This window comes from Nocardia sp. NPDC055050, assembly GCF_053608345.1.
In genome coordinates, this window is the sequence record NZ_JBSGVG010000001.1 from 57,672 (window position 1) to 171,875 (window position 114,204).

The window sequence follows — 114,204 nt, forward strand, 5'->3', positions numbered from 1 at the left end:
CGACAGGCTACTTCGCTTGCTTGCGGAAGATCGACTTCGACCACAGGAAGCCGCCGCCGGCGATGACCGCGCACCAGACCAGCGAGACCCAGCCGTTGGCGCCGATCTCGGTACCCATCAGCAGTCCGCGCAGCGTCTCGGTGATCGGGGTGAAGGGCTGGTATTCGGCGAACTGACGCATGCCGACCGGCATCGTGTCGGTGGCGACCAGACCACTGCCGAGGAAGGGCAGCAGCACGATGGGAAACGGTGCGTTGCTGGCACTTTCGGGAGTGGGCGAGAGCAGGCCGAGCGCGATGGCGAGCCAGGTGAAGGCGAAGGTCACCAGGGCGAGCAGCCCGAACGCGCCGACCCACTCCACGACGTTCGCGTTCGGCCGGAAGCCGACCAGCATCGCGACGGCGGTCATCGCGACAACACCCGCCATCGCCTGGATGAGCGCGCCGAGCACATGCCCGGTGAGCACCGACGACTGCGAGATCGCCATCACCCGAAAGCGATTCACGATGCCCTTGCTCGCGTCGGTGGCGATCGAGACCGCTACCGACACCGTCAGGTAGGCGGGCAACAGCAGCATCATGCCCGGCGCCAGATAGTCGATATAGCTACCGCCCGAGGACTTCTCGAGCGCCCCGCCGAAGACGTACTTGAACACCAGCATCAGCACGATCGGCATGATGATGATGCTGAACGTCATGCTGGGATAGCGCTTGACGTGAATCATGTTGCGTCGCAGCATCGTCATGGTGTCGGCGACGGCGTAGGACTTGGACTTGATCTGAGTGGTCATCGCAGAGACTCCTGCTCGATGGTGGCGCGGCCGGTGAGGGTGAGGAAGACGTCGTCGAGGTTGGGGGTGTGCACGGAAATGCCGCCCGCTTCGATGTTTTCGGCATCGAGGAGGTCGAGGACGGCACGCAGGGAACGCACGCCGCCGTCGCTGGGCACGGCGAGGGTCAGCCCGTCGGTGCCCTCGACCACCTTCGCCGTCGAGCCGAACGCGCGCTGAGCGGCGTCCACATCGGGCTGATCGGTGAAGTCGATGCGGATGTGGCCGCCGGGAATCAGGCGCTTCAGTTCTGCCGCAGTGCCTTCCGCGACGATTCGGCCGTTGTCGAGCACCGCGATGCGATCGGCCAGCTGGTCGGACTCCTCGAGGTACTGGGTGGTGAGGAAGACGGTGACGCCGAGATCGTCGACCAGGCCGCGGATGATCTCCCAGATGGAGCGGCGGCTGCGCGGATCGAGGCCGGTGGTCGGTTCGTCGAGGAAGATCACCCGCGGATTGCCGACCAGCGTCATCGCCAGATCGAGCCTGCGGGTCATGCCGCCGGAGTAGGTGCTCGCGGGCTTGTCGGCTGCCTCGACCAGGTCGAAACGTTGCAGCAATTCGTCGGCGAGCGTGCGGGTCTCGCGGCGCGGCAGATGGTTCAGATCCCCCATCATGTGCAGGTTCTCCCGGCCGGTCAGTAGCTCGTCGACCGCGGCGAACTGCCCCGTGACGCCGATCAGCTCGCGCACCCCGCCTCGGTCGGTCGCCACATCATGGCCGCCCACGGTGCACTCGCCGCCGTCGGCGGCGATCAGTGTGGTGAGGATCTGCACGGTGGTGGTCTTGCCCGCGCCGTTGGGGCCGAGCAACGAGAACACGGTGCCCTCGGCGACGGTGATGTCGATGCCGTCGAGAACTGTTTTGTCGCCGTAGGCCTTTTGGAGACCGCGTGCGGTGATGGCCGAGTTGACCATGATCGTCCCTTTCCACAGGATTACATTCATTGCTGCGAATAAGTGCATGAGTTATCGACACAGCCCCCAGGGGCTGCGGTTGATGTGTGCGGTGTGTGGTTGTTCGTCCGAGGACGGAGCTAGATGTCGAGTTCCTCGATCTGCGGGTGCGCAGTGATGTCCTCGACCTTGCGATAGAGCTTGTCGGGCACGCGATCCTTCAGGGCTTTCAGGTCGTCGAGGATCTCGTACTCGTAGTCGCCCCAGTCCCACGGCCGGTCACCGATGCCGAACATACGGCGCCAGTACTTCCAGTCCTTCATGTCGCCCGCGGCGTCCCCGGTCGGGTATTCCGACCACAGCGCCGAGTGCGTGTGGAGCACGAGCTTGCCCTTGCGGCTGCGGTAGACCTGCTGGTGCAGCACCCGCTTGTCGCCGACATCGCGCCATTCACCCAGCAGCACGCCCTGGAAGCGCACCTGCCGGACACCGTCGCGACCCACCTGCAGGACAACCTCTTCGAAGCCGGCCTCACGACCTTCCTCCAGTTCGATGAGCCTGCGCAGCGCGCTGACCACGGTGCTGGAGAGGTTTCCGCCGACGAGCTCCTGCGCCCGCTGGAACACGGGGAGATCGTCGTCGGCTACGTAGATCGTCTTGTTGGGCATGAACCCACTATACGTATATGTGTACGTACACACAAGGGGTGGTTTTCACCCACCCTCTGAACTCCCCCTCGGCGCGCCTCGTAACCCCATCAGACGCGGTGCACCACAGCGTCACATTTCGTCGCGGAGAAGGAGGTCCGATGCCGGACAGAGTGGTGGACTACCTGGTACGAACGGTAGCCGACCGGGGAATCACCCAGATCTTCGGCGTCGACGGCGCCAATATCGAGGACCTCTACGACGCGATCTTCGAGGCGGACGGCGCACCGGCCGGCATCGTCGCCAAGCACGAGTTCTCCGCGGCGACCATGGCCGACGGATATGCGCGCAGCACCGGCGGGCTGGGTGTCGTGGCCGCCACGTCCGGCGGTGGTGCGGTGAATCTCGTTGCCGGACTAGCCGAATCGTTCACATCCCGGGTTCCGGTGCTGGCGTTGATCGGACAGCCGCCGACCAGCCTGGAAGGTCTCGGCGCGTTTCAGGATTCGAGCGGCTTGTCCGAATCCATCGACGCGGCAGCGTTGTTCGCGACGATCAGCAAGTACTGCGCTCGGGTGACCGATCCGCTCGAGCTGCCCGCACAGCTCGCCGCGGCGATCACAGCCGCGGAGAGTGGTGGACCGGCGGTGCTGCTGATACCGAAAGATGTTCAGCAGCAACTGATGCCGGATGTCATCGTCGCGCGACAGTTCGACACCGTTGCGACCCCATCCGACGGAGCACGGCCAGATCGCGCCTCGCCGATTTCGCCGGCAGCGACGTCGCCGCACACGATCGCGACCGAACTCACCAACGCCCAGCGCACCGGGAAGGTGGTGATCATCGCCGGTGATCAGGTCGCCCGCGACGATGCCCGTGCGGAACTCGCCGAACTGGTCGCCACACTCGATGCCGCCATCGGTGTGGCCCCCGATGCCAAGGACGTGTACTCCAACACCGGTCCCGGCTACTGCGGTGTGGCGGGCAGCATGGGCCATGCCGAGCTGGTCGAAGCCCTGTCGGCGGCCAGCGCCTGCCTGCTCGTCGGCACCCGCCTCCCGGTCACTGCCCGCGCGGGGCTCGACGCGGCCCTCGCCGACCTGCCGGTCCTCAGCATCGGCGCACATGCGCCGTACCTCGCGGCCACCCACGCCACCAGCGCGGATCTCGCGCAAACCATCGCGACGCTGCTGGCCGACATCGGAGCGGGGGCCACAACAAGCCGGGGTTCCGCCGAGCTCACGCCGATGCCCGTCCCCGCAGCGGCGGGACCCGGCCTGCGCTATCGCACCGTCGTCGAGGCGATCCAGCGCGCGCTGCCCGAGGGCGCCGACATTTTCGCCGACGCGGGTAACACCGGCGCTTCAGTGGTGCATTACCTACGGGTACCCGAGCGCGGACGTTTCACGGTCGCACTCGGGATGGGCGGAATGGGCTACGCGTTCGGTGCGGGTATCGGATCCGCGTTCGCCCGCCGCGCCGCGCCCGACGGCCCGCACCGCACCGTCGTCATCGCCGGTGACGGCTCGTTCTTCATGCACGGCATGGAAATCCACACCGCGATCGAACACGACCTGCCCATCACCTTCGTGGTGTTCAACAACAACGCGCACGCCATGTGCGTCACCCGTGAACAGCTCTACTACCGGGACCGCTACAGCTTCAACCGTTTTCAGCCGTCACATCTGGGAGCAGGCATCGCCGCCATGTTCCCCGGGCTGCCCGCCCGCACCGTCTCCGACGCCCCCCGATTGTCCGGCGCACTGGATCTCAGCTTCGCCGCCACCGGGCCGTCGTTTCTCGAAATCCTCTGCGACCCCGACGAAGTCCCGCCTTTCCTCCCCTTTCTGTCAGCCCTCGAATCATCCAGGAGCACACCGTGACCATCAGCGCCCTGCCTGCCCTGTCCGACATCCCCGAGGAGGTGGTGCCCGGCGTCCTCCGCATCGAGAACTCCGACCGCGAGACCACAACGCCGATCATCATGGACATGCTGAGATCGGTGTATCCGCACGACCAGATCTTCGGCGACTACTGCCCCGTGCAGACCTACATCGCGGCTCCCCCGCGTGAGGTCTACGAATACCTCGCCGACACCCGCTCGCTCGAGGAATGGACCTACAGCCTGCGCGGATTCACCGAAACCGAGGAGCCCGGCCTGTGGCTGTCCTACGACCGTCTCGGTGACGCGACCAAGTGTTTCACCCGCACCGTCGCCCATTCCGACGCGATGACCGTCGACTATCACTGCGCGTGGGACCAGTCCGAGCACCTCTGGATGATCTACCTGATGCGGGTGGTCGACGCCCAGGTGGTGTTCAACAAACCCGGCTCGGTGGTGACGTGGATCAACTGCAAGCACCCCTTCTACGACGAGAACGGCTACCCCGAAACCGCGCCGCCGAAGCGGCCCGTCTGGGTGGGCGACTTCTGGGAGATGTTCTCCGCCGGACACCAGCTCGAGCTGGACAACCTCAAAGCCATTTGTGAATACCGCGCGGCCAACGGGCTGCCGATCAAGCCGGAGTGGATGCAGTGAACATGCCGCAGGTGAGTCTGATCGACGTCGCGAGCTATCTGCCCGGCGACCCCGTCCCGACCGACTACTTCACCCAGTTCTCCCGCTCGGAGCGGATGGCGAAGAACGTGATGTTCCGTTCGCCGACCGGCCGTCATCACATCGGCCGCGACGAAACCGCCGTCGACATGGCCGAGCAGGCTTTCGCCCAGCTGCGCGAACGCCACGGCGCCGACCTCGCGTCCGAGATCGACATCATCATCACCCACACCCAACTGCCCGACAATCCGGTGCTCGGCGCGGGCCCCGAACTGGCTCGCCGGCTCGGCGCTCGTCCGTCGCAGGTACTCGACGTGCACAACAGCGGGTGCGCCGCGTTCGTCCAGATGATGGCGATGGCCCGGATGATGATGGCCACCAGCGAGGCGAAGACCGCGCTGATCGTCGCCGCGCAGAATTGTGCGGGCCCGGTGTTCACCCAGCCCGATATCCGGAAATTGGCGCAGGCTCCGGTGCCGGGCGACGGGTGCGGAATCGGCCTGCTGCGCAAGGATGATTCGGGCCCGATCCTCGATATCGAAACCCGCACCTATCCCGAATTCGCCGGTGACATGGACTTTTCCACGAACGGTCCGCGCAAGTACTGGGAGCCGGGCGAGGGCCAGGGCTGCGTGAGCTTCTCCGAATCCAAGATCACCAAGGTGTTCGCGCGTGGCAATCGGCTGGTGCCGGAGGTGGCGCTGGAGGTCTGCAAACGGATCGGAGTGAAGAGCAGCGATATCGACACCTTCGTCACCAATCAGCCGAACCGGCTGTTCCTGCGCAACTGGCACGACGCGCTGGAGCTGCCCGCCGAACGTCATCCCGATACCTTCGACCAGTGCGGAAACCTGTTCGCCGCGGGCATTCCCGTCACTCTCGATGCGGAGAACCGAGCAGGCCGGTTGCGCAACGGGTCGGTGGTTCTGCTGTCGGCGTTCGCGCACGCGGGTGATTTCGCCGGTGCGGCGGCTATTCGCTGGGGCGCGGCGCGATGACTGTGCGGCTGGTGGAACCGACGATCCCCTCCCGTCGGTTCCATGCCACGGCGACACCCACGCTGTTCGACCTCGGTCTCAGCGAGAACCCCTTTCCCCCACTGCCCTCCGTGCTGGCAGCGGTGAATGCCGCGCTCACCCAGGCCAACCGGTATCCGGAGTTCCTGCCGGAGGAACTGCCGCGGGTGATCGCCGACCACCTCGGGGTCTCGCCCGACGATGTGGTGGTCGGCGCGGGGGCCACCGGTGTCGCCATGCAGGTGATGCGGGCGCTCGGCACCGGTGAACTTCTCACCGGCACACCCACTTTCGACGGCTACCCGATCATGGCCGAGATGGCCGGGATGACCCTTGTCCCGATCCCCCTCGACTCCGGCGGCAATCAGGATCTGACCGCCATGCGCCGCTCGGTGAACCGGCGCACCTGCCTGGTCGTGCTGTGCCGCCCGCACAATCCCACCGGCACCGTCCTCGACGCGACGGCGGTGCGCTCCTTCCTCGCCGCGATACCGCACCGCGTACCGGTGCTCCTCGACGAGGCCTACGTCGAATTCCTCGATCCGGCGGACCGTCTCGATATCCACACCCTGCTGCACCGTCACCCGAATCTGTTGATCCTGCGCACCTTCTCGAAGGCGTACGGACTGGCCGGGCTGCGGATCGGCTACTGCGTGGGCCGCGGAAAACTGATCGAACGAATCCGCCACCAGCAGTTGCCCTTCGGCACTCCCACCGCGTCCATCGCCGCGGTGCGCGCCGCCTACGCGGCGGGCACGGAACTCCGCGACCGGGTCGACCGCATCAACCGCGAACGCGACAGCCTGCGAATCACTCTGCGCGCCTGCGGAATCGACGTACCGCCCAGTCACGCGAACTTCCTCTACCTACCCGGACCCGGCGTGGCCACCGCCCTGCGCCGCGCCGGTATCAAAGCGAAGGCCTACCCGGACGGCAGCGCTCGCATCACGGTCGGCGATCCCGCCGCCGGGCACGCCGTCCACGCCGCCCTCGTCGACCTGCGGTAACCCTTCGACAACGGAACCCGACCCGGCCACCGGCCGGGTCACCACGACCGGGACCCGGCCCCCTCCACCAGGTCCCGGTCATCCGCGGTTCAGCACCCGCCGCCACCACCGCAGCCGCCCCCGCCGCCGCACCCGCTCCCGCCACCACAACTACCCCCGCTGCCACCATCACCGCTGCCTCCGTCGGTCCCGGCGAACCCGGCACCGGCACTCCCCGCGGCAAGCCATCCCGACCTGCGCGCAGCGCCACCGGTGCCCCGCTTCGGCCGCAGCACGATCCGGGTGACGCCCATGATGAAGAACACCAGCGAGCAGAACAGGATCGCCGCCGTGAACATCCATCCGTATGCCGCGGAGATCAGCCCGACAATCAGCAGCACCAACGCCCCGGCCATGTACTCCCTGCTCCCCCGCAGGTCAGAACGCGTAGCTGCCATCGGAAACCTCCTGCGAATGTCGAACGCGTGGTGCGACCGGGTATGTCTGGACCGACCGTAATCGCGAGTCCTTGCAATTCGCTTTCAGGCAGCCCGACGCGGCAACCAGTCCTCAGTCGCCGCCGCCGTAGGTCGCGCTCAGCGAGTCCGCGTCGTCGATCCCTCGTCGACCGGCCTTGCCGCCGGTATCGATCCGCAGACGCTGGTATTTCGACCGCAAGCGGCGCGAATTCCGGAAACTCAGCACACCGCCGATCGTCAGCAGTGTCACCGCGAAGCCCAGCAGGCCGAGGCCGGCCAGCGGCGAATGGCCGGCGGCGATCAGCCCGACCAGAGCTACCAGAATTCCCGCAGCGTAGAGCATGAGGATTGTCCGTTCAGATATCAGCAGCTACTTCCGCCGCCGCAACTACTGCTACTTCCCCCACCGCAGCTGCTGCTACTGCCGCCGCCGCAACTGCTGCCGCTGCTGGATCCGGAGTCGCTGCTCGCCGACCAGGCGCTGCCGCTGGACCAGCTGCTGTCAGTGGAGCTCCAGCCACTCGAGCCCGAGCGCCGTGCCCGCGAGTGGGTGCGCGCCCGCTGTAGATTCGCGGCCCGCTGCGCGCGCCTGGTCCTGTCGGCCGGGGTATCGGTCGCCCGAATGATCATCCCGATGATCACCACCGGACCTCCGATGACCAGAACGGCAAATACCGCGACTACGACGATCGCGAGCAACGTGGCGATCACATCGATGAAGTTCATGGGGACCCCCTACCTGGATCGGTATGTCGAGGCCGACCGTAACCGCGCGTTCTTGCAATCCCCTTGCGGTCGACCAGCGGTGAGAACGCCCGGTCAGCAGCCCCCGCCGCCGCCTCCCCCACCACAACCGCCGCCGCCTCCGCCGCCGCAACTGCTTCCGCTACTACCGCTGTCGCCGGAGCCGTACGTGCCCGCAGCAGCGGCTCCGCCCGCGGCCCAACCCCGATCGCGGCGGCCGCCGGAGTGCGTCTGTCGATGTCCGGACGCGCGGTTGAGCTGGACACAACCGGTCGCGATGAAGCCCACCGAGACCAAGATGACCAGCACACCGAGCACCGGTTCGAATGCGCCGATGAACAATCCGACGAAGAACAGTGCCAGTCCGAGCCCGAATACCTTCATGATTCCCCCCAGATCAGTTGTTACTACGTTGTACCCGAACGCTTTCCGTGCGAAACGATGTCGCAGCAGCGACCGTCAATCACCACTGGTCGACGAATAGTCACCGCTCGACGAATCACTGCGGCCACCTCCACTCGACCACGCCGACCGTCTCCGGCTCGTCGCACGCCGCACCTGCCCCGACGTCGCACGCCGACGCGCCCGACGAACCGCGGCCGCGTCACGTTCGGTTCTGGCTTCCGGTGTGGCACCGAGCATGACGAGCCCGAACAGCACCAGCACGATCGTGGTCGCCAGCAGCACTGCTCCGATACCACCGCCGAGCAACAGCACGACTACAGCGACGATGAACGCCACGACAAAGACCATGGTTCCTCCCCCGAGATGAGCGCCGCCGCAGACCGGCGGCACCGAATTACCTAGGCCACGATTCCCACCACGCCGAGCCCTCCGACAAGAAGGCGAAAACAGTGGCGGCGACCTTGCTGAGGCGCACGAGCCCTACCTTCGGTATGTCGAGGCCGACCGTAACCGCGCGTTCTTGCAATCCCCTTGTGGTTCAACCACTGTCGAGGGTGCGGTCAGCGATCATTCGCCGCCGCCACCCCCACAGCCGCCGCCTCCGCAGCCACCGCTACAACCGCCGCCACCGTGCCCGCCGCTGCCGCTGTTTCCCCCACCGCCGCCGTGCGACTGCCCGCCGCCGTCACCGAACCAGCTGACCCCGCCCGCGGTCGACCCCGCGGCCCACCACCGCTTCGACTTCCGAGAACCTCCGGGATCGCGAAAGGCGAGAACGCCACCGACCACCACAGCGACCGCCCCGACGACAATCAGCACGATCCCCGCGGTCGCCGAATAGCCGGTAGTGATCGCCCCGATCAGCGCAAGAACAAGCCCAGCCCCAACAACCTTCACAATTCCCCCCGATCAAGGTCCTGCCTCCTGTTGTACCGGAACGCAGGACCCTGCCGCTAGAGGGTTAGTTGGCGGGGGCGCAGGTGTCGCGGAGGGAGCAGCCGCCGCAGGACGAGCCGCAGCCGCCGACGGGGGCGGGCGGGAGGAGGGGTTCTACTGTGCGGGCGGCGGCGTTGGCGCCTGCGCCGAGGGTGAAGATGGCGATGACCGCGACGAGCGCGGCTACGCCGACGCTCGCGAGACCACCGGCGACCAGCACGACCAGTCCGCCGGCGAACAGCAGGGCGCCCGCGCCGACGGAGGTGGGGGCGGCGATGCGGTTGGCGAGGCGGAAATTGTCGTCACTGTGCAGCGCGGCTTCGGTGGTGACACCGAGGAAGCGGTTGCGGGGCAGTTTGCCGAGCAGTCCGAGCACGCCGGTCACAATCGCGACCGCGGCCAGCGCGAACAACAGGAGAGCGACGACGACCATTCATGCAGGCTAGCGCACCCGTAAAGGCCCGAAATCAGGGCTCCCCGCCGAGCGTGACCGGCCACACACCGACGGCGCGTGCCGTCGCGGCCGCGCGCCATGTTCTCGGCCCTTGGGAAATCGCCTCGCGTCCACGTTCTACGCTGTTAGACGATGTTTACCGGGGATCGGCGAGAACAAGAAGGCAGGACCGTGCAGGACACTCGTGCAACCGAGACTGACGTACCTCAGCACCGGTACAACGCCGAGCTGGCTGGGCGGATCGAACGCCGCTGGCAGCAGAACTGGACCGAGCGCGGCACCTTCAACGCGCCCAACCCGGTCGGGCCGCTCGCCGGGGAGACGCCGGCCGACAAGCTGTTCATCCAGGACATGTTCCCGTTCCCCTCGGGCGCAGGCCTGCACGTCGGCCACCCGCTGGGCTATATCGCCACCGACGTCTTCGGCCGCTACCACCGCATGCGTGGGCGCAACGTGCTGCACGCGCTCGGCTACGACGCCTTCGGTCTGCCCGCCGAGCAGTACGCGGTACAGACCGGCGCGCACCCGCGGGTGACCACCGAAGCCAACATCGCGACCATGCAGCGTCAGCTGGACCGGCTGGGCCTCGGCCACGACCCGCGGCGTTCGTTCGCCACCACCGACCCCGAGTACTACCGGTGGACGCAGTGGATCTTCCTGCGCATCTACAACGCCTGGTACGACCAGGAAGCCGGTCGGGCCCGGCCGATCGCGGAGCTGGAAGAGCAGTTCGCGACCGGCGCGCGGCCGGTCCCCGAAGGGGACTGGAACACCATGTCGGCGGCTGAGCGAGGCGCGCTGATCGACTCGTACCGCCTGGTGTACCAATCGGATTCGATCGTCAACTGGTGCCCGGGACTCGGCACCGTGCTGTCGAACGAAGAGGTCACCGCCGACGGGCGCAGCGAGCGCGGGAACTTCCCCGTGTTCCGTAAGCGCATGTGGCAGTGGATGATGCGCATCACCGCCTACTCCGACCGCCTGGTCGACGACCTGGACACCCTGGACTGGCCGGACAACGTGAAGTCCATGCAGCGCAACTGGATCGGGCGCTCGCGTGGCGCCCAGGTGCGGTTCGACGCCGACGGCGAGACCATCGAGGTGTTCACCACCCGCCCCGACACCCTGTTCGGCGCGACGTACGTGGTGCTGGCCCCGGAGCACGAGCTGGTCGACAAACTGACCGCCGCCGCCTGGCCCGCCGATACGGATGCCCGCTGGACCAACGACAGCGCCACCCCCGCGGAAGCCGTTGCCGCATACCGCAAGTCGATCGCGGCAAAGTCGGATCTGGAACGTCAGGAGAACAAGGAGAAGACCGGCGTCTTCCTCGGCTCCTACGCCACCAACCCGGCCGACGGCTCACAGGTGCCGATCTTCATCGCCGACTACGTGCTGAGCGGCTACGGCACCGGCGCCATCATGGCTGTGCCCGGCCACGACAGCCGTGACTGGGATTTCGCGACGACGCTGAATCTGCCGATCATCGAGGTGATCGACGGCGGGAACGTCGCCGAAGCGGTCCACTCCGGCGAGGGCAAGCTGGTGAATTCCGGCTTCCTGAACGGGCTTTCGGTCGACGAGGCCAAGGCGACGATGATCGGTCACCTCGAAGCCGAGGGTCACGGCACCGGCACCGTCCAGTACAAGCTGCGCGACTGGCTGTTCGCGCGTCAGCGGTACTGGGGCGAGCCGTTCCCGATCGTCTACGACGCCGACGGCGTGGCTCACGCACTGCCGGAATCCATGCTGCCCGTGGAACTTCCGGAGATGGAAGACTTCGCGCCGGTCACCTTCGACGCCGACGACGCCGCCTCCGAGCCGTCCCCGCCGCTGGCCAAGGCCACCGACTGGGTGAACGTGGAGCTGGATCTGGGCGACGGGCCCAAGCAGTACCGCCGCGACACCAATGTGATGCCCAACTGGGCCGGTAGCTCCTGGTACCAGCTGCGCTACGCCGACCCCTCCAACACCGAGACGTTCTGCGCCGAGGAGAACGAGAAGTACTGGCTCGGCCCGCGCACGGCCGAGCACGGCCCGAACGATCCGGGCGGTGTCGACCTGTACATCGGCGGTGTGGAGCACGCGGTGCTGCACCTGCTGTACGCGCGATTCTGGCAGAAAGTGCTCTTCGACCTGGGCGATGTTTCCGGCAGCGAGCCCTACCGCCGCCTGTACAACCAGGGCATGGTGCAGGCGTACGCGTACACGGACTCCCGTGGCGCGTACGTGCCCGCCGCCGAGATCGTCGAACGTGACGCGAAGTTCTTCTGGACCGGGGCCGACGGCGTCGAGATCGAGGTCTCCCAGGAGTACGGCAAGATCGGCAAGTCGCTGAAGAACGCCATCTCGCCCGACGAGATGTGCGACCTCTACGGCGCCGATACCTTCCGCTTCTACGAGATGTCGATGGGTCCGCTCGACACCTCGCGCCCGTGGGCGACCAAGGACGTCGTCGGCGCGCACCGCTTCCTGCAGCGCGTCTGGCGCCTGGTGGTCGACGAGGAAACCGGCACGGTGAAGGCCACCGACACCGCGCCCTCGGATGAAACCCTGCGCCTGGTGCACCGCACCATCGCCGGCGTCGACGAGGACCTGGCCGCGCTGCGCGACAACACCGCGGGCGCCAAGCTGATCGAGCTGACCAACCATCTCACCAAGAACTACCCCACCGGCGCCCCCCGCGCCGCCGTGGAACCCCTGGTGCTGATGCTCGCTCCGCTGGCTCCCCACATCGCCGAGGAACTGTGGGAACGCCTGGGCCACACCACCTCCCTGGCCCACGGCCCCTTCCCCGCCGCCGACCCCGCACTGCTGGTGGCGGACTCGGTGGAATACCCGATCCAGGTGAAGGGCAAGGTCCGCAGCCGAATCCAGGTCCCCGCCGACGCCGACCCCGCGTCGATCGAGGCCGCCGCCCTGGCCGACGAGAAGGTCATCGCCTTGCTCGACGGTCAGGCGCCCCGCAAGATCATCGTGGTGCCGGGAAAGATGGTCAACATCGTGCCGTAGCCGCCTCCCCGGGTCTGTCGGCCAGACCCGGGTACTGGGGACGCGGCAAGCTTTGTGAGGTGGGCGGGTCAGCTCGTGCCCGGTGAGTTACCCATGTTCTTGCGAGATCAGCTTCGTACTTCCAGGACGTCGTTCAGCGTGACCAGCGCCAGGTTGCGTGACCTGATGATGTCGACCAGCTGGCCGTAGCAGTGGGTGACCGGTGGGAAGTTGGCGTGGCCGATGACGATCGACTGGGCGGCGAAGTATTTGTGCGCGCACTCGATCAGGTATTCCTCGGTGATGAGACCCGAGTCGGACAGGGAGCCGTACCACATGGCGGGGACGGTGTAGCCGAGGTCGGCGGCCACTTTGTCGACGGTGGCGTTGTGGTATCCGAACGGCGGTCGATAGTACGGGGTGCCGTCGACGCCGAAGTTGTTGCGCAGGAACGTTTTCGTGCGACCGAGCTGGTCGGCCACCTCGGTGGTGCTGATCTTGGTCAGGGCGGCGTGGTCCCAGGTGTGGTTGCCGAGCTGGATCTGGCCCGATTCCACCAGCGGGCGCAGCGCGTCGCGGTGGATGGTCCAGGAGTCGTAGTAGCCGGTGACGAAGAAGGTGAAGCGGGCGCCGGTGTCCTTCGCCCATTTCACGTACGCGCCGACGACTTCGGCACTCGCGCCGTCGTCGACCGTCAGTGCCATGGTGAGCCCCTGGCCGGGCAGCGCGGTGATGGGCTTCGGGGGAATGATCGACTTCGGCCCGCCCGGCGGGGGCGGGAGCAGGGGCTGGACGGGGGTCGGAGCGGGCGGCGGCGTGGGGATCTCGCCGCCGGAACCCGCCGCGACGGTCTCGCCCTCGGCGGTCGCGCAGCCGGTCAGCGCCACGGCGGTACCCGCGGCCAACATCGCCAGCATTCGACGTCTATCCACTTACCAAACCCCTACTCGAACCGGGTGCACCTCGCCACGAGCCAGGGCACGATCAAAATCAGCGGCACGGTACCCACCGAATCCATCGAGCGCCTGAACCAGCGGATACCTCTGTGCGAATTCCAGCGCCGACCCCCTGGACGCAGCTATCGGCGACCATACCGAATCGCCCCGTCGCGGTCAGCGCGGCCGCAACACGATCTCGGTCGGATGCCCGTCCCGTGGGGTGTCGACGGCCGTTCGCACGGCACCGGCCACCGTTTCGGCGGTGAGGAACTCCTCCGGCCGGTACTCGCGACCCTCGTCGGCGACGATCGCCCGCTGCATATCGGTGTCGATGCGACCGGGGAACAGCGAGGTCACCCGCAGCGAGGGTTCCTCCTGACGCAGCGCGTCGGCGAAGGCCCGCAACCCGAACTTGCCGGCCGCATAGGAGCCCCAGCCGGGATGCGCGCGCAATCCCGCGCCCGAATTGATGAGCACCACGTGCCCGTTCGCGGCACGCAGTGCGGGCAGCAACACCCTTGTCAGCTCGGCAACCGCGATCAGGTTGACCTCGAGGGTTTCGCGCCACTGCTCGACCGAGGACTCGGCGACCGTTCCGAGGTCGGCGATACCCGCGTTGTGCACGAGGACGTCGAGTCGCGAGATCGGCTCGGCGGCCGCGGCGACCGCCGCGTAGTCGGTGAGCGCGACCGGCCAGCCCGTCGCCTCGGGCAGCTCGGTGAGAATCGGCTTCAGCGCGTCGGCGGATCTGGCACCGAGCAGCAGGTCGTGGGTGGGCGCGAGTTCGCGGGCGATCGCGGCACCGAGTCCACGGCTCGCGCCGGTGATGAGAGCGGTCTGGGCGGGAGTACTGGTCACCGTCATACATCCCACGCTAGCGGGCACGGAGATCTCGACACCCTGGCCGTTTCCGCGCGCGGATGACAGCGACGACTAGTACCGTCGGACTATGACCGATCCCCGGTACAACTACGGACCAGCGGACCCGCAGTACCCCCAGCACCAGGGCCAGCCCCAGTACGGCCAGGGCCAGCCCCAGTATCCGCAGGGCGAACCGGAGCCCAAGGTCAATGTGGGCAAGCTGTGGGCAGGCGGTATCGGCACGGCCGTCGTGGCCGCGTTGCTGGTGGTCGTCGCGATCATGCTGATCCGCGGTGTGCTCGGCATCGCGATCCTCTCGCCCGAGGGCGCGGGTGCGTACGGCACCGTCTCCACCACCTCCTACGCCATCGCCGCCGCGGGCGCCGCGCTGCTGGCCACGGCCCTGTTGATGGTGCTGTTGCTGGCGATGCCGAGCCCGCTCACCTTCTTCACCTGGATCTGCCTGCTCCTGACGGCCGTCGCGGTGATTCTGCCGTTCACGCTGGTCGCCGACCTGGACGCCAAGATCGCGACCGCGGCGATCAACCTGCTGGTCGGGCTGTGCATCACCACCATGCTCAGCTCGGTCGGGTCGGCGGCGCAGAACGGGTCGCGTCAAGCCGGGTACTGATCGTCACAGTGCCGTCGAGATGCCACCGGGCCTGCTCCACCGCAGAATAGATAGATGACCGACCCAGGTTTCACCTCGACGCAGCTCGCGGCCCGCGCCGCCTACCTCCTGCGGGGCAACGACCTGGGCACGATGACCAGCGCCGCGCCCCGCCTCTACCCGCACATGTGGAGCTGGGACGCGGCGTTCGTGGCGGTGGGGCTGGCGCCGTTGAGCGTGGAGCGGGCGGTGGTCGAGCTCGACACGCTGCTGTCGGCGCAGTGGAAGAACGGGATGATCCCGCACATCGTGTTCGCCAACGGTGTCGACGGATACTTTCCCGGGCCCGCGCGGTGGGAATGTCGCAAGCTGGCCAGCAACGCCCCCGACGGCCCCGACACCTCCGGCATCACCCAGCCACCGGTGCACGCCATCGCCGTGCAGCGCATCCTCGATCATTCCCGCAGGCACGGCCGCTCCACCCGCGCGGTCGCCGAGGAATTCCTGAACCGCCGCTGGCCTGATCTGGTGCGCTGGCACCGCTGGCTCGCGCATGCCCGCGACCCGAAGGAAACCGGGCGGATCACGCTGTATCACGGCTGGGAATCCGGCATGGACAACTCGCCGCGCTGGGACCGCGCCTACGCCAATGTTGTTCCGGGGACGGATCTTCCGCCGTACCGGCGCGCGGACACCTCGATCATCTCCGACCCCACCCAGCGGCCGAGCGACCGTGAGTACGACCGCTACCTGTGGCTGGTCGAGCAGATGCGGCGCGCGAACTACGACGATTTCCAGCTCACCTCGGTGATGAGTTTCGCCGTGGAGGACGTGTTCGTGTCGGCGATCTTCGCACTGGCCTGCGAGGTGCTCGCCGATATCGGCGAGGAGTACAAACAACCGCACGCCGACGTCCGCGAACTGCACGGCTGGGCCGACCGTTTCCGCAAGGGCGTGGTCGCCACCACCGACGAACGGACCGGCGCCGCAAAGGACTACGACGTCCGCCTGCAACGCTGGATCAGTACCGAAACCCTCGCCATGTTCGCCCCGCTGATCTCGGGTGGCCTGCCCCGCCACGCCGAGCGCGCCCTCCTCAACACCTTCGAGGGCCCACGCTTCTGCGGCCACCCCGACCTGCGCTACGCCCTGCCACCGTCGACCTCGCCGGTCGCCAAGGACTTCCGCTCCCGCGAATACTGGCGCGGCCCCGTCTGGCCGGTGATGAGCTGGCTGTTCTCCTGGGCCTTCGCCCGCCGTGGCTGGGCGGAGCGCTCCTACATGCTCCGCGCCGAAGGCCTGCGCCAGGCCAGTGACGGCAGCTTCGCCGAGTACTACGAGCCGTTCACCGGCGCTCCACTGGGGAGTATGCAGCAATCCTGGACTGCCGCTTCGGTGCTCGATTGGCTCGGCTAGTTCTCCGCGATGTCGGTGTGCCATTCGACGGTGATGCCGAGTTCGCGCGCGAGAGTCGACGCCAGTCCCTCCGGGTCGCCGCCGTTGATGGTGGCGCCGCGCAGGGCGGTGATGCCGTAGATGCCGGTGAGGTCGCAGTCTTCGAAGCGCAGGTTCTGCTGAATGCGGGCGCCGGCGAAACGGGCTCCGACGAGGTTGCAGCGTTCGAAGCGGACGTTACGGAACTCGGCGCTCTGGAAGTCGGCTTGACGTAGATCGCAGTCCCGGAACACCACTGTGCGCAGGCGGGATTGGGCGAAGGAGGACAGGTCGGCGCGCGTGGAGTCGATCAGGACGTCGCGGAGAACACCTGCGGTCCACGACAATCCGGTGAGACGACCGTGCTCGATCAGGGATTCGATCATCGAGGAGTCATCGGCCTGAACGTTGGCCAGATCGCAGACCCGCAGCGTGGATTCGGCGATGGTGCTGTGGCGCAGGGTGCTCGGAAACCGAACGCTGTCGAACAGGCAGGCCTCGACGCTCATGCCGGAGACGTGACGCTCGGCGAAATCCGCGTCGCGATATTCGACGTCGGTCACGGTCAGTTCGTCGATCGGATCGTCGCCGGGCGAGACCGCGGGTCGCAGCGCCCCCGGCTTCGCCACCGCCGGTTCGAACCGCACCTCACGCTTGCGCGCCATGCCACCACTCCCTGTCAGCCGATGTCCGCACCAAGATACGGGCACGGGCCGACAGGCTTTCGGTAACTTTTCACAGACACACACCAACACCACTGGTCACACAGGCAACAAGTCACTACGGTCGACGGCCATGGACACCAAGCGCTGGAGTTCGACGGTTCGTGGTTGTGTTGCGCTCATCGCCCTGGTCTGCGCACTTCCCGCTACCGCGCAGGCGGAGCCCAGCGGGCCGGATGTGTCGTCCTGGCAGCATGTGGACGGCCGGATGATCGACTGGCACGCGGTGCGCGCGGCCGGACACCAGTTCGCGATGGTGAAGGCCACCGAGGGCCTGCACTACATCAATCCGTTCTTCGTGCAGGACAGCATTCTCATGCGGACCGCCGGGGTGGCGCGCGGGACGTACCACTTCGCGCGACCCGAGCTGCCGCCCGAACCGCAGGCCGCGATGTACGCGGCGACGGTCCTCGGCCAGAACGGGCCCCTCGACCTGCCCCCGGTGCTCGACCTGGAAACCTCGGGTGGCCTGGCTTCCGCCGCGCTCATCGACTGGACCCACCGCTACCTCAACGCGCTGCAAACCCTCACCGGCCGCACGCCCATCATCTACACCTACCCGCACTTCTGGAAGACCGCGATGGCCGACACCAGCGCCTTCACCCGATACCCGCTCTGGATCGCCGACTACAGCGGCAACGACCAGCCCGAGGTCCCCGGCAACTGGCCCGCCTGGACCTTCTGGCAAACCACCGACCGCGGCACGGTCCCCGGCATCCACGGCGGCACCGACGTCAACATCTACAGCGGCGCGCAAGGCGACCTCGCCCGCTTCGCCAACATGTCGGGAATGTTCGGCAGCAGCTGAGGACAGACATGACAAAACCGCCACTCGCCCAGCCGAGTAGCGGTTTCGTCAGCGGATCGGGAGCCGGCTAGACGCCGATTCGTCCGCCGTTCTTCTTCCAGACGACCGCCACGGCGGGACGCGGCTGGGAGGTGCCGCCGTCGGGCCAGTGGGACTGCGGGTTGTCGGGGGTGGCGTCGTCGGCCTCGCCGGGGTGCTGGACCGACACGATGACGTGGGATTCGGTGACGATCGGACCGCAGGTCTCAGCGCCCTTGGGCACGGTGAGGAACTGCTTGGTCTCACCGCGGTTGGGGCCGTCGAGGATCACCGAGAACAGGCCGTCGTTGGTCTTGAGGGCGTTGCCGTCGGTGGAGATCCACAGGTTGCCGTACGGGTCGAAGGCCAGGTTGTCCGGGCAGGAGATCGGGCTGACCTTGGTCTTGTCGAAGCCGGCGAAGTAGGTGTCGGCGGCGGCGGGGTCACCGCAGACCAGCAGCAGCGACCAGGTGAAGTCGGTGCCGGTGTGGTTGTCGGTGAGCTCGAGGACCTGGCCGTTCTTGTTCAGCTTGCGCGGGTTGGCCTCGTCGACGCCCGGCTTGTCGTCCTTGGCGCGGTTGTCGTTGTTGGTCAGCGCCACGTAGACCTTGCCGGTGAACGGGTTGGCCTCGAAGTCCTCGGGGCGGTCCATCTTGGTGGCGCCGACCTTGTCGGCGGCCAGGCGGGTGAACACCGCCACCTCGGCGGCGGACATGCCGTCGACCAGGGACTTGCCCTTGCCGTCGTCGCCGGTCTCGAGCAGCGGAATCCACTGGCCCTTGCCGGTGAAGCCCTTGTCGGAGGGGACCGCGCCGCTGCCGTCGATCTTGTCGGCGTGGTCGCCGGTGAGCTTGGCGACGTAGAGGGTGCCCGCGTCGAGGATGGTCAGGTTGTGCCGCATCGCGGAAGCGCCGGTGCCGGACTGGATCTTGCGCGAGGACACGAACTTGTACATGTAGTCGAACTTCTCGTCGTCGCCGGTGTAGGAGACGACATCACCGGAGTCGGTGACATAGATCGACGCGCCCTCGTGCTTGAGGCGACCCATCGCGGAGTGCTTGATCGGCGTGGCGGCGGCGTCCCACGGATTGACCTCGACGACATAGCCGAAACGGTTGGCCTCGTTGGGTTCCTGGCTCAGGTCGAAGCGCTTGTCGGTGCGCTCCCACTGGTTCGGCGTGCCGCCCTTGGGGAAGCCGTAGCGCTTGACGCGCCCCTGCGGGTCGGAGGCCTTGTCGCCGTTGGCGAAGTAGCCGTTGAAGTTCTCCTCGCCGGAAAGCACTGTGCCCCAAGGAGTCACGCCACCGGCGCAGTTGGCGAAGGTGCCGAGGACCTTCTTGCCCGAGGGGTCGGCACCGGTGACGGTGAACGCGCTGCCCGCGGCGGGGCCGGTGAGCAGGAACTCGGTGTCGGCGGTGATGCGGCGGTTGTACTTGCCGAAAACCGGGGTGAGCTTGCCCGAGCCCGCTTCGCCCTTGACCTCGACCACGGCCATGCCGTGGGCGGCCTTGGTGATCGCGATCTGCTCGTCGGTCGGGGCGTCTTTGTTGTACCCGCGGAACATCATCGGACCGGTGGTGTACTCGTGGTTGACCACGAGCAGGTAGCTGTTGGCCTGGCCCTCGATCGGCATCAGCGCGGCAAAGTCGTTGTTGTAGCCGAACTGCTTCAGCTGCGCCGCGGCGGTCTGCTTGTCGAAGTCGAACGCGGGGGCGTCGGCGAAGAGGGGGTCACCCCAGCGGATGACGACCTGCTGGTCGTAGCCCTCCGGAATGGTCAGCGCGTCTTCCTTGTTCGGCGCCACCGCGGTGAACGCCGTTCCGGTGCCCGGGGTTCCGGCCGGAGTCGGGGCCGGGGTCTTCGCGGCCTCGGAGTCGTCACCACAGGCGGCCAGCGCGCTCGCGGCGCCGACGGCCAGCACCGCGGCCGCGCCGCCCTTGATCAGGCCACGGCGGTTGAGGCCGCTGACGATGTCACCGAAGTAGGCACCCTCGGAGGTGTTCGGGGGCTCGTGAAAGCAGGCGTTGCCGCACTTGTATTCACAGGTCAGGGCGGCGCGTGCCGACTGACCGTCATGCTTGACGAACAGGGCGAGCGGTTTCGGACTCACGGTGACTCCTGAGTAGAACGGACTCCGGGCACCGTAAGCAGCCCAAGCGAGCCATCGGGAACGCGTAGATGAACGGACGACCAAAACTCGGCGCGCGCTGTGACCGATCACGGATGGATCAGCCACAGCGCGCGCCGAGTGCGCGGGAGTTGTCATCAGGCGTTGACCGGAAGGGAGATCACCACTTCCTGCTCGTTGCCCGGAAGATAGTGCACCTGCACGATCCGGCCCACCTGCACGTGCCCGACTGCGGTGGGCGGCAGGTACTTCTCGGCGCGGGTCTCGAACGTGGTGCCGTCCGGGCGGGTGACCACCAGACCGAGCGCGATCTCGGTGTAGCCGCCGCGGATGCGGCCGGGGACGTCCAGGCTGCGGACCACGGCCTGGGCGGCCAGCCCGCGTTCGGCGATGTCGAGCTTGCCGCGGGTGGTGATGCCCTTGCGGATGAGTGATTCGTTCATCGCGCGCTGGGCGGCGCCGTTGTCGCCGGAGCGGTCGACCTCGACCTTGTCGGTGCGACCGGGCAGATACCGGACCGGCAGGACGACGCCCGGCTGCAGCAGGGCCAGTTCGGTGAGCGGCACGATCATCTTGGCGTGCGAGTCGAAGACCTTTCCGTCGGACCCCTCGACCCGGAAAGCGATCTTGACCTGCGGTTGGTCGTTCACCGAGACGCCGGTCTGCCGGAACGAGGTAATGGTGCCGATACCGACCGCGCCGTCACGGAACTCGCTGCTGTTGCGGCCGGTGAAGGCTTCGAGGATGCCGTCGCCGGTGAAGGCGAAGACGATCGGGACGATGGTGAGCGCGATGATCGGCAGGGCCATCTGGGGACCGACCCAGCCGAGCATCGCGCCGGTGTATTCGTCGGGGGTGTAGGTGAGGCCGTAGAAGAGGTAGTAGCCGATGGCGAGGATTCCGAAGGCGACCGCGGCCGCACGCAGCTTGGATTTCATGATTTCTCCTTGGATGGATGCGACCGGGTCGCGAAGGGTCAGGCGCCGACGATGGTGGAGCAGGCGAAGGTGATGTCGAACTTCGCCGTCGACGGGCCCGCCAGCGGGTTGGTCATGTCGGCGCTGATGCCCTCGCCGGTGATGCGGTAGGTGTTGCCGTCCTTGGCCAGGGTCGCGGAACCGCCGGGCTGGCCGTTGCCGTAGCCGACGGCGTAGGGCAGGCCGTTGGCGCCGCCCTGGCTACCGCCGATGGCGACCGCCTGGACCTTGTCGCCTTCGACCGACGCGCTGACCGAGAGGCTGCCGTAGGTGGCGTTGGCCGTGTCGGTGAGCGCCAGGGCGAGGGTGCCCCCCTGCTTGGCACAGGTGGTGTCGAATTTCGCGGTGAATTCCTTGCCGTCGACAGTGGCGGTGGACTTGCCCGCGGCCGGGGCCGGAGCGGCCGATCCGGCGGTGCTCGGGGAGGCGGTGCCGGCATCGTCGCTGCAACCGGTGACGAACAGCGCGGTGGCGGCGGCGGAAGCGGCGAGGGCGGCGATCAGCTTGGTGTTCATGGTGGTTTCCGTTTCTCTCGGTGTGACCGGGCTGGTAACCCGTTGAGAGAAAGGTAGAAATCATTCCCCGCCTACCGATCCCAACTTTCGCGCTCGGCAACCGCCGCACCAGCCGCCGAAAATACCTATAACCTGGTCGGATGCGGAGACCGCGCGCCATGGTGCTCGATGAGGTGTGGCGGGGGCTCGACGGAGTCGACGCGCTGAGCGGGGCCGACGGCGGACCGTTGCGGCGGACGGTGAAGTTGATTCTCGATCCGCTGGTGCTGCGGCCGATGCAGCATCCCGGGCTGTCGTCGAGCATGCTCGACGAGGACGGGATCGCGCTGCTCACGGCACTGCTGCACGCGCAGTCCGATGCGCTGCGGGCGTGTGCGGCGTGGTTCGTGGTCCTGAAGCAGGTGCGGCGCAGGCTGCGGATCACCGAGGGCAACGCCCAGGATCTGTACTTCCAGCGCTGCTTCGAGCTGGCGACCGTAGACGGTGCGCCTGCGGGCGACCGCGCGCACGCGAGGGCCGAGGCGACGCTGCGCGAAGTCCACGACAGCACCGGCGGGCGCACCACCGCCGCACTGAAACACCATGTCACCGACCCGGCTCGCGCGGCCGAACTGGCGCAACTGCTGGACATCGCCTGGGCACGCCGCCCGCTCGCCCCTTACGGCGCAAGGGATCTGGCGGCCGAACTGACCGAGTTGCTCGAAGCCTGCACGCTCGCCCGTTCGGGAGATCCGGCCGATGCGGGGCCGCTGTTCGACGACATCGTCGACAGCGGTGCCGGCACCCGGCGCGGGATCGCCCTGTGGCTCGCGCATCCCGACGCGGGCGCCGACGACCTGGGGCTCACCAGCTGTGCCAGCCCACAGCGCCCCGAGCTCGGCGCGTCCGCGTCGACCGCGAGTCTCGGTCTGCCCTTCGACCGGACCGTGTACGAGCGGGTCTTCACGGTGTTGCAGGGCAGCATCGATCGGACCGACCTCCCCGAGATTGCGGAGCTGGTCACGCGGGAGATCTCGCGTAGTTGTTCGCCATGGGGACTGCTCGACGAATCGCTGCGGGTCGCCGCGGCGGCGGGTACCGAACTGGCGCTGGGTCTCTCCCCGTTCGGTGCCCCGGCGGCGGTCCACCCGGCTCCTTCGTCGCGTGCGCACGACGTGGTCAACGGTCGCTGGCGGCGGGAAGGGTATGTGCTGCAGGCGCGTCGGTACGCGGTGCACGCGGTCGACGGGCAGACGGGACCGCTCGCGGCGGTGGCCGCCGAGTTGCACGCGCCGTGGCGGCCGTATTCGCGCAGGTTGTGGGTGCGTTTGCACGGTCGGGATGTGCGCGAGCTACCGGTGTTCGATCCCGGTGAGCTGTGGGATCTGCTCGACGGTGTCGCCCGGTCGGTGATCCTGGACCACCGCACCCGGGTGAAACAGGCGCTGACCGCCGACACCGTGGCCGATGTGGAAGCGAGGGCCAGCTGATGACAGTCGTCCACCTTCGCCGTGCGGAGCCGGGCTTGCTCGTGATCGCTCCGGAGCGGACGCCACTGGTCACCGATGCCGCGCCAGGGCTCGATGTGCTGGTTCTCGAGGTCGTGGGCGGGCATCTGAGCTGGAGCCTGTTCGACGACGAATCGGTGCCCGCCGCGGTACTCGATGACGTCGATGCCGCACAGGACTGGGTGTGGGCGGTGTACGGCGAAGAGGTCGCCTCGGCGCTCGCGGACAACCGGCCCGCAGCGCTGACAGCCGCGCCCGCTCGACGCGCGCCGGCGGCGGCCCTGCGGCGACTCGCCTACGCGCACTGGGCGAGCCGGTGGTGGCCCGCGTCGACCATCGACGGCATTCCCGCCCTGGATCCGCGGCTGCTGGTCGAGGAAATCGGGATGCTCACCGCGCAATGCGAGATGGCGGTCGACGGCGATGACGGCGAGCACGGCACGGAGCGCGACGCCGGCTCGGGGAATCGCGGGTCGGGCACGCAGGAAGACTTCGGGTTATCCGACTCCACCGACGAGCGAAGGCCGCTGGGCGAGTCGACAGGATCACGGGGCCGCGCGCAGGACTACGCCTTGGCGGCCGGCGGCGCCGACTCGTCCGACGGGCTGATCGTGGCGCGCGGCAGTGGTGGCTGGGACTGGCGACGGTGCCCGCCCGGCATTCTCGACGCGGGCGAGCACGCCGTGTCGTGGCAGGTGTCCCGCGCGGCCGGGGTATCGACGGTGCGGGTCAGCGTGGTCGCCGCGCCGGATTGTCGGCGACTCGTCCCCGAACACCTTCGGCCGCACGCGCGGGTTCGAGTGCGGCTGCCCGCCGACACCGCGCACGACCGACCGGGACCCGATGTCGAGATGCCCTTGCACCTGCGGGGCGATGCCTGGACCGGCTCGGCGCGAATCCCCGGCACACCGGAAAGCTCGCCGGAGATCACCGTTTTCGTGCTTGGTGTCGGTCCTGCCGATCCGCCGCAAGACGAGTCGGCCGCCCGGGAGCGGATCCGCCGATTCGCCCGCGCCCGGCTCACCGAACACACCGGCGACCAGCGCCTGAGCGCCGAAACAGCGGCCGCCGAAACAGACGAGGACTTCTGATGGCAGCCACGGGCAGGACATCCGATCGCGACGACGCCCAGCTCACCGCGGGGTACGCGGCCTATCAGCGTGGCGATGTGGTCGCGGCACTGGAGATCTTCGAGCGGGCGGCCGACGATGCGGCGCCGCGATTGCGCAGTGCCGCGCTGATCAATGCCGCGAGTATGGCCGACGAGCTCGGTGAGCATCGGCGCTCGGTGGTGCTGTTCCGAACGGCATTGGCGGAAATGCCCGACGATGCCGCACATCAGCGACCTGCGGCATTGGTGAATCTGTCGCAGGCCTTCCAGCATCTGGGCGAGTTCGATGCCGCGCAGGATGTGCTCGAGCAGGCGCGTGTGCTGCTCGCCGACAGCACCGATCAGGGGCTGCTGCGGGTGGCGTGCCTGCTGTCGCTGACGGCGGTCGCGCTGCACCGGCAGCAGTGGGCGCGCGCCGGTGAGCTGGCGGTCGAATCTCTCGGTGTGACCGAGCGTTTCGCGCCGGAGCTGGCCGGTCACCCGTTGATGAACCTGGCGGCCTGTTCCTTCGAGACCGGTCGCTGGGAACTGGCTATCGACTTCGCTCGGCAAGGGGTAGCCGCCTTCGCCGCGGCGGGCGAGGCCGCCTCGGTCGCGGAGTCGCAGCAGAATCTGGCCACGATGCTGGTGCGGGCCGGGCATTTCGACGAGGCCGAGGAGCCGTTGCTGGCCAGTCAGGAGTTCTTCGAGGCCGGTGAACTGGGCCACTGGTCCGGGATCGGGTCGAAGACGATGGGTTTTCTCGCCGAACGCCGCGATGACTTCGCCACGGCGCGTGCGTATTACGAACGGTCACTGGATCGGTTCGACTCCACCGGCGCGGTGGTGGACGCGGCGGACGTGCGGCTGCGCCTGGCCACCGTCGCCTGTGCGGAAGGCGATCTCGCTGCCGCCGAGCAGCTACTGGACACCTCGTTCGCGGCCTACGCCGCCCAGGGACTCGGGATGCACTGCGCCCAGCTCGACTACTGGCACGCCGAACTCCTCCACACCTCGATCGAGCAAGCGGCACAACCGGATCCGGACCTGGTGGCCCGCGCGGTGTCCCTGGCGGTCCCCGCCGCCCTCGCCATCGACGCCGTCCGCCACACCCTCCCCAACGGCAACCAGCGTGAACACTGGCACCGCACCGTCGCCGAACCCGCCATGCGCGTTGCCTTCCGATGCGCCGCGCTCGCCGGAAACGGTCAACTGGTGAGCGATCTGATCGAGACACAGTGTGCTGGGACGACTCTCGATACCACCGGGTACTCCGACGTCACGGCGCCTACCCTCGAATTCCAGCTGTTCGATCCCGAGCCCGCCGAGCAGATCACCACACCGGCCCTGCAACTCGGCGCCGCGCTCGCCGATGTCGCCGCCGCCGCGGGCATCCCCGTCGCGCCACCACCCCGGCTGACCGACCGCGGCCGCATCGTCCTAGCGGACTTCATCTCCCACGCCGAGCAGCGCTACGGACGCCCCGTCCGCGACAGCCGGGTAATCGCGCTGTGAACGAGCCGGCAACGGGAACGCCTTCGGCTGCCGAACTCAGCAGTGTGCCGACAGCTTTCATCAGACTGGCCGACGCGGGTGACGTGTACGTGTCGTGGCGATGGGCTGACGAAACGTTGGCGCGCGGCGTAGCGGTGCTGCCCCGAGACCACGTGCGCGAGACACTGCGATTGCTGACCGACGCGGTACCCGACCCCGCGCGACCCGACGATCTGCGCCGGGTCATGACCGCGGGGGCACTGGTCGATCCCGAGGCGGAAAGTGCTCTGGCGCAGTCTTTGTCACGCACCCTGCTGCCCTATGGGCTCGCCGTGCAGCTGTACGAACTGTCGCAGCGGGGGATTCGGCCACATCTGCGGATCCAGCCTTCACCCAGGCTGGCGCAGGTGCCGTGGGAGATCCTCGCCCCCGATGCGGGGATCCGGCTGCTGGACATCGCCGACATCAGCCTGCTCGCACCGGTCTCGGTGGTACACGCGCCGGATCGAATCGCGCGCCGCTGGAACGACACTCGCGAGCTACCCGTGGTCGCGGTACTCGATCCGCGCGTGCCGGGGTTTCGCGCCGACTCCGAACTCGGCTCGGTGCTCGGCAGACCGTCGGCGGAAACCCTGGTGGCACAACACTTCGGCCGCTACGGAGAGCGCGTGGTTCCCCGTGTCGACGACGCGGTGGAACTGTTCCGTCGCGCCGACACCGACCGCGACTGGTTGTCCGAGGCGCTGCGGGCGGGCGCGAGCCGACTCGTCTACGTCGGCCATGTCACCGCTCCCGCACCGGAATCGGGACGCAGCGAACACGCCGAGCTCCACCTCAGCTGCACCGCCGACACCCGGGGCTTCGCGGCGACGAACCGCACCCATCGCCCCCTCTCGGCGAAAGACCTCCTCCTCGGCACCCATACGCTCGACTCCACCCCCGTCCCCGGACGTGACCGGTGGCCGATGCCGAGCCGCGTCGCCCTCATCGCCTGCGAAAGCGGCGGCGATCTGCGTTTCACCGAGGCCCTCGGCCTCACCACCGCGGCCCTCTCGGCGGGCGCCGAACTCGTCACCGCCACCCGCTGGCCGCTGCCCACCGACCACGCCTTCCACACTCTCACCCCCACCACGGGCCACCCGCTGCAAGCCGCGGTCTGCGCCGTGGACACCGCTCACGATTCCTCCACACCCGTCCCCACCCTGCTGACCTGGCAGCGATCACAGTTGTCCGCATGGCGAGACGCTCCGGCGGCCGAGAACTCGCCCCTGCTCTGGGCCGCCTTCGCCACCGTCACCGACTGACCGGCTATTCGGGCAGTCCCAAACCCGCGGCCAGCACCGGCCACGACCGATAGAAGGCATCACGCCAATAGCCCCAGGAGTGCGTGCCGCTCGCCTGACGGTCGAAGGTGGCGGGAATCCCCAACTCGTCCAGCCGGGACTCGAGGTTGCGGGTGCACCAGTTGACCGCGGCCTCGATGATCCCGCCGACGACGAGCTGGTTCGCCAGGCCGAACGGCGTCGGATTCATCATGTACGGGTCGTCGATGCGGTCGTGCGGGCCCGGCAGGCCGGAGGCATCCGAGACGAACAGCCTGGTGCCGCGCAACTTCTCGGCGTGGACGACCGGATCGTTGGCGACCCAGGCCGGGTCGTCGTCGGCACCGTACATATTGCCGACGTCACCGCCGCCGTAGGTCTCCACGACCAGCTTGGTGAACTGCTTGCCGATCGGGTCCGAGATCTGCGCGCAGCCGCTGTAGCCGGCGACGGACTGGTAGAAACCCGGTTTGGCCTCGGCCAATTGCAGGACGGCCGTCGCGGTCATCGAGTTGGCGGCGATGGCGTTGACGCCGTTGGTGCCCAGTGCCGCGTCGACCAGCGGCGGGAGTTCGTCGAGGAGGAAGGTGCGCCATTTGTTGCGGCCGAGCGCGGGGTCGTCTTGCTGCCAGTCGGTGTAGTACGCCCAGGCACCGCCGATCGGCATCACCACGTTGACGTCCTTGGTGGCGAGGAAATCGCCGACATCGGTGTTCTGCCACCAGGTCGCGCGGTCCTCGCCGCCCCCGGCGCCGTTGAGGAGGTAGAGCGCCGGGCGCGGCACAGAGGCGTCTTTCGGACGCTGCACCTTCACGGTGATGCCCTTGTTCATCGCGGCGGAGAAGACCAGCATGGTCAGATTTCGATCATCGACCCTGCTCGAGATGATGTTCGAGCCGTTCGCGGTGGTCGGCGTCGCGAGGAGCTTCTTGGCTTCGACGATCGGATCGCGCCCGTCGGCCAGGCCGTTGCCCGCGCCGAAGGTGGCCGCGCACGCGGCCAGCACGCTGCCGACGACACCGAAAGCCATTGTGCGCCTGATTGTTCTGCCCATCTACCGAGAATCCCCATCCGTGAATCGGCAGGCATGACGCAGGCCGCAGGCACAGACATTATCCGGGGAACCGATCGATCGTCGAGCCAGAGGTAATACGGGCAGCCGACCCCACCGGGGCGGGGTCGGCTCGGTGGTCAGTGATCGTCGTAATGGTCCGCGTGGGCGGCGTGGCGGTGGCCGTCGTGGATGTAGTCGACGTGGTCGCCGTGCGGGACGGCGACATGACCACAACCGGGGCCGTGCTCGTGGGTGTGGGCGGTGTGCTCGACGTGTGCTGTGGTCTCGCACTCGTCGAAGTGGCCGTCGTGTTCGCGGTGCAGGTGGCCGTCGTGGACGTAGTCGACGTGGTCCTCGTGCGGAACGGCGACGTGGCCGCAGGTGGGGCCGTGGACATGGGTGTGCTGCGGGTGTTCGGCGTGCGTGGTGGTCATCGGCTCTCTCTTTCCGGTTTCCCGGAACGCGGTCCGGTACTGATCGAATGGAGCTCCAAGCACTTCCGACATTAGCAGTTGCGCATGCGTTGCTGTGAGGCCCCTTACCTGGTCAGAGGACCTGATCGAGGAAGCGGCGCAGGCGTGGGGTCTTGGCGTCGTCGAACAGGGCGTCGGGGGTGCCGGTCTCCACGACGACGCCCTGATCCATGAACACGACGCTGTCGGAGACCTCGCGGGCGAACCCCATCTCGTGGGTCACCACGATCATCGACATGCCGCCCGAGGCGAGGTCGGCCATCAGCGCCAGCACGCCCTTCACCAGCTCGGGGTCCAGCGCCGAGGTGGCCTCGTCGAAGAACATCAGCTCCGGTTTCATGGCCAGCGCGCGGGCGATGGCGACGCGCTGCTGCTGGCCGCCCGACAGCGAAGCGGGCCGGGCGTCGGCCTTGTCGGCCAGGCCGACGATCTCGAGCTGTTCGATCGCCAGCGCGCGGGCCTCGTCGGCGGACAGGCCGCGCAGTTTGCGGGGGCCGAGCACGATGTTGTCGGCGACCGTCTTGTGGGGGAACAGGTTGAACTGCTGGAAGACCATGCCGATGCGCTGGCGCAGCTTGTCGGGGTTGTCCTTCAGCACCGACTTGCCGTCGAGCAGCACATCGCCGGAATCGGGTTCGTGCAGGCGGTTGAGCACACGCAGCAGCGTCGACTTGCCGGAGCCGGACGGGCCGATGACGGTGGTGGCGTGGCCCGCCTCGACGTGGATGTCGACACCGCGCAGGATGTGGTTGTTGCCGAGCGTCAGATTGAGCCCGGTGCCGGTCAGCGATGCACTCATGCCGCCACCTCGCTGGCGCTCGGTTCCGCCATGACTGCATATGCAGCTGTGCTGGTCTGCCGCTCGCTACGCTCACTCATGCGCCTCGCCCTTCTGTGATGACTGCCTGCTCGATCGGGTCGGCGGGAGTGGGTCTGCCGGTGCGCATGCGCTGGTCGATGTAGTTGACCAGGTGGGTGAGCGGGATGGTGAGCACCAGATACATCAGGCCCGCCGCGACCAGCGGGGACAGATTGCCGGTCTGGGCGTTGAGGTCGCGGCCGACGGCGAACAGTTCGCGCTGCGAGGCGAGCAGGCCGAGGAAATAGATCAGCGACGAGTCCTTGATCAGCGCGATGAACTGGTTCATCAGCGCGGGCAGCACCCGGCGCACACCCTGCGGGATCACCACCAGCGTCATCGACTGGCGGTACCCGAAGCCGATCGCGCGCGCGGCTTCGAGCTGACCGGGCTCCACCGACTGGATACCGGAGCGGAAGATCTCGCCGATATAGGCCGACGAGAGCAGCGCCAGCGCCACCGCGCCGAGCCAGTACGGGTTGCCGCCGGTGATATTGCGGACCACCGGACCGATGCCGAGACCGATGAGCAGGATGATCACCACGGCGGGCAGGCCACGGAAGATGTCGGTGTAGACGCGGGCGGGCCAGCGCAACCAGCGGGTGCGGGAAATGCCCATCACCGCGAGCAACATGCCGATCGCGGTGCCGAGGACACCCGAGACCAAGGCCAGGATCAGGGTATTCGGCAGACCGGTCTTGATCAGATCGGGAAAAGCCTTGCGGTACAACGACCAGTCGAAGAACGTGTCCTTCAACTGTTGCAGCGTCGACTTCTGCGCGACCTGTTCGGTCTCGCCCGGCTGGTTCTCGGCCGCGAGCGCTTTGAAGTCCGGAAGCTGGGGTGTGGGAGCCGCTTTGGAGCCCGGCTTCCACCCCGGCGGGAGTTCACGGGGCACCCAATCGGCGTACAGACGGGCATAGGTGCCGTCCGCGATCACCGCGTCCAAGCCGGAGTTGAGCGCGTCGATCAGCGGCTGGTTGTTCTTGGCCACCGCGTAGCCGACGAAGTTGTCGAGGCTGAAGGTGTTCTGCGAGACCACGATTCCGTCGCCCGGTTTGATCGCGCCCTCGGCCTGCGCCGACGGTGCGACCCAGGCATCGACCTGGCCGGACTTCAGATTCGCGTAGGCGGTGTTGTAGTCGGGAAACTTCACCGGATCCAGCTTCAGCTGGTTCACCACGAACTCGTCCTGCACGGTCCCCTGCACCACGGCGATGCGCGAGCTCTGGTTCAGGTCACCGAAGCCTTTCACCGCGCTGCCCTGCGGAACGACCAGGGAGAAGTAGCCGAAGTCGTAGCCGTTGGTGAAGCCGACCAGTTCGCGGCGGGCATCGGTGGTGGTGATGTTGGACGAGCCGACATCGAAACGCTTGCCTGATACCTGGGCGAGCAGGCCCGCGAACTCGGTGCCGGAGAACTCGACGCGCAGACCGAGTTTCGCGCCGATCGCGGTCAGGAGTTCGTTGTCGAAGCCGGTGAAGGCGCCCTCGCTGTTGACACAGATGCTGGGCGGCGCGTCGGACAGGGTGCCGACGCTCAGGGTGCCCGGGTTGAGCAGGCCGAGCTTCGTGGTGTCGATCGAGTCGACCGGCGCCGTTGTCGCGGTGGTGTAGCGATCGGCGCCCGCGGTTTCGCCCGCGGCCAGATTGGTCGGCGCGGCAGCGGCGGCGCTCGGTCCCGGCGGCGAACAGAGGTCACGCGCGGAGCTGCTCTCGGAGCCGCCGCAACCGGTCGCCGCGACGCCGACGAGGAGCAAGAGGGCAGCGATCCGCGCCCGAGTTCGTACACCTGCCATGCCGATAGACCCTAGCCGCAACCTTGCACAGCGAAGGTTACGCAGCGCTGCGGCTCACGGTGTCGATCCACGGCGACAGCCGGTCGAGGCCCGGAAGCGGGTTCGCCGCAGCGTGATCGAAACTACGCGAGGCCCTCCAGGACGGCCGGGTTCGTCTCGTCACGCCATTCGATGGCGCGCCGGACTTCGGTGAGGTCGTAGCCGGGGCCGGAAACACCCACGGTGAACAGGGTGACGCCCGCATCGTGCAGCGCCTTCGCCTCGTCGCGACCCTGCCACTGCACCGAACGCTCGATCCGCGACTCGTCGGTACCGACGACAGCCGCGTGCTCGGCCAGCACTTTGTTCTTGTGGCCGAGAGTCGCCACGTCGGCGAAGGAGTGCCAGATGTCGGCGTACTCGGCGACCAGGCGCAGCGTCTTGCGCTCACCACCGCCGCCGATCAGGATCGGGATGTCGCGGACCGGCGGCGGGTTCAGCTTCCCGAGCCTGGCGGTGATGCGCGCCATGCTCTCCTTCAACAAGGTCAGCCTGCTGCCCGGCGTACCGAACTCGTAGCCGTACTCGTCGTAGTCACGCTCGAACCAGCCCGCGCCGATGCCGAGGATCAGCCTGCCGCCGCTGATGTTGTCCACCGTGCGCGCCATATCCGCGAGCAGGTCGGGATTGCGGTAGCCGCCGCCGGTGACCAGCGCGCCGAGCTCGACTCGCTCGGTCTGCTCCGCCCACGCGCCGAGCATCGTCCAGCATTCGAAATGCGCGCCCGCCGGGTCGCCGGTGAGCGGGAAGAAGTGATCCCAGTTGAAGATAATGTCGACTCCGGCGTCTTCGGCCCGCAACACCGCGTCGCGGATCAGACCGTAATCGGGCGCGTGCTGCGGTTGAAGCTGGACTCCGATACGGACCGGACGACTCATCTCGCTGGCTCCTCGATGGCTCGGGTTGGCACCGCGACCGAGGCTACCCGGCACCGTTGTGGGCCGCTACGATCCCAGCGACCCACTACTCGGATCGTCCGGCACGTTCCTGCCGGGATGGGATGTTGATCTACGCATGGCTACCGTCACTTTCGACCGCGCTACCCGGCTCTACGCCGGTGCCACCAAACCCGCGGTCGACGCACTCGACCTGGAGATCGCCGACGGCGAATTCCTCGTACTCGTCGGACCCTCCGGGTGTGGCAAATCGACCTCGCTGCGCATGCTGGCCGGCCTCGAAGAGGTCAACGCCGGGTGCATCCGGATCGGCGACAAGGACGTGACCAACGCCGAACCCAAGGATCGCGATATCGCGATGGTGTTCCAGAACTACGCGCTCTACCCACACATGTCGGTCGCGGAGAACATGGGCTTCGCGCTGAAGCTGGCCAAGGTGTCCAAGGCCGAGCGCGACGAGCGGGTGCTCGAGGCAGCCAAGCTCCTCGACCTCGAGCAGTACCTCGACCGTAAGCCGAAGGCGCTCTCGGGCGGACAGCGGCAGCGCGTGGCGATGGGGCGCGCGATCGTGCGGCAGCCGCGGGTGTTCCTGATGGACGAGCCGCTGTCGAACCTCGACGCGAAGCTGCGCGTGCAGACCCGCACCCAGATCGCCCAGTTGCAGCGCCGGCTCGGCACCACCACCGTCTACGTCACGCACGACCAGGTCGAGGCGATGACGATGGGCGACCGGGTGGCGGTCCTCAAGGACGGCCTGCTCCAGCAGTGCGCCTCGCCGCGCGACCTCTACCGCGATCCGGCGAACATGTTCGTCGCCGGGTTCATGGGTTCGCCCGCGATGAACCTGTTCACCCTCCCCGTCACCGACGGGGCCGTCACCATCGGTGGCTACCCGGTACGGGTGCCGCGCGCGGTGGCCGACGCGGGAGAGGGCTCCGTGGTCCTCGGCATCCGCCCCGAACATCTCGAGGTCGGCGACGGCGGCCTCGAATTGGAGGTCGACGTCGTGGAGGAGCTGGGCTCCGACGCCTACGTCTACGGTCGCGCCCTCTCGGCGGGCGCCGGCGGGCAGACCGGGGAAACGATTGTGGCGCGCGTGGATTGGCGCAACCCGCCGTCCAAGGGCGATCGCCTCTGCCTGACCACCGACCCCGAACACGTGTACTTCTTCAGCGTGGACGGCAAGCGCCTGCGCTGATTCGAATGCGCGGGCGGCTCGTGACTCGAGTCGCCCGCGCACGATTGCGCTGTGCGCGTAGACGCTCGGCTCGATTCCGGTGCGGCCCTATGCTGATGCTCGGACCCGGTGATCGCCGGGCGGGTTTGTCGACATGGGGTAGTGACATGCGCATAGCAGTACTCGGCACCGGCCAGGTCGGTCGCCGGCTGGCGAGCAAGCTGGTCGAGGTCGGGCACACGGTGACGATGGGGTCGCGGACCGCCGACAATGCCGACGCCACCGCGTGGGCAGCCGAAACCGGCGGGGCGCACGGCACTTTCGCCGAGGCGGCGGCAGCGGCCGAACTGATCGTGAATGCGACATCGGGCACGGTATCGGTGGCGGCGCTCACCGCGGCCGGGTCGGACAATCTCGCGGGCAAGATCATCGTCGACGTCTCCAACGCACTCGACTTCTCGCAGGGCTTTCCGCCGAAACTCGTTGTCCCCGAGGCGGGCAGCGTCGCCGAGGAAATCCAGCGGGCCTTTCCGGCCACCCGCGTGGTGAAGACGCTCAACACCACCAACAACCAGGTGATGGTCGACCCGGCCCGAATTCCCGGACAGCACACCATCTTTCTCAGCGGTGACGACGCCGATGCCAAGTCGCAGGTGGCGCGGCTGCTGAACTCCTTCGGCTGGGCCGACGAACAGCTGATCGACCTCGGCGCGCTCAACACGGCCCGCAGCACCGAACCGGTCGTCCTGCTGTGGGTCAGCCTGTTCCAGGCCCTCGGCACGGAGGACGTGACGATCGGCGTGTTCAGCGCCTAGCTGTCCGGGTTCTTCCTTCGGCGTTCGGCGCGGTCGCGGAGGTAGTCCTCGTTGACTCGGACCGCCAGGCGTTCCAGGGGGATCTCGGTGCCGTCGGAGGTGCGCAGGTCGACGCGGACCGGTTCGCCGGTTTCCGCGTCGACCCGCAGCAGGGGTGGGGGGCCCGGCTGGAGGTAGGCGTCGCCCCATTGCCAGAGGGCCACGACCGCGGGGAGCAGGTCCCGGCCCATCTGGGTGAGGGCGTATTCGTGCCGGGTGCGCTTGCCTTCCTCCTGGTAGGGGCGTTTTTCCAGGAGGCCGGCGGCGGTGAGTTTGCGGAGTTGGGCCGCTGCGGCGGCGTCGGTGATGCCCACTCGGTGGGCGAAGCCGTCGAAACGGCGGGTGCCGTAGTAGGCCTCGCGCAGGATGAGCATCGCGGAGCGGGTGCCGATGAGGTCCATGGCTCTGGCGATCGAACAGCCCGCCGTTTCCCATTTGCTGAGATCGGCCAGGGGTCCTTCCATCACGGCTGCCATGAGAGACATCATAGCCAATCTGACTTGAGTCAATGATAGTTAGGACCTAAGCTGGCTATTGTCAGATAGAGCCAGCGTTGGCGAAAGAGGACTTCCATGCGAGACGCGGTCATCGTCGAAGCGGTACGCACGCCGATCGGGCGGGGCAAGCCGAACGGCGCACTTCACGACGTTCATCCGATCGATCTGCTGGCCCACAGCCTGCGGGCGGTGGTCGAGCGCAGCGGGATCGATCCGGCGCTCATCGACGATGTGATCGGCGGCATCGTCACCCAGGTCGGGGAGCAGGGATCGAATATGACCCGGCGGGCCGCGCTGGCCGCCGGATATCCGGAATCCGTGCCCGCCACGACAGTGGACCGGCAGTGCGGCAGCAGTCAGCAGGCGATTCACTTTGCCGCACAGGGGGTTATCGCGGGCGCGTACGACATCGTGGTCGCCGCCGGCGTGGAATCGATGGGGCGAGTTCCCATGGGCGCCAACCTGGTCGGCGCCACCGACCTGTCGGGCATCGCCTTCTCGCAGCGTTATCCCGAGGACCTTGTCCCACAGGGAATCAGCGCCGAACTCATCGCCGCGAAATGGGGTCTGATGCGAACCCAGCTCGACGAATTCGCCCTCGGCAGTCATGAAAAGGCCGCTCGGGCAACCAAAGACGGACTCTTCACCGCGGAACTCGCACCGATCAACGGGCTGACCACGGATGAGGGAATCCGGGTCGGCAGCACCATCGACACCCTCGCGAAACTGAAGCCCGCCTACTACGACCCCGCGATGGCGACGCGGTTCCCGCAGATCGGCTGGGAGATCACCGCCGCCTCCGCCAGCCAGGTCAGCGACGGGAGTTCCGCCGTTCTGATCATGTCCGGCGAACGCGCCGAGCAACTCGGCCTGCGGCCGCTGGCCCGCCTGCACAGCTTCTCGGTCGCGGGCGACGACCCGTTGCTGATGCTCACCGCGGTCATTCCGGCCACCGAGAAGGTGCTGCGCCGGGCTGGTCTGGACATCGGCGACATCGACCTGTTCGAGATCAACGAGGCATTCTCGCCGGTTGTGCTGGCGTGGGCGAAAGAGACCGGGGTGGACATGAGCCGGGTCAACGTGCACGGTGGGGCGATCGCGCTCGGGCATCCGCTGGGCGCTTCCGGGGCGCGGTTGATGACCACGCTGGTCCACGCGATGCAGCAGCGTGGAGCGCGCTATGGGCTGCAGACCATGTGCGAAGCGGGTGGCCTGGCCAACGCCACCATCATCGAACGCCTGTGACACCGGGCGGCGGCGCTCACCGTGAGCGCCGCCGTTCGTCTCGACCCGCGTAGCGAGATCTACGATCGGTCGGGTGAGCACCGAACTGTTTGTTTATGCGATTCCGTTGCGGACACGGTTTCGGGGGATCACTGTGCGCGAGGGGATGTTGATCCGGGGCGAATTGGGGTGGGGCGAGTTCTGCCCGTTTCCCGAATACGACGATCGCGAAGCGGCCGGGTGGTTGGCTACCGCCGTCGAACAGGTGACAGTGGGGTGGCCGGCCCCGGTGCGTGATCGGATTCCGGTGAATTGCACTGTGCCCGCGGTGGATCCCACCCGAGCCCGCCGAATTGTTCGGGAATCCGGTTGCGCGACCGCGAAAGTGAAAGTGGCGGATCACCCCGACTCGCTGAGCGAGGATGTGGCTCGGGTGGCCGCGGTGCGCGAAGCGATCGGGGAATCCGGGGCCGTTCGGATCGACGCGAACGCGGTGTGGGACGTGGAAACCGCCGTCCGCCATATCGGAGAGATCGACAAAGCCGCCGGGGGTTTGGAATACGTAGAACAGCCGTGCCGAACCGTGGCGGAATTGGCCGAGGTGCGTCGGCGGGTTTCGGTGCCGATCGCGGCCGACGAGTCGATTCGCCGGGCCGAGGACCCGATGCGGGTGGCGGTGGCCGGCGCCGCTGACGTGGCGGTACTCAAGTGCACGCCGCTGGGTGGGGTCCGGCGGGCATTGGCGGTCGCCGGGGCGGCCGGGCTGCCGACCGTCGTCTCGTCGGCGCTCGAGACCAGCGTCGGCCTGTCGGCGCAGCTGGCGTTGGCGGGCGCGCTGCCCGAGCTCGAATTCGCCTGTGGATTGGGCACTCTCGCACTGTTCGAAGGTGATCTCGTCACTGCGTCGTTGCTGCCGGTCGACGGATGGCTGCCGGTCCCGGCCTCGCCACCGGAGCCCGACCCCACATTGCTGGACAAATACCGACACCCCGATCCCGACCGTGCCGACTGGTGGCTGCGACGCTACGAGCGAGTCAGCGCCTTGCTCGAAGACCGCTGAGCGAGCAAATCCCTAGCCGAACCGAACACCGCATCCGGCGAAAGTAGCCCGGATCAGCAATGCGGCCTCCGGGCCGATCACACCGTCCACCAATTCGATATAGCGGCTACAGAATTCGGGTCCGTGTGGTGCCTGCGCCGAATCGGGCGCCAGGTGGTGGGCGAGTTCATGCAGGACCACCAGTTCGCGAAGCGCCCATGCGGTGGAGCCGGTGTGCAGCGGGACGGCGAGGACGGCGCTCTCCGGCTCGTAGTGAGCGGCCGCGGCACCACCCCGGGCCCGGACCCTGATCGATACCGCGGCTCGCTCCCATTGTGCGCGAACCCAATTCAGCGCCAGCACCTTGTCCGCGTAGCTCTGTACCGACTCCACGGAGGCGAAGCGGCGCTCCACCGGCAACGTCAGTTGCGAGCCGTAGACCTCGACCGTCCGGTGGCCGAACTCGTCGGCACGATCGAATACCCCACGCACCAACTGCTCACCGTCATAGACCTTGGCACGCTGGCTGTCGCGCTGCGGCCGTGGCGAACTACCCGGCGCCACAGCCCTGCCCGCCGCTCCCCACCGGGAACGCACCGCCGAGCGGGCCGCCGACGGCCCGGCGGAATGCCGACAGCCCGGTCGATCTCATCGGCCCGACAGCTTTCCGCGTGCGGCAGGCAGTTCCGGTGAGGTGCCGAGGCGGGCGGTACGGCCCGCTCGGTCGCCCGCGCGACGAGCCGCGGCGGAGTGCCCGGTGGAGGTCTGCGGCCCACGCCAGGTTCCGCGCGCCTCGGAGGTGGCGGTGTAGAAGTCCGTGAGGGCTACTTCTTTGTCCCGCAATGCCAGGGCGGTCCCCGTCGATTCGGACACCGATTCCTCGGCGACGACTTCGGCTTTCACCTCGGCCAACCGCGCACCGATTCGGGCGGCGAAGGCCATCTGGAAGTTGAGCCGCGCGGTGACTCCCGCGACCGGCGCCTCCACCTTGCGGCGGACAGAACGGCCGAGACGCTTCTCGGTGACGACCTTGACCACGGTCGCCTCGCGGTAGGCGCCGGATTTGATGTAGTGGTCCGACGCGCGGACCATCTGGATGAGCAGACTCGCGTAGAGCGCTTCGCAGGTGTCGATGTCGGCGGCGAAGCCGTAGGCGTAGACCTGGGCGGAAGTACGGGCGACATCGCAGCGAACGTCGTTGGCCGTAGCGATCGCCACGAACAGCTGGACGTAGGTGCGCAGACCTTTTCGGCCCGGTTCGCCGATCGGGATGATCCGCTGCACCGGCGCCGACCTGCGCTCGCGCGAGGCCACATGTGAGCGCGCCACCGCGAGATCGATCGAGGATTTCGTCGCGAGTCGCTGCGCCGCGGCGAGGAAGGCCTCGGCCTCGTGCGCGTTGTCGGTGGACTCGGCCTTGCGCAGCAAACCGCCGATGCGGGTGAGCATCCGATCGGGCGTAGCGGCCGGCGAGGGACTTGTCACAAGCAATGACCCTAAGCCACCACACTGACAGAAAAACTGTGCAAGTCTGTGCCCGTTCTCGGCAGCCTCGATCCGGACCGACCGAAGGGTGCGACGACGGAGTGCCCGTAGGAAGGGAAGATCGAGGCCTCCCAGGCCGAGAACACGCGGCGCCCGCGCCGCCGAGAATCCTGTATGTTGCCTGTTGCACCGCACGGTGTGCTGCTGCTCACGTCTTGACCCTGGAGTGTCTGCGATGGCCTTGAAGTTTGTCCCCAGAGCGACGATGGCTGCTGCCTCGATCGCGTTGCTCACCGCGACGTTCGCCAGCGGTTGTTCCAGTGACGACGGGGGCAACGCACTCGACCAGAACCTGACGGGCCGCGGCCCGATCACCTACGTCGAGGGCAAGGACACCACCGAAACCGGTGTGGTCAAGCAGCTCATCGACCGCTGGAACGCCGCGCACCCGAACGAGCAGGTGACGTTCAAGGAGCAGTCGGCCGACGGCACCCAGCAGCACGACGACCTAGCCGAGCACTTCCGCGCCAAGCAGGACGGCTACGACGTGGTCGCCCTCGACGTGCCGAACACCGCCGAATTCGCGGCCAAGGGCTGGATCCAGCCGCTCGAGGACAGCTTCGCGATCGACACCGCGCCGCTGCTCGCGCCGACCGTGGCCAGCGCCACCTACAACGGCAAGCTGTACGCGGCGCCGAAGAACACCAACGGCGGTCTGCTGTACTACCGCAAGGACCTGGTGCCCAACCCGCCCAAGACCTGGACCGAGATGCTCGGCCAGTGCCAGGTGGCCCGCGACAACAACATCGGCTGCTACGCCGGTCAGCTCGCCCCCTACGAGGGCCTGACCGTGAACACCTCCGAGGTCATCAACGCCTTCGGCGGCAGCTTCGTCGGCGCCGACGGCAAGACCCCCACCGTGAACAGCCCGGAGTCGAAGGCGGGCCTGAAGGTCCTCGTCGACGCCTACAAGAACGGTGACATCCCCAAGGAAGCCATCACCTTCAAGGAAGGCGAGAGCGCCAGCGCGTTCGAGTCGGGCAAGCTGCTGTTCCTGCGCAACTGGCCCTACCTCTTCGCCCAGGCCTCCGCCGAGGGCTCCGCGGTGAAGGACAAGTTCGGCGTCGCCCCGCTGCCGGGCAACACCGGCGTCGGCGCCTCCACCCTCGGCGGCTACAACGCCGCGATCAGCGCGTTCTCCAAGAACAAGGCCACCGCCGCCGACTTCGTTCGCTACCTGATCAGCGAAGAGGCGCAGCAGATCATCGCCTCGGGCTCGCTGCCCTCGGTGCGCTCCTCGCTCTACGACGACCCGGCCCTGATCGCGAAGATGCCGTACCTGCCCACGCTGAAGGAATCCATCGCCAGCGCCGTGCCGCGTCCGGTGACCCCGTTCTATCCCGCGGTGTCGAAGGCCATCCAGGACAACGCCTATGCTGCCCTCAACGGCACGAAGTCCGTCGACGACGCGGTCGCCGGCATGCAAAAGGGCATCGAGACCGCCGGTTCGTAGCGGTACGCGCAGCGGACCCGACCAGACCGTAGGAGAGTAGTAACGGTGTCGGATCCTTCGGGAGCCAAGCAGCGCGGGCTAGCGCTGCAACTGCGACAATCCGGCAAGGCGTGGCTGTTCGTCGCGCCCGTGCTTGTCGCGCTGGCCGTGGTCATCGGATATCCGGTGGTCGAGGCGATCTGGATGTCCTTCTCGAAGGACTCCGGCATCGACCCGGCCACCGGGATGTTCGTCGAGGGCGGCAGCGCCGGATTCAGCAACTACACCCACTGGCTGCTGCAGCAGTGTGGGTCGCTGAACGGCACGGTGTCGTGCCCCACCGGCACGCTCGGCTCGCAGTTCTGGTCGGCGGTCGGGATCACCCTGTTCTTCACCGTGGTGATGGTGTCGATCGAGGCCCTGCTCGGGCTCGGCATGGCCATGGTGATGGGCAAGACCTTCCGCGGCCGGGCGCTGTTGCGCGCCGCCGTGCTGATCCCGTGGGCGATTCCCACCGCGGTCACAGCGCGACTGTGGGAGTTCATGTTCCAGTACGACGGCGTGGTGAACCGGGTACTCGGCACACACATCCTGTGGACCTCGGACATGTGGGCGTCGCGGTTCGCCGTGGTCGCGGCCGATGTGTGGAAGACGACGCCGTTCATGGCCCTGCTGATTCTGGCTGGGCTGCAAGTGATTCCGGCCGACGTGTACGAGGCGGCCAAAGTCGACGGCGCGACTGCCTGGCAGCGGTTCGTCCACATCACGCTGCCGTTGCTCAAGCCCGCGCTGCTGGTCGCGGTCCTGTTCCGCACCATGGACACGCTGCGCATCTACGACCTGCCCGCGATCATGACGCTGGGCAACCCGGCGACGAACACGCTGTCGATCCTGGTGGTCGAGCAGGTGCGCCAAGGGCCCAACAGCGCCGCGGCACTGTCGGTGATCACCTTCCTGCTCGTCTTCGCGATCGCGTTCATCCTGGTGAAGGTGCTGGGCGCCAACGCTGTTCGCACGCAAGAAGACCAGCGGAAGGCGAACTGATGAGCATGTCGATGACGAAAGAACCTGTCGCGGAATCGAAGACGCTGCCGGTGCAGCCGGTGTCGTGGCGCAAGCGGATCGGCACGGTGCGGCTCTACCTCGGTGTCGCCATCGTGCTGGTGTGGGGCCTCGGCCCGTTCTACTGGATGGCCGTGGTGGCGTTCCGCGACCCGGCCCACACCTTCGACAGCACCCCGTGGCCCACCCACGTGACGCTGGAGAACTTCCGCAACGCCTTCGACACCAGCCGCGGCAACAACTTCGGCAAGGCACTGCTCAACAGTGTGATCATCGGATCGGCGACCACCGCCGTGGCGCTGATCCTCGGCGTGCTCGCGGCCTACGCGCTGGCCCGGATGGCCTTCGCGGGCAAGTACCTGGTCTCGGGACTGATCCTGTCGGCGTCGATGTTCCCGGCCGTCGTGCTGGTGACGCCGCTGTTCCAGCTGTTCACCGATATCGGCTGGATCGGCCAGTACCAGGCGATGATCATCCCGAACATCTCCTTCGTGCTGCCGATGACGGTCTACATCCTGGCCTCGTTCTTCGCCGAACTGCCGTGGGAGCTCGAAGAGGCCGCGCGCATCGACGGCGCGAGCAAGTTCCAGGCCTTCCGGTTGATCATGCTGCCGCTGGCCGCCCCCGCGGTGTTCACCACCGCGATCCTGGCGTTCATCGCCTCGATCAACGAGTACCTGCTGGCCCGGTTGCTCTCGGGCGACGACACCAAGCCGGTGACGGTCGCCATCGCGAGCTTCTCGGGCAACGACCCGCTGGTGCAGCCGTATGCGGCCATCATGGCGGCGGGCGTGATCGTCACCGTGCCGCTGGTGATCATGGTGCTGATTTTCCAGCGTCGCATCATCTCCGGTCTCACCGCGGGCGGCGTCAAGAGCTGACCTGCCGGGTTCTGCCGCCCACGCCGGGTAGAGTCGCCTGCACCGATATCGACGTCGGTGCAGGTGAGTTCTTCTGCTCGCTCCGAAAGGAGATGGTGTGGCCTCCCAGCGCGGGCGCGGGCGTTCCGATGGGGACGTTCCGTATACCTCGATTGCCGGGTTCCGCGATCCGCTGGCGAAAGAGCAGAAGCCGGCCAAGGGCGCGGCGCGACGGGCACAGGCCGCCCGACTGGCCGCCACCGACGGGTCCGGCGACCCGCCCCCGGAACGCAAGCCACGCACCAGGGGTCAGCGCATCCGGCGGTTGCTGCTCGCGCTCTTCGTGATCTTCGTGTGTGTGCCCGCGCTGCTGTTCGTCGCGGTGTACTGGAGTTCGGAGATCCCCGAACCGGCGGAGGTCGCGGTCGAACAGCCCGCGACCGTCCTCGCCGCCGACGGCACCACCGTGCTGACCAAATTCATTCCGCCACAGGGCAATCGGATTCCCATCCCGCTCACCGATGTGCCGTTCCCGGTGCGGGACGCCGTGCTGGCGGCCGAAGACCGCACCTTCTATACGAACGCCGGTTACTCGACGAGCGGCTTCCTGCGCGCCGCTCGCGACAATGTGACGGGTCAGGACAACGCGGGCGGCGGCTCGACGATCACCCAGCAGTACGTGAAGAACGCCTTCCTGAGCTCCGAGCGCACCGTCACCCGCAAGATGCGGGAGTTGATCATCGCGGCCAAGATGGCGCGGCAGTGGAGCAAGGACGAGATCCTGTCCGCCTACCTCAACACCATCTACTTCGGGCGCGGGGCGTACGGGATCGCGTCCGCGGCGAAGGCCTATTTCGACAAGCCGGTGCCGGACCTGACGCTCGCGGAGGGGGCCGTCTTGGCGGCGGTGATCCGCTCGCCCTCGGTGCTGGACCCGGAGAACCATCTCGATCAGCTGCGGGCGCGCTGGCAGTACGTGCTCGACGGGATGGTCGAGATGAAAGCGCTCGCGCCCGGCGACCGGGACGCGACGGTGTTCCCGCCGATCATCCCGCTCGACGACGTGCCCGCGGAGTCGGCCGCGCTCGGACCGGAAGGCCATATCCGCACCCAGGTGCTGCGCGAACTGCGGGCCGCGGGCCTCGACGACGCCGACATCAACACGGGCGCACTGCAGATCACCACCACCATCGACGCCGCGGCCCAGGCAGGCGCGGTCGATTCGGTGCGTGAGCGGCTGTCGTGGCAACCACCGGAGCTGCGCTCGGCCGTGGTGTCGATCGATCCGCGCAGCGGGGCCGTGCGGGCCTACTACGGCGGCGAGGACGGGACCGGGTTCGATTTCGCGCAGGCGCCGCTCCAAACCGGTTCCGCGTTCAAGGTTTTCGCGCTCGTCGCCGCCCAGCGGCAAGGCATCCCGGTGACGCGGGCGATGGACAGCTCGCCCATCACCGACCGCGGTACCGAGATCACCAACGTCGAGGGTGACTCGTGCGGACGCTGCTCGCTCGCCGAGGCGCTCAAACGCTCGCTGAACACCAGCTTCTACCGGCTCACCATGACGATGGCCGACGGCCCGCGCTCGATCGCCGAGGCCGCGCACCTGGCCGGCATCCCCGAGTACATTCCCGGCGTCGAGGGCATGAGCCTGTCGGAGCCGGACGGTTACCCGCTCAACGGGATCGTGCTCGGCCAGTACCTGGTGCGACCCATCGACATGGCGTCGGCGTACGCGACGCTGGCTGCCTCGGGGGTCTATCACCAGCCGTACTTCGTGCAGAAGGTGAGCACCGGAGACGGGCGGGTGCTGCTCGACCGCAGCTGGGAAACCGCGACAGGCAAGCGACATTCGGAGCCTGAACAGCGGATCACCCCGGCGATCGCCGATGCCACCACCGCCGCGATGCTGCCGATCGCCAACTACTCCAACGGCCACGGCCTCGCCGACGGCAGACAGTCGGCGAGCAAGACCGGAACCACCCAGCTCGGCGAGACCAAGGACAACAAGGACGCGTGGATGGTGGGGTACACGCCCTCGCTGTCCACCGCGGTGTGGGTGGGCACCGAGCACCCCCAGCCGCTGCGCACCGGTCGCGGTGGGGCCGTCTGGGGTTCAGGGCTGCCCGCCGACATCTGGAAGCAGTCGATGGACGCCGCGCTGGCCGGAACGCCGGTCGAACAGTTCGAAGTGCAGCCGGTGCCGAGCCCGCCGCTGGTGCCATCGCCGGGCACCGGACCGGCGCCGACACCGGGCGGCGGCTTCGACATCTTCGGTCCGCCGACGAACTCACCGCGCCCCGCGCCGCCGCCGCTGATCATCATCCCGCCCGCACCGACGCCCGTCGTCCCCGGTGAGCTGTTCCCCGGACTCGGCGGCGAAGGGCCGCGATAGATCACGAGTTGGCGCAGCCGGACCCGACTACCCTGAGGACATGGCAACATCGTTGCCCAGAGCGCGAACCGCCCGACCAGGGGTCGAATGATCCCGGCGCGGAACCTGTCGGACCGATACGGGAGGATGTGCGGTCGGTACCGACATGCGACGACACTAGACATAGGGGCTACGCAGGTGGATTTCAATGTCGTTGACCGTCCCGAGACGCTGATCGCGGGCACGGTGCTTCGCAGTCCGGCGCTCGCCGTCGAGGGGCCGCGCCGCGCCAAAGTGGTCGAGGCGTGGGCGAACCTGCGGGCGAGAACGTTACCGGGACCGGTCGCGACGGGGTATGTCGATTTCGCGCCGGAGATCAATTCCTACCTCACCCACATCGTCGGCTACGAGTGCAAGACTCTCGCCGACCTGGAGGTAGGCGACGTGCTCGGCCGGATTCCGGCCGGCCGCTACGCGCGATTCGTGGCCAGCGGCGACAACCTCGGCGACACCATCGTCGGGCTCTGGCGCCAGGTGTGGGACGCGGAGGCCGCAGGTGAATTCGTGCGTGCCTATACCGGCGATTGCGAGCAGTATCCCGACGAACGCACGGTCGAGATCTTCGTGTCGCTGACCGAGGAGAAGGACAGCTGATGGCCGTGGATTTCGAAATCGTCACCCTCGCCGACGGTTTGATCGCGGGTCTCACCGTGCCGTTGGCCGGGCGTGAAGTGACCGCGCGCGATCTCGACCTGGTGAACTTCACCTGGGATCGGTACCTGTCGCGGGAGAAGACGGTGCCTCGCGCGGCCGCCTATATCGGTCAGAACGATCATGCGGTGGCCGTGCTCGGCTACGAGGTCGGCGGCTTGGACGACATCGACGAAGGCGACGTGCTCACCCGCATTCCCGCGGGTCGCTACGCCAAGTTCGTGGTCGCGGACAAGCCCTACGATCTGCTGCGCACCGCGTGGGCGCAGGTGATCAAGGCCGAGAACGCCGGCACCATCACCCGCTCGCACACGGCCGAGCTGGAGCGCTACACCGGTCCGACCTCGGTCGAGGTGTACGTCTCCCTGGACTGAAGACGACAAGAGCCGGTGTGCACGAGAGTTCGTGCGCACCGGCTCTTTTCGTTCAGTGACTAATCGGCACCGATGATGAACGCCTCGAGCTGAGTGCGCGCCACATCGTCGGCGATCTGCACCGGCGGGGACTTCATCAGGTAGGCCGAGGCCGGGATGACGGGTCCGCCGATGCCGCGGTCCTTGGCGATCTTCGCCGCGCGGACAGCGTCGATGATGATGCCCGCCGAGTTCGGCGAGTCCCACACCTCGAGCTTGTACTCCAGGTTCAGCGGAGCATCGCCGAACGCACGACCCTCGAGGCGCACGTAGGCCCACTTGCGGTCGTCGAGCCACTCCACGTAGTCCGAGGGACCGATGTGGACGTTGCGGTCGTGGACCTTGCCCGCGAGCGCCCCGGTGAGGTTCGAGGTGACGGCCTGGGTCTTGGAGACCTTCTTCGACTCCAGACGCTCACGCTCGAGCATGTTCTTGAAGTCCATGTTGCCGCCGACATTGAGCTGGTAGGTGCGATCGAGCACCACGCCGCGGTCTTCGAACAGCTTGGCCATCACGCGGTGGGTGATGGTCGCGCCGACCTGCGACTTGATGTCGTCACCGACGATCGGGACACCGGCGTCGACGAACTTCTGCGCCCAGACCGGGTCGGAGGCGATGAAGACCGGCAGCGCGTTGACGAAGGCGACGTTCGCGTCGATCGCGCACTGCGCGTAGAACTTGTCGGCCTCTTCGGAACCGACGGGCAGGTACGAGACCAGTACGTCGACCTCGGCGTCTTTGAGCGCCTTGACCACGTCGACCGCGGGCGCCTCGGACTGCTCGATGGTCTGCGCGTAGTACTTGCCGATGCCGTCGAGGGTCGGGCCACGCAGGACCGTCACGTCGGTCGGCGGCACGTCGGAGATCTTGATGGTGTTGTTCTCGCTGGCGAAGATGGCCTCGGCCAGGTCGAAGCCGACCTTCTTGGCGTCGACATCGAACGCGGCCACGAACTTCACGTCACGGACGTGGTAGCTACCGAACTTGACGTGCATGAGGCCGGGAACGACCTGGTTCTCGTCGGCATCCTTGTAGTACTGCACGCCCTGCACCAGCGACGATGCGCAGTTGCCCACACCGACGATCGCGACGCGAACTTCGCCGGATCCAACCTTGTTGACATCACTCATGGCCGCTCTTTCCCTCTTTCTGTGGTGCCGCCTTCGTCGATTGCTCCGCCGCAATCAACTCGTTGAGCCAGCGCACTTCGCGCTCGCTTGATTCCAATCCGAGCTGGTGGAGCTGCTTGGTGTAGCGATCCAGTGACCCGCTGGCCTTCTTGATCGCTTCCCGCAGACCCTCTCGGCGCTCCTCGACCTGACGACGTCTGCCCTCCAGAATCCGCATTCTCGCCTCGGCGGGAGTGCGGCTGAAGAAGGCAAGGTGAACGCCGAAGCCGTCATCGGTGTAGTTCTGCGGACCGGTGTCGGCAAGGAGTTCGGAGAACCGTTCCCGGCCGACCGGCGTGAGCCGGTAGACGCGGCGCGCACGGCGCGCGAGCGCGCCGTCCGGAAGCTCCTCGGCGATCAACCCGTCGGCCTGCATTCTGCGCAGCGTCGGGTAGAGCGAACCGTAGGAGAAGGCCCGGAACGCTCCGAGCAGGCCCGTCAACCGCTTGCGCAGCTCGTAACCGTGCATGGGCGCGTCGAGGAGCAGGCCGAGAATCGCCAATTCGAGCACTGCCGACCTCACTCCCTGACTATGTCGACCTGAAAGGCCGAACAGACCTAACCGTGGATGCGACTTCCAACTATATCGGAGCGATACATCTACGCACAGTCGAATGTGACGCATGCGTCATCGACGCAGGTCAGCGCGGAGACAGGAATCAGGGGCTCGGCATCCGCCTCCGCGCCCGGCGCGAACCCGATACCGAGGTCGGGGCGCTGGTGGAGTTCTGCCACCAAAGTGGACAAATCACCCAATGTTCGTGCTTCTGTGGCCAATTCGGCCATTGCGGCGTGTTCGTCGGCGTCGAGTTGGCCGTCGGCGCGGGCGGTGTCGAGCGCTTCGATCGTCGCGGTGCGGTCGCTCGATCTGGCTCTCGTGTGGGCCGGGTACTCGGCGCGAGCCCGGCGACGCGGGCGCCGGGAGGGCGGATTCTCGCCGAAAACCGCAGGTGATTGCAGGTCGGCGGTGAGGCGGGCGAGGTCACCGACGGTGCGGGCGGTGCTCGCTGACGCGACGCGGTCGTGGTACTCCTGCGCGCCGAGTGGCCCCTCGGCGTACGCCGCGTCAAGCACGGTCGACGCCTGTGCGCGATCGATGTCACGTGCGCGCAGCACCGAATCGACGGCTGCCCGTCGCCGCCCGGATTCAGCCATGGCCGTGGGTCACCTCACCTGCGAAGACACCCGGATGAACCCCGGTATCGGGAGTTCAGTCCGGGAGATCGGATCAAACGATGCCGTGGGCACGCGTATCCGAACCCCGCTACTCTGGTGATCGTGCGAATTCAGCGGCAGGTGGTGGACTATGCGCTCCGGCGCCGGTCGCTGCTGGCCGATGTCTACGCGGGGCGGGTCGGCGTCGCCGAGGTGTGCGACGCGAACCCGTATCTGCTCCGGGCCGCGAAGTTTCACGGCCGGGGTAGTGAGGCGACCTGCCCGATCTGCCGGAAAGAGCAGCTGACGTTGGTTTCGTGGGTGTTCGGCGATGGGCTCGGCCAAGCGGCCGGGTCGGCGCGGACGCCCGAGGAACTGATTCGGATGGCCGAGTCGAACGAAGAATTCTCGGTGCATGTCGTCGAGGTCTGTCGCTCGTGCAGCTGGAACCACCTGGTGCAGTCGTACGTGCTCGGCACGGCGCCCGCCCCCGCCCGGCGACGGACGAGTTCGCGAGCCCGGCGCTCTGCTGCCGAATGATGGCGTGTGGAGCGACGCGGCTGCGCAGTGACGGGCGGCCCGAACAAGTGATGGTGGCCACCGCGTGATGCGCCACTGTTCGGGGTGCACCCTCTCCGCGCCGGTACTCCGGCGCGGATGTCGTGTGCCCGAACCTTACAAGTTATGGAGATCTGGTCAGTGAGTTCGCCCTACGAGTCCTCCCCCCACGGCGATGATCCGCGCGGCGGCCGTCCGGCTCGGGGTGCGCAATCAGGTCTCCCCCCGCAGTCGGGTGATCGGCCCGGTGGTCCCCCGCCGCGTCGGCCGATGCCGCCCACCGGTCCGCGCCCGCAGGGTGCGCCCGGTGCTCCCGCGCAGGGCGGGCGCCCGCAGGGTGGCGGCCCGGTGCCTGGTGGACGCGGTCCGCAGGGACCGCCGCCGAATCGTCAGCAGGGGCCGCCGCCCGGTGGGATGCCGCCGCGTCGGCCGGGTCAGCCGCCCCAGCGTCCCGGTGGTCCGCAGGGCGGACCGCCTCCGCAGGGTGTGCCCGGTCAGGGCAGGCCGCCGCAGGGTAGGCCCCCGCAGCCGGGTCGGGCCGCGCCGCCCGCGGCGGGCGCCACACAGAAGTTGCCGCGTCCCGGCAGCCCCGACGAGTCGACCGTGCGGGCGAATCAGCCGGGGCGGACCGTGCGCGGCGCGAACGACGACGTAGCCAGGACGGCTCGCGCGGGCGGTGCCGCCGCGGCCACACGGGCCGGCGCTGGCCGGCGTCCCGGTGGGCCCACCACCGGTGAACGTCGCGCCACCACGCCGGGTGGTCCCACCACCGGTGAACGTCGCGCCGCCGGCGTGGGCGGCACCCCGCCGCCGACCGGTCCGCGCAACCGCCGCGACGGTGGCGGGGGCGACGACGGCTCCGGTAGTGATGGTGCGGTGAAGAAATCGCCGTGGCGGATCGTGCGCCGGACACTCTATGTCCTGATGGCCCTGGCCATCGTCGTGCCGAGCGCGGTGTTCCTGGTCGCCTACACGGCGGTGTCGGTGCCCAAGCCGGGCGATCTCGAGACCAACCAGGTGGCGACGATCTTCGCCAGCGACGGCTCCACCGAGATCAGCAAGGTGGTCCCGCCGCAGGGCAACCGCACCGAGGTCTCGATCGATCAGATCCCGCCGCACGTGCGCAATGCCGTGATCGCCGCCGAGGACCGCGACTTCTACACCAACCCCGGCTTCTCGGTCTCGGGCTTCGCCCGCGCCGCCCGCGACAACGTCCTCGGCAAGGAAAGCGCCGGTGGTGGTTCCACGATCACCCAGCAGTACGTGAAGAACGCGCTGGTCGGTGACGAGCGGTCGATGACGCGCAAGATGCACGAGCTGGTGATCTCGGCCAAGATGGCGCGGCAGTGGAGCAAGGAAGACATCCTCGCCGCCTACCTGAACACCATCTACTTCGGTCGTGGCGCGTACGGCATCGACGCCGCGTCCAAGGCCTACTTCGGCAAGCCGGTGCAGGAGCTGACCGTGGCCGAGGGCGCTGTGCTGGCCGCGACCATCCAGCTGCCCTCGATGCTGGATCCGGAGAAGAACCCCGAGGGCGCCAAGACCCGCTGGAGTTACGTGCTCGACGGCATGGTCGCGGAGAACAACCTGCCCGCGACGGAACGTCAGGGGATGCAGTACCCACAGGTGGTGTCGCTGGCTTCGCTCGGCGACAAGAACAACGACGAGGGCCCGAACGGTCTGGTGAAGAACCAGGTGCTCCAGGAGCTCTCGACCGCGGGCATCAGCGAGCAGCAGCTGAACACCGAGGGCTTGCAGATCACTACCACGATCGATCAGAAGGCGCAGGACGCCGCGATCAAGGCCGCACAGGGCAAGCTCGACGGTGAGCCGGAGAACCTGCGCACCGCGGTGGTCTCCGTCGACCCACGCACCGGTGCGGTGCGCGCCTACTACGGCGGCAACGACGGGCAGGGCTACGACTTCGCCAATGCCGGTCTGCCGACGGGCTCCTCGTTCAAGGCGATCGGTCTGGCCGCGAATCTCGAACAGGGCGTCCCGCTTTCGCAGCTCTACGACAGCTCGCCGATCACCGTCAACGGCATCAAGATCGGCAACGTCGAGGGTGAGGGCTGTGGCATGTGCACCATCGCCGAGGCGCTCAAGCGTTCGCTGAACACCAGCTTCTACCGCATGCAGCTGGACATGCAGAACGGTCCGCAGAAGATCGCCGATATGGGCCACAAGCTCGGTATCGCGACGGAGCTGCCCGGCGTCGGCGCCACGCTGACCGAGCCCGGCGGCGTCGGCCCCAACAACGGCATCGTGCTCGGCCAGTACCAGTCGCGCCCGCTCGACATGGCCTCGGCGTACGCCACCTTCGCGGCCTCGGGCGTCTACCACGCACCGCATTTCGTGCAGAAGGTCGTCACCGCCAAGGGTGAGGTGCTGCTCGATCGTGGTGAGCCCGCCGGTGAGCAGCGGATCAGCGCGGCCGTGGCCGACAACGTCACCGCGGCGATGAAGCCGATCGCGGCCTACTCGCGCAACCACAACCTGGCCGGCGGCCGCGAATCCGCCGCCAAGACCGGTACCCACCAGCTCGGCGACACCGGCAACAACCGGGACGCCTGGATGGTCGGCTACACCCCGTCGCTGTCGACCGCGGTGTGGGTCGGTACCGAGCAGGGCGACGCGCTCAAGAACTACGGCGGCGGCGCCGTCTACGGTTCCGGTCTGCCTTCCGACATCTGGAAGGCGACGATGGACGGCGCGCTGTCGGGCACGTCGAACGAGTCGTTCCCCAAGCCCGCCCCGATCAAGGGCCAGGCCGGTGTGCCGGAATGGTCGGCGCCCTACACCGCGCCGTCGACCACCGCGCCCGCGATCGTGCCGCCGGTGATCGTGCCCTCGCAGGTCGAGATCCTGCCCGGCATCCGGATTCCGGTGCCCGGGGTGCAGCAGCAGCCCGCGGTGCCGCAGTCGCAGTCCACGCCAGAGACCGGTGCGGGCCCGCTGCCCGGCCAGCCGACGGCGGGGCCGGACGGCGCGCCCGCGACCCCCGGAAACGGCAACGGCGGGTCGAACAGACCGGGTAATGGCGCCAACGGCAACGACAACGAGAGCAGCGGCGCGGGAACCACGCCGACCCGATCCCGGTAACCACCGGTAGCCTCGGATGTCGTGACCGATCAGCAACTCGCGGACCAGCCGGCGTCGAGTGGTACCCGGCCGGGCCGCGAGGCGGGGTACGTGGCGCCCGCCCGGCTGGCGCCCGACCTCCGCTCGATCGATGCCCGCGACCGGCCGAGCCGCAACGACTCGCTGACCGCGCAGCTGTCCACCGTGGTCGGCGGCCCGGTCGGCGATCACGCGCTGATCGGGCGGGTGCGGTTCTGGACGCCGCTGCGGGTGATGTTCGCCTTCACGGTGATCTTCCTGGCGCTGGGCTGGTCGGCGAAGGCCGGCTGCATCCAGCAGACCAGCGATGGCGACGGCGGTCTGATGCTGGACTGGAACAACGGCCGCCAGTACGTGGCCATGTGCTACTCCGACACCGTTCCGCTCTACGGTGCCGAACGGCTCAACGAGGGCGCGTTCCCGTACAAGAAGTCCTGGACCGAATCGACGCCCGACGGCGGCACCGAGACCAGATACATGGAGTATCCGGTGCTGTCGGGCCTGTACCAGTACGCGGCGATGCAGATCGGCAACGTCTGGGATCACCTGCCGTTGCCCGGCGCGATGTCGGTGGTGGTGTATTTCAACGTGGTCGCACTCGGCCTTTCGGTCGGCTGGCTGATCACCGTCTGGGCCTCGTCGCGATTAGCCGGGCGACGAGTGTGGGATGCCGCGCTGATCGCGGTGTCGCCGTTGGTGATCGTGCACATGTTCACGAATTTCGATGCGCTGGCAACGGCTTTCGCGGCTACCGGGCTGTTGGCGTGGGCGCGGCGTAAGCCGGTGCTCGCGGGCATCCTGCTCGGACTGGGCGGGGCGGCGAAGTTGTATCCGCTGCTGCTACTCGGGCCGATCGTGGTGCTGTGTCTGCGAGTGGATCCGATGCAGCGTCAGCCCGCCGCGCGGGCTGGGCTGCGGTTGCGCGATGTCGACAGTCTCGATTCCGCCCGCACCTGGCTGCGTGAAACGCCCGCGCGGACACATCTTTTCGCATTGCGGCCACTGGGCGCGGCAACCCTCACGGTCATCGCCGCGGTGGGCACCTGGGCGGCCGTGAATCTGCCGATCGCGGCGCTGTACCCGCAGGGTTGGCGAGAGTTCTTCCGGCTCAACACCACTCGCCACGCCGACCCCGATTCGATCTACAACGTGATCACCTCGTTCACCGGCTGGACCGGCTTCGACGGGCCGATCGGACACGGTGTACCCCCGACCGTCCTGAACACGGTCTCGCTGCTGGCCTTCGTCGCCGCCTGCGCGGGCATCGCCTACCTGGCACTCACCGCGCCACGGCGTCCCCGGCTGACTCAGCTGTGCTTCCTCGTCGTCGCGGCCTTCCTGCTGACGAACAAGGTGTGGAGCCCGCAGTACTCGCTGTGGCTGGTGCCGCTGGCGGTCCTCGCGCTGCCGCATCGACGAATCCTGCTGGCCTGGATGACCATCGATGCACTCGTCTGGGTGCCGCGCATGTACTACTACCTCGGCGAGGACAACAAGGGCCTGCCCGAACAGTGGTTCACCGGCACCGTCGTCCTGCGCGACCTGGCAGTCCTCGGCCTGTGCGCGCTGATCGTCTACGAGATCCTGCGCCCCCAGAACGACGTGGTCCGCCGCGACTTCGTCGACGACCCGGCGGGCGGGGTCCTCGACCGAGCCCTCGACCCCCTACTCCCCTGGCTCCCGGAATTCCTGCGCCCGAAACAGGCCACGATCAGCGCCCGACCGATATCGGTGCTGAACTGATCCGAGCGGGCGGAGGTGCAGGTCTACATCCGCAGGTAGCGGGCCTGGAGTTCGGGTTCGGCGGGGAGCATGTCGAGGTCTAGTTCCCAGGCGTTGCCGGTCCAGGGGTCGAACAGGGGGGTGCCGGGCATCGTGGGGAGGTGCCTGCACGACTGGGCGAGGAGATCTACCGGGCCGTCGCCGAATTCGCCGCCGCCGCTGCCGACGATGACCAGGGACAAGCCGATCAGGTCGCCGCGGACCATCAGTTGGCCCAGGCGCACCACGTCGCTGCCCTGGTAGCCGTGGGGGAAGTCGGCGGCGACGAGGATGCGGTGTTCGGTGGGGGGTACGGCTTGTCCGCTGTTGTAGGCGATGTCGGCGAGCTCGGCCGCGTGGGCGAGCTCGGCGAGGCGGGCGGAGATGTCGCCGTGATCGGCGATCACCGGGCCCGCCAACAGCGGGGCGAGTGGGGCGGCCAAGGTGCGCAGGCCGCCGGTGAGGTCGATCAGGTCGACCTTGGTCGGCTTGTCGGGGATCGCGGCGACGAGCCGGGCCACCAGGGCGCCGATCACGCGCGCGGCCGCGGCGGTGGATTCCGTGTCGACCCACAGCGGCCGGTTCAGCGGCACCGGAACGCAATACGGCACCCGCAGGCCACCGCGGTCGAGCGCGTACAGCTCGCCGAGCCGGATGCCGTCGCTGCGGGCGGCGCGGGTGGTCCACGCGGGCGCGAGCCAGGAGGCCAGCGCGGCGGGCATGGCGGCGTCGGCTTCGGCGATCTCGAGGCCGAGTTGGTCACTGTCGCGGCGATGGTCGGCGTCGGCGAGGGCAACCAGGTCGTCGTGGCGACGTTGCGCTTGCGCGCGGGCCGCGTCGGCGGCGGGGGTGTTGCGGGTCGCCGGATTCGACACCGCTTCGGAGAGTTCCTGATCCAGGCGTTTGGTCGCGTAGTCGCGAGCCGAGACCAGGGCGGCGGCGGAGCGAGCGGCGTCTTCGAAGATCATCCACATGCGTTGCAGACCGTGCTCGACTTCGAGCGGAATGCCCGATGCGGGAACAGGTCTCGCGACCGTCTCGGTAGGAGCGCTCGGCGGTGCGAGCGGTGCCGCCTGCCAGGCCTGCGCGGGTGCGGGCTCGGGAGGGGTCACCCCGTGCGCGGTGAGCAACTGAGCCGAGCCACCGGCATAACCCTGACCCAGCGCACGCAACTTCCAGCCACCACCGCGCCGATACACCTCGAGGCAGATCAGCGCACTCTCACCAGCGGTCGGCGAGATGACGAATTCCGCGGCGGGACTACCGTTTTCGTACAGCGACGCCGTCACCGTACCGAGCGCGTGCCCGCCCGTGACGAACAGCAGCACAGCATGCGCGTCGGACCTGATCTGCGACAGCGTCAGCTCCACCGCCGCCCCCGCGAAGCTCACGCCGGAGGCCGAGGGCCGCGACGCGCACACGTGATCGTGCACGTCGCGAACCCGCAGATCCTCGCCGACCACGAGCGCCCCGAGTTCGACGGCGCCGGTGGTCTGCGCGGTGAAGCGCACGGAATCAGCGGTCAGCGCAGTGTTCTGCCCTGCCTTCAGGTGAATCACGGTGTCTGCCCTGTCTTGGTTCAATTACCGCCGAGGAATCGGCCCAGCTGCGGCACCGCTTCACCGGGGTGCTTGGCATTGAAGCCCTCGCCGAGCGCCTGCATCTTCCAGTCGCCGCCGACGCGGTACACCTTCGCCATCGCCATCGCGGTGAACGGCATTCCGCCCGCGAGGGTGTAGCGGGCCAGCTCGCCGTTGGTGGCGCCGTCGATCAGGCGGCTGAAGGCGTTCTGCACCTGTTCGAAGGAGTGACCCTTGTACGAGGTGACGATGAACAGCAGCGTGGTGATGTGCGCCGGGATCCTGGTGAGGTCGACGAGGATCATCTCGTCGTCGCCGTCGCCCTCACCGGTGAGGTTGTCACCCTGGTGGCGCACCGACCCGTCCTTCGACGACAGCTGGCCGTAGTAGGCCACGTCGACGAGGTTCTGGTCGGCGAACAGGCAGACCGAGGCGTCGAGGTCGATGTCGACGGTGCGGTTGCCGAACATCCCGCGCGTGCGCACCGGGTCCCAGCCGAGGCCCATCTTCACGAAGGTCAGCGCGGCGCCGCCCTCCTTGCGCAGCGTGACCCGCTGCCCCTTCTGCAAGCTGACCGGGCGATCCTTGCTCAAACTGATCTCGCCTGCGGGCTGCTGCGGCGCACCCTGCGCGGGCGGCGGGTAACCCTGTCCGGGCGGCGGCGGGTAGCCGCCACCGGGCGGCTGCTGGGCCGGGCCGGGGGGCGGCGGGTAGCCACCGCCGGGCGGCGCGTAGGCGGGCGCGGCCTGCTGCGGGTAGCTGGGTGCGGACTGCGGCGGGTAGGCGGGCGGGGCCTGCTGCGGCGGAGGCGGCGGGGGCGCGGCCTGCTGCGGCGCGGCCTGGGCGGGTGAATCATCCACCTGCACACCGTGATCGGTGACCAGCGCGGCGAAACCACCGGCGTAACCCTGGCCGACCGCGCGCACCTTCCAGCTGCCCTGTCGGCGGTACAGCTCGAGCGCGATCACGATCGACTCGGCGTTCAGGCCGTCGATCTGGTAGCTGAACAGCTGGTTTCCCGAAGCATCGGAGACCAGCGCGGTGGGCGGCGCGAAGCGGCCGAAATTGCTGGTCGCGTCGTCGAGGGTGATCACCGCGCGGATCTGATCGATGTCGGCGGGCACCGCGGACAGCGAAACAGCAAGTGAGGCAGGCTGACCCGTCGGCCCGGGCCGCAGATCGACACCCGGCCCACTCGGCTGGTTGTAGAAGACGAAATCAGCGTCGGTGCGGACCTTGCCCTGCTCGGTCACGAGCAGCGCGGACAGGTCGGCCGGTGCGGTGACCTGGAGCGAGATCACCACGTCACTGACGGCCAACGGGCCGTTCTGGCCCTTGGCGAGTGTTGCAGACAAGTTAGACCCTTCGCTTGTCGTTTGGTGGGTGTTCCACGGCAGTGCTTGCCACTCTACGAGAAACCGGCCGCACGCGTCCGTGCTCTGTGGCCCGGGCGTACTTTCCCCTGATCGGTTAGGGTGACGTCGCAGTCGGAACGGGCGGTAGAACCGCCTTCGCAGAGGGGACGGGCACACACCTGTCATGGCGCAATTGTTCGAACAGTCGAAGAAGGTGATCGAGGCGCAGCTCGCGGGGACGAGTATCCGCGCGATCTCCGGCTCGATGGTGGCCTACGAAGGCAATGTCCAGTTCAAATCGGCCGGGTTCGGCGGCGGCGAGGGCGTGCTCAACGGCCTCAAACGCCGCGCCACCGGCGAGAAACTGTCACTGATGGAGTGCAACGGCAACGGGCGCGTGTTCCTGGCGGTGAACGGCCAGAACGTCACCGTGGTGAACCTGAACAACGACACGCTCCAGGTCGAGTCGCAGCAGCTGCTGGCCTTCGCGGGGAATCTGCGCACCGATGTGCGGTTCGCCGGGGTCGGCGGGATGTCGGCGGGCAGCGGACTGTTCACCACCACGGTCAGCGGGCAGGGTCAGGTGGCGCTGCTGTCGGCCGGTGGGCCGCTGATCCACCTCGAGGTGTCGCCGCAGTATCCGCTGATCGTGGATCCCGACGCGTTCGTCGCCTCGCGCGGCAATCTCAACCAGTCCTTCGTCACCGATGTCTCCTGGCGGTCGATGGTCGGACAGGATGCGGGCGAGGCGTTCTCGCTGCGGTTCGACGGCCAGGGTGTCGTGCTGATCCAGCCGGCGGAACGGTAGGGACAGGCGATGTTCGAGAAGGTCAACGGCAAGGTAGTCAAAGTCAACGTCGGTCAGGCGGGTGGCGTCGTCGCCCGTTCCGGCGCGATGCTGTTCTACACGGGTCAGGTCGCGTTCGCACCGCACCAGATTCCCGGCGCCGGTCAGGGCATGGGCGGCGGCGGTCTGATGCGGATGGCCGGGCAGATGATGGCCGGTGAGCACGAGCGGACCATGCTGGCGCAGGGCAACGGTGAGGTCCATTACGGATTCGCCGGGCTCGAGGTGCACGTGGTGCAGATGCAACCGGGCGCGGTGTTGCGGGCCGAGGCTTCACGTCTGCTCGCGCAGTCGGCCGGTTTGCAGGCTTCGGTGGTGTCGGTCGCCAGTTCGGGCGGTAGCGGTGGTGGCGGCGGCGGTCTGATGGGCGCGCTGCGCGGCGCCGCGGCAGGCGTCGCGACCGGGCAGGGCATGTTCACCACCCAGCTCAGCGGACAGGGTTCGGCGGTGCTGCTCGCGCACGGCGGCTTCCTGGAACTGCAAGTGGGCGGACCGAATCCGATCGTTGTCGACCCGCAGGCGTTCGTCGCCGCGTACGGCAACGTGCAGACCGAGCTGAAGTCCGCGATGAGCTGGCGCGACGCGGTGGGTCGCGGCGCGGGCGAGGCGATGCAATTGCATTGCCACGGACAGGGTGTGGTGTACGTGCAGGCCTCCGAAGAGAAGTTGTGAACCGATGAGCGAAATCCTCTCGCCGATGAATCTCGGTGCCAGCGACAACATTCCGGGCAACAGCTACGCCTACTGCATCGACCTGACCGGACCCTGGTTCATGCGCAAGGGCGCGATGATCGCCTACTACGGGCAGATCGAGTTCCAGATGCTCACGCACGGGCTGCAGGGCGGCCTGATGCACATGGTGAGCAGCCAGTTCTCCGCGCCGCTGTTCGCGGGCGACTACGTGGTGGCGCAGGGTCACGGCAAGCTGATCATCGGCGACCGCGGTTACGACATCAATTCCTATGACCTCGAAGAAGGCAACCTCACCATCCGCGGCGCGAACCTGCTGGCCTTCGAGCCCGGACTGGCGCTCAAGCAGTCGATCGTGCCCGGATTCCTCACGCTGATCGGCACCGGCAAGTTCCTCGCGTCGTCGAACGGGCCGGTGATGTTCGCCGAACCGCCCCTGCGCGTCGACCCCGAATCCCTGGTGGGCTGGGCTGATTGCCCGTCGCCCAGTCACCACTACGACCAGGGCTGGATCGGCAGTTTCCTCGCGGCGGGTGCGGCCAGGATGGGCGCCAACTCCGGAGAGGAACGGCAGTTCGACTTCACCGGAGCAGGCACGGTGCTGATCCAGTCGACCGAGAAGATCATGAGCGACAACGCCCTGGTGCGCACCATCGAGGGGCAGCTCCAGAGCGGCGTCACGGTGGGCGGTCTCCAGCGCATTCAGGGCGTGATCGCCCAGCAGCTGGCCGGTCAGCAGCAGCACTACTGATCACATCGAACCCGGGTGCCGTTGCGGCGCCCGGGTTTTCGGTTGCCTACGCGGGGACCGTGGCGCGCTCAGCCGCCGCGTGGAACCACCCGAGGATCTCCTCGCCTGCCAGGATTCCCGAGGACGTGGTGATCGTGAGGTTGGGGGCGGTGAAGTTCAGTTCTTCCAGCTCGCCGTGGCGGGGACGGATCGCGGCATCGGCCGCCTTCAGCATCTCGGCGTCCAGTGCGCCGTCGCCCGCGGTGAACAGCGTTGCCCCGTCGGATAATTCGCCGGATTCGGTCAGCCTGCGACGGACTTCGGCAACAGCGAGACTCTTGCAGACGGCGTCGGGCATCGTGTAGATCTTGCGACCCTGCTGGGACGCCGACCAGCCGTTGGCGCGGCACCAGGTGTCCCATTCGGCGAGGAAACCCGCGGGGACCAGGTCCGGACGGACCACCAGGTAGCAGAACAGCTCGTCGGCCTCGCGGTACTTGGTGACCCAGGAATCGTCGATGCGGGAGCGTAATTCGGCGCCCACGTCGGCGAGGGTAGCGCCCGACGCGTTGACCTGGTCGTCGATGGCCACGCGCCACGCGGGGTCGGGGATGCCGTCGACCAGGATGTTACCGCCGTTGCTGGTGATCGCGTACCGCCACGGGGCACCGGGAAGGGCGATGCGCTGGAACTGTTCGATGGTGCGGGTGGTCGTCGGAATCACCGGAGCGCCTGCCGCGAGCTCGCGCAGGGCCGCGATAGCGCTGACGGTCATGTAGGAGAGCGGTTCACCCTCGTAGTACTCGACGCACTCCTTCGCGACGGCCTCGGCACCACCGAAGCCGTTGCGGGAGAAGATCATCGTGCGATCCAGATCGGTCGCGAAGAGGGACTCGGCGGTCACCGGGGTAGCTCCTTGATCAGGCCCATGCAGGAGTAGGCCAGGTCGGGGACCACTTCCACCGGGACATTGCGCGCCGCGGCGAGCAGGCGGATGTGGGCGTGCTCCGGTGCGTCTGCCTCACGGACCAGCACTCGCCACGGTACCCGGCGCAACAGCACCCGGGTCGTCTCGCCGACGCCGGGCTTCACGTAATTGACTGTGCTGATGCCGTATTCGGCGCGGACCTTCTCCACCGACGCCCACCCGGACCAGTCCGGCGTGCGGTCGGAATCGCGGATGGCGGCGACGGCGGCGGGCACCTGCTCGCTGATCGTGCCGAAAGCCGCTGTGACGGTGTCGATCAGCTGGTTCGAGACATCGGCGCCGATCAGGTCGCGGTAGAACTTGGCGCCGTGGAACTCGCCGGGGCCGATCAGGGTGCCGTTCAAGACGGTGCGTGAAACCAGGCCGGACACCGTCGAATTGAGGCAGGCCGAGGCGATGAGGAAGTCGTCACGGGTGCCGTAGGTGCGTACACAGTTGGCGGGGTCGGCCAGAACCACGAGCTCGTCGTTGAATCTGGCGCCGCCGGCGGCGTGATAGGCGTCGAGGGCGGCGGTGAGTTCGTGGGTGATCGCACCCTTGCCGGTCCAGCCGTCGACGAAGACGATCGAGGACGGATCATGATGGCGGGCGAGGTAGTCCAGTGCCACGGCGTCGATACCGCGATCACGAACGATCGAGACCGCGTAATGCGGCACGGTCAGGGGCTCGCGGCCGATCCCGCTGACGAGCCAACGCCGCATGAGCACGCCGACGGGCGTGCCCGCCCTGGCCAGCGACACCAGGACCACGTTCGCACCACGTTCGGCGACAACGAGTTCGGCCACGGTCGCGACGGCCAGCGCCAGTCGCTCGGCGCTGTCGGCCAGCACGCGATCGAAGAGCTCGCGATATTCGGCGTCGGGCTGGAACTCCACGGGCAACGACTCGGCGTAATGGGCCACACCGGCTTGGATGCGCCGTTCGCGTTCCGTCACATCGGCTTCCAGATCGGCGTCCGAGAGATCTTTCAGCAGCCACGAAACATCCTCGGGCGCATACGAACCGAACGCGGGGCCGTGCAGGGCTTCGGGGAACGGCCCCGCACCCGGCTGCTTCGGGGCCGCGGCAGAGCTCGAGCCGTCACCGTGTTCCGCGCGGCCCGCACGGTCCGCAGAATCGGTCGCCACGGTCGATTCCTTGCGACTCGGCGCGTTCGCGCTGGTGGCGGAATCGTTGTACGACACCGACAGTGACGCAGTCCCAGCCACTCGCTCAGCGGTCCGGCCCGCGTGCAGCGCACGAGGATCCGCACCTGGCACGACTGCGATCAGGATATCGGCGCCCGACGCGGTGAGGACGTCGACCAGGCCGCCAGGGGCGACGAGTTCCGGCGTATCGGCGGGCGGATCGATGACGACCAGCAGGACCGGGTCCGCGTCGGGCCACTGGGCGTTGTAGAGGTAGCGCTGGGCGGTGGGGTCGGGTTCCGGGGCGGTGAACCGGAAGCCGCGGCGTAGGGGGTAGCCGGGTTCGTCGAGGACGTATGCCGGTGAACGGGTGGTGGTTTGGAAGCGGGCGGGGATGCCTGCGTCGGCCAAGTCGGCGGCCAGGCGCAAGGGGAGGTACATGAGTTCTTCGTGGCCGATGACGATGACCGGACGGCCGGCGAACTCGGCGTCGAGGCGGGAGTTCACCTCGTCGGCGATGGATTTCACCGCGACGTCGAAGGCGGCGTTGTCCGAGCGAAGGGTGCCGTGCCGACCGCCCTCGGGAACGTCGGCGGGCCAGGTCAATTCGATGCGTCCGTACGAACCCCGCTCGGTGGCGATCGGATTCAGCCGCGGTTCGGGCAGTGCGGTCACCGTGTCTATCAGCCCGGCCGGTAGCTCGGTGCGACCGGATGCCAGGCAGACCGTGTCGATGCGCGCACCGAGTTCGGCTGCGGCGGCTTCGAATTTGATCCGATCGGCAGGTGTGCGCATGTCGACCAGTGAGGCGAGGACGTAATGCGAGCGGGGAGCGAACGCGTGCAGTGCGCGGACCGCGTCGATGGCGGTGTCGCCGGTGGAGATCTCGTCGTCGACGAGCACCAGCGGCAGATCGTTGGCGAAGATCGCTGCGGGGGCGGGCTGGAGCAGGTGCGAGGTGGCGTGCGAATGACCCTCTTCGAAGCCGGTCAGTGTGGTGGCCCGTGACTCGTGCCTGCGGGTGGAGTGCAGGTAGCAGCCCGCGTCGATCCGCGCGGCCACGCAGTGACCGAGACCGGTAGCGGTCTCGGCGAATCCGAGCACCACGGCTTCACGATCACCCAGCACCTCGCGCACCAGATCGGCCAAGCGGTTACCCGCACCGATCACGATGCGCGGATCGGTCGGCAGGTGCTTGCCCAGCACCGTGGAAACCAGCAGATGGGCCCGCCGCGGATTGCGGCGCAGACCCGGCTGCACCAGCGCACCGATCGCGAGCTCGCCCGTCAGCACGCTCTCGGCGGACAACGCCACGAACCTCTCGGCCGAGGTCGCGGCGACATCGACGCTCTCACCGGTCACGCCATCGGCCGACCTCGCCGCGAGCACCTCACCCGGCACGTCGTCCTCGGCCGAGCGCGCGGCGAAGGACTCGCCGTGGTGCAGCTCGATGCCGAGATTCACTGTCGCCCACGGTGTTTCGAACGCACTCATTCGGCGATCATCGCTGTCAGCAAGTCCACGAAAGACACTCCCTTGTTCGCGACCCCGAACGCACGGGCCCGAACCAGCGTCTGGCGGGCCCAACTGCGGTGCGGGCGCATCTCGTTCATCTTGTTGCGGTATTCCGAGGCCGCGACGCCACCGACATCGGCCGCCATGATGTCGAGCGCATCGGCGTACTCCTCGTGGGTCACCACCGACAGCGCGTGCACCACGGCCACGTGCGAGGGGTGGATCACCGTTTTGCCCTGGATGCCGTTGGCGCGGTCGAGGGTGATCTCGCGCAGCAGGCCGTCGAGGTCGCGGCTCACCAGGTACTGGCGGAACTTCACCGCGTCGGATTCCTCGAACGGCGCGCTGCGCAGCTGCGGCCGGAACATCCGCTCGTGATCGGCGAAGTACTCCCACACCGGTCCGGTGATGATGAAGCCGGTGCCGTCGACGCGGCCGAGGTAATTGACGATGTCGGCGATCACGTCGGCGACCACCCGCACGTCGTAGATGGTGAGGTCGCGGTCGCGGCGGATGCCGAAGGTCGAGCACATGTCGGTGGCGCCGATTCGCACCGCCAGCAGCTGCTCACGGTGTCCGGCGAGCAGATCGGCGATGCGCGAGAGCTGCTCGTCACGGGTCTGGCGGTGCACCAGGTTCGACGATTCGAGCACCGGCATCGCGTAGACCGGACGGCCGAGGCTGCGGTTGGCGTCGTCGAGCGCGGCCAGGTAGGCGGGCCCGCTGACGGCGTCGAACTTGGGGAAGACGAATCCGGTGAGCACGTCGGCGCCCGGTCCGAGCGCGGCGACCAGTTCGCCGACCGAGGCCGCGTCGCGGACCCGGATGAACAGCATCGGGTTCGCGTCTTCGCCGCGTGCGAGCAGATCCAGGGTGTCCACCGCGTGCTGTTTGGCGGCCTCCACCTGGTGATCGGCGACCGCGTCCTCGAGGTCGATCACCATCGAGCACACCCCGCGCGCGGCCCGCCGGCGAATCGTGGCGGCGAGATCGGGGCGGGTCGCGGGCACATACAGGGTCGCGCCGAGCGCGGTCGCCAGCAGCTCCCGGTCGTCGTGGCCTTGGATCGGCTCCGGTTCGACCAGGAACAACTCCCGGCGGCGGGGACCCTGCAACTGCTGGAAATGGCGCAGCGGTACCTGCTTACGCAAGCAAACTTCCGGTGCGATGGCGTAGCCCGCGGTCATTCCCCCCACCTCATCTGTCGACCCATGTCATTTCTTACTTTTCGGAAGCGTGTTTTCTGATGCGCTCGACTACGCCCGCGATGAACTCTGCGACGGTACCCAGCTCGGTAACATACGCCCAGTAGTCCGGGTGGCGACCAGTAAGTCCAGCGGTGATGCGATCGAGGCGTTCTGCTTGTGCATCGAGAACCGAGCCCCACTCGGCGACCAGTCCTCGGTCTACCGCCAGCATCTGCGCGTCCCGCAGCCGGAATCGTACGGTGCGGGCCTGAGCTTCGGGGTCGGTACGTACCTCACGTAACAATTCGAGGCGCCGGGTGACGGCGTCGACCAACTGCTCGGCCTCGGCGAGGTACGCGCGTGCGGTGGCGGTCAAATCAAGGGCGGTCTCCGGATCACGATCGGCTGCCGCGACGCGCGCGCCGACCAGCGCTTCGTCGGCGGCGTCCATGCCACGACGGCTTTCCCGCTCATTGTTGGTCAAGTCCGCCGAACTCGCAGCACTGAACTCACGCAGCAGCGCGGAGTAGGCCGGTCCGAGCGCGCCGGCACGGTTGCCGACGGCAGCAAGGCGGGTGGTCACCGACGCGATCGCGTTCGCGGCAGCCGAGGCACGAGAAGGGGCCTGCGCCAACGCATTCGATAGTTCCGCCGTCGCCTCTTGCACCGTATTCGCAGCCTCGCGCGCGGCCGCGACCGACGTGCCGGGATCGCTGGAAGAGGCTGTGATCAGAGCCTCATTCAGCCTCCTTACACCCGCGGAGATCGAGGGGTAATTCGCGAATCCGGACGACGCCGCGGCGGCCAGCACCTGCTCGGCCTCGGCCCGCACGTGTGTCAGCAACTGCGGCACCGACGCTCGCACGGTCGCGGCTTCGGCGAGGCCGGCGCGGTGCGCGTGGTAGAAATCGTCGACCCCACGCGCGGCCTCGTTCAGCTGCCGGACCAACGCGTCCGCCCTGGCCGGACCGTCCGCGATCGGGGTGCCCGCGGCCTCGGCGGCGTCGAGTTCCTCGGTGAAGCTCAGATACGCGCCCGCCGCGGCGTAGCACCGCGCCCGCACCGGCTCCCAGACCGCGCCGATCCGGCGGTCGGGGAAGACCTGCTCACTGGCCACCACGCCCGCCTCCGCCGCCGTCTGCCTGCGATCCATATCCAGAAAGGCGGCCGACGCCGCGGCCCGCGCCCCGCTGATCCACTCATGATCCGCCCCCGATCTGAACCATCCGCGTCTGCGAGGTGTCACCGGCACATCCCCTTTCCGAACCACGGCCGCGGTTCGCCCACTCACTGCCGTCGATGGTAGGAGATTCACCCCGTTAACCTGGGCTGCAGACGGTTCCTACGCAAGATCCACGAAACCTATTACTGTCGTAGCGGTACCCGGCGATTCGGACATGCTGGGAAACGACACACCGGACTAATCGAAGGGATTCCCGCATGGGTGTCAGTCTGTCCAAGGGCGGCAACGTTTCGCTGAGCAAAGAGGCTCCGGGCTTGACCGCGGTCTCGGTCGGCCTCGGCTGGGACGTGCGCACTACCACCGGCACTGACTTCGACCTCGACGCGAGCGCCATCGCGACCGGCGCCGACAAGAAGGTCGTCTCCGACAAGCACTTCGTCTTCTTCAACAACCTGAAGTCCCCCGAGGGCGCCATCGAGCACAAGGGCGACAACACCACGGGCGAGGGCGAAGGCGACGACGAGGTCATCGACGTCGACCTCGCCAACACCCCGCCGACCATCGAGAGCATCTTCTTCCCGGTATCGATCTACGATGCCGAGACTCGCTCACAGTCGTTCGGTCAGGTACGCAACGCCTACATCCGCGTGGTCAACAAGGCCAACGGCACCGAGCTCGCCCGCTACGACCTGTCCGAGGACGCCTCGACCGAGACCGCTATGGTCTTCGGCGAGCTGTACCGCAACGGTGCCGAATGGAAGTTCCGCGCCGTCGGTCAGGGCTACGCCTCCGGTCTGTCCGGCATCGCTCGCGACTACGGCGTCAACGTCTAGTCACCCTCGCGAACAGGGGGCTCGGCACATCGGGCCCCCTGTTCGTGCGAAACAGAAAGGTCCCTCCGCGTGATAACGCGCATCTTCGGCCTGTCCATCGTCATCACGGTGTTCTCGCTGGTCGTGGCCTACCTCTACGGTGGCTTGACCGCTCTCGCACTGTGCGCCATCCTCGGCATTCTCGAGGTGTCGCTGTCGTTCGACAACGCCGTCATCAACGCCACCGTCCTGGAACGGATGAGCGAATTCTGGCAGCGGATCTTCCTGACTGTCGGCGTGCTGATCGCCGTGTTCGGTATGCGTCTGATCTTCCCGTTGGCCATCGTGTGGGTCACCGCGGGACTGAACCCGGTCGAGGCCTTCGACCTGGCGCTGAACCCGCCGGTGGACGACGCCGCCTACTTCCCTGACGGCAGCCCGAGCTACGAGACCCTGCTCACCGACGCGCACCCGCAGATCGCGGCGTTCGGTGGCATGTTCCTGGCGCTGCTGTTCCTGAACTTCATCTTCGAAGAGCGTGACATCACCTGGCTCAGCTGGCTCGAGAAGCCGCTGGCCAAGGCGGGCAAGCTCGACATGCTGTCGGTGGTCGTCGCCGGTACCGGTCTGGTGCTGGTCGCGGAGTTCCTGGCCGACGCCGACGATCGCTCCACCGTGCTGGTCTCCGGCCTGCTCGGCATGATCGTCTACATCCTGGTCGACGGCCTCGGTTCGATGTTCCACACCGAGGAGTTCGAAGAGGGCCCGCAGGGTGGCCCGTCCACGCTGGTCAAGGCGACCGGTAAGGCCGCGTTCTTCCTGTTCCTCTACCTGGAAGTGCTCGACGCGTCGTTCTCCTTCGACGGTGTCATCGGCGCGTTCGCCATCACCTCCGACCCGATCATCATCGCGCTCGGCCTCGGCCTGATCGGCGCGATGTTCGTCCGGTCGATCACGGTGTACCTGGTTCGCCAGGGCACGCTGTCGGACTACGTGTACCTCGAGCACGGCGCCCACTGGGCGATCGGTGCGCTGGCGGCGATCCTGCTCGTCTCGATCGGCGTGCACGTCAACGAGCTCATCACGGGCTTGATCGGCGTGGCGTTCATCGGCGCGGCGCTCGTCTCCAGCGTCCTGCGCAACCGCAAGGCGGAGCCGGACGCCGTGGAGGACGCCAAGGAGTCCGCTCCGGTCAGCTGATCCACAGCCGAAGATCAACAGCGGCGGCGAGTCCCCTCGGGGATTCGCCGCCGTTGTCGTTCACGCGGGTTGCAGTTGGCGACCGAGCGCGGTGCTCGGTTCGACGCGCGGGCCGCGCACCCTCGCCCGCAGGAAGAGGAAGAACAGGGTGATCAACAGCGCGGTGCGCAACCACACGCCGAACTGGACGATCCCTTCCATCAACTCCACGCCCTCGCCCTCGCCCAGCGCGGCGAAGTACCGGAACACCCCGACGCCCACCGCCGCGTCGGCCACCAGGTAGGCCGCGACCAGCGACCACGGCACCTCCAGCAACACCAGGAACGGAATTATCCACAGGGTGTACTGGGGTGAATGCACCTTGTGGAACAGCATGAAAGCGGCCAGCATCGCCGCGCTGACACCGACCCACGGATACGCCGAAGTGGGGGTCCAGCGCCGCCAGCCCAGCCACAGGGCCAGCGCGAATCCGCCGAAGATCAAGACGGGCGAGGCGATCGCGACCGCGTCGTGCCAGGTCTGCGTCGTTTCCGCCGAGCGGCCGAAGATCAGCTGGTGACCCCAGTACCAGATCGAGTTGGTGGTGATGTCGGCCTGACGCAGCTGCTGGAACGTGATCGAGGCGCGCCAGCCCTCCACCCCGGCCAGCACGAACGGCAGATTCACGGCCGCCACCGTGCCCATCGCGGCCAGCAGAGTCTGCGCGGCACCCGCCACGTCCAGCTCACCGATCGGGCGACGACCGCGCGGCGCGCCCTCGGTGAGCACGAACACCGCGAGCGGCAGCACGAAGATTCCCGGATAGAGCTTGAGACAGAAACCCAGCGCGAGCAGCACCGCGGCGATGATTCCGCGGGTGCGCACCGACAGGCCGGTCAGCATCGTCATCACATAGACCGCCGCCACCGCCGTGCACACCACCGGCAGTTCCCAGTTGTGGAAGGCATAGAACACCAGCGGCGGGCCGATCGCCCACAGCAGCGCCGCCGGGCCGGCGAGCCTGGCCAGCATCCACGCTGTGAGCAGGGCGAACGGCGCGAGCAGCAGCGCCGAGTGCCACAGGAAGTCGGCGTCGTTGTCCACCCCGATGGCGCCCGCCCACATCAGCACGCCGCTGAGCACCGGGTATTCCACCGCGCCGCCGGTCAGCGCACCGTCTTCGGTGATCGCGCCGTCCACGTACGGGAAGACGTGATTGTCGATATCGCGGCCGAGCCACAGGAATTGGATGTCGGAATAGCAGACATCCGAATCCTTGCGCTCCTCGAATACCAGACTGCGACCGGATTCATCGATCGCGCCGCCCGCGCACCGGGCCTTGTTGGCATAGGCCAGCGCGAGAGTGAGGCCACACAGCAGCATCACGAAGATGCTCAAGGCAGCGGCCCACGTCGCGCCGCGTCGTGCTGCGCGCTGCCGCGGGCCGACTGTGGTCATGGCGACCACATTATGCGGCGGTGTCCCGATCACCCGGGTACACCCGCGGCAGGCATCGATTTCGCTGGTCACCACCCGCTCATGTAGCCTTGGCGGGTTGCTGACGCAACGAACCCTCCTGCCATGGAAAGTCCATGGCCGTTTCCTAGTCCACAGGAGGTGATTGGTCCGTGCGTCAATATGAAGTAATGGTCATCCTCGACCCGAGCCTGGACGAGCGCATCGTCGGGCAGTCCCTGGATACCCTGCTCACGGTCGTCAAGACCGAGGGCGGCAACGTCGACAAGGTCGACATCTGGGGCCGCCGCCGGCTCGCCTACGAAATCGCCAAGCAGGCCGAAGGCATTTACGCGATCGTCAACCTGACCGCGACCCCGGCCACCGTGAGCGAACTCGACCGCCAGCTGGGCCTGAACGAGACGGTGCTGCGCACCAAGGTTCTGCGCAACGACAAGTAGTCCGCACCCTCGAATTTGTCAGAGCCTGGCTTTAGGCTCGAGCGCAAATCCCCGAGATGCGGACTGCACCCCGAGCAGGAGGAACCCCCATGGCAGGCGACACGGTCATTACCGTCATCGGAAACTTGACGGCAGACCCGGAGCTTCGTTTCACGCCCGCAGGTGCGGCGGTGGCAAATTTCACCGTCGCGTCGACTCCCCGTGTGTTCGATCGCAATTCGAACGAATGGAAAGACGGCGAGGCTCTGTTCCTGCGCTGCAACATCTGGCGTGAAGCAGCGGAGAACGTCGCCGAAAGTCTGACCCGAGGCGCTCGCGTCATCGTGAGTGGCCGGCTCAAGCAGCGCTCCTACGAAACCCGCGAGGGTGAGAAGCGCACTGTGGTCGAGCTCGAGGTCGACGAAGTCGGTCCCTCGCTGCGTTACGCGACGGCGAAGGTCTCCAAGGCCGGTCGCGGTGGCGGAGGCGGCGGTGGCGGCTTCAGTGGTGGTGGTTCCGGTAATGCCGGTGGTGGATCTAGCGCAGGCGGCTACAACGCCAACAACGGCGGCGGACGTCCGGCCGGCGGCAGCAATGCCGGTGGCGAAGACGATCCGTGGGGTAGCGCGCCCGCGGCCGGCTCCTTCGGGGGCGGCGGCCGCATGGATGACGAACCGCCGTTCTGATCGAACGGCACTCATAGTACGGAGAGAAACCCATGCCTAAAGCGCCCGCGCGCGAAAAGGTACTGAAGAAGAAGGCCTGCGCTTTCTGCAAGGAAGCAAAGTCCGGAATCGTCAATATCGATTACAAGGACACCACGCTGCTGCGTAAGTACGTCAGCGATCGCGGCAAGATCCGCGCCCGCCGCGTCACCGGCAACTGCGTGCAGCACCAGCGTGACATCGCTGTCGCCGTCAAGAACTCGCGTGAGGTGGCTCTGCTTCCTTACGTGTCGACCGCTCGCTGAGAAAGGGAGTCACACAGATGAAGCTCATCCTCACCGCTGATGTCGACAACCTCGGCGCCCCCGGCGACCTTGTCGAGGTCAAGGACGGCTACGGCCGTAACTTCCTGCTGCCCCGCGGTCTGGCCATTCAGGCCACCCGTGGCGCCCAGAAGCAGGTCGACGGTATCCGTCGCGCCCAGGACGCCCGCAAGGTGCGCGACCTGGATCACGCCAACGAGCTGAAGCAGGCCATCGAGGGCCTCGCCGCGGTTTCGCTGACCGTGAAGACCGCCGACAGCGGCAAGCTGTTCGGTTCGGTCACCACCACCGACGTGGCTTCGGCCATCAAGGCGGCCGGTGGCCCCGTGGTCGACAAGCGCAGCATCGAGCTGCCGAAGTCGCACATCAAGGCGACCGGCAAGCACGGCATCGTGGTGCACCTGCACCCCGATGTGGCCGCGAAGTTCAACCTCGAGGTTGCTGCGAACTGAGTTCGCCGGAAACCACCCCTGTGCGTGCGCAGGGGTGGTTTCTGCTTGCCTTTTTCAGGGCGATTTTGCGATAACTGGTAGGTAGCCGATAACACGACCGGTATGGGTGGTGTTGCGCGGCTCACGGTCGGGTATCGCTCGACCTCCGGTTATTCACCCTGTGGATGACTGTGGAAACCGACCGGCAGATTTGTGACTCCAGTCATAGCCTGCACCATCGCTGTTAACCCAACACGCCCGGCTGTTCACCTCGACCGACACGCCGGAACTTCTTTCATCCACAGGGACGAAGTTGGGCAAACCGGGGTCTAGCAGGGCGTTTTACCGTACTGACCTGGGTTTTCCCCATGTTTTCCACAGGCGCTGCACAACAACGGGTGAACTACCCCCAAGTTATCCACAGTTGTGTGCACATGTCGGGTTGGCGAGTCCCGAAAACGTCGCCTAGGTTCGTCGCATTGCCCTGCGCGCGGCCCCGGGATTCACGCAGGCAACCGATTGCTGACATCCGTGTCGGTGTCCGGGAGTACAACGAGAACATCGATGTGAAACCCCGGTTCTGCGGGCAGAGAGGACTCCCCTGGTGACAACCACCGGTGACCGCGCGCAAACCGAGTTCACGCCTGAACCCCCCGGCGAGGACTTCGGTCGTCAGCCTCCGCACGATATGGCCGCTGAGCAGTCCGTCCTCGGCGGCATGCTGCTGAGCAAGGACGCCATCGCCGATGTGGTGGAGGTGCTGCGCCCCGGCGACTTCTACCGCCCCGCGCACCAGGCGATCTACGACACCATCCTCGACCTCTACGGCCGCGGCGAACCCGCCGACCCCGTCACCGTCTCGGCAGGCCTCGACCGCCGCGGCGAACTCAAGCGCATCGGTGGCCCGCCCTACCTGGTCACCCTCACCCAGACCGTCCCCACCGCGGCCAACGCCGGCTTCTACGCCGAGATCGTCGCCGAAAAGGCCATCCTGCGCCGCCTCGTCGAAGCGGGCACCCGCATCGTCCAATTCGGCTACGCCGGCGCCGACGGCCAGGACGTCGCCGAGGTGGTCGACCGCGCCCAGGCCGAAATCTACGAAGTCACCGAACGCCGCACCACCGAGGACTTCACCCCGCTGGAAGAACTCCTCCAGCCCACCATGGACGAAATCGACTCCATCGCCTCCCGTGGCGGCATCTCCCTCGGCGTCCCCACCGGCTTCACCGAACTCGACGAACTCACCAACGGGCTGCATCCCGGGCAGATGATCATCGTGGCGGCCCGACCCGGTGTGGGTAAGGCGCTGGCGCTGGACACTCCGCTGCCGACGCCTGGTGGTTGGACCACCATGGGTGAGGTTCGTGTCGGTGAGGAGCTGCTCGATGCACAGGGCCGTCCGACGCGCGTCGTCGCAGCGACCGAGGTCATGGTCGACCGGCCGTGCTACGAGGTCGAGTTCTCCGATGGGACAGTGCTCGTCGCAGACGAGCAACACCAGTGGTTGACCGAGACGCGCGCGTCACGCCGTTCAGCGCAGGTGTTCGCCGAAGTCCGCACCACAGCACAGATTGCCGACACCGTGCGTTGCGATACCGCGGACAAGAGGATCAACCACTCCGTCACCAACGCGGAGCCACTGCAACTACCTGAGCGCGAGCTTCTCGTCCCGCCCTACACACTGGGCGCCTGGTTGGGCGACGGCACCTCCGCGGCGCCTCAGATCACCAGTGTCGACCCGGAAATCATCGCGCGTATCGAGGCCGAAGGCATCGTGGCGGTTCCTTCACGATCGGCGCAATGGCGATTCCAGCTCACGCTCCCCGCTGATGAACCCGTCGCGGCCCGACCCTGCGTGGTGTGCGGCACCGAATTCACTCCGTTCACCAGTGAGGTCCGTACCTGCGGCCGTTCCTGCGGCGGTAAGGCACGATTCGTCTCCGAACCCGTTCCCGCGCCGACCTGCTCGCAGTGCGGCGGCCCATCGATCGGTTTGCGTCTGTGCCAGTCGTGCCGGAATTCGGTCGGCAGCGTACAGGCCCGGCTCCGCACGCTCGGGGTACTCGGTGACAAGCACATTCCTACTGCCTACCTGCGCTCGTCCGAATCTCAGCGTCGGGCACTCCTGGCAGGTCTGCTCGACACCGACGGGACCGTCACCCACGGCGGGTCTGCCCAGTTCGCGGTCACCAGCGAACGACTGTTCCGCGATGTTCAGGAACTGGTCGTCAGCCTCGGCTATCGCTGTGGTGTGTCGACAAAGCGGGTGCGCGGCCGTTCGGAGCAGTCGTCGACGTGCTACACACTGACGTTCGCCACGGATGACGAGGTGTTCGGTCTGTACCGGAAGGCGCTGCTGCACAAGGAACGTCGCGCCGCGGTGAGCACGGCTCGATCGAACTCCCGCTACATTGTCGATGTGCGGCGCGTCGAGTCAGTGCCCGTGCGCTGCGTCGAAGTCGACAATGCCGATCATCTCTACCTGGCCGGTCGCTCGATGGTGCCGACGCACAATTCCACGCTCGGTATGGATTTCATGCGGAGCTGCTCGATCAAGCACGGCATGGCGAGCGTTATTTTCTCGCTGGAAATGAGCCGCACCGAGATCGTCATGCGTCTGCTGTCGGCCGAGGCGAAGATCAAGCTCGGTGATATGCGGTCCGGGCGGATGAGCGATGACGACTGGACCAAGTTGGCTCGGCGGATGAGTGAGATCAGTGAGGCGCCGCTGTTCGTCGACGATTCGCCGAACCTGACCATGATGGAGATCCGGGCGAAGGCGCGGCGGCTCAAGCAGCGTCATGACCTGAAACTCGTTGTGGTGGACTACCTGCAGCTGATGAGCTCGGGCAAGAAGGTCGAATCACGTCAGCAGGAAGTCTCGGAATTCTCGCGACATCTCAAGCTGCTCGCCAAGGAACTCGAGGTTCCGGTGATCGCGATCTCGCAGCTGAACCGTGGTCCGGAACAGCGAACCGACAAGCGGCCAATGGTGTCCGATCTGCGTGAATCTGGATCGCTCGAGCAGGATGCGGACATGGTCATCCTGCTCCACCGGCCGGATGCCATCGAACGCGACGACCCCCGAGGCGGCGAGGCCGACCTCATCGTCGGCAAACACCGTAATGGTCCGACCGCCACGATCACCGTCGCCCACCAGCTGCACCTCAGCCGTTTCGTCGATATGGCGCGCGGCTGACCAGCTGCCGGAGGCGGGATCTGTTGGGACAGACGGGCTGAATGTTGGGATGTTGGGACAGCCACCTGGGGTTTCGTAAATTGTTGGGAATGTTGGGCGTGTCGGCCGGTGTGTCTTGAACCACGCAGTCGAAGAAACCGCTGCTCACGGCACGAAGGGTTGCCTTGGCTCAGTCGGCCTGTCTCAACAATTTCCTTCTGAGCCGTCCCAACTCGACTGTTTCCGCTGGTCACCGTCCCAACTCTCGCCGCGTGCGGCACCCCACTTGCCGTGTAGGTTCTCACTTCCTACTTCATCTTCTCAGTGTCAGCTGCACTCGTACTGCACTTATGCAGCAACTTTAAGAAAAGTCGCGGCCCCGGCACACGATCACCTGCAGCCGACGTTTGGCACCCGATACCGCCACTCATGATCAACAAGCTGACTCGGCCTCACTGAATCGCGCAGCGACGGAATCGATCTGCTGTGCACATCGCGTTAGGCTGGTATGCACATGGCGCCTGCCTAGGTAGACCAGAGGCTCGAGATGATTGCACGATGCGCAGCGGCTCCCGAGCGTGCATTATTGACGGTATAATCCGCAGACCCCGAGGCTGCGGAGGGTACTGGGAGTGGCGAAGGTCTAGGAGGGCTGATGGCAACGAACGACCAGCTCAAGGCCCTCATCAAGAGTCATTCCGATGGCGACGATCGGCAGTTTTACTCCGTGGCGATGCAGGTTGCTGCTAGGGCAGCCCGATCTGGTCAGGAGAAGTTCTCGCAAGAATTGCGCGATCTGGTCGATGAGCTCCGTCGCAAGAGCGTGCCCACCGCGCGGATAGCTGCGGTGGTACCGGTGACTCAACCTCGCGGCGAGCTAGCGTCGCTGCTGTCGGTGACCTATCCAGATACCCGACTGGCGGACCTTGCTTTGGACACTCAGGTCGGTGTCCGTCTGCGGCAGGTCCTGCTGGAACAAAATCGACGATCCGAACTTGCCCGGCATGGGCTCACACCGGTACGTCGACTGTTGCTGGTCGGCCCACCTGGAACTGGAAAGACAACGACCGCGCGGGTCCTCGCTGGGGAACTAGGGTTGCCCCTGTTCGCCATTCGGCTTGACACGATCATCACCAAGTTCATGGGCGAGACGGCAGCGAAGCTCCGGATGGTGTTCGATGCTCTTGTCGAGACACAGGGCGTTTATCTTTTCGATGAAATTGACGCGCTCGCCGGGGATCGCTCCGCTGGCAACGATGTTGGTGAGATTCGACGAGTCCTGAATTCTTTTCTGCAGTTTCTGGAGCAAGACACCTCCTCCAGCGTCATCGTCGCGGCGACCAATCACCCTGAGCTGCTCGACAAGGCGGTGTTTCGCAGGTTCGACACTGTTGTCACGTTTCAGCCGCCCGATGAAGATGCGGTTCGAGCAGTGATCAAGAACCGCCTAGCCAATTTTCGGATCAGCAACCTGAGCTGGAAACGCATCGTCGACTCCGCGCAGGGACTTAGCCACGCCGATATCACGGTAGCAGCGGAAAACGCGGCAAAAGGGGCTGTCCTGTCCGATCGTGGTCAGATCCGAACCGATGATCTCGTCGCGGCCCTCGATGAGCGGCGCCACCTGGGCGCCCGCGGCCGCGAGGTCACCTGAGCTAAATGGCCGCCCGCGATAAGCCTCACCTGATAGTTACCGCAACGCCGCAGTCTGAACCGTTCACCGGAGTGGCGCGACCACAAACTGGGCCGCGTGAACCTTTTCCTGGTGATCGCGGTGCGCATGGTCGACGGCTCCGACAGGAACTGGACACGGCGCTAGCGCCCGCTAACGATGACGAGCAAGACCTCGGCGTATCGATCACGTTCGTCTCGTTCCCTGGTCTCGAACTGGCACTCACGAGCCTGGATCCGCAGGGGCAGGGTCCCAAACCTGAACTGCTGGCCGTCAAGACCACCAGCGGCGATGTTCAGATGGCTACGGTCTACATCCCAGCAGGCGGCAAGCAGTACTTCCTCAGTCGACTGGCGAGATACGTCGAGTCGGTAACTGCCGACAAACCGCACAACGCTGCGTTGGTGGAGGGGATCGCATCCATCCGCCGCGCTACCATCCGCGAGCTGTGGACCGATGCGGACCAGTTGTTCCCCGACGACACTCAGTGTCGACAGTGGTGGGAAGTGTGGCTTCGGAGTCGGGACGGTACTGAACTGCAGCGCCTTCGTGCTCGTGCGCAACGCGACGGGCTGCCTATTGGCACTCACTTCTTGGGTTTCGGCGATCGGACGGTCGCGTTGCTGCAGGCAACGGTGGATGAACTGTCGGAGATGTTCGAGTCTCTCGATGACCTAGCCGAGTTGCGTTGGCCTCGCGAAATCGCTGACGTTCTGATCGAGATGGGCCCGTCCGAGCAGGTTCAATGGGTGCAGGAGCTTCGAAACCGCACAATCGCGGCCGATCTGAGCGCTCCAGCAGTCTGTGTGGTGGACACTGGAGTTCAGGATGGCCATCCTTTGCTCGTCGATTCGCTGCACCCTGCTGACATCCACGTGGCAGAGCCAACCTGGAACACACCTCCGGTCTTCCGGCACGGTACCGAGATGGCGGGTCTTGCATTGTTCGGGGACCTGCACCAAGCCGTACTCGACCCACACGATATTCACCTCCACCATCGCCTCGAGTCGGTCAAGTTTCTCCCCGACAACGGCAGCAACCACCCCGACCTCTACGGCGCCGTGACGGCGAAATCCGTGGACCGTCCAGAAATCCAAGCACCACGACGCAACCGGGCATTCTTGCTTGCAGTGACGACACAGTCGTCGACTCGTAACGACAGCGATGACGCCCCGAGCCGTCAAGAAGCGGGAAAACCGACTTCGTGGTCAGCCGCCATCGATGCACTCGCGTACGGGCGCTCGATTGACGATACCGAACCTGGTCTGACGTATCTCGACCGCAGCGAGCTGGGTCAATCACGGCTCTTCATTATTTCTGCGGGCAATATCCGCGATATCGTCGCCTCCGACGATCATCTGGACCGATGCGATCTCGAATCGGTCGAGGACCCCGCTCAAGCTTGGAATGCACTCACTGTCGGGGCCTATACCGACAAAGACGATATGCGTGGTGCACCACCAATTTTCGACGGCTACATGCCGCTCGCACCCCGTGGAGAGCTTGCACCTACCAGTCGCACTTCGGTTTCGTTCGACCCATCGAAGTGGCCGTTCAAACCCGAGGTAGTCGCTGAAGGCGGAAATGTCGCAGTGTCCCCAGACGACGATATAGCGCAGACCCCCGAGAATTTGGGCGTTCTGACTACTCGAATGCAGGATGGTGGCCAACGGGCATTCACGACGACCAGGGATACTTCCGCTGCTACCGCGCATGTCGCAGCGATTGCGGGCGCGATAATGGCTGAGTACCCGGGCATGCGAGCAGAAACGGTGCGAGCGTTGATCGTTCATTCCGCCGAGTGGACTCCGGCGGTGAAGAGCCAGTTTGGTGGTGCCATGACGAAGGCACAGAAGGCAAAGCTTCTGCGCCGATACGGAATGGGTGTTCCGAGCCGAACTCGGGCTTTGCGTAGTGCCTCGGATGCTCTGACCTTGGTTTCGCAGTCGAGCATCCGGCCGTTCGAACGGGACAACAACGCCCCGACTGGAAAGGCGCGTGAGATGAACCTCCACTGCCTTCCGTGGCCTCACGACGAACTAGAGGCATTGGGGGAGGCCCAGGTCACAATGCGTGTCACGCTGTCCTGCTTCGTCGAACCGAACCCATCGAGCCGTGGTTGGTCTGGACGCTATGTGTATCCCTCGCACGGGTTACGGTTCATGGTTCGCCGACCCGAGGACAACCTGACTGCGTTTCGGCAACGAGTCAATCGTCGAGCCCGACTCGACGATGAGAAACCCCTCACGCTCGCTCCCGAACAAGGATGGATGTTCGGTGTCACGCAGCGGGGCCCTGGGTCATTGCAAACAGATGTCTGGACCGGAACGGCTGCCGAACTTGCGAACAAGGGTGACATCGCGGTATATCCGGTTGCAGGTTGGTGGAAAGACCGGCGAGCTCACGATCAAAGTCACCTAGGTGTTCACTACTCGCTAGTGGTCGGAATCGAGTCCCCGACAGTAGATGTCGACCTTTGGACTCCCGTTGCACAACAGATCGCTGCTGAGGTTGCAGTGCAGACGTAGCAAGACTGGGCGCGGCGCCGAATTCTGCTCCAGCCCTACACCCGAGTAGTCGATCGTGGCACTGTGGCGTCGGTGCTGTTCGTCAACAACCTCCTAGGTCATCCGTTCACGCCGACGGTGATGGTCAAAAGGAATCCAGTCACGCGGAACGTTCGGCCGAACAACGCTGCGGTTCGCGATGAACTGTGGGACCGCACCGGCACCGTTGCGGGGGTCCATCGGCCGAGATCCTCACTGTCACAGCGCGGCACAGCGCCCACCACGCACGGGATAGCGGGATCGCCTACCGCCATCGCCCCGATGCACTCATATCTGTGAGGGCTGCGGGGTTGCTCTGACTCGATCCGGCTACCCAGAGCCGCTGTCCGCCACCGGTTTTGTTGGGCAAAGTTGTGCCAATCGCCCTACGTACTTGCCTCTCACGTCGGACAATGGTGGTCGCCTGGTTGTCGCGGGAAGGCCTACGGTCATGATGCGGTCCAGTTCAACGACAGTTGCGGTTCGGTTGCGGTCCGGCGAGTCTGAAACCCACAGCTTCCCTTGGGAACAGGCGACGTTGGATCGGTTCGTGGAGTGTCAGCCTTGGCGACGGTTTCGCTGGCGCGACGGGCAGAAGCACTACTCTGGCGAGTACTGGTCAGCGACCGTCGGCGACAGCATCATCTACGAGTCCTTGCTAGAGCTAGCGAACCTGCGGATCGCCGACTACGACCGAGCAGTCACCTACATTGCGGCACAGCCTTTTCTGCTGCGTACCACCATCCAAGGCCGCGCCTACCGGCATGTCCCTGACTTCTTGCTGTTGAAGAATTCCCGGCCCACCGTCGTCGACGTCAAACCCCGCGGCCAGCTGACGAAACCCAAGCTCTCAACATGGCGATCTGGCGGCGCGATCACTACGGGTATCCGATTGAGCCCGGACTGATCCATCACTCCGACACCGGCAGTCAATACACTTCGGTCATGTTCACCGAATCCCTTGCTTTGCAAGGATTGTCGGCCTCGATAGGCAGTGTTGGCGATGCCTACGACAATGCGCTCGCCGAGTCGATCATCGGGCTGTTCAAGACCGAAGTCGTCCGCCGGCACGGGTCGTTCAAGACCGTTGCCGATGTCGAATTCGCGTTGATGGAGTGGGTCGATTGGTACAACAACGCTCGCCTGCATTCCCGGCTCGACAACCTCACGCCGGCCGAGTATGAGACTGCCTACTACGCTCAAAACCCGCCACGCCGACCGGCGCTGGTCAACTCCTGAAGCCGGTCTTCAACCCGTGACGTTTCAGTTTTCACTGGTGCCCATCCCAACTTTTGGCGCGGGCGGCATCGGTATCTGGTTGGTATCCGCAGTCAGGGTTTATCGGTGGCCGAATGACTTTCGGACCTGCTATGGCTGCGGAATCCTCCATACGATCGTCACCTGTGCATCAATCGGCTGCCCAGGCGGGCCGATCAGGATCTTTTCGACCAGATAGATCAGTATCAGCCTCTGCGCCTCGATCGTCATACCCGTCCAAGTCTGATCCGATGCGCTGAGAACCTCCCGCATGACATCCGGTCTCTGTTCCAAGAGGTCGACCTCCTCCTGCAACATCGGATCATCCGAATGGTCCGGTGTGTTTTGAAGCGCGTTGATCGACCGTGCAAGAATTCCCGGTTCCGACCGGAGTCGATCCAGTATCTGTTGACACACATACTCGTCAGCGGCATCTGCATCGATTTCACCGTGCTCACAGTAACCCTCGGGAGCACCTCCAGCGATGTAGTTGCCACGCAGGATGTCCAAGAGAGTACGCAGGTAGGCTTCGGGACCGATTTCGGCAAGAGTTCTCAGGTTGACGGCGATCCACTCCTCCTCCGAGAACATCGGCTCGTGCGGGAACGCCAGGTCCTCAGCGATCTCGATGGCATAGATCGGATTGATCATGAGTCGTGCGATGTCGTCGGGTACCCATTTGCTGCCGTCGCCCCTGGTGCTGTCCGGAGCACCGGGGTGGACAGCCATCTCGGACATCCCGTATTCGCCGGTGTCGGCCGCTCGCCACAATGCCCGAAAACGATCGACTTCGAGAGCTGGGTGCCTAGGGAACCCACCGCACAATGACAGAAGGGCGAGCACCAGCGTCTCCAGAACCTGCCATCTCGGAACAGCCTTGCCTTGGAGTATCTTTCGAACCTGCTCGTGACTCAGCGTCCCCGGTCCGTCCACGTCGATGCCACTGAGACGCCGTAGCGAGGGTGAGCCCGCTCGGCCGTACAGCTCATGGAGGGCGACGAGAAGGTCACGGTGCGGTCCAGGTGGCACCGAGGACTCCGCAGGCATCGATATCAGGGACATTCCGAGAACCTTTCGATGTCAACTATTGCCAACGGCAGGTTGGCGACATGGATCGACATGGACGCCGACAAGGCACAGTGTCAACAATCGTCTCCCCGGATACGCCGGATCTGATCATGGTTCCATGCGAACACATACTCAGCTGGCCATCAGCCCCTCCGCTCACCGCAGAATGACCCGATTCGTCCGTCGATATGGGGTCCTAGCCGTCTCTCTACTCCGTTTGGCGTGGGAGGTCCTTCGATGAGATGACGTCATCGCATCAGGAGCTACTGGGTCTTTTAGATCCGCCTCGCTGGTACGGGCTCTGTCGAGGCCGCGATGTGAGTCGCGGCCTCGTCGGTCAAGTCCAAATGCGTGGTTTATCGGGATGATCGCCGCGTGACCCGATTTGGTCACGCGGTCAGTGCGGCAGGGTCGGTGTCCTCCTGTTCGTCGGTGGGTTCGGTCAGGCCGCGGGAGCGGGCCAGGACGTCGAGACCGAGGTAGCGGCGGCCTTCGATCCATTCGTCGTGCTGTTCGGCCAAGAACGCGCCGACGAGGCGGATGATCGCGGTCCGGTCGGGGAAGATCCCGACGACGTCGGTGCGGCGCCGGATTTCCTTGTTCAACCGTTCCTGAGGATTGTTTGACCAGATCTGGCGCCAGATCAGTTTCGGGAAGCTGGTGAAGGCGAGCAGGTCAGCGCGGGCAGCATCCAGGTGGGCGGCGACTTTCGGGAGCTTCTGAGTCAGGGCATCGAGCATCCGGTCGTACTGCGCGGCAACCGATTCCGGTCGGCTTGGTCGAATACCGAGTGCAGCAGGGTCCGGACCCAGGGCCATGACGTCTTCGGGGTGATCCTCATCAGATTGACGGTGTAGTGGGTGCGGCAACGCTGCCAGGACGCGCCGGGCAGGGTCGCTCCGATCGCGGCGACCAGTCCGGCGTGAGCGTCGGAGGTGACCAACTCGACCCCGGAAAGACCGCGAGCGACCAGGTCACGGAAGAACGCCCACAACCGGCGCCGTCTTCGCCGGAGGTGACCTGCAGGCCGAGGATTTCGCGGTAGCCGTCGCGGCGTTGACACCGGTCGCGACAAGGGCGTGGACGTTGACCACGCGCCCGTTCTCGCGGGACATTCAACACCAGCGCGGCTGCGGCGAGGAAGGTGTAGGGGCCTTGGTCAAGGGGGCGGGTGCGGAAGGCTTCGACCTGGGTGTCGAGGTCGGCGGCCATGATCGAGACCTGCGATTTCGACAACTGGGTGACCCCGTGTGACGGGATTCCTCCGGGTCAAGGCCCGAGCGATCGGCACCGGGTGACAGACACGATCTGCGACTGACAGATACAGCCTGTCGTATCCCCCGCAGCACGGAAGAGACACACCGCGATTCTCAAGCTTGTGCTGTTCAATGGAATCACGCTCCACGAACAGTGCATCAGTACCGTCGCAGGGTCAGCCTGTCGATCTCGGCAAAGCGCGCCGCATATCGACCTTTGGCCTGAGAGCAGGCTTGAGACGTTACTCGCCCAGAGGCCTCATCTCGTAGCAGCACACGGCCTCCGGTGACCACGGCGCGCCTTACACCTGGCCTACTGACTGTTCGTGAACCCCATAGCCCCTCGGGACGAATTATTGGTCAGGACGGGCGGCATTTCCGCACAGGAAGCAGGCAAGCCTTACCTAAGCGAATCGGTCCCAACTACCTGACGCATAGCAGTCCCAACACACTGGTTTCTGCAGGTTCACGTCCCAACACTTGAGGTGAGCGGCACCAGCCGCCGCGCCACGGTGGGATCACCCCGCTGACGGGACCAGGGTGTTCTGCCGGGCGGCGGTCCACCATTGCCCGTTCTGCTCGACCAGTACATACAGCGCGACCATTGCCGGTTCGGTGTCGATCAGGGTGCCGTCGGCGGTGGTGGCGCGTGCGGTCTTGTGGGCGATGGCCACATCCGGGCGCAGAAAGGTCACGTCGACGACGTCGTATCGGACGTATTCGTCCTTCAGGAATCCGGCCAGCCCGCGCCGGTTCGCGTCGAGCAGCGCGTCGTGTCCGCTGATCAGCATGCCGACGGCATTGCCGACCACCGCGTTCGCGGTGAACTGTGCGGTCATGAGTTCGGCGTCGTTGGTGTTGTAGGCGGTCTGCGTGTCGGTGATGATCCGGCGAATCGCGGCGATGTCGGCGGTGTGGTCCACGGTGTCGTCATCGACGACCGGGGGCTGAATCATGTTCGTGCTCATGAGAGAAACTCTCGACCCTCAACAGTGGTTCAGGTCAAGGGAGTCGCGAACGATTCGGCACCGGTTCCCGGAAGGCGCCACGCTGCCGATGCTGGTACGCGGACGCGCCGCGGGATTCGATCTGTCGCTGCGCCCGCACTGGGTCGACCTCTGGTGAACGCGGAAGCCGACCTTCCGCCCGAGTTCGCTGACGCCGATACCGATCGCGAAACCGATCGGCGACATCCGGCGACCTCCCGGGGAATCGGTCGGGTGCGGCGGATGATGGGTCGATGGCTGACCAGATTCTGCAGGTGGAGTGGAAGTCCGCTCCGGAAGATCATGACTATCCCGCTGCCGCCGACTATCTCGATCTGCTGGGCGACAAGGCGACGGTCGACGCGATCGTGGCCGAGCTCAGGGCCGCGCCGGTGGTGGTCAAGAAGGCGAAGGACATTCTGCGGGCGTCCCAGCTCGAAGCCCTCACGCCGGACAATCCGCATGTGCGCAGAGACCTGCTCAAGGTGAACGAGGGCAAGAAGCTCTCGCCGATCCTGCTGGTGCGGGGTGACTGCCGCGCGAATGTGCCGATGCTGATCGCCGACGGTTATCACCGTGTGTGCGCGCTGTACTGGGCCGACGAGAATGTCGAGATCCCCGCCAAGATCGCCGCGATGCCATGACGTTCGCAACCCTGGCGCTGGTGGTGGCGCTCGGGTTGATCGGGCCACTGCTCGCCCTGCCGAGACAGCTGTATCTGCCGGTGCTGCTCGGCGAACTCGTCGCGGGAATCATCTTCGGCACCACCGGTCTACGCATCCTCGACCCCACCGATCCGATCTTCGTCTTCCTCGCCGACATGGGCTTCGCGCTGGTGATGTTCGCCGCGGGTACCCATGTGCCGGTGCGTGATCCGCGGGTAAGGACCGCGCTCGGTATCGGCGTGGCGCGTGCCGTGCTGGTCGGCGTGGTCGCGGCGGTGGCGGGCTGGGCGGTGGCGCAGGCGTTCGACGTCGGGCACGCAGCGGTCTACGCGGTGCTGATGGCGTCGTCGTCCGCGGCGATGGCGTTGCCCATCATCGACTCGATGCGGTTGAGTGGGCCGCCGGTGCTCGCGCTCACCGCGCAGGTGGCCATCGCCGACACCGCCTGCATCGTCGCGCTGCCGCTGGTGATCGATCCGGCGAACGCAGGCAGAGCCGCGATCGGCGCGGTGGTCGTGGCGCTCTGCGCGACCGTGATGTTCTTCGTGCTGCGCTATCTCCAGACATCGGGTGCGCAGCGTCAGGTGCACGAGGTGTCCGAGGACCGGAAATTCACGCTGGAACTGCGGGTGAGTCTGGTTCTGGTGTTCGCGCTGTGCGGGGTGGCCAGCGCGATGCACGTGTCGATCATGCTCGGCGGGTTCGCGGCGGGGTTGGCGGTGGCCGGTGTCGGCGAACCGCGTCGGGTGGCCAAGCAGGTGTTCGCGATCAGCGATGGGCTGCTCGCTCCGCTGTTCTTCGTCTGGCTCGGCGCCCGGCTCGATCTGCGCGAGTTCGGGGAACACCCGCAGTTCATCCTGCTCGGCTCGGTACTCGGCCTCGGGGCTGTCGGCGTGCACTGTGCGGCGCGACTGCTCGGCCAGCCGGTCGCCTACGGCACACTCGCCGCGGCACAGATCGGGGTGCCGGTCGCGGCGGTGACCGTCGGCAGTCAGCTGGGGGTGCTCGTGCCGGGTGAGGGCTCGGCGATCATGCTGGCGGCGCTGTGCACCATCGCGGCGGCGACGGTAGCGGCCGGACGACTCGCGGCGAAAGCGCCGGCGAGCAGTCCATGAGCCGCGCCAGAGCACCCCGGACGGGTGGCGCGGCACCGCATCGACGGCACTGCGCACCCGAACACTGAGTCGGACAATCGGTTTCAGGTGGTGATAGTGGCGACGGTATCGAGACCGTAGGTGCGCGCGTAGCCGTTCTCGGTGCCCACGAGGAGGTCGACGACCTCGAAATAGCGGTCCCAGAAAGGGGTTTCGCGCAGGGCGTCGATGAGCAGTTGGTAGGCGTGGTGACTTTCCGCTTCCCATACCCAGACATCGGTGACGCGGACGGAGTAGAACTCGGTGTCGTAGAAGCGTGACCGCACACCGGTGGTCTTGGCTTCGATGGCGGGCAGGACCTGGGTGGTGAAGGCGTCCACACGTTCCGGGACGGTCAGGGCGAGCCATTCGGGTGTGGTCTTGACGAGCATGAATGCCGTGACCGGGGGTTCGGTGTGCGCAGCGGGCATGAAAATGTCTCCAAAGGTCTTGGTGGTACGGGTCGGAGGGTGGGTTCAGGAGAGGACAGCGGGCTTCAGGGTGGTGGCGCACCACTGCTCGAAGCTGGTGGGAGACGCCGTTTCCGGAGTGCGGGTGACACCGGCGTCGAGGCCCTGGTCCTTGGCTCGCTTCATGTCGACGACTCCCTGGGCGAACGCCGCGTCGAGGCCGTAGCCCACGAGAGTGGTGTGTAGTTCGTCGAGGGACTGACGTTCGTAACGGACGGGGCGGTCGAGCTGTTCGGTCATGATGCGGGCCAGGTCGTTGGGTGACAGGTCCTGCGGGCCGAGGATGGGGACGCTGTCGGTACCGGTCCATGAGCGGTCGAGCAGCAGCTCGGCGGCGACGGCCGCGATGTCGGCGACCGCGACCATCGGGGCCTTGCGGTCGGCGTCGACGACATCGACGAACACGCCCTCGTCGCGGATCGAGTCGATGTCTTCCAGGAGGTTCTCGAAGAAGGACGGATTGGCCAATGCCCGGTAGGCGACGCCGCTCCCGGCGATGAGGTCGTCCATGGCCAAGGACGCGGTGACCAAGCCGGCGTGGTCGGCGAGCGGGGTACCGCGGCCCAGTGCCGACACCGCGACGACCCAGCCGACACCGTGGGCTGCGAGCGCCCGCGCGGCGGGGCTGGTGAAACCGCTCCAGCCGTCGTGCGGGGGTCGGGAGGAATCAGGGGGGACGAGCCAGAACACGGCGTCCGCGCCATCGAAGGCTCGATCGAGGACGTGGCCGTCCGCGTGCGAGCCGGTGATCACCTCGACGCGTCCGTGTGAGGTGTCGGGCAGGCGTGCGGGATCACGCACGATCACCCGCAATTCCTCCTCCGAATCCAGGAGCTGGGCGAGTAGGGGACGGCCGATGTTCCCCGTGGGAGCAGTGATGACGATCATGTTCGCCTCGCAGGTAGTGGTGAATCGGGACACCCGTCATCCTGCGGAGAACCACGTATTGCCACAATAGGAATTTCAGCACTGAATTATTGACTGAAATGGAATGATGCTGGTGAACAGCTCTGATCCGGTCGTCGACGCCAATCTCGCCCTCGCGCTGGACGCCTTGCTGGCCGAGAACAGCGTCACCCGCGCCGCCGCCCGCCTGCACACCTCGCCCGCGGCGATGAGCCGCACCCTCGCCCGGTTGCGCCGCATCCTCCAAGATCCCCTCCTGGTCCGGGCCGGACAGACCATGGTCCCCACCCCACGTGCCGAGGCCCTGCGCGAAGAAGCCGCCGCGGTGGTGCGGAGTCTCGGAGCACTGCTCAGTCCCGGTTCCGGCGTCGATCCCGCCGGTCTGAGCAGTACCTTCACCCTCCAAACCGCCGACCTGGTCGGCGCGGCGCTGGCGCCCCGGCTGCTGGCGCTGGCCGCACAGGAGGCGCCGGGGGTCTCGTTCCGGCTGCTGGCCGAAGAGTGGGAGGCGGGATCCGCGCTGCGCGACGGCCGGATCGATCTGGAGGTCGGGTCCATCGATCACGTCGATCCCGAAACCCAGGTCGAGGAATTGGTGACGCTGCGCATGGTGGCGGCTGTCCGACCGGGCCACCACCTGACCGAAGAATCCTTGACCCCGGCCCGGCTCGCGGCCGCCCAGCACGTCGCGGTCAGCCGCCGTGGCCGATTCACCGGCCCGCTCGACGCGGCGCTGGCCGAGCAGCACCTCCGGCGGCGGGTCAGCGTCGTCCTGCCCAGCCACCTGGCCGCCATGACCCTCGCCGCCCGCTCCGACATCGTCTGCCTGGTCCCCGCCGCGCTCCCCGGCGCCGAACCGTCACCCCTCACCGACGACGCGACCGCCCTCGGCCTGCATCTGCTCGATATCCCCCTGGCCCTACCGCCCCTCACGATCGGCATGGCCTGGCACCCCCGTCACACCGCCGACGGCGCCCACCAGTGGCTCCGCGACGCCATCCGCCGGACCTTCTCGGTGAGAGCGATCGCGCATGACCCAGGAAATGGGGGCAGGGCTTCCCGTTTGCGTCAGTAACGATCTTGCTGGTGGGCGCGACATTGTTCGTGACATGCGGCCCGTCGGGGGGCCTGCCCACCTGTAGGTCATTCGAACGGGATCACATATGAATCTGCGTGAGTTTCTCGCGAAACATCGCATTGCTTCAGCTGTTGCCGCGCCTGCGGCGTTGGGTGTCGCGGCGATTGTCGCCGCGTCCTTCGCGGTGACGTCGCAGCCGAAATCACCCAGCTACGAGCTGACGACGTCGGTGACGGAGTGCCGCGAGATGGTGACCATCTCGGTGGCCGGACGCAACGACACCCCGGTCGAGGGCACGACGGCGATGCTGCTCGATGCCAACGGGAATCCGCTGCCCGCCGCGCTGTCGGGCGACCACAGCAGTGTGTGGGTGGATCCGGTGGTGAACGCCCCGCGTGACGACGTGGCCGAGGGCGACTACGCGGCGGTGTACATCGCCTACCCGGCCGATCTGGCGAGCTATGAGGACGCGGTCAACCGGGGTGTGGAGAACACCCAGCAGGTGATGCGCGAGATCTCGGCGGCCTGCCCGGACACCAAATTCTCGATCGTGGGCTACAGCGAGGGCGCCGATGTGGTGCGTCGCGTGGCCGAGGGCATCGGCAACGACGACCCCGCCGACGGGTACGCGACCGTGAACCCGGACGACGTGCTCGGTGTGGTGATGTTCGCCGATCCGGGCCGCAAGGCAGGCGACGGCACCTTCCTCGGTGCGGACGACCCGTTCGCGCGCCCCGACAACTTCGACCAGAAGTACCAGGACGGCAAGACCCCGATCTCAGGTCAGGGCGTCACCACGGGCGCTGATTTCGGCGCGCTCAACGGCAAGATCGCCTCCTTCTGCTCCGAGGGCGACCTCACCTGCGCGGCACCGGACAACATCTCCCTGCTGCAGCTGGCCGCCAATGTGGGTCGTCAGATCAATATCGACGAACTGCAGCGCGCCGACCTGGAACGCAACGGCATCACCGCGATCACCCCGGCGATGGGCCAGGACATGGCGTTCACGCTGGGCCGGATCGCGATGGCCGCGTTCTCCGACATCGGCTCGAACCCGAACTGGATGGCCAGCGACGAAACCTTCCTCGACGTGCTGCTGAAGGTGTCGGACCCGGATTACAAGCCGGGACAGACCACTACGCCCGCGAAGGCCGACGTGATCGCCGGTGAGCAGCTCTCGCCGCTGGCGTACCTGCCGCAGAAGATCTTCAACGAGATCGTGGGGCTGATCGTGACGAACCAGAACACGATCCCGGTGGTGATGAACGATCCGTACCAGCTGACTCTCGGCCCGAACGGCACCGGTCACCACTTCGACTACTGGCGTGATTCCGACGCCGCGAACGGCAAGCCGCTGACCTCGGCGGAGTACGCGGCAGCCTGGCTGACGCACCTGGCCAAGCAGGCGCAGGCGGGCGAGACCATCGACACGAAGGCCGCGCCGGACGATGCCTCGGTGACCGCCGCACTGGCGGCTCCGACGAAGCCAGCGACGACCACCACCGCGCCGACCAGCACGTCCAAGACCTCCGCGAAGTCGACGACGACCAGCCCCAAGCCGAGCACCACGTCCAAGACGGGCACCAGCACCACCGCACCGTCCACGACGGTGGCCCCGTCGACGACCACACCGTCGACGACCACACCGGAACCGGCGACCAACCAGGCGGCCGCTCCGGCCCCGACGACCACCGTGGCCCCCACCACGACGGTCGCCCCGACCACGACGGTGGCTCCCACCACGACGGTCGAGCCGACCACCACCGTTGCCCCGACGACCACCCCGTCGGCCAACTAGTCACGAACCACGAAATCCCCGGTGGGCAGCGTTATCCGCTGCGCACCGGGGATTTTCGTCTGTCTAGACCGAGACGAGTTCGGGGACCGAAGGCCGAACGGCGCGTTCACCGCGTGTCGCGGCGATCAACACCAGCAGCCCGGTGACCGCGAATCCCATTCCGACCCACAGCGGCGACACCCAGCCGAACCCGGCGCTGATCGCCAGCCCGGACAGCCACACGCCGAGGAAGTTGCCCACGTTGAAGGCCGCGATATTGGCCGACGAGGCGAGAGTCGGTGCGGCACCGGCATTGTCGAGCACCCGCATCTGGAGACCGGGGGTGGCGCCGAAGCCGAAGAATCCCATGGCGGGGAGCAACAGCAGTGCCGCGATCCGGTAGTCGGCGAGCAGTGCGAATGCCGCCAGCGAGAGCGCGAGGGCCAGCGTGAGCGCGAGCAGGGTGCGGGTGAGTGCGCGGTCGGCCCAGCGGCCGCCGAACAGATTGCCGAAGAACAGCCCGACCCCGAACAGCACCAGCAGCCAGGGCACCATCGCTTCGGAGAAGCCGGTGACGCGGGTGAGCAGCGGTTCGATGTACATGAAGGCACCGAACATCCCGCCGAACACGAGCACGGTCATGACCAGCGAGTACCAGACCTGGGTGTTGCGGAAGACCAACAACTCGGCCCGCAGGTTCGGGCGTTCGCGGGTGGCGGGCGCGTCGGGGACGAGCGCGGTGATGCCGGCCAGCGCGACCAGCCCGACCACGGTGATCACCACGAACGTGGCCCGCCAGCCCCACTGCTGGCCGATGAACGTCCCCAGCGGAACGCCGAGAACATTGGCGACGGTGAGCCCGCCGAACATGATCGAGATGGCTCCGGCCTTCTTCTCGGGCGCGACGAGCGAGGAGGCCAGCACGGCCCCGATGCCGAAGAACGCACCGTGGGCGAGGGCCGCGAGCACCCTCCCGCCGAGCAGTGCGGCGTAGCCGGGAGCCAGCGCCGAGGCCGCGTTGCCGACGGTGAACAGGACCATGAGCAGCTGCAATGCCCGCTTGGGCTGCCACCGGTTGACCAGTGGGGTCAGCGCGAGCGCGCCGATGACGACGGCCAGCGCGTACCCGGAGATGAGGTAGCCGGCGGTGGGCACCGAGACGCCGAGGTCGGCCGCCACCGGGGAGAGCAGGCCCGCGATGACGAATTCGGTGAGTCCGATGCCGAAGCCCCCGAGCGCGAGAGCGATGAGACCGAGTGGCATGTGAACGCTTCTTTCCATCAGGGGCCGATTACCCGCGTGTGCAACTAACGATGACCGACGATAGTTGCACACGCGCTATATTGCAACCGCCAGCTATACTCGTCGCATGGGTATTGCTGATGACGCCATCGAGGTACGGGCGACCGGCTGGCGCACCCTGGCCGCGCTGCACGGGCACATCGAGACCGCGCTCGAACGCGAGCTGGTGCGCGAACACGAGCTGTCGATCGTCGAGTTCACCGTGCTCGACGCACTGGCCCGGCAGGACGGCTGGCACATGCGGATCTCCCAGCTGGCCCGCGCGGCCGCACTGTCGGCGAGCGCGACCACCCGGCTGGTCAACCGGCTGGAAGACCGCGGCTTCCTGGTGCGCGTACTGTGCGCCGACGACCGCCGCGGCATCTACACCGAACTCACCGAAACCGGCAGGGCCGCCTACGAAAAGGCGAAACCGACCCACGATCGAGCACTCGAGAAGGCACTCGCCGACGCGGAGCAGATCCCGGAACTCGCCCCCCTGGTCGGTTTTCTGCACCGGGTTCCGGCGCCGAGCTGACACGCGACATCGATACCAACGCGCCGATCATGGTGACTGTTGCGAGCACCGGTGCAATGATCGCTGGGTGACTCAGTGGCTCCCACTCCTCGGCTCGCTCCCCGTCGCCGGCGCAGTTCTGGTCGGCGTCATCGCCAACAACCGAACCCACCGGGAAGGAATCGCGGCCGCCGACGAGCGCGGCAGGCAGGCACTCGACGCCGCGCAGCGCAATGTCGAACTGTCGAACATGGTGGGTGACCAGCGCGATCACGAGGCGTGGCGCCGCGAGGCGGTGCTCGCCGCGGTCGCCTCGATCCTGGAGATGTCGGCCTCGGTGCGCGCCGACCTGACCACCTGCGGTGAATGGGATCTGGTCACCACCGACGAGATCGACAGCGTCAGCGCGCAGATCCACAAGGTGATCTGGGATCGCCCGGGCGGCACGCTGACTCGTCTTCGGGTGGTGGCGCATCGCCGGATTCCCAACAAGTGCGAAGACCTGCTGCGCACCCTCACCGCCGCCCAGCACATCACGATGCAGCGGCTGAAACTGCACATCGACGTGGAGGCGACCGTCGAGGAGCTGGAGCAGATGGCGTCGCTGTGGCAGAAGGCGATGCGCCATGCCGCCGAACAGGAGCGTGCGCTGGTCGAGACGACGCGCATCGAGCTCGGTATCGAGATCGCCTCGAAAGGTGGCGGGGCGGACCCGGTTCCGGCGCCGCAGCCGGTGGTCGCCGAAACCCGTTCGGAAGAAGTCGCATTCGAGGAAGTCACCGCCGAAAAGCCCACCGAGCCCGAGCCGACGGCCGAGCCCGAGCAGTCGACCGAGCCGCAACAGCCCACCGAGGCACCGCAGCTCATCGAGGCGCAACTCACGAATGAGACACCGCAGGAAGACGATCCGCGCGACGCCGTCGACCCGCGCGAAGCGCAGACCGTCAAAGTCTGACCCGAACAAGAAATCGGGCCGCGACATGTGGTGTCGCGGCCTGTTTTCGTCGAGCTCTACTCATCCACGGCGCGCCGTGTTCGCTCAGCTCGAGCATCCAGTACTCTTCCGCGAGCTGAACATCCGGTGAACACCATGGAGTTCGTGATGGTCCGGGCGTTCAGCTGACGTGACCGCGGACGGACGGGTAACTTGGATATACGGCACGCAGGGGTGCCGAACCCGACAGCGTGGTCGATCGTCTGAAGACTTTGCACCGATCCACTCTCGTCAGGGGGCGATCTTTCATGGATCTCATCGCGCCGTTGGATGCGCTGTTCCTGCTCGCGGAATCTCGTGAGCACCCGATGCACGTCGGCTCACTGCAATTATTCGAACCGCCCGAGGACGCCGGGCCCGACTATCTGCGCGAGTTCCGCGCGGCCCTGCTGGCCGACAAGACCGTTCGGCCCACGTTCGGCAAGCGGCCCGCCACCTGGCTGGGCGCACCGCAGATGGCGTGGACCCAGGACGACGACGTCGACCTGGACTATCACGTGCAGCGCAGCGCCCTGCCCGGGCCGGGCCGTATCGACCAGCTGCTCGACCACGCGTCGACCTTGCACAGCGCCCTGCTCGACCGGCACCGCCCGATGTGGGAGCTGCACTTCGTGGAGGGCCTGGCCGACGGGCGCTTCGCGCTCTACTCGAAGATGCATCACGCACTGGTCGACGGCGTGTCGGCCCAGCGCCTCATGCGGCGCACGCTGACCACCGACCCGTTCGCGACCGAGCTCAGGCGGCCGTGGAACCTGCCGCGCAAGCTCGGCCCGCCGCGCCCCGGCAAATCCCGGCTCGGCAGCCTGATCGATACCGTCACATCGGCGCGTTCGTCGACCACGGCGTTGATGAAGGCCACCCGCACCGGTCTGGTGCAGCAGCAGCTCACCTTGCCGTTCGAGGCGCCGCGCACGCTGTTCAACGTGCCGATCGGCGGTGCCCGCAAATGCGCGGTGCGCAGTTGGTCGATGGATCGGGTCAAGCAGGTGAAGAAGGCGACCGGGGCCACCGTGAACGATGTGGTGCTGGCGATGTCGGCGGGCGCGCTGCGGGCCTACCTGCTCGAGCGCGACGCCTTGCCGGACAAGCCGATGATCGCGATGGTGCCGATGTCGTTGCGCGAGGAAGACGACGTCGACAGCCAGGGCGTGAAAGTCGCGGCACTGCTGTGCAATCTGGGCACCGATATCGCGGACCCGCTGGAACGCCTGCGGGTGGTGAGCGAGTCGACGCGTCGCAACAAGGAGGTGTACCACTCGCTCACCCCGGCGCAGACGCTGGCGATGGCCGGGGTGATGTTGAGTCCGATGGCGGCGATGCTGCTGCCCGGGTTCGCCTCGGTGGCGACGCCACCGTTCAATATCGTCATCTCGAATGTGCCCGGAGCGCGCGAGTCGCTGTACTGGAACGGTTCGCGTCTGGACGCCACCTATCCGCTGTCGATCCCGCTCGACGGGCAGGCCGTGAACATCACGCTCACCTCCAGCGGTGACAACCTCGATTTCGGTCTGGTCGGCTGCCGTCGCACGCTGCCCGACCTGCATCGACTGCTCGATCACCTCGAGGATTCGCTGGCCGCGCTGGAGGATGCCGCGCTGTAGAAATTAACCGTTCTCGACCAAACTAGAACGTGTTACAGTTCGGTATGCGTACCGAATTCTGCGAACAGCTCGGCATCGAGTTCCCCATCTTCGCCTTCACCCACTGCCGCGACGTCGTGGCGGCGGTGAGCAACGCGGGCGGATTGGGGGTGCTCGGCGCGGTCGGCTTCACCGCCGAACAGCTCGAGGTGGAGCTGGCCTGGCTCGACGAACACGTCACCGGGATCTACGGCGTCGACCTGGTGATCCCGTCGAAGTACGAGGGCAAGGGCGTCGACGGGCTCACCCCCGAACAGCTGGAAAAGCAGCTGGCGCAGATGGTTCCGCAGGGCCATCGCGACTTCGCCCAGCAGATCCTCACCGACCACAACGTGCCCGCGCTGCCCGACGGTGAGCACCACAACGAGCTGCTCGGCTGGACCGCGACCACCGCGGGACCGCAGGTCGACGTCATCCTGAACCACCCCAAGGCCAAGCTCGTCGCCAACGCGCTGGGCACCCCGCCCGACGACGTGGTCAAGCGCATCCAGGACTCCGGCCGGGTGATCGGCGCGCTGTGTGGTTCGGTCAAGCACGCGATGAACCACAAGGCGGCCGGCCTCGACTTCGTGGTGTGCCAGGGCACCGAGGGCGGCGGGCACTGCGGCGAGGTGTCCTCGCTGGTGCTGTGGCCGCAGGTGATCGACGCGATCGGCGACGTACCGGTGCTGGCCGCCGGTGGCATCGGCAACGGCGCGCAGGTCGCGGCGGCGCTGGCGATGGGCGCGGCGGGCGCGTGGACCGGGTCGCTGTGGCTCACCGTCGAGGAGGCCAACGTGCCGCCCGCCCAGATGGACACCTACCTCGAGGCGACCAGCCACGACACCATCCGCTCGCGTTCCTGGACCGGCAAGCCGTGCCGCATGCTGCGCAACGACTGGACCGACGCCTGGGAGTCCACCGAGACCCCCGACCCGCTGCCGATGCCGCTGCAGATGATGGTGGCCCTCGACGGCGTCAAGCGCGGCCACCGCTACCCCGAGGCCGCCAAGGACGTGAACTTCAACCCGGTCGGCCAGGTGGTCGGCATGATGAACAAGGTCGAACGCAGCGCCGACGTGGTCAACCGCCTCGTCGAGGAATACGTCACCGCCTACGACCGGCTGGTCCGCCTCGCCGGGGACTCCTAGCTGGTCCGCCTCTCCGGGAACTTCCAGCCAGACTCGAGTGCGGGGTAGTCGGCGACGCGGCGAGCTCCCAGCCTCGCCGGTGAGCCCGTTCCCGGTGAGTACCCATGTAGTCGCGAGATCTCGGGATGCGGTCCGATTCCATCCGTTTGCTGGGTCCATTCATTGCGCGGAAGAGGCACTACACTCGGCGTATCTACCCTGCGGGGCGGTGTTAAGACACCGTCCCGCAGCATTGCCCAGCGGTAGCGGACGGCGGTGACATGGGTTCGGAGGAATACGCGAGCAAGACCTGGAACGTGGCCAGAACCCGGGTTACGCACGCCATCGCCAAGGTCCGCGAGCAATACGCGAAGGCCGCGCCGCGACCCACCGAGCACGAACCCGTCGACCCGCCCGTACCCGCCGATCTGCTGAATCTGCTGTGTCGCATCGGCGTGGCGCTGGTCGGCGCCGGCGAGACCTCCGCACGGGTGCAGGTCATCCTCGACAAGCTGTCGCGGCGCTACGGCACCGCCAATATCCATTTCATGGTGCTGCCCACCGCGGTCTTCGTCCGGGTACGCACCGACGAAAGCTCCGCCATCGACATGCTCGACGCCCGCGTCGGCACCCTGCCACTGGACCAGATCGACGGCCTCTACCGGCTGATCGACCAGATCGAGCAGGACGCGCCGCCGCCGAGCCGGGCATCGAGGGATCTCGACAAGATCCTGACCCAGAAACCCGGCAGCCCACCGTGGCTGATCCTGCTCGGGCAGGTCGTGCTGACCGTCGGAATCGGCATGATGCTCAACCCGGGCGCACGGGCGCTGGTCGGCTATGTGGTGCTCGGGCTGGTCGTCGGTGTGCTGACTCAGCTCGCCGATCGGGTGCGGCTGCTGTCGATGGCGTTGCCGGTGGTCGCGTCGGCGGTGGTCGCGGTGCTCGCGTACGGCTTTCCCGGGGCGCTCGCCGGTGGGCAGCCGCAGCAACTGCTGATTCCGGCGGTCGCGACGCTGCTGCCCGGTGCGATGCTCACCAACGGCACGATCGAGTTGGCGACCGGGTCGATGGTGGCCGGTGCCAGCCGGGTCGTCTACGGCATCAACATGCTGTTCCTGCTCGCGCTGGGTTCCTACGTGGGGGTCAGTGTGCTCGGGCCGCTGTCGGATCCGCCGGTGAGCAGTGCCCAATTGGGGTGGTGGGCACCGATAGTCGGGGTGCTGCTGATCGGGTACGGGCATTCGTGGCGGTCGAGCGCACCGCAGAACACGGTGGGCTGGCTGCTGCTCGTCCTCTACATCACCTACGCGGCGCAGGTCCTCGGCAAGCATGTGTCCGGTCCGCTGACCGGCACGTTCCTCGGCGGGCTGGTCGCCGTGAACGCCGCGTATCTGATCCAGGGCCGCAAGCACGCGCCACCGACCCAGGTGGCGTTCCTGCCCGCGTTCTGGATGCTGGTGCCCGGCGGGATCAGCCTCACCGGGATCTCCGACCTCGTCACGCATTCGCTGTCGGGGGTGTCGACCGGCGGGCTGGAGGTGCTGGTCTCGGCGCTGCTGTCGGTGATGTCGATCGCGCTGGGCGTGATGGTCGGCTCCGGTCTGGCCACCGCGCACACACCGCGCGTGAGCACCATCATCGACACGGTGGTGCCACACCATCTGCCGTGGGTGCACACCGCGGAGACGACGAAGAAATCCGACTCAGACAGCTAGCCGGGGTGGTTCAGACGGCCGAGCTCAGCGGCACGGTATGGACCGGAGTCTCGCCGACGAGTTGCCCGAAGCGGGCGATCACCTTCTCGTGGTACAGCGCAAACAGGTCACCGAACAGCGCGAGTTGCGCCTCGCTCGGCGCGGATTCGGCATCCCACACCGCGAGCAGCGCGCGCCAGACGAGCACGTGCAGATCGGGCGCGACGGCGAAATAGGCGGCGACCGCCTCCGGCACCTCGACGACCATATCGGCGATCGAATTCAGTACCGCGCGTTGCATACTCATCTCGAGCACGCCGAGTAGCTTGCGCACCAGCGCGATCTCGACGGCGATGATGCGCGCGTGGTCGGGCACGGCCTGACGTGCCATCGCCTCCAGCTCGTCGACGGCGGCGGCGAGCTCGGCCGGATCGAGCACCTTCTCCCCCGCCGTATAGGCGAGCAGCGCCTCACCCACGATGCCGCGTTCGACCTCGACGATGTCGGTGAACATCTCGGCGGCGACCGCGGGCGCGGTGATCGAGAACCGGAACAGGTGCCGGTAGACGTCCATACCGCCCTCGACGCGGACATCACGGATGGTGAAGCCCTTACCTCGCCTTGCCTCGACGAATCCGTAGGACTCGAGGCGTCCGAGGATGAGCTGGGCGGTAGCGCGGTTCATCCCGAACTCGTCGGCGACCTGGCGAACCGACGGCATCAGCTCGCCGGGCCGGTACTCGCCGGTGGCTACGCGGCGCGCCAACTCATCGGCGACGTCGGCGACCACCGTCCGGGATCCCATCGAAACAACACCTCTCGGTCATGATCCGGCTACGTCCCAGACAGTTTAGGCGCTGAATGCCTGGAGCGCTGGTGCGCTCGAGTCGAGACTTTCAGCGATCACATCGCTATCGATGCGCCGCCCTGCCTCCGATCAGCGAACTTTCCTTCTGGCGTGCCGTTCAGCTGGATCAGACAGCGCTGTGCGACACCGTGACTGAATACGCAGGCAACGGGGCAGCTAAACATTTTGGGCGGAACCGCGCGAGCCGGCCTTCGGGCCGGCCCTCCGAGAATTCAGATCATGTCTTTCTTGTCGAGCCACCGCATGACCGGCCAGCCCAAACCTACGGGGATCCAGCAGGTCAGCACGCGGTAGAGCAGGACGGCTGGGACCGCGATCTCGGCCGGGACGCCGAACGCCGCGAGACCACCGATCAGGGCCGCCTCGACCGCGCCGACGCCACCGGGTGTCGGCGCGGCCGAGGCCAGCGTGCCGCCGATCATGGTGACGATGGTGACGGCCACGAAGTCCGTGCCGCCGCCGAAAGCCTCGACGCTGGTCCACAGGGCCAGCGCCTGGCCGAGCGTGATCGCGCCGCAGCCGGCGACGATGACCACGAATCGCATCGGATCCTTGGCGAGGTCGGCGAGTTCGCCCAGCACTTCCTTGACCTGCGGACGCACCGAGTGATTGACCCAGCGCCGCAGCGTCGGCACGAACATGAACGCGCCGATCAGCCCCACGCCGACGCCGGCGATCAGATACAGCACGGTCGCGTCGGGCACGATGTGGGCCAGGTTGGTCGAGGTGCCCGCCACCACGCTGAACACCACGAGCAGCACCAGGTGGGTGAGCACCTGCATCGACTGCTGCATCGCCACCGCGGCGGTCGCGCGCAGGGTCGTCATGCCCGCCTTCTGCAGGAACCGCACACTCAGCGCCAACCCGCCGACACCGGCGGGGGTGGTCGTCGCCACGAAGGTGTTGGCCAGCTGCTCCACGAGCAGATAGCGCATCTTGACCAGCCCGTCCGCGCAGGCGCCGAGCGCGGCGGCGGCGCCGACATAGGTCAGCCCCGACACGGCCAGTCCCGCGAGCGCCCACCACCAGTTGAGCGTGCGCAGCTGACTGAAGAACGTCGGCACCTGGCTGAAGAACGGATACGCCACATAGACGAGCGCGACCAGCAGGACGAGCTGGATGATCTGGTTGCGGGAGAACCGCGTGATCTGTTCGGACTGGATGCGGTCGTGGCCGGTCTGCCTGCGCACTTCCTCACGGGCGGTGGCCATCACTTTGGTCCACTGCGGCACCGACTTCCGGATGCCGATCGACATGGCCGATTTCGTCAGGCGCCGGGCCGCGTAGGCCACCCTGTCCTCGCCGAGTACCTCGATCGCCGCCGAGACCGCCTCGTGTTTGCCGTAGAGCGAGGTGGTGGTCACCAGCAGCTGGGCGATATCGGTCTGCCGTTGCGCCTCGGCCGCGCCGAATTCGGCGGCCGAAAAGCCGCCGAACAGGGTGTCGCCCTGGCTGACTCGCACGAAGTCGGGTTGCAGATCGCCGAGGCTGATCTGGTTCTCGTGCAGCCGCAGCAGCGACCGCCACACCCCGGGCAGCACCTGCGCGGACAACGTCGCGATCTGCGTACCGCGAGGCATGGTGTGCGCGTACAGCATCCAGCCGCGACTCAGACCGGCCACCGCCACCTGATGGCTGTCGGCCATCCCGAGGTCACCGATCGCGATGCCGAGCAGCGCGCGATGTTCCACCGCCCGGTGCATCGATCCGTGTAGCGGCGCGGTCTCACTGGTGCGGAACGTGATCCAGCGCCACACCTGCCGGATCGCGCCGAAGCTGCGCTGGTTCTTGCCGTACAGCTCGACCATGATCTCGTCTTCGGGCCCGTCGACCTCGGTGGCGAGCAACAGCGGTCCGCGCCCAGCCGGTCGATCGACCCGGAAGGCTTTCACAGTGTGACCGCGCCCCGCGAGCACCCGGACCGCGCCGTCGAGCGGCACCTCGAGCGCGGGCGTGCCGACCACCCAGACGATCACCGCGCCGACCAGCCAGCCGACCACCAGGCCGAGCATCGCCCGCGCGGGCACCACCGAGCTGACCACCAGGTGGATCGGCGCGAACATCAACAGCAGGAACCACATCCAGCGTCGCGGCCGCACCGGCAGCCACGGGCTCGACACGGTGAGCATCGCCGCGAGCATCGCGATCCAGCGTGGATCGTCGAGGAATTGGGAGAGGAAGGTGTCGAAGCGGTCCGGGACCGGCATGTGCCATTTCGGCGTGGAGATGCCCGCCCCGGTGATCGACAGCGCCAGCACCGCGAGCAGGCCCGCCGCCCCGTACCCGAACAGGAGCTTCCATTGCCTGCGCAACACGAGTTCGATGAAGATGGCGAACGGCAGTGCCAGGATGAGCATTCCGTAGATCAGGTAGACCATGGTCGCCTGGTCCTGGCTGAGGAAGTCCACGATCTTGGCGACCGAGCGTTCCAGCGCCAGCCATTCCGGCCGGGTGATCAGCGAGCCCGCGATCACCACGGCTACGCCGATTCCCGCCAGCACCACCCGGACGATATCGCTGGTACGACGGATCATCGGCTGCAGGAGTTTCCCCGTGACCGGGATCTCCCGACCGTCGACTCGCATGAGCCGCACGATACACACCGACACGCCGCAGACCCGCCGTGACATCACCCAATCGGCACGGCCGTCCCGCGTGCCGTGAAGCCGATCACAGGCCGTCACGAACACTGGCGATACCCCGTCCAGGAAGTAGGGAAACACTCACTCAGCCGGAAGGAACGATCATGCAGGTTCTGCTCGCGGGCGCCACCGGCGCCATCGGCCGCCCTCTGATCCGCGCGTTGACCGCGAACGGACATACGGTGTGGGCGCTCGTCCGGAATCCGGGTGCGCACCCGCTCGTGCGCGAGCTCGGCGCCACCCCGGTCACCGCCGATGTGCTCGACCGCGACGGCCTGGTGCGCGCCGTCGAGGGTTTGCGCGCCGAGGCCGTCATCCATCAGGCCACCGCCCTGCGCGACGCGAAGGTGCAGCGCCGGATTCCGGCCGACGATCCGACCGGGCTGCTGCGCACGGTCGGCACCGCCAACCTGCTCGACGCCGCGGCGGTGGTGGGCGCCGGTCGGTTCGTCACCCAGTCGCTGATCCTCGGCTACGGGTACCACGACCACGGTGACCGGCTGGTCACCGAGCGCGATCAGTTCGGGGTGTACGACGGTGGGGTGGCCGACGAGGTGGTCCGCGCGTGCGTGGCCGGCGAGAGCCAGGTCTTCGACGCGCCCGGTGTCGACGCCATCGCGTTGCGGTACGGGCTCTTCTACGGTCCCGGCGCGTTCAGTGACCTGTTCGCGGACATGATGCGCAAGCACCGCCCGGTCGGCCCGCTCGGTTCCGGCGGGGTGAATACCTGGGTCCATGTCGACGACGCGGCCGCCGCGACTGTGGCCGCACTCGAGCGCGGCACACCCGGTCGCGCCTACAACATCGTCGATGACCATCCGATCACCTGGCGGGAGTTCTTCACGGAGGTCTCCCGAGCTCAGCGGACCCCACGCCCGATCCGGCTGCCCGCCTGGATGATCCGATGGGCGGTCCCCTATATCGGCGCCCTCATGTCCGACACCTCGATGCGGATCTCGAGTCAGCTCGCCCACGATGAACTGGGTTGGCGTCCGAGGTACGCCGATGTCGCCGCCGGTCTCGCGGACTGATCTTCCGGTCGGGCACCACGCCGATATCCGGCGATCAGGGTGCGGTGCGGGCGGTCACGGCGGCACGGTCGTGACCGGGGATCACTTCGATCTCGGCGGGAAGCGCGTGCAGGCGGTGGATGGTCTCGAACGCCCGGTTGCGGTCGGCGTCGAGGAGTTCCCCGAGCAGCGGCGCTTTCTCGCGCAGGAGGTCGATCTGCAGGGTGCTCCAGACCGCGTCGCCCGCGAGCAGGACGCGGGAGCCGTCGTCGACCGCGAGCAGGATCCCGACGCTGCCGGGGGTGTGCCCCGCCAGGTCGACGATCAGCACGGATCCGTCGCCGAACAGGTCGTGACTGCGGGCGAAGGTCAGCACCGGCGGGCCGTCGAGTTCGTAGAGATCGAACGCGCGACCGCGCAGCGGCCCGCGGGCCACGCCGAGGGGGGCGTGCGAACCGGTCATGGCCCAGCTGTATTCGACGGTGGGCACCCGGATCGGAACCAGGCCGGGTAGTTCGTACAGCCCGGCGACGTGGTCCCAGTGCAGATGTGTCGGCAGCACGAAATCGATGTCGTTGCCGGTGAGGTCGTGGGCGGCCAGTACCTCGCTCAGTCCGCGCACCGGGCTGTCGGGCCCGACCAGCAGCGGCACCGGGAAGGGCAGCTCGGGCAGCACCCGCTGGTGCACGCCCGCGCAGATCGCCGGGTCGACCAGGAAGGTGGCGTCCGGGTGGCGGATCAGGAAGGTCGACATGGTCAGCGGCGTCGACCGCAGGGTCCGCACGCCCTCGGCGACGATCGTCGTCGGCGCGGACAGCTCCGCCTGGGTGAGCGCGGTCAGGGCGACGGTGTTGTGCGCGGGAGGAACAGGAGCGCACTCCAGTCCGTCGAGAAATGCGGTATCGGCGCCGCGCGGCCAGAGCAGCCGCGGCCCCGTGGTGGCGACAGCGATACAGCAGGCGAGAACAGTCGATAACATCGTCGTGCGCTCACCCATACGTGCCACCGTAGGCGATCGCCCACACCGCGACCACCAGACCCGGTCGAGCCGCCGCTGTTCATCGCTAACGCCCGATTACATCCAGCGGCTAGTCGGTGCGACCCATGAGCCGATCTGTTTCGCGCCGTTCACGTTTCGTAGGCCGACCGGCACCACGCTCGCGCTGCGGCAGGGTGGCGAGGACTTCCTTCGGCGGCGGCGGGGGGCTGCGATCGATCAGGCACTGGGCGGCGACGGGCGGGCCGACGCGCTTGTGAATGATCCGCTCGACCACGACGATGCGCTCGAGACCTGCGTGGCGAATCCTGATCTCGTCACCGGGGCGGACGGTCAGCGCCGGTTTCGCGGTAACCCCATTAACGCGCACATGCCCGGCGCGACAGGCTTCTGCCGCGGCCGAGCGTGTTTTGAACAGGCGCACCGACCAGGTCCACGCATCGACGCGGGCCTGGCTGTCGGAGTGCTGGGGGGTCACCCCTTAGACGATACGGCGAGCCGTGACGACGTCGTCTGCGCTGAGGTGGGTGTAGGACACCGGGGTGCCCGACTGCACGGCGTTGAGGAGCTGACCGTTGCCCGCGTAGATACCGACGTGGCCACCACCGTTGGTGATGACGATGTCACCGGCCTGCAGGTTGTCGAACGAGACGGGAGCGCCGACGTGCGACTGCTCGAAGCTGGTGCGCGGCAGCTCGACACCGGCCTGGCGGTATGCCCACTGCACGAGGCCGGAGCAGTCGAAGCTCTGCGGGCCTGCGGCACCCCAGTTGTACTGGGCGCCAAGCTTGCCGCGGGCGGCGTCGAGGGCGATATTGCCCGCCGTCTGCTGCTGCTGGAACGGGTTTTCGAACTGGACACTCGGGAGCTGCGGTGCGGCCTGGCCCTGCGGGGCGACCATCGCCTGGAGCTGCTTCTCGACCTGCTGTGCCGGCTGCTCGAGCTCTGGCGGCAGATCGAAGTTACCGAGACCGGGAATGTTGATCGTGGCGGCCTGCGAAATCGCGGGCATCGCACCGGTTGTAGCGGCCACCGCGCCCATGACGAGGGCACCCTTGACGGAATTCGGCAGTCGAGAATCCCGCTGCAAGCTGTGTTTACCCACCGAGACGAGTCTCCGATCTTGCTACTCTGCCGCCGCTCGGTCGCGAATCGCTTGGCGACAACGACTTTTCGGCGGTGACCCAGTGGCGCCGCTTCTCTGACGAACCGACAGACTCCACTAAGTCACGAGAAGATTACGGCCTGTGATGAGCGCTGTCCAGCGAAGCACGCAAGTTGTTTTCCTACGACCGGAAAAGCCCAGAACAGAGGCCACGGTACCGGCGTGTCGGCGCGAGTAACGATTTCATCGTCCGCGCCGCGCGGCGCGTTACCCAGTGCGCCGCTCGCGCAGGGCGCGCTCGAGTTCGTCGATGCGCGTTCGGGCGTCGGCCAGGTCGACCTCGAGCCTGCCGAGCACGATCATCATCGGTCCGAGCGCCAGGTGAGCGAGCGACTCCGGCGGTATTTCGCCGTAGCCCCCCTCCAGCGTCGCCTCGAGCGTCGCCAGCAGGTTGCGCCGGACCGCGTCGGCCAGGTGCGCTTCCGGCGGCAGCGGCCATGCGGCGACGATTTCGGCGGCGGACACAGGTTGCTCGGACATCACCCTCCATCTCGGACCCAAGGACAGTCTCGTGTTCGCTAGCAGTATCTAGGACACAGCCCAGAGTTACCGAGATTCTCCCGTGCACACGCGCTACGGTTGTCCGGCATGGACCCCGTGCGCAATCCGTATGCACCCGGCGCCGGCCAGCGTCCGCCCGAATTGGCCGGGCGCGACAAACAACTCGCGGCGTTCGACATCGTGCTCGAGCGCATTGCCCGCGGTCGGCCCGAACGCAGCGTGATGCTCACCGGCCTGCGCGGTGTCGGGAAGACCGTGCTGCTCAACCAGCTTCGCTCGGCCGCCATCTCGCGCGGCTGGGGCACCGGCAAGATCGAAGCGAGACCCGACCAGGATCTGCGCAGACCGCTGTCCTCGGCGCTGCACATGGCGGTGCGCGCGATCGCGATGTCGGCCCGCAACGCCGAACAGGTCGACGATTTCCTCGGCATTCTCAAGGCCTTCGCGTTGCGCGCCACCGCGGACAAGGGCATGCGCGAACGGTGGCAGCCCGGTATCGATGTGCCCGCGGTGACCGGCCGCGCCGACTCGGGCGATATCGAGATCGATCTGATCGAACTGTTCAAAGAGGCTGCGGCCCTTGCCTCCGACATCGGTGTCGGCATTGCCATCTTCATCGACGAAATGCAAGACCTCGGCCCCGCCGACGTGTCCGCGATCTGCGGTGCCTGCCACGAACTGAGCCAGGACGGCGCCCCGCTGATCGTGGTCGGCGCGGGCCTGCCCCACCTCCCCGCGGTGCTCTCGGCCTCGAAAAGCTACTCGGAGCGACTGTTCAGCTACCACCGCATAGATCGCCTCGACCGCGAATCGGCCGACCGCGCGCTCATCGCGCCCGCCGAACGCGAAGAGGTGAAGTTCACCGAAACCGCACTCGATTCGCTCTATCAAAGAGCCGACGGCTACCCGTATTTCGTGCAGGCCTACGGCAAGGCGGCCTGGGATCAGGCACCCGAGAGCCCGATCACCGCCGAGGACGTCGCGGTGGCCTCCCCCGCCGCCGAGGAGGAACTCGCGGTCGGCTTCTTCGGCTCCCGCTACGAACGCGCGACCCCCGCCGAACGCGAGTACATGCGTGCCATGGCCGACCTCGCCGGCGACGACGCCCCGGTCGCCACCTCGGCGGTGGCCGCCGAGCTCGGCCGCAAACCCGCCTCGGTGTCCCCCGCGCGCGACGGCCTGATCAAGAAGGGCCTCATCTACTCGGCCGAACGCGGCACCATCGGCTTCACCGTCCCTCACTTCGGCCGCTACCTCCGGAGCGTATGAAAATCTTCGGACTTCTAGGGAATCACCTAGAGAGTCTGAGAAAGTTCTGCCGAACGACTCCTCGACAACTATCTACAGTTTTCTAGTTCAAGGGCTAGATATCCGAAGAATTTCCTGGGTAACGGTATGAGCCTGCCCGGGATCGGTTGCGCATCGGGTGGATAACGCGAGGGTTGACCGGCTAACACGCTGGAAACCTTCTCCGAAACACCAGCAGGACCCGCCGCTGAAGGTGGTCCCGCCGGAGGCGGAGGAGGCTCCAATGTCGAAGACCTTCCCTATCACCGACACCGACGGCCGTCGCTGCACCGTCGTCGCCGATGACGGCGTGCCGATCGCGGTCCGCAGCTTCGGCGCCACGGACGCGGCCCTGACCGTGGTTTTCGTGCACGGCCACTGCCTGCACACCGAATCCTGGTCGTTCCTGCGCGAACATCTGCTGCGGGAGTGGGACGCCGACGCCCGCATGGTCTTCTACGACCACCGCGGCCACGGCGAGTCCGGGCACGCTCACCACACCACCTACACGATCGACCAGCTCGCCACCGATCTCGACGCGGTGCTGCGCGCGGTCACCCCGACCGGGCCCTTGGTGCTCGTCGGTCATTCGATGGGCGCGATGGTGGTGCTCGCCTACGCCCGCCTCTATCCGGCGGCCATCGGTCACCGGGTCGCCGGGATCGGCCTGATCGCCGGCGCCGCGGGCGGCATCACCGAGGCCGGCCTCGGCAGGCTGCTCAACCGGCACGCCGTTGCCTCACTGCAGCGCGCCGTCGTGCACGCACCGCGCGTGATGCAGGCGTCGAAGCGCTTGTCCCGCTGGATCTTCGCGCCGCTGATCCGCGAGGCGAGCACGGGTACCCGGCGGGTGAATCCGCGCGTCGCGGCCATCGCCACGGCGGTGCTCAACGAGACCGCGCTGCTGACCATGTCCGGCTTCCTGAGCTCGCTGCTCGACTTCGACGAGGCCCACACTTTGCCCCACTTCGGCGATCTGCCCGCCCTCGTCCTGTCGGGCTCGGCCGACCTCATGGTGCCGTTCGCGCACTCGGTGGTGCTGGCCTCGCAGCTGGCGGGCGCCGAACTGGTGCGGGTCGAGGGCGCGGGTCACAGCGTCATCCTCGAACGCGCGGAGGAGGTGGCCCGGTCGATCATCGCGTTGGTCGAGCGGGCGAGCATCGACGCCCGTACGCGCTACGCCGTCGCCGGGTGAACGCAACAGTTACCGGATGGCAATCCTGTGATCCCCGACAACATCGGGCGTAAACCGAAAAGATCCGTTATTGTGGTGGAGATCACGTTGTGTGGTGAGTCACACAGCTCGGTGCAGTGCGGCCCGAGGCTTTTCGGGCGTGCCCGTGATCCGGCGAGTCGGTATGCCCGCCATATACACAGGAGGTAACGATGACACGCAGCGATATCGCGGAACTGCGCTACGCGGTCGGCCAACTCCGGCAATCGATAGGCGCACTGCGCTCCAACTACGGCGACGCGGCCACCATCCGTCGTCTGGAGAACGACCTCGAGCGGCTCGTCATCGACGCCGAGGACTTCGAGCAGGCACCACCGCCGGAACTCGCCGTCCCCCGCAGGTCGGAGCCGATCTACGTGCCCGACAGCAAGTCCGACGAAGCGGCATGGATGGGCGCTCAGGACGAAGGGCTCGGGTTTCATTCGCGCCCTAGAACAAAGTAAGACCTGATCACCGGCGCGACGGCCCTGCTGACAGGGTCGTCGCGCCGACCTCTTTCTGTCGGCCCCGGCCCGGGTGTCTCAGGATTACCCGGCTCGGTGTCGGCCCAGTTTGCGGGTTCGGGAGCCGTGGAAGCGGGCGCCTCGGGGGACTTCGGTCGGTTCGTCGATTTCGGCGGATTCGAACAGGGCGGCGATGCCGTGGTCGTGGCCGAGGGCGATGGCCTCCAGGCCGTAGCGGCCGCCGGTGCGGCCCAGTTCGTGCAGCATCGTGGTCATGATTCGCAGGCCGGTGGCGCCAACCGGGTGCCCGAGTGCGATATCGGAGCCGTTCACGTTGAGCCGGTCGAGTGGGTCGAGTTCCCACTCGGTGGCCAACGCGAGCACCTCCACCGCGTAGCCCTCGTTGATTTCGAGCAGATCGATCTCGTCCAGCGAGCATCCGGTCCGCCCGAGCAGCTTCGACACCGCCGGTGCCGCCCCGAGTCCCGGCCCCGCGTTGTCACAACCGGCCGCGGCCCAGCCCGCGAGAAACGCCATCGGCGTCAGCCCGAGCTCGCCGAGCCGATCCTCGGCCACGACCAGGCACGCCGACGCCCCGAGCCGATGCGAACTCATGTTCCCCACCGTCACCACGCCCTCGCGCAGCAGCGGGCGCAAACCGGCCAGCGTGTGGGTCGACAGGTCGTCGCGCACCCCCTCGTCCCGGGTGATCTGGTGATCGCCGTAACCGGCGGCCACCCCGACGACCTCGGCCGCGAACGCACCCTGGCGCCAGGCGCGGGCCGCCTTGCGATGACTGGCCACCGCGAACTCGTCGGCGGCACTGCGGTCGATCCCGTAGTAGTGCGCCAACCGCTCGGCATTGTGCAATCCCGCGGTCCCGCCGGGCAGCCCGGCCGGTGTCGCCGCGCACTCCACCCCACCCGCGACCACCACGTCGGCGGCGCCGGTCTGCACCATCATCGCCGCGGTGATCACCGCCTGCAGGCCGCTGCCGCCGTGTTTGTCGGTCACGAAACCGGGTACTGCGAAAGGTAATCCGGCACCGCGAGCGGCGAGCGAGCCCACCGCGGGTTTGTCGGAGAGGCCGCCGTCGATACAGGCCATGGCCACATCGTCGATGCGTAGCGGGTCGATGCCCGAGCGTTCGATCACGGCGGACAACACCGTGGTCGCCAGCCACTCGGCGGGCATACCCGACAGCGCGCCACCCTCGACGCCACTGGGCGTGCGGACGGGTGCCACGATCGCGGCTCTTCTCATTGCGCGTCACGCTCCTCTCCCCGGTGCGGGGAATACCTGTCACAGGGCACCACAGGTTTGTTGCACGGGCATGACGGGTCGTCACGGACGTCACGGCTGTGATCGAGATCACCGGCATGTGTGACAACCGAGTGGGTGAGACCCACCGCGAGCGGCGCGAACACAGGCGTATGGTGCTCCACATCACAATCCATCGCGGTGGGTAATGATCACTGCCGCAGACCCGAGGATCAGCGAGGCATCCACCGTGAGTGCCGCACCGACCGCCTCCCCCGCGTCACACTCCGCGGGCACCGGCGTCTTCAGCAGAACGCGTGCCCGCATCTCCGCGCGCACCCTCCGCACCGACCGCTGGTGGCTACCACCGCTGTTCACCGCGCTCGGGCTCGCCGCGTTCGTCATCTACGCGACGATCAGATCCTTTGTGCGGACGGCCTACTGGGTCCCCGAGTTCCACTATCTGACGCCGTTCTACTCGCCGTGTCTGAGCGACTCGTGCGCACCGGGATCGGCGCACTTCGGCACCCCGTTCCCCGAGCTGCCGATGTGGATTCCGCTCGGTTTCGTGGTGCTGCCGTTCCTGCTCGGCTTCCGGCTCACCTGCTACTACTACCGCAAGGCCTACTACCGCTCGGTGTGGTTCTCGCCGCCGGCCTGCGCGGTGGCCGAGCCGCACGCGCGCTACACCGGAGAGTCGCGGCTGCCGTTGATCATCCAGAACGCGCACCGCTACTTCTTCTACGTGGCGCTGGTGGTCTCGCTGGTCAACACCTACGACGCGATCACCGCGTTCCACGGCAGCAGTGGCGGTTTCGGTTTCGGCCTCGGCAACATCGTGCTGCTGGTGAACGTGATCCTGCTGTGGGCCTACACCCTGTCGTGTCATTCGTGCAGGCACATCGCGGGCGGGCGGCTCAAGAACTTCTCCGCCCACCCGGTGCGGTACTGGTACTGGACCCAGATCTCCAAGCTCAACACCCGCCACATGGCGCTGGCCTGGACCACCCTCGGCACCCTCGTGCTCACCGACTTCTACGTGATGTTGGTTGCGAGCCACACCATTTCGGACCTGCGGTTCGTCAACTGAGCTGCGACAACGCGAGGAGCTTGTATTTCAATGCCAGACGTGGAACGGCACGACTACGACGTCGTGGTGATCGGGGCGGGCGGCGCGGGTCTGCGAGCCGTGATCGAGGCACGCGAACAAGGGCTTTCGGTGGCGGTGGTGTGTAAGTCGTTGTTCGGCAAGGCACATACCGTGATGGCCGAGGGCGGCTGCGCGGCCTCGATGGGCAATGCCAACGAGAAGGACAACTGGCAGACGCACTTCAAGGACACCATGCGCGGCGGTAAGTTCCTCAACAACTGGCGCATGGCCGAACTACATGCCCAGGAGGCCGCCGACCGGGTGTGGGAGCTGGAAACCTATGGCGCGCTGTTCGATCGGACGCCCGACGGCCGGATCAGCCAGCGCAACTTCGGCGGCCACACCTATCCGCGCCTGGCCCATGTCGGCGACCGGACCGGCCTCGAACTGATCCGCACGATGCAGCAGAAGATCGTCTCGTTGCAGCAGGAGGACTACGCGGCCACGGGCGACTACGAGGCCAGGATCAAGGTCTTCGCCGAGTGCACGATCACCGAATTGCTCACCGACGCGGGCGCTGTCGCGGGTGCGTTCGGCTACTGGCGCGAATCCGGCGGCTTCGTGCTGTTCAAGGCGCCGGCCATCGTGTTGGCCACCGGTGGAATCGGCAAGTCGTACAAGGTGACATCGAACTCCTGGGAGTACACCGGCGACGGCCACGCGCTGGCGCTGCGCTCCGGCGCGACGCTGATCAATATGGAGTTCCTGCAGTTCCACCCCACCGGCATGGTCTGGCCACCGAGCGTGAAGGGCATCCTCGTCACCGAGGGCGTGCGCGGCGACGGCGGCGTGCTGAAGAACTCCGACGGCAAGCGGTTCATGTTCGACTACATCCCGCCGGTCTTCAAGGGCCAGTATGCCGAAACCGAGGAGGAAGCCGATCAGTGGTTGCGCGACAACGATTCCGCGCGCCGCACTCCTGATCTCCTCCCCCGCGACGAGGTCGCGCGGGCGATCAACGAGGAGGTGAAGGCGGGCCGCGGCACCGAGCACGGCGGCGTCTATCTCGACATCGCCTCCCGCATGCCCGCCGACGAGATCGTGCGCAGGCTGCCGTCGATGCACCATCAGTTCAAGGAACTGGCCGATGTCGACATCACGGCCGAGCCGATGGAAGTCGGCCCCACCTGCCACTACGTGATGGGTGGGATCGAGGTGAACCCCGATTCCGGGGCGGCGGTCGTGCCCGGATTGTTCGCTGCCGGTGAGTGTTCCGGCGGCATGCACGGCTCGAACCGGCTCGGCGGCAACTCGCTGTCGGACCTGTTGGTGTTCGGCCGCCGGGCGGGGCTCGGCGCGTCGGCCTACGTGCAGCAACTCACCGACAAGCCGACACCCGCCGAAACCGATATCGAGGCGGCTGTGAAAACCGCGCTGGCGCCGTTCGATTCGCGTGCGGAGGGCTCCGGCGAGAACCCGTACACCCTGCACTCCGAACTCCAGCAGACGATGAACGACCTGGTCGGCATCATCCGCAAGGAACACGAGGTGCGCGCGGCGATCGACAAACTCGGCGAGCTGCGTGTCCGCTACGCCGATGTGGCGGTGGAGGGCAAGCGACCGTTCAACCCCGGTTGGCACCTGGCGCTGGACCTGGCCAACATGCTGATCGTGAGCGAATGTGTCGCGCAGGCAGCGCTGTTGCGCACCGAGAGTCGCGGTGGCCACACCCGCGACGATCATCCCGGCATGAACCCGGACTGGCGCAACACACTGCTGGTCTGCGCCGTCGATCCGGCGTCGGACGCGCAGATCCCCGACGTCACCGTCACCCCGGCCGATCAGACGCCGATGCGCGACGACCTACTCGCCCTGTTCGAACTGAGCGAGCTCGAAAAGTACTACACCGAGCAAGAATTGGCTGCGCACCCGGCAGCCGAGGGAAAGGCGTAACCATGGGATACGACGCCCGGTTCCGGGTCTGGCGCGGCGACATCGACGGCGGGAGCCTCGAGGACTACACGGTGGCGGTGAACGAGGGCGAAGTGGTGCTCGACATCATCCACCGGCTCCAGGCCACCCAGACCCCCGACCTCGCTGTGCGCTGGAATTGCAAAGCGGGCAAGTGTGGTTCGTGTTCGGCGGAGGTGAACGGGCGCCCGCGCCTGCTGTGCATGACGCGGATGTCGACGTTCACCCCGGACGAGGTCATCACCGTCACCCCGATGCGAACGTTCCCGATCATCAAGGATCTGGTCACCGACGTCTCGTTCAACTACGAGAAGGCAAGGGAGATACCGTCGTTCGCGCCACCGGCCGGTCTCGCTCCGGGCGAGTACCGAATGAAGCAGGTCGACGTCGAGCGCTCACAGGAGTTCCGCAAGTGCATCGAGTGCTTCCTGTGTCAGGACACCTGCCATGTGGTGCGTGATCACGAGGAGAACAAGACCTCCTTCGCGGGTCCGCGTTATCTGATGCGTATCACGGAGTTGGAGATGCACCCCCTCGACACCCGTGACCGACGCGAAATGGCCCAGGAGGAAGCAGGTTTGGGCTATTGCAATATCACCAAGTGCTGCACCGATGTGTGCCCCGAGCACATCAAGATCACCGACAACGCGTTGATTCCCTTGAAAGAACGGGTCGTGGACAGGCGATATGACCCGATTGTCTGGCTCGGCAATAAATTGTTCCGCCGGTAGGAAACTGTTGTCGCTGCGGGGTGCGAAACCCCGCAGCGACGGCTGCCTACAAGACAGCGACAGTCCCTACAGCGACTAATCCGACCAGTAATCCGATGAACAGCGCCGACAGCAAAGAGGCGGTGAGTACGTAGATTCCGATCGCGGATACCGCGAACAGCAGTACCACGATCAGGCGTTCCACACCGTCCTCAGGCGCTAGCCTCCGGTACCGGGGTGGCATTTTCTTCAACCCTCGGTCCATATACCTGGGTTACCCGACCCGACGCCGCACCAAACCTCGACCTATGCCGAAAATCTATCGTTCCGTGATCTACCGTGATCAAGGACGATCGAACTCGCCGTCGTGTACGCCCGCGGTGAAGGCGGTCCATTCACTCGGGGTGAAGATCAGCACGGGGCCGCCGGGATTCTTGCTGTCGCGTAGCGCGACGTACCCGTCTGCCAGCATGGCGACCTCCACGCTGCCGTCGTCGGTGCCCGCGCGCAGCCAGGTGGCACCGGAGGTGTCGATGTCGCGCTTGGTGTTCACGCGAACGCGCCGGTGTCGATGCCGCGGGTGAAGGCGTCCCAGCTCGCGCCGTCGAAGACCAGGGCGGGACCGGCGGGATTCTTGCTGTCGCGCACCCCGACGTGCCCGCCGAACAGGAAAGCAACTTCGACGCAATCCTTGCCCGCACCACTGCGGGTGCTCTTGAACCAGTGTGCGTCGACGAGATCGAAACTCATGCCACATACTCCTTCGCGACCTGCCGCAGCAGGTGTCTACTCGGTTGGATATCCAGCGCATGACGCTGGAGGCATTCGTGAGCCCGGTCGTACCTTCGAACATCCGCGCGTCGTTCCAGGTAGAGGTCACCGGTAAAGCCTTCGGCGTACACCACTGGTGGTTCGACCGGTTGCCCTTTGCTGTCGGTACCGAACTCGAGAACCGTGAAAGGTCCGGTAGAGACTCCGAGTGGAACACCGGCGGCAAACGGCAGGATGCGCAATGCCACATTACTTCGGGTACTCGCGTCGGCGAGGTGTCGCAACTGCGCAGCCATCACCTTTGCATCACCGACGATGCTACGCAATACCGATTCGTGCAGAACCACGTCGATCTCGGCGGGCGAATGCTTGCGGGTGATCAACACCTGCCGTTGCAGCCGCAGTGCGACCCGCCGATCGAGCTCGTCGACCGAATCCTGGGGGAAGCCCAGATGATTCAGCGCGCGAGCGTATTCCGCGGTCTGCAGCAGACCGGGAACCAGCTCGGACTGGTAGGCGCGTAACCGTTGCGCCGATGCCTCCAAACCCACATAGATATCGAAGTTTTCGGGAATCAAGTCGCCGTAGGCGTGCCACCAGCTCTTGACGGCGGCCTGCTGCGCCAGACCGGCGAAGCCTTCGGCGAGATCGTCGGGAATGCCGTAGATCCGGCACAGCTCGTGGATGTCGATGGTGCGAATGCGATCGGCCTGACCCTTTTCCAGTCGCTGGAGGGTGCTGGCTCCCCACTCCATCAGCCGTGCCGCCTCGGCGATGGTGAGCCCGGCCTGGGTGCGCCAATCACGCAGGTAGCGACCGAGTTGGCGGCGCGGCAGAGTCGAGGAGACGCCCGCCTGCCCCGCTGTTCCGTTCGATGCGTTCGCTGCCACAGCCCCACTCCTTCTGTGTCGCATACCCGTCATCCCCGCCATGCCCCGCTGCGGCGGTGGATTCGTCCAGTCTGGGGAATCCTGCACTCCCCGTTGGATGTCGTGCTGGGAATTCGCGGTAAATCCCATCTTTCGCGCGTGTACTCACCGTTAGCCGGGCGTTTGCGTGCTGTGCTGTTTTCATGCAATTGAGCGAAGTGAACATGCGCGTCGCCACAGCACTGCTGAGTTGCTCCATCGATCCGGGCCCGATGGAGCCCGAACAAGCCCACGCCGCAATGCAACTACACCTCGACTGCACAGTCGAAGAGTGCCGGGTGCGCCGACGGGCGCGCAACACCCTCGTCGAAGCGGGCCGCTGCGTGCTGGACGCACGCGCGACACGCTAGTGATGACGATGGTCGGTGATCGGGTCGCGCGGGCCGAACTTCGGTTTGCGCGCCTGCCCGCTGAGCCCCAGCAGTCGCACCGCGCGGTAGCGGTGGGGTTGTAGCGGTCGCAGGTATTCGATCATCGCGTCGTCGTCGATCGGGTGGCCGAGCAGACTCCAGCCGACGACGGCGGCGAGGTGGTAGTCGCCGACCGAGAGGGCATCAGCGTCGCCGAACGCGCGTTGCGCGGTCTCGGCCACCGTCCACACCCCGATACCGGGCAGGCTGCGCAGACGTCGCGCGGCCTCGGCCGGGTCGAGCGTGGCGGTGCGTTCGATCGAGTCGGCGACTCTGGCAGCGCGCACGATGGTCTGTGCGCGCTGCGGCCCGACATTGGCCCGGTGGTACTTCCACGACGGGATCAATCGCCAGGTCTCGGCGTCCGGCGCCACCATCAGGCCGGTCGGCGCCGGGCCGGGGGCCTTGGTCCCGAACTCGCGGACCAAGGTGCGCCAGGCGGCGAACGACGACTTCGTGTGCACCTTCTGTTCGAGGATGGCCGGGATGAGCGACTCCATCACCAGGCCGGTCTTCAGCATGCGCAGACCGGGCACCGTGCGGTGGGCTTCGACCAGCTTTGGGTGTGCGGGGGCGAAGTCGTCGAGGTCTTCCTCGAGACAGAGCATGCGGTCGAGACCGGCCAGGAATTCCTCGGCTCCCGGCCCCCAGGCGCGGGCGGCGACGCCGTCACGGCCGTCCTGGGTCAGCCGGTAGGTGACCACGCCGGTCGGCATTCGCGAAGCGTGCCAGTGGCTGCCGTCCGGGCCGATGTGGTGGCAGGGATCGCCGCCGCCGCGGCGCAGGGGCGAGACGGTGATGCCGACGTCGAAGGGCCTGCTCGACCGGACGGTCCTGGACAGGCAGGCCGAGGCCAGGTCCGGGTCCAGGGTCTGGTCACGCATTCGACCATTGTGCGCCTGTGATCGGCGTCAACCGGCAGCCGGTGCGCTCGAACAATCGAGCAGGTACCTGGCCAGATGCACGCCGGGGGTATGGGCGAGTTGGTCGGCCTGGGTGCGGCAGGAGAAGCCGTCGGCCAGGAAGACGGCATGCGGCGGGGCGTTCCTCAGCGCCGGGAGCAGGGCGTTCTCGGCGACCGCGACCGAGATGTCGTAGTGGCCGCGTTGCATGCCGAAGTTGCCGGCCAGACCGCAGCAGCCCGCCAGTTCCCCGACGGTGACGCCCATCGCGGCGAGGATTCGGCGTTCGGCGTCGAAGCCGCCTACCGCGTGCTGGTGGCAGTGCGGCTGGACGATCACGATGTCGTGCGGTCGACGGGGTGGTTGCCAGCCGGGGTGCTCCAGCAGGAACTCGGCGAGGGTGCGGACCGCGGCGGCGACCTGTTTCGCTCGTGGATCGCCGGGGAGCAGTTCGGGGAGGTCGGCACGCAGGGTGGCGGTGCAGGACGGTTCGAGACCGACGATCAGGCCACCGGCGGCTACGTGGGTGGCCAGTGCGTCCACGGTGGCGCGCAGCCGGGCGCGGGCGCCGTCGAGTTGGCCGGTGCTGATCCAGGTCAGGCCACAGCACACCCGGTCACTGGGGATGCGCACGCGATAGCCGAGTTGTTCGATCAGTTGGGTCGCGGCTGCCGCGTTCTCCGGGTCGAAGGTGTCGGTGAAGGTGTCGATCCACAGCATGACCTCGGTGGCCGAGGTCTCGCGGTGGCCTGTGCGGTCGTCGCTGCCCAGCGATCGGCGAAACGACTTCGAGGCGAGTCGCGGCGCTGCTCGCCTCGGGTCGATTCCGGCCAGGCGCATGCCGGCCCGGCGCAGGCGCGGAC

105 protein-coding genes and 2 pseudogenes (1 of these 107 cut by a window edge) are annotated in these 114,204 nt (G+C 67.0%); 56 read left to right on the top strand and 51 right to left on the bottom strand.

Annotated elements, in window-relative coordinates:
* Positions 1-7 precede the first annotated feature (7 nt).
* The 3 genes from ACWGCN_RS00260 to ACWGCN_RS00270 all read right to left on the bottom strand — a co-directional run bounded on the left by ACWGCN_RS00260 (position 8) and on the right by ACWGCN_RS00270 (position 2,393).
* Positions 8-790, bottom strand: coding sequence for an ABC transporter permease (locus tag ACWGCN_RS00260; protein WP_378989223.1), 783 nt, complete (start codon positions 788-790; stop codon positions 8-10).
* Positions 787-1,746, bottom strand: a complete 960-nt coding sequence (locus ACWGCN_RS00265) for an ATP-binding cassette domain-containing protein (RefSeq protein ID WP_452458004.1) — start codon at positions 1,744-1,746, stop codon at positions 787-789. The genes ACWGCN_RS00260 and ACWGCN_RS00265 overlap by 4 nt, the downstream gene beginning before the upstream one ends.
* Before the next feature lie 119 nt (positions 1,747-1,865).
* The gene (locus ACWGCN_RS00270; RefSeq protein WP_378989225.1) at positions 1,866-2,393 is read right to left on the bottom strand and encodes an EXLDI protein; all 528 of its coding nucleotides are present in this window, start codon (positions 2,391-2,393) and stop codon (positions 1,866-1,868) included.
* A 140-nt stretch (positions 2,394-2,533) separates the two neighbouring features.
* Between ACWGCN_RS00270 and ACWGCN_RS00275 the strand changes: the two genes are divergently transcribed.
* The 4 genes from ACWGCN_RS00275 to ACWGCN_RS00290 are packed head-to-tail and all read left to right on the top strand — an operon-like array spanning position 2,534 to position 6,952.
* Positions 2,534-4,255, top strand: coding sequence for a thiamine pyrophosphate-binding protein (locus tag ACWGCN_RS00275; RefSeq protein WP_452458003.1), 1,722 nt, complete (start codon positions 2,534-2,536; stop codon positions 4,253-4,255).
* Positions 4,252-4,911, top strand: a complete 660-nt coding sequence (locus ACWGCN_RS00280; protein WP_452458002.1) for an SRPBCC family protein — start codon at positions 4,252-4,254, stop codon at positions 4,909-4,911. Before ACWGCN_RS00275 ends, ACWGCN_RS00280 begins: the two co-directional genes overlap by 4 nt.
* A gap of 2 nt (positions 4,912-4,913) precedes the next feature.
* A complete protein-coding gene (locus ACWGCN_RS00285) occupies positions 4,914-5,927 on the top strand; it encodes a 3-oxoacyl-ACP synthase III family protein (RefSeq protein ID WP_387446181.1) in 1,014 nt (337 codons plus the stop codon).
* Positions 5,924-6,952 (top strand): aminotransferase class I/II-fold pyridoxal phosphate-dependent enzyme, encoded by a 1,029-nt coding sequence (locus ACWGCN_RS00290; protein WP_449966483.1) that lies wholly within the window; start codon positions 5,924-5,926, stop codon positions 6,950-6,952. The genes ACWGCN_RS00285 and ACWGCN_RS00290 overlap by 4 nt, the downstream gene beginning before the upstream one ends.
* Before the next feature lie 89 nt (positions 6,953-7,041).
* On the opposite strand, the gene ACWGCN_RS00295 is transcribed toward ACWGCN_RS00290, so the two are convergent.
* From ACWGCN_RS00295 to ACWGCN_RS00315, 5 genes are all read right to left on the bottom strand, one after another.
* Complete coding sequence (locus ACWGCN_RS00295; RefSeq protein ID WP_452458001.1) at positions 7,042-7,389, bottom strand: hypothetical protein; 348 nt, start codon at positions 7,387-7,389, stop codon at positions 7,042-7,044.
* A 112-nt stretch (positions 7,390-7,501) separates the two neighbouring features.
* Entirely contained in the window at positions 7,502-7,753 is a 252-nt protein-coding gene (locus ACWGCN_RS00300; protein ID WP_378989230.1) for a hypothetical protein, read from the bottom strand.
* A gap of 476 nt (positions 7,754-8,229) precedes the next feature.
* Positions 8,230-8,538, bottom strand: a complete 309-nt coding sequence (locus ACWGCN_RS00305) for a hypothetical protein (protein ID WP_452458000.1) — start codon at positions 8,536-8,538, stop codon at positions 8,230-8,232.
* A 75-nt stretch (positions 8,539-8,613) separates the two neighbouring features.
* Positions 8,614-8,907 (bottom strand): hypothetical protein, encoded by a 294-nt coding sequence (locus ACWGCN_RS00310; RefSeq protein WP_452457999.1) that lies wholly within the window; start codon positions 8,905-8,907, stop codon positions 8,614-8,616.
* Positions 8,908-9,520: 613 nt separating this feature from the next.
* The gene (locus tag ACWGCN_RS00315) at positions 9,521-9,928 is read right to left on the bottom strand and encodes an SdpI family protein (RefSeq protein WP_452457998.1); all 408 of its coding nucleotides are present in this window, start codon (positions 9,926-9,928) and stop codon (positions 9,521-9,523) included.
* A 192-nt stretch (positions 9,929-10,120) separates the two neighbouring features.
* Here ACWGCN_RS00315 and leuS point away from each other — a divergent pair, with 192 nt between their 5' ends.
* On the top strand, positions 10,121-12,961 hold the full coding sequence (leuS, locus tag ACWGCN_RS00320; RefSeq protein WP_452457997.1) for a leucine--tRNA ligase: 2,841 nt from the start codon (positions 10,121-10,123) through the stop codon (positions 12,959-12,961).
* A 107-nt stretch (positions 12,962-13,068) separates the two neighbouring features.
* On the opposite strand, the gene ACWGCN_RS00325 is transcribed toward leuS, so the two are convergent.
* Together ACWGCN_RS00325 and ACWGCN_RS00330 are read right to left on the bottom strand one after the other, a co-directional pair.
* Positions 13,069-13,857: a polysaccharide deacetylase family protein gene (locus ACWGCN_RS00325; RefSeq protein WP_378989536.1), complete on the bottom strand. Its 789-nt coding sequence runs from the start codon at positions 13,855-13,857 to the stop codon at positions 13,069-13,071.
* A gap of 195 nt (positions 13,858-14,052) precedes the next feature.
* Positions 14,053-14,742: an SDR family oxidoreductase gene (locus ACWGCN_RS00330; protein WP_452457996.1), complete on the bottom strand. Its 690-nt coding sequence runs from the start codon at positions 14,740-14,742 to the stop codon at positions 14,053-14,055.
* 85 nt (positions 14,743-14,827) lie between these two features.
* Here ACWGCN_RS00330 and ACWGCN_RS00335 point away from each other — a divergent pair, with 85 nt between their 5' ends.
* Positions 14,828-15,370, top strand: coding sequence for a DUF6069 family protein (locus tag ACWGCN_RS00335; RefSeq protein WP_379318613.1), 543 nt, complete (start codon positions 14,828-14,830; stop codon positions 15,368-15,370).
* A gap of 54 nt (positions 15,371-15,424) precedes the next feature.
* Positions 15,425-16,765, top strand: coding sequence for a glucosylglycerate hydrolase (gene ggh, locus ACWGCN_RS00340; RefSeq protein ID WP_378989237.1), 1,341 nt, complete (start codon positions 15,425-15,427; stop codon positions 16,763-16,765).
* Here ggh and ACWGCN_RS00345 read toward each other — a convergent pair.
* Positions 16,762-17,448 carry a pentapeptide repeat-containing protein gene (locus tag ACWGCN_RS00345; RefSeq protein ID WP_449966503.1) on the bottom strand — a complete coding sequence of 229 codons (687 nt, stop codon included), beginning with the start codon at positions 17,446-17,448 and terminating at the stop codon, positions 16,762-16,764. The genes ggh and ACWGCN_RS00345 overlap by 4 nt on opposite strands.
* Before the next feature lie 130 nt (positions 17,449-17,578).
* On the opposite strand from ACWGCN_RS00345, the gene ACWGCN_RS00350 reads away from it, so the two are divergent.
* Positions 17,579-18,313 carry a glycoside hydrolase family 25 protein gene (locus ACWGCN_RS00350; RefSeq protein WP_387446108.1) on the top strand — a complete coding sequence of 245 codons (735 nt, stop codon included), beginning with the start codon at positions 17,579-17,581 and terminating at the stop codon, positions 18,311-18,313.
* Positions 18,314-18,380: 67 nt separating this feature from the next.
* Here ACWGCN_RS00350 and ACWGCN_RS00355 read toward each other — a convergent pair whose 3' ends face one another.
* From ACWGCN_RS00355 to ACWGCN_RS00365, 3 genes are all read right to left on the bottom strand, one after another.
* Complete coding sequence (locus ACWGCN_RS00355) at positions 18,381-20,441, bottom strand: PhoX family protein (protein WP_449966506.1); 2,061 nt, start codon at positions 20,439-20,441, stop codon at positions 18,381-18,383.
* 155 nt (positions 20,442-20,596) lie between these two features.
* Positions 20,597-21,397 carry a hypothetical protein gene (locus ACWGCN_RS00360; protein WP_378989241.1) on the bottom strand — a complete coding sequence of 267 codons (801 nt, stop codon included), beginning with the start codon at positions 21,395-21,397 and terminating at the stop codon, positions 20,597-20,599.
* Positions 21,398-21,435: 38 nt separating this feature from the next.
* A complete protein-coding gene (locus ACWGCN_RS00365; RefSeq protein ID WP_379315771.1) occupies positions 21,436-21,951 on the bottom strand; it encodes a lipoprotein LpqH in 516 nt (171 codons plus the stop codon).
* 158 nt (positions 21,952-22,109) lie between these two features.
* Here ACWGCN_RS00365 and ACWGCN_RS00370 point away from each other — a divergent pair, with 158 nt between their 5' ends.
* The 4 genes from ACWGCN_RS00370 to ACWGCN_RS00385 are packed head-to-tail and all read left to right on the top strand — an operon-like array spanning position 22,110 to position 27,326.
* The gene (locus ACWGCN_RS00370; protein ID WP_449967003.1) at positions 22,110-23,420 is read left to right on the top strand and encodes a hypothetical protein; all 1,311 of its coding nucleotides are present in this window, start codon (positions 22,110-22,112) and stop codon (positions 23,418-23,420) included.
* Positions 23,420-24,529 (top strand): hypothetical protein, encoded by a 1,110-nt coding sequence (locus ACWGCN_RS00375; RefSeq protein WP_452457995.1) that lies wholly within the window; start codon positions 23,420-23,422, stop codon positions 24,527-24,529. Before ACWGCN_RS00370 ends, ACWGCN_RS00375 begins: the two co-directional genes overlap by 1 nt.
* A complete protein-coding gene (locus ACWGCN_RS00380) occupies positions 24,529-26,043 on the top strand; it encodes a tetratricopeptide repeat protein (RefSeq protein WP_452457994.1) in 1,515 nt (504 codons plus the stop codon). The genes ACWGCN_RS00375 and ACWGCN_RS00380 overlap by 1 nt, the downstream gene beginning before the upstream one ends.
* 44 nt (positions 26,044-26,087) lie before the next feature.
* Positions 26,088-27,326, top strand: coding sequence for a CHAT domain-containing protein (locus ACWGCN_RS00385; protein ID WP_452457993.1), 1,239 nt, complete (start codon positions 26,088-26,090; stop codon positions 27,324-27,326).
* 4 nt (positions 27,327-27,330) lie between these two features.
* Here ACWGCN_RS00385 and ACWGCN_RS00390 read toward each other — a convergent pair whose 3' ends face one another.
* The 5 genes from ACWGCN_RS00390 to ACWGCN_RS00410 all read right to left on the bottom strand — a co-directional run bounded on the left by ACWGCN_RS00390 (position 27,331) and on the right by ACWGCN_RS00410 (position 32,445).
* Positions 27,331-28,398, bottom strand: a complete 1,068-nt coding sequence (locus ACWGCN_RS00390) for an alpha/beta hydrolase (RefSeq protein WP_387446103.1) — start codon at positions 28,396-28,398, stop codon at positions 27,331-27,333.
* Between the two features lie 137 nt (positions 28,399-28,535).
* A complete protein-coding gene (locus ACWGCN_RS00395; RefSeq protein ID WP_378989247.1) occupies positions 28,536-28,832 on the bottom strand; it encodes a hypothetical protein in 297 nt (98 codons plus the stop codon).
* A 112-nt stretch (positions 28,833-28,944) separates the two neighbouring features.
* Positions 28,945-29,670 (bottom strand): amino acid ABC transporter ATP-binding protein, encoded by a 726-nt coding sequence (locus ACWGCN_RS00400; RefSeq protein WP_301904090.1) that lies wholly within the window; start codon positions 29,668-29,670, stop codon positions 28,945-28,947.
* Positions 29,671-29,746: 76 nt separating this feature from the next.
* Complete coding sequence (locus ACWGCN_RS00405; RefSeq protein WP_378989248.1) at positions 29,747-31,528, bottom strand: ABC transporter substrate-binding protein/permease; 1,782 nt, start codon at positions 31,526-31,528, stop codon at positions 29,747-29,749.
* Between the two features lie 122 nt (positions 31,529-31,650).
* Positions 31,651-32,445, bottom strand: coding sequence for an LLM class F420-dependent oxidoreductase (locus ACWGCN_RS00410; protein WP_379314160.1), 795 nt, complete (start codon positions 32,443-32,445; stop codon positions 31,651-31,653).
* A 136-nt stretch (positions 32,446-32,581) separates the two neighbouring features.
* Between ACWGCN_RS00410 and ACWGCN_RS00415 the strand changes: the two genes are divergently transcribed.
* Positions 32,582-33,661 carry an ABC transporter ATP-binding protein gene (locus ACWGCN_RS00415; protein ID WP_379314159.1) on the top strand — a complete coding sequence of 360 codons (1,080 nt, stop codon included), beginning with the start codon at positions 32,582-32,584 and terminating at the stop codon, positions 33,659-33,661.
* A 146-nt stretch (positions 33,662-33,807) separates the two neighbouring features.
* On the top strand, positions 33,808-34,455 hold the full coding sequence (locus tag ACWGCN_RS00420; protein ID WP_452457992.1) for an NADPH-dependent F420 reductase: 648 nt from the start codon (positions 33,808-33,810) through the stop codon (positions 34,453-34,455).
* Here the strand turns inward: ACWGCN_RS00420 and ACWGCN_RS00425 are convergent.
* Entirely contained in the window at positions 34,452-34,982 is a 531-nt protein-coding gene (locus ACWGCN_RS00425) for a winged helix-turn-helix transcriptional regulator (RefSeq protein WP_378989252.1), read from the bottom strand. The two genes, ACWGCN_RS00420 and ACWGCN_RS00425, sit on opposite strands and share 4 nt — an antisense overlap.
* An 84-nt stretch (positions 34,983-35,066) precedes the next feature.
* Here ACWGCN_RS00425 and ACWGCN_RS00430 point away from each other — a divergent pair, with 84 nt between their 5' ends.
* Together ACWGCN_RS00430 and ACWGCN_RS00435 are read left to right on the top strand one after the other, a co-directional pair.
* Entirely contained in the window at positions 35,067-36,236 is a 1,170-nt protein-coding gene (locus ACWGCN_RS00430; RefSeq protein ID WP_452457991.1) for a thiolase family protein, read from the top strand.
* Positions 36,237-36,309: 73 nt separating this feature from the next.
* Complete coding sequence (locus tag ACWGCN_RS00435) at positions 36,310-37,275, top strand: o-succinylbenzoate synthase (protein ID WP_378989254.1); 966 nt, start codon at positions 36,310-36,312, stop codon at positions 37,273-37,275.
* Between the two features lie 12 nt (positions 37,276-37,287).
* Here ACWGCN_RS00435 and ACWGCN_RS00440 read toward each other — a convergent pair whose 3' ends face one another.
* Both ACWGCN_RS00440 and ACWGCN_RS00445 read right to left on the bottom strand, forming a co-directional pair.
* Positions 37,288-37,818 (bottom strand): TIGR04338 family metallohydrolase, encoded by a 531-nt coding sequence (locus tag ACWGCN_RS00440; protein ID WP_452458507.1) that lies wholly within the window; start codon positions 37,816-37,818, stop codon positions 37,288-37,290.
* An 84-nt stretch (positions 37,819-37,902) separates the two neighbouring features.
* Entirely contained in the window at positions 37,903-38,703 is an 801-nt protein-coding gene (locus ACWGCN_RS00445; protein ID WP_378989538.1) for a DUF2786 domain-containing protein, read from the bottom strand.
* Between the two features lie 271 nt (positions 38,704-38,974).
* Here ACWGCN_RS00445 and ACWGCN_RS00450 point away from each other — a divergent pair, with 271 nt between their 5' ends.
* From ACWGCN_RS00450 to ACWGCN_RS00475, 6 genes are all read left to right on the top strand, one after another.
* Entirely contained in the window at positions 38,975-40,252 is a 1,278-nt protein-coding gene (locus ACWGCN_RS00450; RefSeq protein ID WP_056823877.1) for an ABC transporter substrate-binding protein, read from the top strand.
* Between the two features lie 45 nt (positions 40,253-40,297).
* Positions 40,298-41,275, top strand: a complete 978-nt coding sequence (locus tag ACWGCN_RS00455) for a carbohydrate ABC transporter permease (RefSeq protein ID WP_449966534.1) — start codon at positions 40,298-40,300, stop codon at positions 41,273-41,275.
* An 11-nt stretch (positions 41,276-41,286) separates the two neighbouring features.
* A complete protein-coding gene (locus tag ACWGCN_RS00460; protein WP_378989257.1) occupies positions 41,287-42,174 on the top strand; it encodes a carbohydrate ABC transporter permease in 888 nt (295 codons plus the stop codon).
* 97 nt (positions 42,175-42,271) lie between these two features.
* Positions 42,272-44,545 carry a transglycosylase domain-containing protein gene (locus ACWGCN_RS00465; protein ID WP_378989258.1) on the top strand — a complete coding sequence of 758 codons (2,274 nt, stop codon included), beginning with the start codon at positions 42,272-42,274 and terminating at the stop codon, positions 44,543-44,545.
* Positions 44,546-44,722: 177 nt separating this feature from the next.
* Positions 44,723-45,178 carry a GyrI-like domain-containing protein gene (locus ACWGCN_RS00470; RefSeq protein WP_358066940.1) on the top strand — a complete coding sequence of 152 codons (456 nt, stop codon included), beginning with the start codon at positions 44,723-44,725 and terminating at the stop codon, positions 45,176-45,178.
* Positions 45,178-45,609: a GyrI-like domain-containing protein gene (locus ACWGCN_RS00475; RefSeq protein ID WP_378989259.1), complete on the top strand. Its 432-nt coding sequence runs from the start codon at positions 45,178-45,180 to the stop codon at positions 45,607-45,609. Before ACWGCN_RS00470 ends, ACWGCN_RS00475 begins: the two co-directional genes overlap by 1 nt.
* A gap of 59 nt (positions 45,610-45,668) precedes the next feature.
* On the opposite strand, the gene ACWGCN_RS00480 is transcribed toward ACWGCN_RS00475, so the two are convergent.
* The 3 genes from ACWGCN_RS00480 to ACWGCN_RS00490 form a co-directional block, all read right to left on the bottom strand.
* Complete coding sequence (locus tag ACWGCN_RS00480) at positions 45,669-46,778, bottom strand: inositol-3-phosphate synthase (RefSeq protein ID WP_378989260.1); 1,110 nt, start codon at positions 46,776-46,778, stop codon at positions 45,669-45,671.
* Entirely contained in the window at positions 46,771-47,328 is a 558-nt protein-coding gene (locus ACWGCN_RS00485; RefSeq protein ID WP_056823890.1) for a PadR family transcriptional regulator, read from the bottom strand. Before ACWGCN_RS00485 ends, ACWGCN_RS00480 begins: the two co-directional genes overlap by 8 nt.
* Positions 47,329-47,417: 89 nt before the next feature.
* Positions 47,418-47,972, bottom strand: a complete 555-nt coding sequence (locus tag ACWGCN_RS00490) for a DUF1707 SHOCT-like domain-containing protein (RefSeq protein ID WP_452458508.1) — start codon at positions 47,970-47,972, stop codon at positions 47,418-47,420.
* Between the two features lie 123 nt (positions 47,973-48,095).
* Between ACWGCN_RS00490 and ACWGCN_RS00495 the strand changes: the two genes are divergently transcribed.
* The 3 genes from ACWGCN_RS00495 (at position 48,096) to ACWGCN_RS00505 (ending at position 53,396) form a co-directional block, all read left to right on the top strand.
* Positions 48,096-48,512, top strand: coding sequence for a DUF5318 domain-containing protein (locus tag ACWGCN_RS00495; protein ID WP_170112103.1), 417 nt, complete (start codon positions 48,096-48,098; stop codon positions 48,510-48,512).
* A 942-nt stretch (positions 48,513-49,454) separates the two neighbouring features.
* Positions 49,455-51,635, top strand: a complete 2,181-nt coding sequence (locus ACWGCN_RS00500; RefSeq protein WP_452458521.1) for a transglycosylase domain-containing protein — start codon at positions 49,455-49,457, stop codon at positions 51,633-51,635.
* A 21-nt stretch (positions 51,636-51,656) separates the two neighbouring features.
* A complete protein-coding gene (locus ACWGCN_RS00505) occupies positions 51,657-53,396 on the top strand; it encodes a glycosyltransferase family 87 protein (protein WP_452449645.1) in 1,740 nt (579 codons plus the stop codon).
* Between the two features lie 23 nt (positions 53,397-53,419).
* Here ACWGCN_RS00505 and ACWGCN_RS00510 read toward each other — a convergent pair whose 3' ends face one another.
* Together ACWGCN_RS00510 and ACWGCN_RS00515 are read right to left on the bottom strand one after the other, a co-directional pair.
* Positions 53,420-54,973 (bottom strand): TerD family protein, encoded by a 1,554-nt coding sequence (locus ACWGCN_RS00510; RefSeq protein WP_452458509.1) that lies wholly within the window; start codon positions 54,971-54,973, stop codon positions 53,420-53,422.
* Between the two features lie 20 nt (positions 54,974-54,993).
* The gene (locus ACWGCN_RS00515) at positions 54,994-56,349 is read right to left on the bottom strand and encodes a TerD family protein (protein WP_378989264.1); all 1,356 of its coding nucleotides are present in this window, start codon (positions 56,347-56,349) and stop codon (positions 54,994-54,996) included.
* 184 nt (positions 56,350-56,533) lie between these two features.
* Here ACWGCN_RS00515 and ACWGCN_RS00520 point away from each other — a divergent pair, with 184 nt between their 5' ends.
* Genes ACWGCN_RS00520 through ACWGCN_RS00530 form a run of 3 tightly spaced genes read left to right on the top strand, consistent with a single transcriptional unit; the run spans position 56,534 to position 58,637 of the window.
* Positions 56,534-57,157 (top strand): AIM24 family protein, encoded by a 624-nt coding sequence (locus tag ACWGCN_RS00520; protein ID WP_452458510.1) that lies wholly within the window; start codon positions 56,534-56,536, stop codon positions 57,155-57,157.
* 9 nt (positions 57,158-57,166) lie between these two features.
* A complete protein-coding gene (locus ACWGCN_RS00525; protein ID WP_378989266.1) occupies positions 57,167-57,868 on the top strand; it encodes an AIM24 family protein in 702 nt (233 codons plus the stop codon).
* Positions 57,869-57,872: 4 nt separating this feature from the next.
* On the top strand, positions 57,873-58,637 hold the full coding sequence (locus ACWGCN_RS00530) for an AIM24 family protein (protein WP_062990545.1): 765 nt from the start codon (positions 57,873-57,875) through the stop codon (positions 58,635-58,637).
* 46 nt (positions 58,638-58,683) lie between these two features.
* On the opposite strand, the gene ACWGCN_RS00535 is transcribed toward ACWGCN_RS00530, so the two are convergent.
* Genes ACWGCN_RS00535 through ACWGCN_RS00550 form a run of 4 tightly spaced genes read right to left on the bottom strand, consistent with a single transcriptional unit; the run spans position 58,684 to position 64,586 of the window.
* A complete protein-coding gene (locus ACWGCN_RS00535) occupies positions 58,684-59,478 on the bottom strand; it encodes an HAD family hydrolase (protein ID WP_452458522.1) in 795 nt (264 codons plus the stop codon).
* A gap of 38 nt (positions 59,479-59,516) precedes the next feature.
* Entirely contained in the window at positions 59,517-62,225 is a 2,709-nt protein-coding gene (locus ACWGCN_RS00540; protein WP_452458511.1) for a phosphoribosyltransferase, read from the bottom strand.
* Positions 62,222-63,433 carry an HpcH/HpaI aldolase/citrate lyase family protein gene (locus ACWGCN_RS00545; RefSeq protein WP_378989268.1) on the bottom strand — a complete coding sequence of 404 codons (1,212 nt, stop codon included), beginning with the start codon at positions 63,431-63,433 and terminating at the stop codon, positions 62,222-62,224. Before ACWGCN_RS00545 ends, ACWGCN_RS00540 begins: the two co-directional genes overlap by 4 nt.
* Before the next feature lie 34 nt (positions 63,434-63,467).
* Positions 63,468-64,586 carry a hypothetical protein gene (locus ACWGCN_RS00550; RefSeq protein WP_452458512.1) on the bottom strand — a complete coding sequence of 373 codons (1,119 nt, stop codon included), beginning with the start codon at positions 64,584-64,586 and terminating at the stop codon, positions 63,468-63,470.
* A 287-nt stretch (positions 64,587-64,873) separates the two neighbouring features.
* Between ACWGCN_RS00550 and ACWGCN_RS00555 the strand changes: the two genes are divergently transcribed.
* Complete coding sequence (locus ACWGCN_RS00555) at positions 64,874-65,449, top strand: TerD family protein (protein ID WP_062990541.1); 576 nt, start codon at positions 64,874-64,876, stop codon at positions 65,447-65,449.
* A gap of 69 nt (positions 65,450-65,518) precedes the next feature.
* Positions 65,519-66,628, top strand: coding sequence for a DUF475 domain-containing protein (locus tag ACWGCN_RS00560; protein ID WP_378634866.1), 1,110 nt, complete (start codon positions 65,519-65,521; stop codon positions 66,626-66,628).
* A gap of 60 nt (positions 66,629-66,688) precedes the next feature.
* Here the strand turns inward: ACWGCN_RS00560 and ACWGCN_RS00565 are convergent, their stop codons facing one another.
* Positions 66,689-68,065, bottom strand: coding sequence for a hypothetical protein (locus ACWGCN_RS00565; RefSeq protein ID WP_449966561.1), 1,377 nt, complete (start codon positions 68,063-68,065; stop codon positions 66,689-66,691).
* Between the two features lie 170 nt (positions 68,066-68,235).
* On the opposite strand from ACWGCN_RS00565, the gene rpsF reads away from it, so the two are divergent.
* The 9 genes and pseudogenes from rpsF to ACWGCN_RS00610 all read left to right on the top strand — a co-directional run.
* Positions 68,236-68,523, top strand: a complete 288-nt coding sequence (gene rpsF, locus ACWGCN_RS00570) for a 30S ribosomal protein S6 (protein ID WP_056823926.1) — start codon at positions 68,236-68,238, stop codon at positions 68,521-68,523.
* A gap of 89 nt (positions 68,524-68,612) precedes the next feature.
* Positions 68,613-69,188, top strand: a complete 576-nt coding sequence (locus ACWGCN_RS00575; RefSeq protein WP_056823931.1) for a single-stranded DNA-binding protein — start codon at positions 68,613-68,615, stop codon at positions 69,186-69,188.
* Positions 69,189-69,220: 32 nt separating this feature from the next.
* Entirely contained in the window at positions 69,221-69,472 is a 252-nt protein-coding gene (gene rpsR / locus ACWGCN_RS00580; RefSeq protein WP_056823934.1) for a 30S ribosomal protein S18, read from the top strand.
* Between the two features lie 17 nt (positions 69,473-69,489).
* Positions 69,490-69,942, top strand: a complete 453-nt coding sequence (gene rplI / locus ACWGCN_RS00585; protein ID WP_378634861.1) for a 50S ribosomal protein L9 — start codon at positions 69,490-69,492, stop codon at positions 69,940-69,942.
* A 583-nt stretch (positions 69,943-70,525) separates the two neighbouring features.
* Positions 70,526-73,120 carry a replicative DNA helicase gene (gene dnaB, locus ACWGCN_RS00590; protein ID WP_452458513.1) on the top strand — a complete coding sequence of 865 codons (2,595 nt, stop codon included), beginning with the start codon at positions 70,526-70,528 and terminating at the stop codon, positions 73,118-73,120.
* 634 nt (positions 73,121-73,754) lie between these two features.
* Complete coding sequence (locus tag ACWGCN_RS00595; protein WP_452458514.1) at positions 73,755-74,753, top strand: AAA family ATPase; 999 nt, start codon at positions 73,755-73,757, stop codon at positions 74,751-74,753.
* 5 nt (positions 74,754-74,758) lie between these two features.
* Positions 74,759-77,299: a S8 family peptidase gene (locus ACWGCN_RS00600; protein WP_452458515.1), complete on the top strand. Its 2,541-nt coding sequence runs from the start codon at positions 74,759-74,761 to the stop codon at positions 77,297-77,299.
* Between the two features lie 472 nt (positions 77,300-77,771).
* Positions 77,772-78,224, top strand: a complete 453-nt coding sequence (locus ACWGCN_RS00605; RefSeq protein WP_452458523.1) for a TnsA-like heteromeric transposase endonuclease subunit — start codon at positions 77,772-77,774, stop codon at positions 78,222-78,224.
* A pseudogene (locus ACWGCN_RS00610) lies at positions 78,167-78,556 on the top strand (transposase); the annotation flags it as partial. The gene ACWGCN_RS00605 and the pseudogene ACWGCN_RS00610, both read left to right, overlap by 58 nt.
* 129 nt (positions 78,557-78,685) lie before the next feature.
* Here ACWGCN_RS00610 and ACWGCN_RS00615 read toward each other — a convergent pair.
* The 4 genes and pseudogenes from ACWGCN_RS00615 to ACWGCN_RS00630 form a co-directional block, all read right to left on the bottom strand.
* Positions 78,686-79,636, bottom strand: a complete 951-nt coding sequence (locus tag ACWGCN_RS00615) for a hypothetical protein (RefSeq protein ID WP_452458516.1) — start codon at positions 79,634-79,636, stop codon at positions 78,686-78,688.
* Positions 79,637-80,031: 395 nt separating this feature from the next.
* Positions 80,032-80,585, bottom strand: a pseudogene (locus tag ACWGCN_RS00620) (transposase).
* Positions 80,483-80,854 carry a transposase gene (locus tag ACWGCN_RS00625; protein WP_452458524.1) on the bottom strand — a complete coding sequence of 124 codons (372 nt, stop codon included), beginning with the start codon at positions 80,852-80,854 and terminating at the stop codon, positions 80,483-80,485. The pseudogene ACWGCN_RS00620 and the gene ACWGCN_RS00625 overlap by 103 nt, the downstream one beginning before the upstream one ends.
* 562 nt (positions 80,855-81,416) lie before the next feature.
* The gene (locus ACWGCN_RS00630) at positions 81,417-81,866 is read right to left on the bottom strand and encodes an SgcJ/EcaC family oxidoreductase (protein ID WP_449966571.1); all 450 of its coding nucleotides are present in this window, start codon (positions 81,864-81,866) and stop codon (positions 81,417-81,419) included.
* 284 nt (positions 81,867-82,150) lie between these two features.
* On the opposite strand from ACWGCN_RS00630, the gene ACWGCN_RS00635 reads away from it, so the two are divergent.
* Positions 82,151-82,528 carry a hypothetical protein gene (locus ACWGCN_RS00635; RefSeq protein WP_378989541.1) on the top strand — a complete coding sequence of 126 codons (378 nt, stop codon included), beginning with the start codon at positions 82,151-82,153 and terminating at the stop codon, positions 82,526-82,528.
* Positions 82,525-83,664, top strand: a complete 1,140-nt coding sequence (locus ACWGCN_RS00640) for a cation:proton antiporter (protein ID WP_452458517.1) — start codon at positions 82,525-82,527, stop codon at positions 83,662-83,664. The genes ACWGCN_RS00635 and ACWGCN_RS00640 overlap by 4 nt, the downstream gene beginning before the upstream one ends.
* Before the next feature lie 83 nt (positions 83,665-83,747).
* On the opposite strand, the gene ACWGCN_RS00645 is transcribed toward ACWGCN_RS00640, so the two are convergent.
* The gene (locus ACWGCN_RS00645) at positions 83,748-84,113 is read right to left on the bottom strand and encodes a darcynin family protein (RefSeq protein WP_452458518.1); all 366 of its coding nucleotides are present in this window, start codon (positions 84,111-84,113) and stop codon (positions 83,748-83,750) included.
* Positions 84,114-84,158: 45 nt separating this feature from the next.
* Positions 84,159-85,073: an NAD(P)H-binding protein gene (locus tag ACWGCN_RS00650; protein ID WP_452458519.1), complete on the bottom strand. Its 915-nt coding sequence runs from the start codon at positions 85,071-85,073 to the stop codon at positions 84,159-84,161.
* A 79-nt stretch (positions 85,074-85,152) separates the two neighbouring features.
* Here ACWGCN_RS00650 and ACWGCN_RS00655 point away from each other — a divergent pair, with 79 nt between their 5' ends.
* The gene (locus tag ACWGCN_RS00655; RefSeq protein ID WP_449966579.1) at positions 85,153-86,133 is read left to right on the top strand and encodes a LysR family transcriptional regulator; all 981 of its coding nucleotides are present in this window, start codon (positions 85,153-85,155) and stop codon (positions 86,131-86,133) included.
* 88 nt (positions 86,134-86,221) lie between these two features.
* Complete coding sequence (locus ACWGCN_RS00660; RefSeq protein ID WP_378989277.1) at positions 86,222-87,934, top strand: cutinase family protein; 1,713 nt, start codon at positions 86,222-86,224, stop codon at positions 87,932-87,934.
* 63 nt (positions 87,935-87,997) lie between these two features.
* Here the strand turns inward: ACWGCN_RS00660 and ACWGCN_RS00665 are convergent, their stop codons facing one another.
* Positions 87,998-89,176: an MFS transporter gene (locus tag ACWGCN_RS00665; RefSeq protein ID WP_452458520.1), complete on the bottom strand. Its 1,179-nt coding sequence runs from the start codon at positions 89,174-89,176 to the stop codon at positions 87,998-88,000.
* Positions 89,177-89,282: 106 nt separating this feature from the next.
* On the opposite strand from ACWGCN_RS00665, the gene ACWGCN_RS00670 reads away from it, so the two are divergent.
* From ACWGCN_RS00670 to ACWGCN_RS00690, 5 genes are all read left to right on the top strand, one after another.
* Positions 89,283-89,732: a MarR family winged helix-turn-helix transcriptional regulator gene (locus tag ACWGCN_RS00670; protein WP_364402674.1), complete on the top strand. Its 450-nt coding sequence runs from the start codon at positions 89,283-89,285 to the stop codon at positions 89,730-89,732.
* Between the two features lie 67 nt (positions 89,733-89,799).
* The gene (locus ACWGCN_RS00675; RefSeq protein WP_452528939.1) at positions 89,800-90,666 is read left to right on the top strand and encodes a hypothetical protein; all 867 of its coding nucleotides are present in this window, start codon (positions 89,800-89,802) and stop codon (positions 90,664-90,666) included.
* A gap of 287 nt (positions 90,667-90,953) precedes the next feature.
* Positions 90,954-92,306 (top strand): WS/DGAT/MGAT family O-acyltransferase, encoded by a 1,353-nt coding sequence (locus ACWGCN_RS00680; protein WP_387446084.1) that lies wholly within the window; start codon positions 90,954-90,956, stop codon positions 92,304-92,306.
* Between the two features lie 44 nt (positions 92,307-92,350).
* On the top strand, positions 92,351-93,475 hold the full coding sequence (locus ACWGCN_RS00685) for an NAD(P)H-dependent flavin oxidoreductase (protein WP_379312121.1): 1,125 nt from the start codon (positions 92,351-92,353) through the stop codon (positions 93,473-93,475).
* Positions 93,476-93,735: 260 nt separating this feature from the next.
* Positions 93,736-95,172 (top strand): threonine/serine exporter family protein, encoded by a 1,437-nt coding sequence (locus ACWGCN_RS00690; protein WP_378989282.1) that lies wholly within the window; start codon positions 93,736-93,738, stop codon positions 95,170-95,172.
* 10 nt (positions 95,173-95,182) lie between these two features.
* Here the strand turns inward: ACWGCN_RS00690 and ACWGCN_RS00695 are convergent, their stop codons facing one another.
* Positions 95,183-95,956: a GntR family transcriptional regulator gene (locus tag ACWGCN_RS00695; RefSeq protein WP_378989283.1), complete on the bottom strand. Its 774-nt coding sequence runs from the start codon at positions 95,954-95,956 to the stop codon at positions 95,183-95,185.
* A 275-nt stretch (positions 95,957-96,231) separates the two neighbouring features.
* On the bottom strand, positions 96,232-98,604 hold the full coding sequence (locus ACWGCN_RS00700) for a lysylphosphatidylglycerol synthase domain-containing protein (protein ID WP_387446081.1): 2,373 nt from the start codon (positions 98,602-98,604) through the stop codon (positions 96,232-96,234).
* Between the two features lie 161 nt (positions 98,605-98,765).
* Here ACWGCN_RS00700 and ACWGCN_RS00705 point away from each other — a divergent pair, with 161 nt between their 5' ends.
* Complete coding sequence (locus tag ACWGCN_RS00705) at positions 98,766-99,692, top strand: NAD-dependent epimerase/dehydratase family protein (RefSeq protein ID WP_452460185.1); 927 nt, start codon at positions 98,766-98,768, stop codon at positions 99,690-99,692.
* A 34-nt stretch (positions 99,693-99,726) separates the two neighbouring features.
* Here ACWGCN_RS00705 and ACWGCN_RS00710 read toward each other — a convergent pair whose 3' ends face one another.
* The 4 genes from ACWGCN_RS00710 to ACWGCN_RS00725 form a co-directional block, all read right to left on the bottom strand.
* Positions 99,727-100,668: an MBL fold metallo-hydrolase gene (locus tag ACWGCN_RS00710; protein ID WP_378989286.1), complete on the bottom strand. Its 942-nt coding sequence runs from the start codon at positions 100,666-100,668 to the stop codon at positions 99,727-99,729.
* A 91-nt stretch (positions 100,669-100,759) separates the two neighbouring features.
* Positions 100,760-101,146 (bottom strand): RNA-binding S4 domain-containing protein, encoded by a 387-nt coding sequence (locus ACWGCN_RS00715; protein WP_378989287.1) that lies wholly within the window; start codon positions 101,144-101,146, stop codon positions 100,760-100,762.
* A gap of 3 nt (positions 101,147-101,149) precedes the next feature.
* Complete coding sequence (locus ACWGCN_RS00720) at positions 101,150-101,710, bottom strand: C40 family peptidase (protein WP_378989543.1); 561 nt, start codon at positions 101,708-101,710, stop codon at positions 101,150-101,152.
* 330 nt (positions 101,711-102,040) lie between these two features.
* Positions 102,041-102,313 carry a hypothetical protein gene (locus ACWGCN_RS00725; RefSeq protein WP_378989288.1) on the bottom strand — a complete coding sequence of 91 codons (273 nt, stop codon included), beginning with the start codon at positions 102,311-102,313 and terminating at the stop codon, positions 102,041-102,043.
* A gap of 108 nt (positions 102,314-102,421) precedes the next feature.
* Between ACWGCN_RS00725 and ACWGCN_RS00730 the strand changes: the two genes are divergently transcribed.
* From ACWGCN_RS00730 to ACWGCN_RS00740, 3 genes are all read left to right on the top strand, one after another.
* Positions 102,422-103,603 carry an AAA family ATPase gene (locus tag ACWGCN_RS00730; RefSeq protein ID WP_452460184.1) on the top strand — a complete coding sequence of 394 codons (1,182 nt, stop codon included), beginning with the start codon at positions 102,422-102,424 and terminating at the stop codon, positions 103,601-103,603.
* Positions 103,604-103,865: 262 nt separating this feature from the next.
* On the top strand, positions 103,866-104,816 hold the full coding sequence (locus ACWGCN_RS00735) for an alpha/beta fold hydrolase (protein WP_452460183.1): 951 nt from the start codon (positions 103,866-103,868) through the stop codon (positions 104,814-104,816).
* A 191-nt stretch (positions 104,817-105,007) separates the two neighbouring features.
* Positions 105,008-105,298 carry a hypothetical protein gene (locus ACWGCN_RS00740; protein ID WP_056824003.1) on the top strand — a complete coding sequence of 97 codons (291 nt, stop codon included), beginning with the start codon at positions 105,008-105,010 and terminating at the stop codon, positions 105,296-105,298.
* Positions 105,299-105,382: 84 nt separating this feature from the next.
* On the opposite strand, the gene ACWGCN_RS00745 is transcribed toward ACWGCN_RS00740, so the two are convergent.
* Positions 105,383-106,561, bottom strand: a complete 1,179-nt coding sequence (locus ACWGCN_RS00745; protein WP_378989291.1) for a thiolase family protein — start codon at positions 106,559-106,561, stop codon at positions 105,383-105,385.
* A gap of 247 nt (positions 106,562-106,808) precedes the next feature.
* Here ACWGCN_RS00745 and ACWGCN_RS00750 point away from each other — a divergent pair, with 247 nt between their 5' ends.
* Genes ACWGCN_RS00750 through ACWGCN_RS00760 form a run of 3 tightly spaced genes read left to right on the top strand, consistent with a single transcriptional unit; the run spans position 106,809 to position 110,350 of the window.
* On the top strand, positions 106,809-107,648 hold the full coding sequence (locus tag ACWGCN_RS00750) for a hypothetical protein (RefSeq protein ID WP_378634809.1): 840 nt from the start codon (positions 106,809-106,811) through the stop codon (positions 107,646-107,648).
* A 30-nt stretch (positions 107,649-107,678) separates the two neighbouring features.
* Complete coding sequence (locus ACWGCN_RS00755) at positions 107,679-109,601, top strand: fumarate reductase/succinate dehydrogenase flavoprotein subunit (protein ID WP_378989292.1); 1,923 nt, start codon at positions 107,679-107,681, stop codon at positions 109,599-109,601.
* A 2-nt stretch (positions 109,602-109,603) separates the two neighbouring features.
* Positions 109,604-110,350, top strand: coding sequence for a succinate dehydrogenase/fumarate reductase iron-sulfur subunit (locus ACWGCN_RS00760; RefSeq protein ID WP_378989293.1), 747 nt, complete (start codon positions 109,604-109,606; stop codon positions 110,348-110,350).
* A 322-nt stretch (positions 110,351-110,672) separates the two neighbouring features.
* Here the strand turns inward: ACWGCN_RS00760 and ACWGCN_RS00765 are convergent, their stop codons facing one another.
* The 3 genes from ACWGCN_RS00765 to ACWGCN_RS00775 are packed head-to-tail and all read right to left on the bottom strand — an operon-like array spanning position 110,673 to position 111,990.
* Positions 110,673-110,882: a DUF397 domain-containing protein gene (locus ACWGCN_RS00765; RefSeq protein WP_378634801.1), complete on the bottom strand. Its 210-nt coding sequence runs from the start codon at positions 110,880-110,882 to the stop codon at positions 110,673-110,675.
* On the bottom strand, positions 110,879-111,079 hold the full coding sequence (locus tag ACWGCN_RS00770; RefSeq protein WP_378634799.1) for a DUF397 domain-containing protein: 201 nt from the start codon (positions 111,077-111,079) through the stop codon (positions 110,879-110,881). The genes ACWGCN_RS00765 and ACWGCN_RS00770 overlap by 4 nt, the downstream gene beginning before the upstream one ends.
* Positions 111,076-111,990 carry a helix-turn-helix domain-containing protein gene (locus ACWGCN_RS00775; protein ID WP_378989294.1) on the bottom strand — a complete coding sequence of 305 codons (915 nt, stop codon included), beginning with the start codon at positions 111,988-111,990 and terminating at the stop codon, positions 111,076-111,078. The genes ACWGCN_RS00770 and ACWGCN_RS00775 overlap by 4 nt, the downstream gene beginning before the upstream one ends.
* A gap of 182 nt (positions 111,991-112,172) precedes the next feature.
* Between ACWGCN_RS00775 and ACWGCN_RS00780 the strand changes: the two genes are divergently transcribed.
* On the top strand, positions 112,173-112,379 hold the full coding sequence (locus ACWGCN_RS00780) for a hypothetical protein (protein ID WP_101465132.1): 207 nt from the start codon (positions 112,173-112,175) through the stop codon (positions 112,377-112,379).
* Here ACWGCN_RS00780 and ACWGCN_RS00785 read toward each other — a convergent pair.
* Both ACWGCN_RS00785 and ACWGCN_RS00790 read right to left on the bottom strand, forming a co-directional pair.
* Positions 112,376-113,323 (bottom strand): DNA-3-methyladenine glycosylase family protein, encoded by a 948-nt coding sequence (locus tag ACWGCN_RS00785; protein ID WP_452459679.1) that lies wholly within the window; start codon positions 113,321-113,323, stop codon positions 112,376-112,378. The two genes, ACWGCN_RS00780 and ACWGCN_RS00785, sit on opposite strands and share 4 nt — an antisense overlap.
* Before the next feature lie 27 nt (positions 113,324-113,350).
* On the bottom strand, positions 113,351-114,204 hold the 3' portion of the coding sequence (locus tag ACWGCN_RS00790) for an FAD-binding and (Fe-S)-binding domain-containing protein (protein ID WP_452459678.1). Its footprint extends 1,960 nt past the window's final position; the window shows 854 of its 2,814 coding nt (coding positions 1,961-2,814); the start codon falls outside the window, past its right edge; it ends in the stop codon at positions 113,351-113,353.

Bases quoted from the DNA above. Each gene is read 5' to 3' on its own strand.
- ACWGCN_RS00260 (WP_378989223.1), bottom strand. From the start codon at position 790: ATGACCACTCAGATCAAGTCCAAGTCCTACGCCGTCGCCGACACCATG.
- ACWGCN_RS00265 (WP_452458004.1), bottom strand. From the start codon at position 1,746: ATGGTCAACTCGGCCATCACCGCACGCGGTCTCCAAAAGGCCTACGGC.
- ACWGCN_RS00270 (WP_378989225.1), bottom strand. From the start codon at position 2,393: ATGCCCAACAAGACGATCTACGTAGCCGACGACGATCTCCCCGTGTTC.
- ACWGCN_RS00275 (WP_452458003.1), top strand. From the start codon at position 2,534: ATGCCGGACAGAGTGGTGGACTACCTGGTACGAACGGTAGCCGACCGG.
- ACWGCN_RS00285 (WP_387446181.1), top strand. From the start codon at position 4,914: ATGCCGCAGGTGAGTCTGATCGACGTCGCGAGCTATCTGCCCGGCGAC.
- ACWGCN_RS00290 (WP_449966483.1), top strand. From the start codon at position 5,924: ATGACTGTGCGGCTGGTGGAACCGACGATCCCCTCCCGTCGGTTCCAT.
- ACWGCN_RS00295 (WP_452458001.1), bottom strand. From the start codon at position 7,389: ATGGCAGCTACGCGTTCTGACCTGCGGGGGAGCAGGGAGTACATGGCC.
- ACWGCN_RS00300 (WP_378989230.1), bottom strand. From the start codon at position 7,753: ATGCTCTACGCTGCGGGAATTCTGGTAGCTCTGGTCGGGCTGATCGCC.
- ACWGCN_RS00305 (WP_452458000.1), bottom strand. From the start codon at position 8,538: ATGAAGGTATTCGGGCTCGGACTGGCACTGTTCTTCGTCGGATTGTTC.
- ACWGCN_RS00310 (WP_452457999.1), bottom strand. From the start codon at position 8,907: ATGGTCTTTGTCGTGGCGTTCATCGTCGCTGTAGTCGTGCTGTTGCTC.
- ACWGCN_RS00315 (WP_452457998.1), bottom strand. From the start codon at position 9,928: ATGGTCGTCGTCGCTCTCCTGTTGTTCGCGCTGGCCGCGGTCGCGATT.
- ACWGCN_RS00325 (WP_378989536.1), bottom strand. From the start codon at position 13,857: ATGCTGGCGATGTTGGCCGCGGGTACCGCCGTGGCGCTGACCGGCTGC.
- ACWGCN_RS00330 (WP_452457996.1), bottom strand. From the start codon at position 14,742: ATGACGGTGACCAGTACTCCCGCCCAGACCGCTCTCATCACCGGCGCG.
- ACWGCN_RS00335 (WP_379318613.1), top strand. From the start codon at position 14,828: ATGACCGATCCCCGGTACAACTACGGACCAGCGGACCCGCAGTACCCC.
- ggh (WP_378989237.1), top strand. From the start codon at position 15,425: ATGACCGACCCAGGTTTCACCTCGACGCAGCTCGCGGCCCGCGCCGCC.
- ACWGCN_RS00345 (WP_449966503.1), bottom strand. From the start codon at position 17,448: ATGGCGCGCAAGCGTGAGGTGCGGTTCGAACCGGCGGTGGCGAAGCCG.
- ACWGCN_RS00350 (WP_387446108.1), top strand. From the start codon at position 17,579: ATGGACACCAAGCGCTGGAGTTCGACGGTTCGTGGTTGTGTTGCGCTC.
- ACWGCN_RS00360 (WP_378989241.1), bottom strand. From the start codon at position 21,397: ATGAAATCCAAGCTGCGTGCGGCCGCGGTCGCCTTCGGAATCCTCGCC.
- ACWGCN_RS00365 (WP_379315771.1), bottom strand. From the start codon at position 21,951: ATGAACACCAAGCTGATCGCCGCCCTCGCCGCTTCCGCCGCCGCCACC.
- ACWGCN_RS00370 (WP_449967003.1), top strand. From the start codon at position 22,110: ATGGTGCTCGATGAGGTGTGGCGGGGGCTCGACGGAGTCGACGCGCTG.
- ACWGCN_RS00375 (WP_452457995.1), top strand. From the start codon at position 23,420: ATGACAGTCGTCCACCTTCGCCGTGCGGAGCCGGGCTTGCTCGTGATC.
- ACWGCN_RS00380 (WP_452457994.1), top strand. From the start codon at position 24,529: ATGGCAGCCACGGGCAGGACATCCGATCGCGACGACGCCCAGCTCACC.
- ACWGCN_RS00390 (WP_387446103.1), bottom strand. From the start codon at position 28,398: ATGGGCAGAACAATCAGGCGCACAATGGCTTTCGGTGTCGTCGGCAGC.
- ACWGCN_RS00395 (WP_378989247.1), bottom strand. From the start codon at position 28,832: ATGACCACCACGCACGCCGAACACCCGCAGCACACCCATGTCCACGGC.
- ACWGCN_RS00400 (WP_301904090.1), bottom strand. From the start codon at position 29,670: ATGAGTGCATCGCTGACCGGCACCGGGCTCAATCTGACGCTCGGCAAC.
- ACWGCN_RS00405 (WP_378989248.1), bottom strand. From the start codon at position 31,528: ATGGCAGGTGTACGAACTCGGGCGCGGATCGCTGCCCTCTTGCTCCTC.
- ACWGCN_RS00410 (WP_379314160.1), bottom strand. From the start codon at position 32,445: ATGAGTCGTCCGGTCCGTATCGGAGTCCAGCTTCAACCGCAGCACGCG.
- ACWGCN_RS00415 (WP_379314159.1), top strand. From the start codon at position 32,582: ATGGCTACCGTCACTTTCGACCGCGCTACCCGGCTCTACGCCGGTGCC.
- ACWGCN_RS00420 (WP_452457992.1), top strand. From the start codon at position 33,808: ATGCGCATAGCAGTACTCGGCACCGGCCAGGTCGGTCGCCGGCTGGCG.
- ACWGCN_RS00425 (WP_378989252.1), bottom strand. From the start codon at position 34,982: ATGATGTCTCTCATGGCAGCCGTGATGGAAGGACCCCTGGCCGATCTC.
- ACWGCN_RS00430 (WP_452457991.1), top strand. From the start codon at position 35,067: ATGCGAGACGCGGTCATCGTCGAAGCGGTACGCACGCCGATCGGGCGG.
- ACWGCN_RS00445 (WP_378989538.1), bottom strand. From the start codon at position 38,703: ATGCTCACCCGCATCGGCGGTTTGCTGCGCAAGGCCGAGTCCACCGAC.
- ACWGCN_RS00450 (WP_056823877.1), top strand. From the start codon at position 38,975: ATGGCCTTGAAGTTTGTCCCCAGAGCGACGATGGCTGCTGCCTCGATC.
- ACWGCN_RS00460 (WP_378989257.1), top strand. From the start codon at position 41,287: ATGACGAAAGAACCTGTCGCGGAATCGAAGACGCTGCCGGTGCAGCCG.
- ACWGCN_RS00475 (WP_378989259.1), top strand. From the start codon at position 45,178: ATGGCCGTGGATTTCGAAATCGTCACCCTCGCCGACGGTTTGATCGCG.
- ACWGCN_RS00480 (WP_378989260.1), bottom strand. From the start codon at position 46,778: ATGAGTGATGTCAACAAGGTTGGATCCGGCGAAGTTCGCGTCGCGATC.
- ACWGCN_RS00490 (WP_452458508.1), bottom strand. From the start codon at position 47,972: ATGGCTGAATCCGGGCGGCGACGGGCAGCCGTCGATTCGGTGCTGCGC.
- ACWGCN_RS00500 (WP_452458521.1), top strand. From the start codon at position 49,455: ATGGCCCTGGCCATCGTCGTGCCGAGCGCGGTGTTCCTGGTCGCCTAC.
- ACWGCN_RS00520 (WP_452458510.1), top strand. From the start codon at position 56,534: ATGGCGCAATTGTTCGAACAGTCGAAGAAGGTGATCGAGGCGCAGCTC.
- ACWGCN_RS00525 (WP_378989266.1), top strand. From the start codon at position 57,167: ATGTTCGAGAAGGTCAACGGCAAGGTAGTCAAAGTCAACGTCGGTCAG.
- ACWGCN_RS00530 (WP_062990545.1), top strand. From the start codon at position 57,873: ATGAGCGAAATCCTCTCGCCGATGAATCTCGGTGCCAGCGACAACATT.
- ACWGCN_RS00535 (WP_452458522.1), bottom strand. From the start codon at position 59,478: ATGATCTTCTCCCGCAACGGCTTCGGTGGTGCCGAGGCCGTCGCGAAG.
- ACWGCN_RS00540 (WP_452458511.1), bottom strand. From the start codon at position 62,225: ATGAGTGCGTTCGAAACACCGTGGGCGACAGTGAATCTCGGCATCGAG.
- ACWGCN_RS00545 (WP_378989268.1), bottom strand. From the start codon at position 63,433: ATGACCGCGGGCTACGCCATCGCACCGGAAGTTTGCTTGCGTAAGCAG.
- ACWGCN_RS00550 (WP_452458512.1), bottom strand. From the start codon at position 64,586: ATGGATCGCAGGCAGACGGCGGCGGAGGCGGGCGTGGTGGCCAGTGAG.
- ACWGCN_RS00555 (WP_062990541.1), top strand. From the start codon at position 64,874: ATGGGTGTCAGTCTGTCCAAGGGCGGCAACGTTTCGCTGAGCAAAGAG.
- ACWGCN_RS00565 (WP_449966561.1), bottom strand. From the start codon at position 68,065: ATGACCACAGTCGGCCCGCGGCAGCGCGCAGCACGACGCGGCGCGACG.
- ACWGCN_RS00575 (WP_056823931.1), top strand. From the start codon at position 68,613: ATGGCAGGCGACACGGTCATTACCGTCATCGGAAACTTGACGGCAGAC.
- rpsR (WP_056823934.1), top strand. From the start codon at position 69,221: ATGCCTAAAGCGCCCGCGCGCGAAAAGGTACTGAAGAAGAAGGCCTGC.
- rplI (WP_378634861.1), top strand. From the start codon at position 69,490: ATGAAGCTCATCCTCACCGCTGATGTCGACAACCTCGGCGCCCCCGGC.
- ACWGCN_RS00595 (WP_452458514.1), top strand. From the start codon at position 73,755: ATGGCAACGAACGACCAGCTCAAGGCCCTCATCAAGAGTCATTCCGAT.
- ACWGCN_RS00600 (WP_452458515.1), top strand. From the start codon at position 74,759: ATGGCCGCCCGCGATAAGCCTCACCTGATAGTTACCGCAACGCCGCAG.
- ACWGCN_RS00605 (WP_452458523.1), top strand. From the start codon at position 77,772: ATGCGGTCCAGTTCAACGACAGTTGCGGTTCGGTTGCGGTCCGGCGAG.
- ACWGCN_RS00615 (WP_452458516.1), bottom strand. From the start codon at position 79,636: ATGTCCCTGATATCGATGCCTGCGGAGTCCTCGGTGCCACCTGGACCG.
- ACWGCN_RS00625 (WP_452458524.1), bottom strand. From the start codon at position 80,854: ATGGCCGCCGACCTCGACACCCAGGTCGAAGCCTTCCGCACCCGCCCC.
- ACWGCN_RS00630 (WP_449966571.1), bottom strand. From the start codon at position 81,866: ATGAGCACGAACATGATTCAGCCCCCGGTCGTCGATGACGACACCGTG.
- ACWGCN_RS00640 (WP_452458517.1), top strand. From the start codon at position 82,525: ATGACGTTCGCAACCCTGGCGCTGGTGGTGGCGCTCGGGTTGATCGGG.
- ACWGCN_RS00645 (WP_452458518.1), bottom strand. From the start codon at position 84,113: ATGCCCGCTGCGCACACCGAACCCCCGGTCACGGCATTCATGCTCGTC.
- ACWGCN_RS00660 (WP_378989277.1), top strand. From the start codon at position 86,222: ATGAATCTGCGTGAGTTTCTCGCGAAACATCGCATTGCTTCAGCTGTT.
- ACWGCN_RS00665 (WP_452458520.1), bottom strand. From the start codon at position 89,176: ATGCCACTCGGTCTCATCGCTCTCGCGCTCGGGGGCTTCGGCATCGGA.
- ACWGCN_RS00670 (WP_364402674.1), top strand. From the start codon at position 89,283: ATGGGTATTGCTGATGACGCCATCGAGGTACGGGCGACCGGCTGGCGC.
- ACWGCN_RS00680 (WP_387446084.1), top strand. From the start codon at position 90,954: ATGGATCTCATCGCGCCGTTGGATGCGCTGTTCCTGCTCGCGGAATCT.
- ACWGCN_RS00685 (WP_379312121.1), top strand. From the start codon at position 92,351: ATGCGTACCGAATTCTGCGAACAGCTCGGCATCGAGTTCCCCATCTTC.
- ACWGCN_RS00690 (WP_378989282.1), top strand. From the start codon at position 93,736: ATGGGTTCGGAGGAATACGCGAGCAAGACCTGGAACGTGGCCAGAACC.
- ACWGCN_RS00695 (WP_378989283.1), bottom strand. From the start codon at position 95,956: ATGGGATCCCGGACGGTGGTCGCCGACGTCGCCGATGAGTTGGCGCGC.
- ACWGCN_RS00700 (WP_387446081.1), bottom strand. From the start codon at position 98,604: ATGCGAGTCGACGGTCGGGAGATCCCGGTCACGGGGAAACTCCTGCAG.
- ACWGCN_RS00705 (WP_452460185.1), top strand. From the start codon at position 98,766: ATGCAGGTTCTGCTCGCGGGCGCCACCGGCGCCATCGGCCGCCCTCTG.
- ACWGCN_RS00710 (WP_378989286.1), bottom strand. From the start codon at position 100,668: ATGGGTGAGCGCACGACGATGTTATCGACTGTTCTCGCCTGCTGTATC.
- ACWGCN_RS00720 (WP_378989543.1), bottom strand. From the start codon at position 101,710: ATGGGCGCGGTGGCCGCTACAACCGGTGCGATGCCCGCGATTTCGCAG.
- ACWGCN_RS00725 (WP_378989288.1), bottom strand. From the start codon at position 102,313: ATGTCCGAGCAACCTGTGTCCGCCGCCGAAATCGTCGCCGCATGGCCG.
- ACWGCN_RS00730 (WP_452460184.1), top strand. From the start codon at position 102,422: ATGGACCCCGTGCGCAATCCGTATGCACCCGGCGCCGGCCAGCGTCCG.
- ACWGCN_RS00735 (WP_452460183.1), top strand. From the start codon at position 103,866: ATGTCGAAGACCTTCCCTATCACCGACACCGACGGCCGTCGCTGCACC.
- ACWGCN_RS00740 (WP_056824003.1), top strand. From the start codon at position 105,008: ATGACACGCAGCGATATCGCGGAACTGCGCTACGCGGTCGGCCAACTC.
- ACWGCN_RS00745 (WP_378989291.1), bottom strand. From the start codon at position 106,561: ATGAGAAGAGCCGCGATCGTGGCACCCGTCCGCACGCCCAGTGGCGTC.
- ACWGCN_RS00755 (WP_378989292.1), top strand. From the start codon at position 107,679: ATGCCAGACGTGGAACGGCACGACTACGACGTCGTGGTGATCGGGGCG.
- ACWGCN_RS00760 (WP_378989293.1), top strand. From the start codon at position 109,604: ATGGGATACGACGCCCGGTTCCGGGTCTGGCGCGGCGACATCGACGGC.
- ACWGCN_RS00770 (WP_378634799.1), bottom strand. From the start codon at position 111,079: ATGAGTTTCGATCTCGTCGACGCACACTGGTTCAAGAGCACCCGCAGT.
- ACWGCN_RS00780 (WP_101465132.1), top strand. From the start codon at position 112,173: ATGCAATTGAGCGAAGTGAACATGCGCGTCGCCACAGCACTGCTGAGT.
- ACWGCN_RS00785 (WP_452459679.1), bottom strand. From the start codon at position 113,323: ATGCGTGACCAGACCCTGGACCCGGACCTGGCCTCGGCCTGCCTGTCC.